Source organism: uncultured Maribacter sp. (assembly GCF_947496775.1).
GTDB lineage: Bacteria > Bacteroidota > Bacteroidia > Flavobacteriales > Flavobacteriaceae > Maribacter_B.
The window spans coordinates 1-115,343 of record NZ_CANMDU010000004.1 but is presented as its reverse complement, the minus strand read 5'-3'; the positions used below and the strand labels follow the sequence as shown (position 1 = coordinate 115,343).

Genomic DNA, 115,343 nt, shown 5'->3' with positions numbered 1-115,343 from the left:
ACGATCAATCCCCTATTGTTATTGACGGTGTAGAGCAAACCCAAGTTTTGAATTTAGATGGAGTTAAAGTAGGTGATGCTGCTCAGTTTACTGCTGCGATGGGGGTGAATTATAATATATTAGAAAACTTAGCTGTGGATTTAGGATATCGCTATGCGGATAACTTATATGCTGATTTCGATATTACTCGTATCGATGAGAACGGATCATTGAAACTTCCTTCTTTTGGCTTAACTGATGCTGGTGTTTCTTTCAAATTGCCTATAGGAGAAAACGCACTAAATTTTAGAGTAAATGTAAATAACCTATTTGATACAACTTATATTGCTGAATCCGATACAAATGATTTTGCAGAAGCTGGTGATGAAACCTATGATGGTATCAATGTTAGTAATAGAGTTTTCTTTGGTTTTGGAAGAACATGGAACGCAAGTGTTCGATTTAACTTTTAAACAAAAGTTTTTACATAAAATTAAACCCTGCATTTTAGCAGGGTTTTTTATGCCGAAAATTCACTATTTTTATCGAATAAATAATTACTATGGAAATTGTAAAAACGTTACACTCTTATTTAGCTTATGTTGCATTAGCAGTTTTATTTTTAGCAGTTGCTAACGCTATTATTGGCTTAGTTGGCAAAAAAATATTTACTATGGGTAAAGACTTGCGTTTAAGCCTATTTGCTATGATTTTATGTCATATTCAACTTTTGGTAGGTTTAATACTGTATTTCGTTTCTGCAAATGGCTTAAAAGCAATACAAGCGTTAGGAATGGGTGGCTTAAATGCTCCAGCAAGGTTATTAGCTGTAGAACACCCTTTTATAAATATAATTGCTTTAGTATTAATTACAATTGGCTGGTCTCGTCATAAAAAGTTTGTAGAAGGAGATAAAAAATTTAAAAGCATTGCTATATTCTACGGTTTAGGTTTGGTACTTATATTGAGCAGAATCCCTTGGGGTCAATGGTTGGCTTAATGTTATTCTATCTTTCGAATTAAATAAATATATACGGGGAAATGGTCACTATACCCACCGGTATAACTTCCTCCTGCGTAAGTTCGCAATGGGTATCCTTGGTATCTTCCGTTTGGTGTAATCAAATATGTAGGGTTATATACACCAGTTTTCCAAAAAGTATATTGCTTATTTATAGGTTCAGTTAAAGGTTTAGTCATGAAAAATTGATCGAACAGAAACCATTTATCTCTATAGGCTAAGGAACCTACTCCTTTTTTATACAGTTTCTCCATAGGATTGTATAGGTCACCATCTTCTAGTTTATTCTTTTTACCTGTGGTGCGTAATATTTTTTTAAGACTATCATCCGTAGGGTCATCATTGAGATCGCCCATACTAATAATTTTTGGTAAGACTTCTGTTCTAGAAATTGAATCTATAATTCGTTTGTTTAGTTTTGCAGCAGCTAACCTATTTGGTTTACTACGAACTTCTCCGCCACTTCTAGAAGGCCAATGGTTTACAATAAAATGAATTTTATCATTATCTAAAAAACCACTTACGACCAATTGGTCTCTAGTGTAATCTCTATATCCCTCTTTAGTTTCTAATAACAATCTATGACTTACAAAGGCATCGGGCAGAAAAATATTCTTTTTATAAAGGAGAGCCACATCAATACCCCGCTCATCAGGGGAATTAAAATGTATTATGCCGTAATTTTTTGTTATTAAATTAGGATGGCTTATTAAATCTTCTATGACTTGCAAGTTTTCTATTTCGCATAATCCAATAATATCAGGAGAAGTATTTGTAATTTTTGCACCTATTTCTGTAATTACTTTAGAGGTGTTTTCTATTTTTTTTAGATAACGTTTTTTTGTCCATTGGTCTTTTCCATTAGGAGTTCTATCATCATCCCTTTTTAGAGAATCGTTCAGAGTATCAAAAAGATTTTCAACATTATAAAAGGCTATAGTACGTATCTGATAGTTGTTTTTATTTTGAGAAAAACTATTATAAGATATCAGAAAGAATAAGAGAATATACCTATAATTCATAATTTAAATATTGGTGTATAAATATCGATAAATTATTTATATTAAAGATTTTTCATACATATTTATCTGATTATTACTATATTTAATATAAGTTGATACTAACCATACCAATCTAACATGCGATATTTTCTTTTTTCGCTCGGTTTTCTTATGCTACAATTTTTGGGAGCTCAAGAGCACTCAAAAGTCGTAGGAATTGTAAAATCTTCGATGAATAAGGATGTAATAAAAAATGTTTTTATTGAAATCGTAGGAACTGGTAATTCTACGTTTTCTGCTGAAAATGGTACTTTTCAAATTATCTTAAAAAACAGAGAAAACCTAATTTTACAAATTGTAGCGAAAGATTATGTAACTAAGAATATTCCGATAGTATACCCCAAGGGTATCTTAGATTTAGGAAGTATTTATTTAGAGCCCGATATTAGAGCCGAAAAGAGCACTAATTTAATTTCATTAACTGATTCAGATTTGGCAGATGATCAGGGAGAGACTATTACCTCCGGGATTTTACAAGCTACAAAAGATATTTTTTTAAATAGAGCAGCATTCGATTTTGGACAAGCATTTTTTAGAGTCAGAGGTTACGATTCTCAAAATGGAGAAGTTTTAATTAACGGATTACCAATGAATAAGTTAATAGACGGAAGACCGCAATGGAATAACTGGGGAGGCCTGAACGATGTAACCAGAAATCAAGAATTTTCATTTGGTTTGGCACCAGCTTCTTCTACTTTTGGGGGAATTCTAGGAACTACAAATATAGATACACGACCCTCTAATATGCGGTCTGGGTTAAGGCTATCTTCTTCGACATCTAATAGAACATATAGTGGTAGGTTTATGGCAACATATACTTCTAGAATAAATAATAAAGGTATTACGTATAGTATATCTAGTTCCAGAAGATGGGCTAAAAGCGGATATGCTAATGGTACTTTGTACGACGCTTTTTCTGTTTTTGGGGCATTGGAATACCAACTAAACAAGAACCACCATTTTTTGTTTACTGCTTTTTTAGCCTCCAATAGAAGAGGAAGTTCCTCGGCAATAACAGAAGAGGTTTTTAATATGACAAGCAATAAATACAACCCGTATTGGGGAAATCAGAATGGAAAAAATCGCAATTCTAGAGAAAGAAAAATTCAAGAACCGCTACTACTATTTAATCATTTTTATAAAAAAGAGAAGCTACAAATAAATACTGGCATATTCTATCAGTTAGGTGATCGTTCAAAAAGTAGATTAGGGTATTATAATGCTCCTAACCCATATAAAACATATTATAGATATTTACCAAGCTTTTACATAAATAGCCCTATTGGAGCTAATTTCTATAGTGCTAATAAGGCAAAGGAAGATTTTTTATTAACCCCTCAGATAGATTGGGATAATTTGTATACAGCAAATTTAAATAGTTTATCCGGAGCTTCGTATATTTTGTATAATGATGTGATAAAGGATAAGAGATTAGTAATGAATAGTGTTACTAATTTCGATATTAATGAGAAGATACATTTGGATTTAGGAGCATTTTATCAAAACTTGCGTTCTACTAATTATGCAAGAATAGAAGATCTTTTAGGAGCTAATTTTCATAGAGATATTGATGCTTTTTCAGGTACTCTCAATAACGTAGATGGAAATAATGAGAGGGTTGAGGGAGATACTTTTAATTATAATTATGTTATAAATGCATCAAAAATTAAAGCGTTCGGGCAATTAAAATATAAAACCAAAAATTGGAATGCATTTTTTACTGGTAGTTATGCTGTTTCGAACTTTCAAAGAGAAGGTCTTTTTAAAAATCAACGTTTTATAACCTCATCTTTAGGGAAAAGTGAAAAAACTTCTTTTTCTACTATTAGTGTAAAAATGGGTTTTACTTATAAGTTTAATGGTAGAAATTGGATTACTGTAAAGGGAGCTATTGTAGAGAGACCGCCTACCCTACAAAACATATTTATTAACCCTAGAGAAAATAATTTAATAGTGCCTAACCTAGAAGAAGAAAAAGTAACTAGTTTAGATATGAGTTATTTTATTCGCTTACCTAAACTTACGGCTAGAATTACAGGTTTCCATACACTTTTTCGGAATACTACAGATGTTAACTTTTTTTATGTAGATGCCGGTGTTGGGTCGGACTTTGTGCAAGAAGTATTAACAGGAGTAGATAAATTACATTTAGGAACAGAAATAGGGCTGGAGTATCAATTATCTTCTTCTGTACGATTAACAGGAGTACTTTCTTTAGCAAAGTATACCTATGCTAGTAACCCAAATGTATCCATAAATTTTGATACAGCAGATGCAGAAGAAGAATTAATAAATACTATTGGTAGAATAGATTTGGGAAGCGCTAAATTAAAAAATTATAGGCTGGCGCAAGGTCCGCAAAAGGCATTAGCACTGGGAATTGATTATAGAGACCCTAAATATTGGTGGGTAGGTTTAAGCGCTAATTATATGGGGGATAATTACGCAAATATATCTACAATAACACGTACAGATAGCTTTTCTTTAGATCCGGAAACAGGAGAAAAATTTGCAGATGCAACTGAGGAAAATGTGGAACGTTTGTTAGCTCAAAAGCCTTTGGATGATTTCTATCTTTTAAATGCTATAGGAGGAAAATCATGGCTTCGGAATGGGAAATATATAAGTGTTTTTGTAAGTCTAAATAATATATTTAATTCTTCATACCGTACGGGAGGTTATGAGCAAAGTAGAAATGGTAATTACGGACAATTAAAAAAAGATAATTTAAGCGGTTCTCCTTCTTTTGCGCCAAAATATTGGTATGGTTATGGAAGAACGTATTTTTTAAATTTCGCAATAAGTTTTTAATAGGGATGTAGAATGAGTTTTATAAAGAATGACATAATATATATTCTTTTTCTTGGGTGTTTTTTATTGTGCAGTAATTGCGTAACAGATAAAAACTTTGATACTCCAAATAGGTTATGCGAAGATGGTTTAAAACCAAATATTACAATAGAAGATTTAAAAAATAAATATAAAGATGAGATATTTCAAATTCAAGAAGATCTTATTTTAGAAGCCATTGTAGTATCATCTGATAAAGAAGGAAATTTTTTTAGTGTTTTACATTGTCAGGATAAATATGAAAGTGCAGAGCATGGAATACAAATAGAAATAGAACTTCAAGATTCTCATTTGTTCTATCCTGTAGGTTCTAAAATTATGATAAAACTGAAAGGACTTTATTTTGGAAAAAATAAAGGACTTTACAAAATTGGAGGTGTCTTTACTTCTTTTGGGAACATATCAATAGGAAGGTTACCAGCACTATCTTTAAAACAACATTTGTTTATATCTTGTACAAAGACTAAAGAACTAAAACCTAAATTGGTTACTATTTCAGAAATAAATAATGCTCTTTTAAATACACTAATTACTATTAACGATATAGAGTTCTCCAAAGAGATATTGGGTTTAAGTTTTGCAGAAAAAGAACGAGAAACAGGACGTACTTTAGAAGATTGTGAGGATAACAGAATAATTGTTCTTAATAGTGGATATTCCAATTTTCAAGAGCAAATTATACCAAGCTTAAGAGGTTCTATTACAGGTGTACTATCCAGAGATTCTAAAAATTACTATTTAATTATTAGAAGTTTAGATGATATTGACTTTACTCTAGAACGCTGTAAAGATAATATAGGTGAGTTTACATCCACAGCTATTTTAATCTCTGAATTGGCAGATCCTGATAATAATAGTTCAGGCCGGTATATAGAGTTATATAATGCAAGTGAAACAGTAATATCTTTAAAGGGGTGGTTACTTCAAAGATTTACAAATAGTAATACAGAAATTAGCTCTGAAGTGGATTTATCGGATTTAGAAATACGGCCAAATAGTACTATTATTTTAGCACCAAATGCGGAATATTTTAATTCTATTTACGGTTTTTTACCCGATTTAGAAGTTGGAGCTAATAGTCCAGCGGATTCTAATGGAGATGATAATTTTATTCTATTAGACCCTTTTGGAACTATAATAGATGTTTTTGGGGTTGTAGGGCAAGATGGTTCTGATACAAATCATGAATTTGAAGATGGGCGGGCATTGCGAAGATCTAATGTATTAAAAGGCAACTCTATTTATACACCCTCGGAATGGATAATTATTAATGATACTGGGGGTAGTGGTACTATAAATAACCCGCAAATGGCTCCTGACGATTATACTCCTGGAAAACATAATTAATATTTTGTTCCAATAAGAAAGTATATATTTATAAGGGGAAATTTTGAAAAGTATTCTTTTGAAATTAAAAAAGCACCTCTTTTAAAAGAGATGCCTATATAATATTTAAGATAAAATTAATTTTTGGGAAAATCTTTATGAGATTTAATTTCTTTCATTTGCTTTACATGTCTTTCTGTATGTCCAGACATGAAAATCAAGATTTGAAAACCATCAATAGTGGCAAATGGTAATTTACCATAATGGTTTCGTAAATCCTCTTTTGTTTTTTTTATAAACTTTATGTTTTCTTTTCTTTTCGAATTAAAGTTGGTCAAAGTTTCTTCATAAGAACCATATTTACCAGAAGGTTCAAAAGACTTTGAAGTTTTAACTTTGGTGTCTCTAGTTGTTATAAAAGCAAGTAGTTTATCATCTGACATAGTTACATCACCTCTTTTGGTTGGATCTGCAGGCGTTTTTAATGATCCAGTTAACATTTCTGAAAAAGTATTTTCCGAAATAGTAATATGCTCTAAACATTCTGCAATGGACCAAGACTCTTTAGTTGGCTTAAAATTTATTTGTTCTTCGGATAAGTTTTTAATGGTGTTTTTTAAATGTTTTTGTGTTTTTTCGAGTTCAGCAACTCCAAATTTTCTTTCCGCTTTAGAAATGGTATCGGGAGCTACGTTAAATGCCAATAAAGAAAATAGGATAAAAGGAATAATTAATTTTTTCATGAGATTTTTGAATTACAGATAGTTTTATAAAACTATCTGTCGAATAAAATGAATAAGCTTACGGAAAAACAAATAGTTATAGGCAAATAATTTTATCAAGATCAGAAGGAGTAATTGGCTTTACTATATAGTCCGTAACCATGGGGTAAGCCTTAATCATTTCTATTTCATTAGGATTAATAGAAGAACTCATTACAATAATTTTTAAGTCATCTTTATTCGATATTTGAGCATTTGCATAGCTATCTAAAAACTCCCAGCCACTCATTATTGGCATACTCAAGTCTAGGAAAATTATAGAAGGCATCTCTTTTTTGTTTTTATCTATTTCTAGGAGGCCTTCAATTCCTTGTTTTCCATTTTCAAAGACTAAAATTTTTTCACAAAAATTGGATTCTTTCATTAAGCGTTTGGCTATATATACAAAAATAGAATCGTCATCAATTATACAAACAGAGTTAATTTTAGCCATTCGATTAGTTTTTATTGGGTTTTAAAAATTAGTTTAAATGTAGTCCCTACACCTACTTGGCTTTCTACAGAGATATTTCCACCCATAGCTTCTAATTGGTTTTTTGTTATATATAAACCAACACCTCTGGCATCTTTATTTCTATGGAAAGTCTTGTGCATACCAAATATTTTACCTCCGAATTTGTTTAAATCTATACCTTTTCCGTTATCGGTGAAGGTAAGTTCTAAGTGCTTTTTATTTATTACTACATCTATTTTTAGTATGGGCGGTCTGTTCGTTTCAGAATACCTAAGACTATTGGTAAAAAGGTTTAATAATATGCTGTCTAAATAAGCAGGAATAGCTAAAACTTCTACTGTGGGAGCTACATTAATAATTGTTTTGGCATTTTTTTCTTTGAATAGGACTCCAATATTATTTATAACGGTGTCTATAGCTGGTTTTAATGGTATAGGAATTAGTTGTTCAGAAACATTGGAGCTAGATTGTACAACCTCATTTAAATTATGTACAGTACTATTTAGACTCTCTGTTGCTTCTTTGAGCATATTCATTAATTTAAACTTTTCGTTTTCATCCCTTTCATCTAATAAAAACCCAGTTACCATGGATAAATTGGTGGCATGCGAACGCAAATCATGAGAAACCATGTGGGCAAAGTTCCTTAAGCTATCGTTTTGGTCACTAGTAATTTCGGAATATTCTCTTAATCTTTTGTCATTCTCTTTTTCTTTGGTAACATCTGTAATTACGCCGATAGCAATGTTATTGTATTTTTCTTGTTCTGTTACAAAAGTGGCAACTGCTTTTAGGTGCCTTACAGTTTTATCGGGTAATAAAATACGATATTCTATGACTCCACTGCCTTCTCCTTTACTTACCCAGAACGCTTCATCAATTACTCTGTTAAAATCGTCTGGATGAATAATAGAAGCCCAAGCTTGGTAGGCATTTTCATATTTTTTTGGGTCTACCTGATGAATTTTAAAACACATATCATCCCATATAGTATGTCTATCTTTGGTTTGAAATTCCCATACTCCTACATTAGAAGCGGAAGTTGCTTTTTGGGCCCTTTTAGCTTGTTCACTATATTTTAATTCGGCAATTTTTCTTTCATTAACATCCTGGCAAATTCCAAAAATTCTAATACATTTTCCATTTACAAATTCTGCCTGTCCTTTCGTTCTAATCCATACTTCGTTACCTTTTCTCGTTATCATTTTAACTTCAGTATCCCACGGAATACCTTGAGTAATTGCTATTTTAGATAACTCATATATTTTATCTCTATGTTCTCCTTCTTTAAAATGGCTAAAACATTCTTCATAGGTTTTTGGAACATAATCTAAAGGTTCTTCGTGGATAATGTTAACCATTTTGGTCCAGGAAACTTTAAAATCCTGTAAGTTTACCTGCCAGCCACCTATTTTTGAAAATAATTGAGCTTCTTTTAATAGTTCTTCTTTATTTTTTGAACGGGTAACATTGTCTAACACAATAATTATTCCGCCAATTTCTCCATTGGCCATTTTCCAAGGATTAATATGCCATTTTAACCAAATATAATCTCCATTTACGGCAATGTATTTTTTTCCTTCGGAATTACATGGATTGCCTGACAAACAATTTTCCAAAACAGAAAGGAACTCCTTGGGTATATTGTTCATTACAGAAAAGAAATTTTCCCCAATAAGATTACATGTTAAGTTATGCGTAGAAGTCCATTTTTGAGAGTACCACAGGAATTTTAACTCTGTATCTAATGTTGCGATAGGAATTGGCGCATCTTTAATTAAAAGCTGATTTAAAGTATTTTCAGTAATTGTAGAAGTGGCCATACTCAAATTTAGTAATTATTTATAAAGAGAACCTTTATTTTTTTGAGAATTATCTTACGTTTTGGAATGCGGTTTTTTTCAGTATTCTAAGATTTAGAATACGTTAATATTATAAATGCTTTTTTTAAAGTTAACTTTATTCTTCTATTTTTATAATGATAAAAATCAGGGGTTAAAAAAAGGTATATATTGGCCGTAGACTTTTTAAATAACTAAAAATGAATGTAGAACTAAATATAGCTTTGATTCAGATTCCTTTAGAATGGGAAGAGCCAAACTTAAATAGGACTTTGATTCAAAATAAAATAGAGGCTTTAAAAGTGGATACGGATGTTGTTGTACTACCTGAAATGTTTACTACCGGATTTACTATGAACCCATCTTCTATTTCCGTTATTGAAGGAAATAAAACTATTGCTTGGATGCAAAGAGTTGCTTATGAAAATAATGTAGCAATAGTTGGGAGTATTGTTTTTTCGGAATTAAATAAAAATTATAATAGGCTGTTTTTTGTAACCCCAAACAGAGAATTTTGGTATTATAATAAAAAACACACTTTTACTTTGGCTGGTGAGAATAAAGTGTACGAGTCTGGAAAAGACCGATTAATAATCAACTACAAAGGGTTTCGTTTTTGTCCATTAATATGTTATGATTTACGCTTTCCTGTTTGGGCAAGGAATACAGAAAATTATGATTTGCTAATTTATGTAGCCAATTGGCCTAAGCCAAGAGTTTTGGCATGGGACAGTTTATTAAAAGCTAGAGCTATAGAGAATATGGCATATTGTATTGGTGTAAACCGTATTGGAACCGATAACTCTGGACACCAATATTCTGGACATTCTGCTGTCTATGATTGTCTTGGAAAAACATTAGCTTTTTCTGATAAAGAAGAAGTGCTGTATGCTACTCTAAGTAAAACTCATTTAGAAAAAACAAGAAATAAGCTTAAGTTTTTAGAAGATCGCGATGCTTTTAATCTAATACAGTAAAAGTTTGTTCTAACTCCCAATTAGCTCTAACTTCAATAGGAACGGGATAATAGCTTACTTTTTCCGGCTCTATTTGCAACAAGTAATTACCTGTATCCCATTTTTTATTTGCGTTAGTGTCAAAAAGAACACGTGCTAAATATTTTGCGGGTTTTAAATGGTTAAATTCAAAAACTTGTGATTCTAATGCGTAAATTTCCCTTTGTACTTCCCCATTTTCATTTGTTAATTGTACAATAAGAGGAAATTCTAAATTATTGCCTTCAATAGACAATCTTAGGTTTCCAAAATCTGCATAACTTCTCGTTTTTAAACCAACGGTTAAGGAGTCATTTGTGCTATTAAAAAAATCTGTTATAGCACCAGGAAGAACATCAATAAGATAGCTTTCTTCCGGGTTTTTTATAAAATCGATTGCTAAGGCATTTTCAAGCGTATCTAGTGTAGCAGAAAATTTAACAGGTAAAGAGTCTTTATCCATCATTTTAATTTTAGAAGAGTCCATTGAAATTAAAGGAGTGTTTCCTACAAGTAGAAATGAATCATTAAAATTAATGTTTCCCCTGTGATTTGCTGATAAAACAAGGGTGTCTTGAGCAATTTTTCTATTCTTTATTTTAAAAGTATCTAGTGTTTTATATTTTTCATTGGTTACCGTAAAGAGTAAAGAATCCATTTCATATGGTGTAAACCAAAAATTAATACTATCTTTTTTGGGCTCTTTCTGGAACATGGTTTGTACAGAATCTGGAATAACAGATATTGGCTTAATAATGCTATTTTCTCCATCTCCAAAGTACCCAAAAGTAATTTTATTTTTGGACATTAAAGAGGGTACAGCCATAGAAAAATTAGGCACTTCTTTAAAAAGAGTTAAAAGAAAAATAGAATCAGTAGGTATAGTAATGGTATCCTTAATAAAGCCAATTTTGTCCGTGTTTTGGTCAAAAACATGATTTTTGGCTTCATCTTTAAGTGCAAAAAGAGCGTACTTCCCTTTTTTCAAATTTTTTAAGTTGAAGATTATGGTGCTATCTAGGGTGTTTGTAATATAATTCGGTGGTCTTTTAAAAATAGTAGAATCTGTATATGCGCTATCAATTTCATACAGCATAACACTAATAAAAGTGTCGGCGTCTTTGTTAAAGGCATCTTTTACAACTCCTTTGACCTCTAGAGAATCAATATAAGTACCAGTAGAAAAAACATAGGTTAAAAAACGATTTGGGTTACCTTCATTATTATCTACAATACTTTCTCCAAAATTTAGAGTATAAGTCGTATTTTCTTTTAACGTATCTTTTATAGTTATTTCAACATATTTACTAGCTCCACCTTGCGGAGATAAGTCAGGAATATATTTTAAGGGAGGAGAAATAATAAGTTGTTCTTGAACGTCTTTAAGTTTAATATATTCATTAAAATAGAGGCGTATTTTGTTTTCTGAAAAGTTGATACTCATATTTTCAGGTTCCGCTTTCACCAAAATGGGAGCTTCTATATCTTTTGGACCTCCGGTAGGACTTCCTCTTCTAGCACATTGATAAAATGCAGCAATTATAATGGCGAAAAAAAAGTAGGCTAAAAAACGTTGTAACATTACTTTAAAATATTAGAAACAAAGAAACAACATATTTAATGAAATTAGAAATTACAATACTACAGCCATGCTTGTAATATATATTGTTACGCCTGGAGCCTCTTGTAAGGTCTTTGCACAAATTTCCATAGTTGCTCCTGTAGTTATAACATCATCTAATAAAAGAATTTTTTTATTAGCAAGAACCAAAGGATTTGTTAAATGATAAAGATTTTTTTGCTCATGCCACCTTCTAAGACGTCCCTTTTTTGTTTGCGTTTTGGTATTTTCGGTTTTTATTAGAATAGTATCTAAAAAAATGGCGTTTAAATACTTGGCCAAAGATTTTCCAAATTTAGTAACCTGATTGTAGCCTCTTTTTTTTAGTTTTTTTGAGTGTAGGGGTACAGGTATAATATAGTCAATATCCTTTAGAAAATTATTTTCAGCTAATATTTGACCATACCACTCTCCAATAAAAACGCCGATCTGTTCTTGATTTTTATATTTTAAGTTATGAATAAGATTTTTAACGATTCCTATTTCCGTGAAATATAGAAAGGAACTCGCTTTTTTTATGTTAATTCGTCCATAAAAAATACGGTCTACCGGATTTTCTTCGTTAAATGTAAAGTCGGTGAGTGGTATTTGGTTTCGACAAACGGTACATAAATGTTTCTCTCCTCTATTTAATCGTGCATTACAACCAAAACACACTATGGGGAATAGGAGGGTGTTGATATCATTTAGTATATTTGGGAGCTTAGAGTACAACAAATCTCAAGTTTTTTATTAACCTACTTAAAGACCACTTTGTTCTGATGGACAGTCAAGATAATAAAATAAATTATAAAGTAATACTTGCTGCTATGGTAGCGGTAGTAATAGGAATACTAATAGCCTTTTACTACAGTTATGCGCAATCTAAAACTCATATTAGTTATTTAGAGCAAGAAAAAGACCTTTTAGTAAAAGATTTAACCATTATGAAAGCAGATGTGGATAGACTTTCTGCACTTAATGAGGTTAATGAAATAGAGTTACAAGATTCTAAGTATAAGGTACAGCAATTAATAGATTCCGTTGGAAGATTAAATTTTACTGTAGAAAAACTGAGAGAATTTAAAACGGAATTAAGAAGACTAGAGTCTAAAAATGACAGCCTTAAGTTAAAAAATAACTTTCTTAAGTATAACAATATGCTTATTGGAGAAAAGTATGAAGAATCTAGACGACAGATAGAAATTTTAAGAGGAAAAAGTAGTTCTTTGGCAGAAGCAGAAGCACTACAACGTAAGAAAATATTAGAGTTAAATAAGGAATTAAAAACTAAGAATTATCTAAAATTACAGAAGCCTACGGGAAGCGGTTTTAGATTACGAGGAGGAAAACCTATTAAAACAAACAAAGCGTCTATAATAGAAAAGTTGCGAGGTTGTGTAACTATCGCGGCTAATTCAGAAGAAGAGAATAAAGAAAAAGTACTTTATTTTCAGTTCTTAGACCCAAACAAACAAGTAATAGAGGATAATGCTAATACTATAAATGTAAATGGGAATGTTTATAGCAAGCGAGTAGAACTTATTTTTAACGGAGCCGAAACACCAGTATGCGATTTTATTTCTATTCCAGGAGGTTCACTACAACCAGGAATGTATACTATAAATGTTTTTGAAGACGAACGATTATTATCTACATCAGAATTTCAGTTAAAATAAACATTTTTTTAGCTTAAAATTCTATTTTTGCCAAATGGCAAAACAAGAAGACAATTTTAAAAAGGTAATCTCTCACGCAAAGGAATATGGATACGTATTTCAGTCTAGTGAAATATATGATGGATTAAGTGCTGTTTACGATTACGGACAGAACGGAGTAGAGCTTAAAAAAAATATTAGAGAGTACTGGTGGAAAGCCATGGTACAACTAAATGATAATATTGTAGGTTTAGACGCTGCAATATTTATGCACCCAACTACATGGAAAGCATCAGGGCATGTAGATGCATTTAATGATCCTTTAATAGACAATAAAGATTCTAAAAAAAGATATAGGGCAGATGTCTTGGTAGAAGACTATGTTGCAAAAATTGAAAACAAAATAGAAAAAGAAGTAAAAAAAGCGGCAAAGCGTTTTGGAGATTCTTTTGATAAAAAACAATTTTTGGAAACAAACCAACGAGTAGTTGAGTACCAAGAGCAAGCAACGGGTATTTTAAAACGACTGGGACAATCTTTAGAAAAAGAAGATTTAGTTGATGTTAAAAAACTTATTGAAGAGTTAGATATTGCTTGCCCCATGTCTGGTTCTAAAAACTGGACAGATGTAAAGCAATTTAATTTAATGTTTGGCACCAAACTAGGAGCCAATGCGGAAAGCGCAATGGATTTATATTTACGTCCGGAAACAGCGCAGGGTATTTTCGTGAATTTCTTAAACGTTCAGAAAAGTGGTCGTATGAAAATTCCTTTTGGAATAGCACAGACGGGTAAAGCTTTTAGAAATGAAATTGTTGCAAGACAATTTATTTTTAGAATGCGTGAGTTTGAGCAAATGGAAATGCAATTCTTTATTCAGCCAGGAACACAAAAAGAATGGTATGAAAAGTGGAAAGAGAATAGAATGAAATGGCACCTTTCTTTAGGAATGGGAGAGGATAATTATCGTTTTCATGATCATGAAAAACTAGCTCATTATGCAGATGCAGCAGCAGATATAGAATTTAGATTTCCATTCGGATTTAAAGAATTAGAAGGAATACATTCTAGAACAGATTTTGATTTAGGAAGTCATGAGAAGTTTTCTGGAAAAAAATTACAATACTTTGATCCAGAACTAAACAAAAACTATGTTCCTTATGTATTAGAAACCTCTATAGGTTTAGATCGTATGTTTTTAGCAGTTTTTTCTAATTCTTTGCAGGAAGAAGAGTTAGAAAATAATACAACTAGAACTGTATTAAAATTACCTGCTGTTTTAGCACCAACAAAAGCAGCAATATTACCGTTGGTTAAAAAAGATGGTCTTCCAGATATTGCACATGCCATTATCGAAGATTTAAGATGGGATTTTAATGTAAAGTATGATGAAAAAGATGCTGTAGGTCGTAGATATAGAAGACAGGATGCCAACGGTACTCCTTTTTGTATTACAGTAGATCACCAAACTAAAGAAGATAATACGGTTACTATACGTCATAGAGATTCTATGGAGCAAGAAAGAGTAGCAATTGCAGATTTAAAAGGTATTATTTCTAAGGAAGTAGATATGAGGTCTTGGCTTTTAAAAATGAAGTAAAACACATATTTCGTTTAAAAATTTATAAGAGGCTGTAGGTATATAGCCTCTTATTTTTTCTCAAAAATGTTATGAAATTTTATGGGAGGGTCTTTTCTGATAACAATTTTTTCCCTGGTAAAAGGATGAATAAATTCTAAGGAATATGCGTGTAAATATAACCCCTTACCTTGTAATTTTAAACCTTTTAGAAAATAGGTTTGGTCTCCTAAAATAGGATTGTTTATACTAAATAAATGTTTTCTAAGTTGGTGTTTTCTTCCAGTTTCAGGAGTTAATTCTACCCAATTTAAGAATTCGAATCTTTTAGAATTAACCCTTTTAATTACGTTGTATTTTGATGTGGCTTTTTTGCCGTCAATAGGTTCTGTAATCTCACCAGAACCTTGCATTTCTCCTATAGTAATGGCTATGTAAGATTTAGTTATTTTTTTATTCTCAAATAATTTATTTAAAGCAATAATACCAGAACTTGTTTTACCTATGAGTAGTAGACCAGTTGTAGGATAATCTAATCTGTGTACAGGTTTGGGTTTAACCGCATCGAGTAAATTACTTGCAGTTATGTTTTGCTCCAATGCATTAGCAATTGTTTTAAAAGAATTACCACTAACAAGAATACCTGGAGGTTTATTAATTACCGCCAAATATTCGTCTTCATAAACCACTTCTAAAAAAAGATTAATTTTTTTATGATGCGTTGTAGCTTTTATGTCTTTTAATAGAGTGATTATTTCGCCACCATTAATAAAAGTTGCCGTGGTGGCTATTTTTCCATTGACAAGAATAAGTTCTTTTTTAAGACTTTTTTTTAAAGCAGATTTTGTAGTAATAGTTTTAAATATCCCAACACCGTATTCTTGTAATCGCAAAGATTCTTTTAAAATTTTAACGGTGTGCGACTCTAGAATATTTAGAGAAGACATTTTTAAAATCGGAATCCGACAGATAGGCCGGCTTTAAACATAAATGTATTTTGAAAATCTTTGGGGCTCATATTCCTTCCAAATCCGCCATACGTCTCTACAGTAAATCTTTCACTAAAAGTAACTAGTTTAAATCCACCTCCTAGACCAAGAGCTAAAGTGCTATAATCTACATTTCTTTGTCCTAAATTGTCATCTAGAACATCGTCCTCTCCGGTATAGTATAAGCCAAAAGCTTCCGCAAAAAAACCACTTCTTGGTTCATAACCAAAATAAGCTCTTACGTTAGCCCCAAGTCCAAAATTACCATTGTAATCTGTTGCTTTATTGTCAAAATAAATATCACCACCAATACTAGTATCTTCGTTTATATAATGCTCGTAAGCAAAACCAATTGTAGAAGTAGCTAAAAAATGACCAACATTAAACTTAATCTCATGGTTATTTTCTGAGTAACCTTGGGCGGATAAAAAATTAAAAGCACCTAATAATACAATTAAAGCAAATATCTTTTTCATTATTTAATTCTAAAATTAAAAATGCAAAAATAGGATATTATATTTTTAAATATATAGGATCCACTAAATCCTATTTTATTATTTTTAAGCACAGAAGAAAACCTATGAAGATTATATCGTACAATGTAAATGGCATAAGAGCTGCCTTAAAAAAAGGATTTATAGAATGGTTACAGGCCGCAGATCCTGATGTAATATGCTTACAAGAAATAAAAGCAAATGAAGATCAGTTAGATTTAAGTGTTTTTGCAGAAGCAGGATATGCCTATAACTATTGGTATAGTGCCCAAAAAAAAGGATATAGCGGTGTTGCTGTATTAGCAAAGAAAAAACCCGATCATATTGAGTATGGTACTGGGATTGATTATATGGATTTTGAAGGTAGAAACTTACGTGTAGACTATGGCAATGTATCTATAATGAGTATGTATTTGCCTTCCGGAACTAATATGGATCGTTTGGAATTTAAGCTAAAATATATGGCAGATTTTCAAATTTATATAGATGAGTTAAAAAAAGAACGCCCCAATATAATTGTTTTAGGAGATTATAATATATGCCATGAAGCTATAGATATACATGACCCTATTCGTAATAAAAATGTCTCAGGTTTTTTACCTGTAGAGAGAGAATGGATTGGTAATTTTATGAATAGTGGTTTTATTGACAGTTTTAGGCATTTTAATAAAGAGCCAGATAATTATTCTTGGTGGAGTTATAGAGCTAATGCAAGAAATAATAATAAAGGATGGCGTTTAGATTATGGTATGGTAAGTTCTTCTTTAGAAGAGAAATTGCAAAGAGCCTTAATTTTATCAGATGCTAAACATAGTGATCATTGTCCTATTTTGGTTGAAATAGAAGCGAGTTAATTGAACAGAAATTATTATATATAAAAAAGCACAGTAATTTGCTGTGCTTTTTTATATATAATATGGGTTATTATTTACCTATATATGGTAACATGACCAACAAATTCGCGATCATCATTTTCTCCATTTAGTTTAATAACGTACCAATAATCTCCTGCAGGTAAATCTACATTGTTGTATGATCCGTCCCAGTTTCCTTGTTTTACAAAGTACTTAACCTGTCTACCGTATCTATCGTAAATAGCACCCCATAAATTAGGGAATCCTTCTACGTTTTTAAAGACCCAAGTATCATTGTTTCCGTCACCATCTGGTGTAAAGAAGTTTGGAATCTCAATATCTATAAATTCCATAGGAATCTCTAGGGTAGTTTCACAACCTTTACCATCAATTACTTTAGCAGTATATACAGCAGTATGGTTTATGAACATAGAACCAGTAGTGTTAACTTCGTCGTCAAAGTAATAAGTGTAGTTACCATCACCACCAGTCGCTACTAAGACTATTTCATTAATTCCGCCAGATTTAGTGGTTAAAACTAATCGTTCTTGCGCTTCGATATTAAAGTTTTTAACTTCAATACAACCAGTACCTAAATGTACTATACTAATGGTATGGTTTCCAGAAGTAATATTAGAGAAATTAGCATCAGACTGTGCATTTGTTACATCAGGGTTATTAGGTGTAGAATCATCTAAATCGAACACAATTTCTGAGGTATCTAAAGTGTTATCATCGAATATTACAGAAACTCCGTAAGCAGGAACACCATCGATACATTCATTAATAGTTTCTATTTCTGAAGAGAGATTAGAACCTACTTTTACTTCTTGTACTAGTACAAACGGACAGTCATTAGCATCTTTAATATAGATTTCATAAAAACCACCGTCTAAATTATCTAATAGTAATGTAGAACTGCCGATAGCAGAATATGCATCTGTTGGACCAGTAAGATTATATTCGTATGGAGCTGTTCCTCCAGTAATATTTATTTCTATTACGCCATTGTCATCACTAGAACACACCTCATCTTCAACTCTAGTAATAGTCGCATCTAAGGCAGCCGTTGGAGAATCTACTACGATATTATTTACAGTAACTTCGCAACCATTTGCATCTTGTACTATTACAGTATATGTATCGCCTGGAAGTTCCTCGAATAGATTCGTATTTACAGATTTTTCAGGACTAGAAGAAATAATATATTGGTATGGCGAAACACCGCCATTTACACTAATCTCTATACTGCCATCCTCTTCACCAAAACATTTAATATCTTGTTTGTTGGCAACAGAAGCAGTTAATAGAGTTGGCTCTGATATAGTTACTGTTCTAGAATATTCTGAACAATTTGTACCTCCAGTTGCTAAAATTCTATAGCTTCCTTGTCCTAATCCTTCAAAAGTACCAGAGTCTTGAGGAACTCCTTGTAAAGTTCCGTTAACTTCTAGTTGGTATTGGTAACCACCTAAACCTCCAGTTGCTTCTGCAATTAAAACGGCATCCATTTCGCCATTACAGTTGATAATTGTATTATCATCATTTACTGCTATACCTAAAGGTTCTACGACATTTATGGTTCGTATTACGGAAATAGGGGAAACACAATGTTTTGCAGGGTCACTATCGCGAGCTAAAAACTCATAAGTTCCTGGAGCTAAAGAACTATATACTTGTTGTGTACTCCAAGTAGTTGCATCTGCAGCGGGTTTTATAATTCTATATTCGTACGTTGTACCTAAAACACCACCGCTAGCGGATACTGTAATTTCTCCTGAATTAGGATCACAGTTAGGTTCTTGGCTTATTATACCGTCAATTTCTATTTCCGTTGGGTCGGTTAAAGAGATAGTCGCAGTTGTAGTGTCACAACCATAACCATCTACTACAGTTACAGAATAGTCTCCTTCTAATAAATTAGAAAAAATATTACTAGATTGTGGTAAACCACTAATTCCTGTTGTTATATTCGTTAAAATGTATTGGAAATTAGTGTGTCCATTACCAAACTCTCTAGTAGCAACTACAGTAATTTCTCCATCATTTGCCTCTGTACAAGAAGGATTAGTTGTTTCTATTGAAGTTGGATTAGCTGGGTCTATTACTATTTGGTCTATTGGGTCTATAGTAATTGTTTTTGTAACATTACTACAGCCATTTGCATCTCTTATGGTTAATTCATAATTTATAACAGATGTTAATCCGCTAAATACATTATTAGCATCAAAAGATTGTAATGTTGTACCAGAATCCGCATTTACTAATTCAAATTCGTATGTACCCCAGCCACCTTGCGGTGTTGCTGTAATTTGCGCATCCATACCTGGAGAACAAGTTAAATCATGGGTTATGGCATAGGTAAAATCTAAAGGCTCCGAAGGGCTTTGTATAGATATGTGTTCTGATTTTACATGACAACCAGTGTCGTTATCCGTAGCTACAACCACAAATGTGCCTGCTGGTAATAAGCTATAAGAAATAGGTGTAGTAAGTGTGCTACTAGCTACAGAATGTATAGGAGTGGTTGTATTATTTACATTATAAATCTCATAACTAAATCCGCCACTACCAAAACTAGAAACTTCAAAAGAAAGCTCTCCGTTAGATTCTCCATGGCAAGTAATGTCATTTACTTTAGAAGCACTTACCTCTATAGTATTAAAAGGAGCTATTTCAATATGTACTTTCGTAGTACAACCAGTATCATTATCTGTAACTAAAAATGAATATGTATTTGGTTGCCCTTTTTCAATGGTAACAGTTGTTCCAACAATAGTTACATAAGCCGAAGCACTTGGCTGTTCTACAATACTATAATTCGTAAAACTTGTAAGATCGTTAATTTCATATACTCCATCAGTAGCACAATTCATTGGAGTTGTTGTTGTTATAGTAGCAGAAATTTTAGTTGCTGCATCAACTGTTATATTTTCTTGGATTGGACATCCATTAGCATCTATAACATCTAAAACAATGTTTTGAGATGTGGTTTTGTAAGGAATATCAAAAGAAATTGCTGTTCCTGAAATAGAGCTAAAACTATTACCATTATAGCTAAATTTATATGGTGCTGTGCCGCCAGAAACAGTTGCGTCTATGGTTGCCATTCCTAATTTATTATTTGCAGTACATGCAAAAGCAGATACTGTTGGAGTAGTTAAAGAAATTGGGGCAGATGGACCACCTACCGTTATGCCTGTTAGACTTTGAATACAATTTTTTGCGGAACGAATATCTACATTATAAGAACCAGCTGCTAATCCATCAAATAGATTAGAAGTTTGGTAGGTTGTTCCGCCATCAATACTATACTCATAAGTTACATCTAAGTTATCTACACCGTCTATTTGTTTTATAATAATTTTTCCATCGGTATCTCCAAAACAAGTAACAGGTACGGTTGTATCTGGCTCAAATTGTGGGTCTACAGGCATTATTAATTCTAATGCAGGAGAAATATGTTCGGGAGCAAGAACACAACTGTTATCTAAATCAGTAACTGTATATGTATAGTTTACGCCAGGTTCTAATCTTGTAAATATTCCTGTAGTATTTGTTTCTTCACCAGAAGCATAAGATGCAGGAATAGGACTAATAGTAAATTCAAAATTTCCTGAGCCACCATAAGCAGAAGCTAACATTTCTCCATTATCCAAAGAGACATCACAATCTACAGTCTTGGTAATTTTAGATTTAGCCACTAGTTGCGGATAAATATGAATGTTTTGCGTATCTGAACAACCATTCTCATCGCGAACCACTAAGGTATGGTTTCCTGGACCCATAGTCTTTGTAGCTGTAGTAGTAACTTCGCCATCCCAAATATAAACTGGGTTTGTATTTGTAGGGTTAGTACCAGGTTGTGTTAGTGTTGCAACTACATTATACAACTCATTTGTGGAGGTACATCTGTCGGTAACATCTATAGTATCTATAATAGGTTCAGGGTCTTGGGTAATAGTAATTGGTGTTCCTAATCCTTCAATACAACCGCCACCGTCGCGAACATAAGCTCGGTATATATTGTTTACACCATCATAAGCTGTTGGCACAACATTTGTCCAGGTATTACTAGCCCCCCAAGAAACATCTAGGTCAGTTACATTTTTACTATCTAAAACTAAGGCATACTCATATTCATGCCAGTTTTGGTATAACTTATTTCGGATGTTAAAGTATTTTTCATTATCCCACCCTCCTTTAGCAGTTACTGCTATCTGAGCACCTATATTACAAGTGGGTGCAACATATTGATCTAGTTCTAATTTTAGTTTAGATTTAGGTCTATAGATTAAGAACCTATTACCAGATTTACATCCAGCCTCTGTAGTTACTTCTACTACATACCAAGCTAATTTTAATCCAGTTAAATCAATTTCAATATCTCCACCAGATCCTCCATCATTAGCTGTTCCACTTCTTCTAAAAGAGGGTATCCAAGGGTGAGAATCGTGTACAGATCCTCTATCACTTGTATGCCTAATATTCCAACTTACTGTCTGTGTTCCATCTAAATCGTTGTCTCCTGCTCCTTTTATGGTAAATTTTACTTCACCATCTGAACCCGTAAAGCAAGATAAACTTTGCGGAGTTGAAATTACATCTATGTTATTATTAGGAGCTTCTGGGGTATGAACAACACCCAGACTTCGCCAACGTTGACAACCTGTATTCATATCTTTTAATACAATGGCATAATGTACACCAAATAAAAGTCCACTAACTCTTAAATCTCTTTCAAATCCGACAGGGTCAGAATCTAATCCTAAAACAGGGTTAGAAGGATCGTTAAATTCTCTCCAAGCTGGAGGATTATTTTCATCATAAGGCCATATACGGTACTGAAATGGACCAACTAATTCCTCTCCAGGTAATGTTGAAGAATCTGCAGGGTCACCTCCTACTTCAATCTCAAAAGAAGCTCCACTAGCACAAGATTGCTCTAAATCAGTTTCAGGTTTTTGTATCCATGGTAAAGGAGGTTGCTCAATTTCGTATAAATCAGATTCGTATATACATCCTTTTTCATCTTCTATTTCAACATAAAAATGATGTGGCCAATACATACGAATATCATAATCATCTGTTGGGTCAGACATATCTACATTTTTATACTCTCTGTATGTCCAATATCTAGCCGTGCCTGCTGCATGTTTAATAGGGTCATTTACTCGTATTAACCTTATAGTTACTAACCCAGTTGCATTTTGAACATTAGTTACATTGGTATTTCCCCATTCTGTTTTAGTTCCAGAGCATGTTATATCCGTTTTTGTAATGTCAGCTGTGATGGCAGCTTCTGCACCTACAATTACCTCTAAACCTGTTAATTCGCAACCTAATGCATCTTTAATACCATAGTTATATGCTTGTGCATCTAAATTAGTATATACAGTTTGCGTAGTATATGCACTACCATTAAAACTATATAGGAAAGGAGGAGTTCCTCCAGAAGCCCCTAATTCTACTGAGCCTGTTCCGGCTTTACCGCAAGCAGTAGGAGACTGATTATGGTTCGGAATTAGAGTTGGGGCTATAGTTGTTGTAACAGGATCTGTTATTGTAAAACAACCTTTACTATCTGTTACTCTAAAAGTATATGTTGCTGCTGCTGAAGTGGAGAATGGCATAGTGATAGTACTATATGTACTTCCTCCATCTGTACTAGCTTCAAAGGTGTAATCAGGATTCGGGTAACCTTCTTGAGCATCAACGTTAATAACCGCGTCGGGAGAAGTACCACAACCCAAAGGTTTTGTTATTTCAGCAAGTGCAAATAATTGCCCAGCAATTTTAGTGTCTGCTACAATAGTTTCGCATCCATTACCACCAATTACTTTTATAATATAATCTTCAGGAGTTAAGTTGCTTAACGTAAAAGTACCTCCAGTAATTGGCGTTGGAGTTCCGTTGTTTACTGTGTAAAAATACGGAGCTTCGCCTCCGGAAACATCTATTTTAAGTTCTCCTTTAGTAGTGCTACTGTAACAGTAATTAGATGCACTTTGGTCTACTATTGAAATAGGACCGCCGTTATTTTGTAAATCAAAAGTTTGTGTATCTATTACGCAACCATTAATATCTTTTAATATTATAGTATGTGTTCCAATTTGCGTTAAACCAGTTATGGTTTTATTGCTTTGCGGAGCTGTTGTAGTATTATCTGGTTGTTTTACAGAATAATTATAATTTCCCCACCCACCTGAAGCTTCTATAGTGATAGAACCCGGAGAGCCGCAGTTCATATCAGAGACATTGTATGAGTCTAAGTTTAAAGCAGATGTTGGGGCTTCTATTGTATGAGTTTGTTCGAATTGACAAGGACCAGATTCATCACTAATTTTTATGGTATATGTATCTGCAGCTAAACCAGATATAATAATAGGAGACGTTGTAGCTCCGGTAACACCTAAGCCAGTATTTATTCCAGAGCTATTTTCTACGATTACATCAAAGGAAGTGTTAAAATTAGTTATATCCACTTCAACTTCTCCGTCGGCAGTACTAACTGCAAAGCAAGAAACGTGTTTTTTCACAGAGGTATTCGCAGTAAATTGAATAGGTTCTGAAACAGTATAGTTTCTAACTATTTTACAACCGTTATCATCTACCTCAAAGGTATAGGTTCCCGGTGCTAATGCAGTAAAAGTATCCCCTGGACTATTTATAGTGGATGGAGCTGTAATTTTATAAGTATATGGTCCTGTACCATTTTCAATAGTAATTTGTACATCTGTTTCTCCAGTAGAACAATCTACTCCACTAGTTAAAAAATTTAGGTTTGTTGGGTTAGATCCTCCGTTTACTGTTTGGTTTACTGTGGTGGTACAACCATTAGCATCTTTAACCGTAATGGTATATGTACCCGCGCCTAAACCAGTTAGAGTAGAACTAGCTTGAAAATCCACACCGTTTGTACTATATTCAAAAGGAGCAGTTCCTCCTGCAGTAACTGAAGCTTCTATTGTAGCAGAACCACTTGAACAACTTATTTGTTGTGTAACAGAAGCTGAAGCTGTGAAAGCTGTGCTTGGATTTACGGTTACGGAACTTGTAGTAACATCACAAGAACCACCGGCTTTTTCTTTTTTAATTGTTACAGTATAAGACCCACTAGCTAAATTGCTAAAAACATTAGATGTTTGAAAAGTGCTACCATCTATGCTATAGGTGGTAGAATATCCTTGAGAATTCGTTATGTCAACGGTTATACTGCCATCATCTGTACCATTACAAGTAATTGCTTTTGGGGTTACGGTGTATGTTATTTCTGGTTCTGTAATAATAGTAACGGGAGAAGAATCAATTTCGCAACCACTATTATCTTTAACCGTTACTGTATATGCCCCTGCAGTAGTAATTGGAATATTGGACTGATTTCCAGAAGTAAATGCATTATAAGTTGTACCGCCATCTAAGCTATACTCGTAAGGCGCTGTGCCTCCTGTTGGAGCAACAGTTATAACACCATCTGTACAATCAATGTTTTTAGTAACAACAGCGTTAGGTTGTATGGGAGTAAAAACTGGGACAGTAATAGATGCCGTCCAAGAGCAACTAGATACACTAGATAAAGTTACATTTATGTCGTAATCTCCAGAATTTAAATCGGTAAAAGTATATGTATTACTAGATGTTGGTCCAGAAGAACCTATTGGGCTTCCTCCTTGACTAATTTCATATATATAACTCGATGATGCATCCGTTAAATCTATTTTAATTCCTCCTTTAGTTGTGTTACAAGTTATTGGTAAAATGGTAGATGTTGCATTAAAACTGTTATTGTTTACGGTAACATCATTTAATTCAAAAACACAGCCATCCGTTATGTTTTTATTTCTTAATTGTATGTTGTACGTACTTACCGTGTTGATTGGAAAGATATTAGAATCTTGCCAAGAAGCTCCATTATTAATACTGTATTCGTAGCTATTGGGAACATTGTTTACGGTTATATTACCAGGATTACCACAATCAATATTGGTTACAACGGCATTAGGGTTAAGTCCGTTTGCATAGACATTAAAATAAAAACGTTCCGTTGTATTGTCTGTATATTGAATAAAAATTCTATATTCTCCTCCTTCTGTTACATTGTATTGCGGATTTGTCGCTAATTGGTTCCATGTACAACTTGGAGAGGTATTAGGACAATTATTTTGAGAAGCGCTACAACTTATGTCATCTAATTTTGCCCAAATAATTTGTTTTACATTAGGAATAGTAAGGTTTAAAAGTCTTTCATCAGTAGCGCCACATAAGTAAATTTCATGTAATTCTCTATTGTCATTAGAGCAGAATACTACATTATCCGAAATACCCGTTAGCGGATGTGTATTTGCAAGTATTGCAATATTTTCTTTATCAACAGAATCTTGGTTTTCTGGATTAAAAATGGTAGGTAGAACGTATCCAAAAAGAGAAGACATGACTAACCCCAAGACGATTAGGGTTAACGCTTTTTTATGGCGTAAAGAACTCTTTAACGTATTCATAAGTAGGTATTTAGTTGTTTGGTTGACTTATGCTCATAGACTTTTTTTGGGGGTATTTTAGGGTATAAGCTTATAAATAACGTTTCTTTTTGGTTTTTAGTATTTATAAAAGATAATCTGTTCGTCGATGAGGGTATAACCCAAAGGAGATTAGAGATGTTTAGTAAATTGTGTTTGCTTTTTTATTATGGAGTCTTACATTTTGTTTGGTAACTAGGTAAAAAATTTAAAAATAGAATGCTATTAATTAATTCTTAAATTTGGGGCTTCAAAAATTTAGCAGGATACTATAATTATGAAATACACGAAACTTCCAAATACAGAAATAGAAGTAAGTAAAATTTGCTTAGGAACCATGACGTGGGGTAGGCAAAATACTGAAAAAGAAGGTTTTGATCAAATGAATTATGCCAAAGAGGAGGGCATTAATTTTTTTGACACCGCAGAGTTGTATCCTGTGCCAGCACATAAAGACCGTTATGCGCATACAGAAAAAATAATTGGAAATTGGTTTAAAGAAACTGGTAATAGAGACAAGATAGTATTAGGAACTAAAATTGCAGGGAATGGGGATTATACTAAATTTATTCGTTCCAATGGTTTTGCGAAAGAAGCAATTATAGAAGCTGTAGAAGGAAGCTTATCTCGTTTAAAAACAGATTATTTAGATTTATACCAATTGCACTGGCCAGAAAGAACTACTAATTACTTTGGACAAAGACAATTTACACCAGATATAAAAGATCATTGGCAAGATAATTTTCATCAAGTTCTTGAAACGCTTCAAGATTTAATTAATCAAGGGAAAATAAGACAAATAGGTATATCTAATGAAACGCCGTGGGGGACTATGCGCTTTCTAGAAGAACATAAAGTTCATAATTTACCGCGAACAATAACGATTCAAAACCCATATAGCTTATTAAATAGGCAATTTGAGGTTGGCTTATCCGAAATATCCATGAGAGAGAATATAGGCTTATTAGCGTATTCTCCTTTGGGTTTTGGTGCTTTAAGTGGTAAATATATTGGAGGAAAACGACCAGAAGGTTCTCGTTTGTCATTATTTCCTAACTATAATAGATATATTGGAGAAACAGCATCTAAAGCAACAGAAGCGTATTTTAATTTGGCTAAAAAAAACGATTTGTCATTGTCCCAAATGGCTTTGGCTTTTGTAAATACAAGACCTTTTTTAACTAGTAATATTATAGGGGCCACGAGCTTGGAGCAGTTAAAAGAAAATATGGACAGTATTGATGTTGTTTTAACTAATGAGATTCTAGAGGAAATTGAAGCAATACATAATAAAATACCTAATCCTGCACCTTAAATTTGTAATATGTTTGCACTAAAAGTTGGAATATGGCAGTTGGCTTTAATACTAATAGTAGTAGTAGTTTTAATGGTTTTGGCTAGGATGTTTAATAGCAAAAACTAACCAAACAAATGGTTAACTACATCTTCTATTTTTGCAACTAGGATGATGTTAATTCCTGTTTTTTTTACCGTAATTTTGTTGTTCTTAGACACAAATATCGAAGTGAAACCTAATTTTTCGGCCTCCAAAATACGCTGATCTACCCGTTGTACGGGCCTTATTTCACCTGCTAAGCCAACTTCTGCTGCAAAACACATCTCTTTTTCCACAGGAATATCCTCATTGCTAGAAAGAATGGCTGCTATAACTGCTAAATCAATAGCTGGGTCATCTACAGATATACCCCCTGTAATATTTAAGAAGACGTCTTTTGCTCCCAATCTAAAGCCTGCTCTTTTTTCTAATACAGCTAGGAGCATGTTTAATCTCTTGGCATTATAACCAGTGGTAGAACGTTGTGGTGTTCCATAAACTGCGGTACTTACAAGAGCCTGAATTTCTATCATTAATGGTCGTAGACCTTCTACTGTTGAGGCTATAGCGGTACCGCTTAAGCCAGCATCATTTTTAGAGATTAATATTTCTGACGGATTGTTTACTTCTCTTAGACCACTACCTTGCATTTCATAAATACCAAGCTCTGCAGTGGAGCCAAAGCGATTTTTTAAAGATCTTAAAATGCGATATACATAGTTTCTGTCGCCTTCAAATTGAAGCACCGTATCTACCATATGTTCTAAGATTTTAGGCCCTGCAATAGAACCATCCTTAGTAATATGACCAATAAGAATAACAGGGGTATTGGTTTCCTTAGCAAATTTTATAAGTTCTGTGGTGCATTCTCTAATTTGAGAAATACTTCCAGCGGCAGATTCAATATAATCGGAATGTAAGGTTTGTATAGAATCTATAACTACAATATCTGGTTCTGTAGCTTCAATTTGCTTGAATATATTTTGAGTTTTAGTTTCTGTTAGTATAAGACAATTTTCGCTTTGAGGGTTAATACGGTCTGCGCGCATTTTAATTTGTTTCTGACTTTCTTCGCCAGATACGTATAGTGTTTTATAAGGTAATTTTAGCGCTATTTGCAAAAGCAAAGTGCTTTTACCAACCCCTGGCTCTCCTCCTATGAGAACAAGTGACCCAGGAACAAGTCCGCCACCTAGAACTCTATTGAATTCTATATTAAAGGTATTTAAACGTATTTCTTTTTCTGTACTAATTTCATTTACCCGTAAGGGTTTTGCAATTCTTTTAGAAGTATTAGTAGGTGTTCTCCAATCTTTTTTTTCTTCTTTTTGAATTACTTCTTCTACAACAGTATTCCATTCTTTACAAGCAGAACATTGTCCTACCCACTTTGCATATTGCGTACCACAATTTTGACAGAAATATGCAGTCTTAGTTTTAGCCATTGCCTAAATTAGAGTTTAGGTCTAAAGGTAGTTTAAAGTTTAAATTAAAAAAAAATGCAGCTCCGAATTTTTAGGTTCAAAGCTGCATTTAATAAGTAATTTGTTTTTTATTTTAGTAGCCAAAATCTGCTTTTAAAGCATCAATTTTTTCTAGAGCCATTTCTTTGGTTAAGAAGTCTATTTCTTCCATTCCAAAAGATTTTTCAAAAGTTCGTAATGCCTTTTTAGGTTCTCCCATTTGTTCATAATATTCTCCTTCAAAATAAAAACCTAGCATTGTATTTGGGAATTCACGTTTACATAAGTCAGATAATGGTTTTAAAGATTCAAAATCTTCTTTCTTACGTGTTCCTGCATATATTGCCATTATGTCATTTAAATCTACAGTTTTCTTGAAACCAAATAAATCTTCAATTCCTTGATATTTGTTCTTTAAATAATCGAAAACTGGGTCTTCAGAGGTTAGTATTTTAGATTTATATTCTTTGGTGCTAATGGGTTTAAACATCCCAAAAATATTATCAAAAGCTTTTCCTATACCATATGTAGCAATGGAGATATGATCCGCGTTCTGGTATTCATCATAAAAATAATGAAGAGATTCTTTTTCTATGGTTTTTAGAGCTTTATTTAAGGCAGAAATTTTTGTAGTGTTTTTGCTTTTGTCTGCTTCTACAATAATTTGATAAAATATTTTTTGATCTATAGCGCCTAAACGAGTAGGGATTCTAGATTCCATTTCAGGAGCTAATGTTGGCGATATACTTACGTAGGCATTGAATAAAGATTTTTCTTTGAATAAGTAGAAGTTTTCAAAATTGGCAGTTATATCATACCCTACAATCATTTTAAAAGGAGCTGCAGAGTAACTGGTTTCTAGGTACGGTATTAATTCCATTCCTATAAATTCAAAGAATTTTTTTCCTTTCTCTGTTGGTAAACCATTCTCTTGATCAAAAGCACAGTCATCAAATCTAATGCTATTTTCACTTTGGTTTATGCCTACAATGATACTTTGTGGCATTCCATGAAATCTACTGTAGAATTTAGAATTTGCAACTACCTGATCAAACAAATACTCTGCATCAAGTACTACTATAATTGGGTATTTTTTTTCAGTATCATAATCTTCGGGAAAATAATACAAAACATCTCGTCTTTCTTGAAGTTTAAAAGATTCAAATATTTCTTGTTTTACTTGGGCATTGACACCCACGCAGAGTAGAAGTGCAAAAATTGCAAAAAAATGTTTCATTATACTGGTTTTGGTACTTCGAAAAAGTATTTATTTTCGATTTAATAACGGTAATACAAGAAAAGATATTGTTCCAAAGACTACAAGCATTAATGTTTGTGCAATCCACATTATCCACCCATATGCATCTCCAGATATGGAGCTTATGCCAAAAACGACAAGGACCTTGCTTACGACAATTGGAAATAATCCCAAACCGCCATTGGTGGCCGACATGGCAAAGGCACCAGCAATAAAGGCAACTAAAATTTGACTAATAGAAAGATCTATAGTTTCTAAAACGGTAAATTTTATGACCCAGAACATAGCTATATAGGCAGACCATATAAATAATGTATGAAAAATAAAGGCCCATTTATGTTTCATTTTAAAAATACTAAGAACCCCATCTTGAATTCCTTTTAAAAAGGTTTTTATTTTTAGGGCTACGGAAGACTTAGATTTTGAAATAATTTTGATAGCAATAAAAAGACCTAAAATACCAATAAGAAGAATGCTAATAGAACCAACTAAACCAATACCATTTTCTTCTAGAATTTCAAGAATAATTTTGGTTTGAAGTAAGAAAGCTATTAAAATTAGAAAAAGTAGCATTACCACATCAATAATCCTTTCTGTAACGATAGTCCCAAGACCTTTTTCAAATGGAACATTCTCATAAGTGGCTAAAGCTGTTGGTCGTAATACTTCACCAGACCTAATTATAAGGGCATTGGCAAAATAAGATAAAAAGATTATGAGTACGTTGTTTGTTAGCTTAGGTTTATACCCCAATGGCTCCAATAAGTAGTTCCAACGGATGGCTCTAGAAACATGGCTTAAAATTCCTATAATTACAGATAGACCAACCCAAAATACGTCAGCCTCCTTAATATATTTAATTATTTGGGTTCTATCTTCAGGAGAGGTGGCATTGTATGAATACCATATTAAAAATACTCCCAGTGCAATTGGAAGTATTGTTTTTAAATTTTTTTTTAATTTTCTGTTCAAAATTAAATTAGGAGATTGTTTTCTTCATTGGGAAAAACCAGAGATGGGTTAAATGTTTTTGCTTCTTCAATATCCATTCTTGCGTAGGTAATTAAGATTAAAACATCACCAACAGCAACTCTTCTAGATGCAGCTCCATTTAAAGTAATTTCTCCACTTTTTCTAGGACCAGGTATTGCGTATGTTTCTAAACGCTCTCCATTATTATTGTTTACAATTTGTACTTTTTCACCTCTAATAATATTAGCGGCGTCCATTAAATCTTCATCAATAGTAATACTACCAATATAATTTAAGTCGGCACCTGTTACTTTAACACGGTGAATTTTGGATTTAACAACTTCTATTTGCATAAGACAAAATTAATCAATTAAGTGCAATATTATCTATAAGTCTAACATCGACAGTATACGCAGCAATAAAAGCTCTGTATTTTTTGCCTTTTTGTTTTCTTATTACAGGTTGTAAGGTTTGCACATCTGAAATTTCTATATATTCTACTTTAAAATTAGGATTATCATTAATTGTTTTAATAACCCATTCCTTAATTACTTTTGCACTTTTCGTGCCAAATTTTTCTTTGGCAGCTTTTAAAGTGTTATAAATAATAGATGCCTCTTTTCTAATTTGCGACGGCAGCCTTTCGTTCCGAGAGCTCATTGCCAATCCATGAGGTTCTCTTACGATAGGGCAACCAATTATGTTAACTGGAATATTTTGTATTTCGGTTAGTTTTTTTATTATCTGTAATTGCTGAAAATCTTTTTCCCCAAAATAGGCATTATTTGGCTTTATAAGATTTAGTAGCATTTCTACAATGGTGCCAACTCCATCGAAGTGATCATCTCTAAACTCTCCTTCCATAACCAAGTCTAAGCCTTGAAAATTAAATTTTTTCGGGGCTATTTTGTTTTGGTACACTTCTGAAACCGGAGGGGCGTAAATAATAATTTTATCAGAAACGGTATATAAAAGATTTATGTCTTCATCTAGATTTTGTGGATATTTTTCTAAATCTTCTTTGTTGTTAAATTGCGTTGGGTTTACAAAAATGCTAACAACTACATAATCATTTTCGTTTATAGCTTTCTTCACTAGAGAAATATGACCGCTGTGAAGTGCTCCCATAGTTGGAACAAGTCCTAAATTAAGTTTCTTTTTTATTGTTCCCAAGAAGGAATTTAATTCAGTATTCGTTGTAATTACCAACATAGGTTTAATTTAATAGGCAGCAAACTTACTATAAATACCTGTAATCTCTATAATTTTTGTAATTTTGCACCTACGTTCACAAAAAAATAAAAATATTTACTATATGAATGGTAAAAAGGTATTGTTTGTCTCTTCTGAGTTAGTCCCTTATCTCCCACAGAATGAAGTTTCCTTAATGTCGTATGAAACACCAAAAATGGTTAACAGCAATGGTGGACAAATTAGAATTTTTATGCCTAGGTATGGAAATATTAACGAAAGAAGACACCAATTACATGAAGTAATTAGACTTTCTGGAATGAACTTGGTAATTAATGATATGGATATGCCATTAATAATCAAAGTAGCTTCAATTCCAAAAGAACGCATACAGGTATATTTTATTGATAACGAAGAATATTTTAAAAGAAAAGCCACATTTGCAGATACAGATGGTAATCTTTTTCCAGATAACGACCAAAGAGCTATTTTCTTTGCCAAAGGTGTTGTCGAAACGGTTAAAAAATTAAATTGGACTCCGGATATCATTCATGTACATGGATGGATGGCATCTTTATTACCATTGTACTTAAAAAAATATTATGCTGATGAACCATTGTTTGCAGATAGTAAAATAGTTACATCCGTTTATGGACAAGGTTTTGATGGGGAGTTAGATGAAGGTATGGTTTCTAAAATTGCTTTTGACGGAGTACCAGAAGAAGATATTAGCTTTTTAAAGCAGCCTAATTATAATAATTTGTTAAAGGTAGCTGTAGATTATTCTGATGCGGTTATTTTAGCAGCGGAAGAAATTCCAGAAGATTTACAAAACCATATATCCAACCTAGAAAAACCAGTGTTACCATTTGTACCTCTTCAGGAGTTTGAAGAAGCTTATGCTAATTTTTATGACACAGAAGTTTTAAAATAATCTGAATGAATTTATTACATAGATTGCGGTTTCCTGCTTTGGTGGGCTCTTTGTTTGTTTTATTGATTTTGTCTTCATGCGAAGAAGAATTAACTACTATAGGTGATAGTGTAATCGGTGGGCAACCATTTTCTACAGGAACAGAGGTATATGATGTTTTTGCGTTTAACACGGATATAGACGCAGTACAAACGAATAAGTTAAGTGTTTATCAATTAGGAAATTTTTCTGACCCTATTTTTGGTAAAACAGAAGCTCAGATAATGTCTCAAATTCAGTTATCTACAGAAAACCCATCTTTTGGTATTCTAAGCCAAGATAACGAAGATTCTAAAGATAACGCAGATGCTGCAATTACTACTATTGATGAAAATGAAACTGTTACAGAAGTGTATTTGTATATTCCTTATTTAACTAATTCATTAACGTCGGATACCGATAATGATGGGGTTATAGATGAATTGGAAGAAGCGGATAAAGAAAATCCTGATAATGATAGCGATTTAGATGGGGTAAGTAATATTCAGGAGACACAACAGGGAACAGACCCTTTAGACTCAGGAAGTGTTGATGCGGATTCAGACGGAATAAATGATGTGGATCCTAAAGAAGAAATAATAAAAAATAATTTTGCAAGACAGATAGATTTAGATAGTATTTATGGAAATAAAAATGTGCCCTTTACTTTAACAGTAAAAAGGTCTACATTTTATTTAAGAGATTATGATCCACAAACTAATTTTACAGAGGTAGAAAAATACTACTCTAATATAGATTATTCTTCTTTTGCATTAGAAGAGTTAGCAAGCGTGCAGGAAACTGTTAAAGATAAAGAAATACTTATTCCGCAAGAGGATGATGCTTCTACAGATGATATAGATGAATCTAAAACATTTGCAAAATTAAGTCCTGGAATACGAATTCCTTTAGATACTGATTTTTTTCAGAATAATATTATTGATAAGGAGGGTAGTTCAGAGTTGATGAATCAATCTAATTTTAAAGAGTATATAAGAGGATTGCATTTGTCATTAAATGCTGGGGATGATATAATGATGCTTTTAGATTTGTCAAAAGCAAGTATTACGATGACTTATGAGTACCTTTTTTATAATACAAATGGCACTATATCGGATACTTCAGATGATACTCCTGATGAGAAAAGAAAAAAAGATTACACTTTTTCCTTTATAGGGAGTGGTTTTACAGCTAATGCCGTAAATACTTTTGTTAACGAGGAGTATCCGACGGAAATAACAAATGCTCTAGCGGCTACTGAGCAAGCGGAAAAAATTTACATAAAAGGCGGTTCAGGAACTTATGGTAAGATTAATTTGTTTAGTACAGATCAGGCTATAAGTACATCAATAATTAATGAGATAAAAGCTAATAATTGGATTATCAATGAAGCAAAGTTAGTTTTTTATGTAGATGAAACGGCATCCGGAAATATAAGCGAAGAAAAACCGACGAGGTTATATTTGTTTAATACGGAGACTAATCAAGGGGTGTATAATGCATTCAATGAATTTTCGCCAGATACAGATTCTCCTTTTGGACAGTATTTAAATCATGATGGTTTTTTAGAAGAATCAAGTTCTGGAGATAAGTACTCCATACGAATTACTGATCATATTAATAATATAATACAACGAGATTCTGCAAATGTTACCTTAGGATTAACAACTACACCAAATATTAATATAGCAGGTGCTTTAACGGCAAAAGTTAACGCCGTTGATCAGGAGCTTCCTATTTCTTCTATAATTAGTCCTTTAGGAACAGTACTATATGCAAACCACCCTTCTTCAGAAGATATGAAGTTAAAGTTAGAGATTCATTATAGTGAAGCTAATTAAGTAAGTTTACGAAATACTAAGAACAGTAAAGCTGCGTTTTTTAAGATAGTTAATCTTGGGAAATAGTAATTTGTAGGAATAATGTGTTGTATATCTATTTTATTCCTATTTTTTATTTTATATCCTATAGATTTGCGCCAAAATAAATAAGAAACACCTTTCAATAAATTTAATAATATGTGTGGAATAGTAGGGTATATTGGTCATAGAGACGCATTTCCAATAGTAATAAAGGGATTAGAACGTTTAGAGTACAGAGGTTACGATAGTGCGGGAATTGCTCTTTTCGATGGTAATGATATAAGCCTTTCCAAAACAAAGGGAAAAGTAGAAGATTTAAGGAGTAAAGCAAAAGAAATTTCTCAAGCAGGTAGTTTAGGAATAGGTCATACACGTTGGGCAACACATGGTGTTCCGAATGATGTTAACTCTCATCCGCATTATTCTAATTCTGGTGATTTAGTAATAATCCACAATGGGATTATTGAAAATTATGAGTCTATAAAGCAAGCTTTAAAAGATAGGGGGTATACTTTTCAATCCGATACAGATACAGAAGTATTGGTTAATTTAATTGAAGAAGTTCAGAAAACAGAAGATGTAAAACTTGGAAAAGCAGTTCAGATTGCATTGAATCAAGTAGTGGGGGCGTATGCCATAGCTGTTTTTGATAAGAAAAAGCCAGATGAAATTGTTGTTGCCAAATTGGGAAGCCCATTAGCAATTGGAGTTGGTGAGAATGAATTTTTTATCGCTTCAGATGCTTCTCCTTTTATTGAGTTTACCAATAATGCGGTATACTTAGAGGATGAAGAGATGGCTATTATAAGACTAGGCAAAGAAATTAAGCTTCGAAAAATAAAAAATGATGCTATAGCTTACCCAAATATATTAGAATTACAAATGAACCTTGAGGAGATCGAAAAAGGAGGTTACGATCACTTCATGTTAAAAGAAATTTACGAGCAGCCAAGAGCAATCATGGATACGTACAGAGGAAGACTTTTGGCAGACCAAGGTATCATTCGTATGGCGGGCATTGATCAAAATATAGAAAAATTTGTAAATGCGAATCGTATAATAATTGTAGCCTGTGGAACTTCATGGCATGCAGGATTAGTTGCGGAGTATATTTTCGAAGATTTAGCAAGAATCCCTGTAGAAGTAGAATACGCATCGGAGTTTAGATATAGAAACCCGGTAATAACGGATAAAGATGTATTAATAGCCATTTCTCAATCAGGAGAAACAGCCGATACTCTTGCGGCTATTAAATTAGCGAAAGAAAAAGGGGCATTTGTTTTTGGTGTTTGTAATGTTGTAGGGTCATCTATAGCTAGAGAATCAGATGCAGGAGCATATACACATGCTGGTCCGGAGATTGGGGTTGCATCAACAAAAGCATTTACTACACAAATAACAGTATTAACTTTAATTGCGTTAAAATTAGCCAAAGAAAAAGGAGAATTTTCACAATCGAAGTTCCATGAATATTTATCAGAATTAGAGACTATACCTGCTAAAGTGGAAAAATCATTACTTTCCAATGATTTAGTAGAGACAGTAGCAGAAGTGTATAAAGATTCGACAAATTGTTTATACTTAGGTAGAGGGTACAATTTCCCTGTAGCCTTAGAGGGGGCATTAAAGCTAAAAGAAATAAGTTATATTCATGCGGAAGGGTATCCGGCGGCAGAAATGAAACACGGTCCTATAGCTTTAATTGATGAACAAATGCCGGTATTTGTAATTGCCACAAAGAAAGGGCACTATGAAAAGGTGGTTAGTAATATTCAGGAAATAAAATCAAGAAAAGGTAAAATAATTGCTATTGTAACAGAAGGAGATGAGCAGGTGAAAGAACTTGCGGATCATGTAATAGAAATTCCGGAGACTTTGGAAAGCCTTACACCTTTATTAACGACTATACCGTTACAGTTGTTATCTTATCATATTGCAGTTATGAGAAACTGTAATGTAGATCAACCACGTAATTTGGCAAAATCAGTTACTGTAGAATAACTTAAATATTAAATAATTAAAAAAGGGCTTTGGCGTTTGCTGAAGCCCTTTTTTTGTGAATACAGCATTTTTATGCCTCATATTTTACAAATAATTTACTATGCATGCATAATTTATTCGATTTTGTTAGTGTCAATTTAAAAAAATTGGTAACTTGTCAGTGACTAAGTAACTTAATTAATAACAGAATGAGAAAATTACTCTTTTTATCCTTCCTTTTTTTTGGAATGGGTAGCTATGCACAAACCGTCATTAAAGGAAAAGTGTCAGATGAAAATGCAAACCCTATTCCGGGAGCAAATATTGTAATAGCTGGGAAATCTATAGGTACCGTTGCAGACTTTGATGGTAATTTTGTTTTAGAAACTTCTGAAAACCCTCCTTTTGAGTTAAAAATCACAAGTCTAGGATATACAGAAGGTTTGGTAAAAATTACATCGAAAAATGAGACCGTTACTGTAACTCTAAATGAAGCGCAAACATTTTTGGATGAAGTTGTTTTATCAGCATCAAGAACGCCAGAACGTATTTTTGAATCGCCAGTAACAGTAGAGCGTTTTGGTCTTAATGAAATTAAAAATACAGCTTCCACAGATTTTTATGGCGGCCTGGAAGATTTAAAAGGGGTGGATGTTAATACCAATAGTTTAACTTTCAAATCTGTAAATACTAGAGGTTTTGCCAGTTTTGCTAACACACGTTTTATGCAATTGGTAGATGGTATGGATAATTCAACACCAGCTTTAAACTTTCCAATAGGTAACCTAGTGGGAATGATTGAGACTGATGTTCAAAGTGTAGAATTATTACCAGGAGCTTCTTCTGCTTTATACGGAGCAAATGCTTTTAATGGAATTTTATTTATGAGGAGTAAAAGCCCTTTTGATTATCAGGGTATTAGTGCTTCTGTAAAAAGAGGTATAACTTCTCAAAAAGCTGCAGGTGATAATGCATATACGGATTTAGGTATTAGAGCAGCACATAAGTTTAGTGATAAGTTTGCGGTCAAAGTTAATTTTGGATACTTACAAGGAACAGATTGGGCAGCAAATAATTTAGAAGGTAAAGATGGAAATAATTTTGTCACTACAGGAAGAACAAGAGCAAACGATTTAAATTACGATGGTGTTAATGTATATGGAGATGAAGTTGCTACAAATATTAAAGATGTAGCCGTTACGTTAGAAGGGCTTGGGCGCATACCAGCAGGGGCAAATGCTTTAATTCCCTCAGTAGAAGTTAGTAGAACAGGTTATAATGAAAACGACCTTACTAATTATAATGCCGAAAGCATTAAAGCCGATTGGGGTTTATATTATAGGCCTATTGAAGGTAAAAGTTTAGAACTGTCTTATGTAGGTAAAGTAGGAACGGGTTCTACAATTTATCAAGGAACTAACAGGTATAATATAGATAACTTTTTTCAAGAACAGCATAAACTAGAAATAAGGAATGATAATTTCTTTGTCCGTGGATATTTAGTTGGTGATAAAGCGGGGAATTCTTATGATATGGTTTTTACAGGAATCAATATCAACAGAGCATGGAAAGATGATAATACATGGTTTGGAGAATATACAGGCGCATATCTTCAGGCTACTCTAGCAGGTGCAACTGATGAAGCTGCACATGCAGCAGGTAGAGCAACAGCAGAATCCGGTCGTTTTCTTCCTGGTACACCAGAATTTCAAGCAGCATTTAATAAAAGTATAAATGACCCTGATCTTAGTACAGGGTCCAAGTTTCAAGATGCCTCAAAATACTATCATGCAGATGCTAATTATAATTTTAGTCATCTAATAGATTTTGCAGATATTCAACTTGGAGGGTCTTTTAGAGAGTATAGTTTAAATTCTTCAGGAACCATTTACACAGACCTTGATGGGCCGATAAATTATTCTGAGTTTGGAATTTACACGCAGATTCAAAAAAAGATTGAATTAGCAGGTGATAAAAGTTTAAAATTGACTGGTTCTGTACGATATGATAAATCAGAATTTTTTGATGGTTTCTATTCTCCAAGAATTTCTGCCGGTTTAACATTAAATAGAGACCATAATATTCGGGCTTCAGTTCAAACAGGATTTAGAAACCCTACTACTCAGGATCTTTTTATAGGTTTAGATGCAGGAAGGGCTATTTTAGTTGGTTCAGCTCCGAATAACCTTGATAGGTATACAAGAGATTATACAGTAAGTGGGGCCGGTCAGCTTATAGGGCAGCCAGCAAGCGTTACTCAAACAGGGGCTGTTGCTTACAATAATTCTTATTCCTTAAGTTCTGTGAATAAACTTGGAGAAACAGGAAATCCTGCAGATTTAGAGATTGCCAACCCAGATATTGTAAAGCCAGAACAAGTAGCCTCATTTGAAATAGGTTATAGAGGAAAGATGGATAAATTAATAGTAGATTTTAGTACCTATTATAATAGTTATAAAGATTTCATTTCTCAAGAAGTGGTAATTGCACCATATTATGGAACGGTTGGTGACGGAGCACTTTCTGTTGCGGCTATATCAAATGGAGATTTTCAACCTTATAGCACCTATACGAATTCCGATGCAAATGTTAATTCCTATGGAGCATCTTTGGGTTTAACAATGAAGGTGTTAGGTAATTTTGATTTAGGAGGAAATTACACATATACAAAACTAGATTTCGATAGAGAATCAAATCCAGATTTAATGTTGAACTTTAATACTCCAGAACATAAATTCAAAGCTACTTTTGGGAATGCTGAGTTGTTTGAGAATTTTGGGTTTAATGTATCTTACAAATTTAGTGACGATTATTTTTGGGAAGCAACTTTTGCTCAAGGGGTAGTGCCAGAATATCATAACCTTGATGCACAAATAAATTATACTATTCCAAGTATTAAATCTACTTTCAAACTAGGTGGAACCAATATTTTGGGTGATGAATACTTTACAGCAGTCGGAACAGGCTTTATAGGCTCTATGTATTATGTGTCATGGACAATAAATAACTTATAAGAAACATCAAATGAAAAATATAAAATATATACTTTTAGCTTCAGTAATAATCTTTTTTGTCTCTTGTAATGATATAGAAGATGTAGACTTAAATACTATAGAAGAAGTTGCGGAACTTCCTGAACTTACTGCAGGTACTGCAGATTTTTCTAATTATGTTGCTTTGGGAGCTTCTTTTACTGCTGGCTTTACAGACAATACTTTATTTAGAGCTGCTCAGGAAAATTCATTACCTAATATATTATCTCAAAAATTTGCATTAGTTGGTGGAGGAAACTTTATACAACCATTAACTAGCGATAATTTAGGAGGTCTTGCAGTGGGTGGAAATAGATTGCCAGGCTTCAATCCGAGGCTTGTTTTTGGAGGGGAAGGTCCAGTTGGGCTAGAATCTTTAATTGGACCGGTTGCAGTGACTACGGATATTGTTTTAAACAATCCTTCAGGCCCTTTTAATAATATGGGGGTACCAGGAGCTAAGAGTTTTCATCTTTTGGCTCCGGGATATGGAAATATTGAAGGTTTATCATTAGACCCACCTTTGGCTAATCCCTTTTTTGTGAGAATGGCATCTAGCCCTGGAACTACAGTTTTAGCAGATGCTATGGCGCAATCACCTAGTTTCTTTTCTTTATGGATAGGAAATAATGATATATTAGGATATGCTACAACAGGCGGTGATGGTTCAAATCCTATAACACCAGTATCTGGTGCTCCAGGATTTGGTTTCGATGGTACTTATGGCGCTTTAATCGCTTCGCTTACAGAGGGAGGGACTAAAGGTGTTGTGGCTAATATCCCAAATGTTACAAGTATACCACATTTTACTACTGTACCATATAATCCATTAGATCCTACAAATGATTCTTTTGGGCCGTTAATTCCAACATTAAACGGAATTTTTAGTCAGATAAATGAAGTGTTTACTTTTTTAGAAAGTCAAGGTGTACCAAATGCCACTGACCGCCAAATTGTTTTTTCAGAAACGGCAGCTAGCGCAGTTGTGATTAATGATGAAAGTTTAACAAATTTATCTACTCAAATTGCTGGGGTATTAAAAATGAGCCCAACATTTCCTTTATTTGTTCAATCTTTTGGATTACCAGCTGCAGCTTCTGATAATGTAGCTGATTTATTAGGTTTAGTTTATGGGCAAGCAAGACAAGCAAATGCAGATGATTTATTGGTGCTTCCAAGTTCTTCAATTATAGGGACTATTAATGAGGATTTTGCTGCATTTTTAGTATCACAAAATTTACCGTCAGCTTTAGCTGGTCAATTTGCGGTTGAGGGTATATCTTTACCTTTAGAAGATAAATGGGTTCTTTTGCCAAGCGAGCAAGAAGAAATTGCTACTGCAACAGTGGCATTTAATGCTATTATTGAAGGAGCTGCCAATCAAGCAGGTTTAGCTTTTGTAGACGCTAACAAATTACTCAATCAATTGGCAGATGAAGGAATTACTAGTGGAGAATTTACATTAACATCTAACTTAGTAACAGGTAGTGCTTTTTCTCTTGATGGAGTACATCCAACGGCACGGGGGTATGCGTTACTTGCAAATGAATTTATGAGAGCTATAGATGCTACTTACGGCTCTAATTTTGAGGCATCAGGAAATTTTGTTAATGTAGGAGATTACCCAACTAATTACTCTCCAACACTACAGTAATAAATAATAAATAGGAAATAAAAAAGGGCAATAGAAATATTGCTCTTTTTTTATGTTTAAAAAAGAATATAAAGTAGTTTTCATTTTAGATTGAAAAACATATCTTTGCAGCCTGAAAAACGAAGGATTTTAAGTCCGAATAAACATAAACACGTAGATAATGTCTAAAGTTACAGGTAAAGTTTCCCAAATAATTGGGCCAGTGGTTGATGTAGAATTTCAATCCGGAGCAGACCTTCCGAAAATTTACGATTCATTGGAAATCACTAATAAAGATAATTCTAAACTAGTTTTAGAGGTACAATCTCATGTTGGTGAGAATACAGTAAGAACCATTTCTATGGATTCTACAGATGGTCTTAGTAGAGGTACAGAAGTACTAGCTACAGGTAGTGCCATTCAAATGCCAATAGGTGATGACGTTTACGGACGTTTATTCAATGTAATTGGAGATGCAATTGATGGATTAGGAGATTTACCTAAAGCAGGTAATGATGGTCTTCCTATTCACAGAGATGCACCAAAATTTGAGGATTTATCTACTTCTACGGAAGTTTTATTTACTGGAATTAAAGTAATAGATCTTATTGAGCCTTATGCAAAAGGTGGTAAAATTGGTTTATTTGGTGGAGCCGGTGTTGGTAAAACTGTATTAATTCAAGAATTAATTAACAATATTGCTAAAGGGCATGGTGGTTTATCTGTTTTTGCAGGAGTAGGAGAACGTACTCGTGAAGGAAACGATTTATTACGTGAGATGTTAGAGTCTGGTATTATTAAATATGGAGATGACTTTTTACACTCTATGGAAGATGGTGGATGGGATTTATCTAAAGTAGATAAATCTGCAATGAAAGATTCTAAGGCAACTTTTGTATTCGGACAAATGAATGAGCCACCTGGTGCACGTGCACGTGTTGCATTATCAGGACTAACAATAGCTGAATACTTCCGTGATGGAGCAGGAGAAGGACAAGGGAAAGATGTACTTTTCTTTGTAGATAATATTTTCCGTTTTACGCAAGCAGGTTCAGAGGTATCGGCTTTATTAGGTCGTATGCCTTCTGCGGTAGGATACCAACCTACTTTAGCAACCGAAATGGGTGCTATGCAAGAACGTATTACTTCAACAAAAAGAGGTTCTATTACTTCTGTACAAGCTGTATATGTACCAGCGGATGATTTAACGGATCCGGCACCAGCAACAACATTTGCTCACTTAGATGCAACAACGGTATTATCTCGTAAGATTGCCGAGCTAGGAATTTACCCTGCGGTAGATCCATTAGATTCTACTTCTAGAATCTTAACAGCTGAGATTTTAGGGAAAGATCATTATGGTTGTGCTCAAAGAGTAAAAGAGTTATTACAGCGTTATAAAGAATTACAAGATATTATTGCCATATTAGGTATGGAAGAATTATCTGAAGAAGATAAATTAGCTGTAGGTAGAGCAAGGCGTGTACAACGTTTCTTATCTCAGCCTTTCCATGTAGCGGAACAATTTACTGGTATACCAGGTGTTTTAGTAGATATTAAAGAAACTATTAAAGGGTTTAATATGATTATGGATGGTGAGTTAGATCACCTACCGGAATCTGCATTTAACCTTAAAGGTACTATCGAAGAGGCTATTGAAGCTGGAGAGAAAATGTTAGCCGAGGCATAAATAGTTGACAGTTAATAGTGTTTTTGGTTTGTCGAAAATGCTATCAATCATCAACCAATAACTAAAAAGAAATGTATTTAGAAATTGTATCGCCAGAAGCAACTTTATTTGCCGGAGAAGTAACTTCAGTTACGGTTCCAGGTATTAATGGAGAGTTTGAAATGTTAAAAGATCACGCACCTATTGTTTCTTTATTACAGGGAGGTAATGTTAAGGTAGATGGTAATATAACTATCCAAGAGGAATACCAAAGTAAATTCTCTAAAGATGACAAAGGGAGAACTATTTTGCCAATTATTAGTGGTACAATAGAAATGAAGGATAATAAAGTTATTGTATTAGCGGATTAATCTTCAACTATAATATTTAAAAGAGCCATACAAGTTTTGTATGGCTCTTTTGTTTTCTAGGAGAGTTGCTTAACTGTTTCTTAAAATAAGTAATTTCCAATCTTGCCCTAAAGAGTTATAGGTTTTAAGATGTTTAAATCCAACAGACGTATGAGCATTAAGTGAGCGTAAGTTTTTGGAATCTACCTCCGTAATTATAGAATGATACTCGTTTAGAACGTCTTCCTTCATTTTTTTGTACAAATTTCTAAAAACACCTTTACCACGAAATTCTTTGTCAATACAAATTTGACCCATTACCATAAAGTTTTTTGGCTTAGGAATTAGAGAGTTTATTTCTACGAACATTGGTTTTAAAAGGGAAATATCATCAGAAAATGATGGATGCATGCATAAAGCGTAGCCAATTACTTTATGTTTTGATTTAGCAATAGTATGGGGACACACCTTATTCATTTCTTGGAGAATTTTTAAAGTATGTGAGACAGAAACAAAACCTTGCTGTTGTCTTACTTCCTCAGTTAGGTTGGCATGTAAGTTTTCGCTTTGTAATGCAATTATTTGCTGTAATTCTTTTATAGTAGAAGCTTTATGGTACGTAACATTCATAGAGATAAAAATAGTACTTTTAAAAAAATAGTTTTAAGGTTTTTTTTATTCATTTAATAACATTTGAAAAGCAACCTTTGCCTTATTGTAGTACCTTAAATAAAAATAATAGTTCTGAATGAAGATTTTTTTGATTGTTTGCGCTTTTTTGATTTCTATACCTTTGCTTTCTCAGGAAGAAAAAGTACATAAAAATCAACTATCGTTTAATTTAAGTTATGCGTTTTTAGGAAGTCCGGAGCTTAATTATGAGAGAACACTAAATAAATATTTTTCCTTTGGGGTGGGAGGTGTTAAATATAATAGTCCTCATCAGAAGCTTAATTTAGAAACTATTGAAGGGTATAGTAACTACAAGGTAAATTATGAGGTTAATCCTTATGTACGTTTTTACATAAACGGAACACAAAATAGAAGTCACTTTTTAGAAATTTTTGGCAGCTATAATATAGGAGAAGCGGATAGTGGTATAAATAGAAAAAATAATGCTTTAGGATATGGTATATATGAATATGGCATGCAAGAGATTAAAAACATAGGCCTAGGTACTGGTTACGGATATCGTTTTTTAACATTTCAGAAAAGAATGTCTATAGAAGCGCAAATTAGTATACGAACAAATTTTATAGACGTTTTGTTTTTTGATGTAGGTTTGGTTAGAACAGGTGTAAAAGTTGGATACAGATTTTAAAAAGAAATAATGAAAAAAGTAATCATAGGGTTTTCGATGTTGTTTTTAGCAGTTTTAGGTATGCAATGCTCACCACCAGACGATGATGTATACTGGAATAATGTAGAAGTGGAAATAAAAGATGCCATAAAAGTAGAGAACAAGGCAAATTATATAGTTGGTGATACACTATTTTTTGAACTTAATTTTAGTAGATATCTAGAAGAAGAGGGGTATTCTAATCTTTTGGATATATATGAGACATCCGGTGTAGATGAGTTTACCTATAGTTTTGGACTACTTAAGTATTCTGCTTTTTCGGATATCTACGAAGGGGTAAATATTGACGATCAATATATAATTGCCGAGAAGGGGTTGATTGGTGATTATAGCCAGCCATCTGCAATTTTAAATAGTAATAAGGATACTTACGAATCCAGAATAGGAATTATTCTAAAAGAGGAAGGGGAGTATCAGTTAGACTTTGATTATATGTACATTTCAAGTGCATATAACACAGATAAGCCTAGAGTAGGATTAAACCATATCATATCCGAAGCAAACCCGTTACTTTTAAATTTTACAGTATCAAAATAAAATACTTATAATATCTCTATTTTAGAACTGTTACATGACAAGAAAAGATAGTAAATTTGAGGCATGTGTAATTTCCCCTCTAACTTAGGCACCAAATTAAAAAAGAGAGAGCTAGAAGATGCTCTTAGAAGTTTGCCAAGCAATGGTAATTTGGTTGATTTTTCTTCGAACGATTATTTAGGTTTTGCTACCAATGATACTTTGTATGCAAATACCTTTCAATTGTTATTAAATAAAGGTATTTCTCAAAATGGAGCTACAGGTTCCAGACTTATTTCTGGTAATCATAATTTGTATAAAGATTTAGAATACGATTTAAGTACTTTTTTTAAGGTAGAAAGTGCATTAGTATTTAACTCAGGATACGACGCTAATTTGGGTTTTTTTAGTGCTGTTCCGCAAAGGGAAGATATTATTTTGTTTGATGAATTTATACATGCCAGTATACGTGATGGTATTTTATTAAGTAATGCTAAAAAGTATAAGTATAAACATAATGACTTAATAGATTTAGAAGAAAAATTATCTCAAGCTCTTTCTAAAGAATTTACAGGTGAAGTATATGTGGTAACAGAATCTATCTTTTCCATGGATGGTGACTCTCCCGATATAGATGCTTTATTAAGTTTTACAAAGAAAAACAAATGCCATTTAGTAATAGATGAGGCTCATGCTATTGGAGTTTTTGGTAAAAATGGAGAAGGTCTTGTGCAACAACATAAGGCGTGTAAAGATGTTTTTGCTCGTATAGTTACATTTGGAAAAGCTATGGGTTGTCATGGAGCGGCAGTTTTAGGAAGTGAAAAATTAAAAGAATATCTAGTAAATTTTTCTCGTAGTTTTATTTATACAACAGGCTTGCCTCCTCATTCCGTTGGAACAATTACGGCAGCTTTTAAGTTTATTGTAGAAAGCGAAGGAGTAGAAGCAAGAAAACGCCTATTAGAAAACGTTGTACATTTTAAAAAAAAGGCGAAAGACTTAAAAATACAAGCCTTATTCTTACCGAGCAATTCTGCCATTCAATGTTGTCTTATTCCGGGGAATGAAAATGTAAAAAAAGTGGCGGGAAAAATACAAGACAAAGGCTTTAATGTAAAAGCAATTTTATCTCCGACAGTTCCGGAAGGAGAAGAAAGACTGCGATTTTGTTTGCATGCTCAGAACTCTAAAGAAGAAATTGGTTTGGTGTTGCAAATCCTGAGTGGTTGTTTAAAATAATATGGAAGATAAATTTTATATTTTGGGGTCTTTTGAGTTTGCAGCTGATGTGCAAATTATTAAGGGGAAATTGGAATCCGAAGGAATACCTGTTTTTTTAAGAGATGAAAATACACTAAACTCCGACCCAATAATTAGCAATGCCATTGGTGGTGTAAAACTACAAGTATATGCTAAGGATAAGGATAGGGCTCAAGAAATTTACGACGATATACGTGCTTATGCATTAGATACTAATGGAGATGCAATAAAATGCCCAAATTGTAAAGCAGAAAAATCCGAGGTATACTATTCCAGAAAAAGTTTATTTTATAAGCTGTTTCCTTTTTTTGAAAAAAGAAAATACAAATGCCTTCAATGCGGCATGATAACTAAACCAGAATAAATGCAAAAAATATTTGTTACCGGAATATCTACTGAAGTAGGTAAAACGGTGGCTTCAGCTATAATAGTAGAAGCGTTACAGGCAGATTATTGGAAGCCAGTGCAAGCAGGAGAATTGGAGTATTCCGATAGTCATAAAATAATAGAGTTTATATCTAATAGTAAGACGAAAATATTTCCAAACAGTTATGCTCTAAAAACCCCTATGAGTCCACATGCCGCGGCGGAAATTGATGGTTTGGTAATAAACTTAGAAAATATTGTTACTCCAGAAACAGATAATCATTTGGTTATAGAAGGTGCAGGTGGTTTGTTAGTTCCTTTAAATGATAAAGACACGATATTCGATATTATTAATCCGGAGTACAAAGTGGTGGTGGTGTCTCGGCACTATTTAGGGAGTATAAATCATACTTTACTTACTGTTTCGGCATTACAACAAAAAGGATTTAATGTTGCCATACTTTTTAGTGGAGACGAACATCCTACCACAGAAGATATTATTGCCCAAAAAACTGGGGCTACTATTATAGGGAGAATCAACGAAGAAAAAGAATTTAACAAAGAAGTAATTCAAAAATATGCTAATTTGTTTAGAGAAAATTTAAGGACTATTTAATAGAATATAAAAGTAGTCTATTGTGTCTTCCTAATAAGAAAAATACATTTCTGTTTTTTATTTGTGATTTATTTGTGATTAGCATGGATATTACGGTTTTATGAGCTAAGCGGTAAACGATTATTTCCCATCTTTGCAGAATAGATATAATGCCAAATGAATTTTGAAAGAGGATAGTTAAAGTAATTCTTTTGATTTTTGTTAGGTGTAAGCTTAATTATTAAATGTAATGGCAGAAAAAAATCTATCTCAAAGAGACAAAAAACATTTGTGGCATCCGTTAACGCAGCACAAATTGCATTCTAATATGTTAGGTATAGTAAAGGCTAAAGGGGCTTTGCTGTATGATGAGGATAGTAAAGAATATATAGACGGAATAGCTTCTTGGTATACCTGCATGTATGGCCATTGTAATGATTATATAGTACATAAGACTTACGAGCAAATGCAGACATTGGACCAAGTAGTGTTTAGTGGTTTTACTCATGAGCCAGCTGTACTTTTGTCGGAAGCTCTTATGAAGATTCTACCAGAGAATCAAGAAAAAATATTCTTCTCAGATAATGGTTCCACTTCCAATGAAATTGCTATTAAAATGGCCTTGCAATATCATTTTAACCTTGGGAATAAAAGGAATGTAATGCTCGCTTTCGAAGATGGTTTTCATGGAGATACTTTTGGGGCTATGTCTGTTTCAGGGCTTTCTGTTTATAATGGCCCATTCGAAGATTTTTTTATTGAAGTAGAGCGTATTCCTGTCCCTACAGAAGAAAATATAGATAGTATAATAAGAAACTTGCTTACTAGATTAAAAAAGGCCGATATAGCTGGGTTCATTTATGAGCCCTTAGTACAAGGGGCAGCCGCCATGAAAATGCATGACGGTGATGGTTTGAGTAAGATATTAACTGTGCTAAAGCAGCATAATGTAATTACAATTGCTGATGAGGTAATGACAGGTTTTGGGAAAACTGGAAAAAATTTCGCCTCGGATTACATTCCTGTAAAACCAGATGTTTTATGCATGTCTAAAGCGCTAACCGCTGGTTTAGTACCTATGGCAATTACAAGTTGTACGCAAAAGATTTACGATGCTTTTTATAGTGATGAAATTTCTAAAGGATTATTTCACGGACATACCTATACAGCAAATCCAATTGCCTGTACCGCTGCTTTAGCAGGAATAGAATTACTGCAATCTAAAGAAATGCAGCAAAATATAGAGCGTATAGTTCTATCTCATCAAAAATTTAATGAAGAAATAAAGAACCATCCTAAGGTGGCAACGACAAGACAATGTGGCGTTATTTTTGCTCTAGATTTAAATGTAAAAATGGAGCGTTATGGTAATTTAAGGGACAAGTTATTCCATTATTTTATGGATAATGGAGTATTTTTGCGACCACTAGGAAACACTATTTATATTTTGGCTCCTTATGTTGTATCTAAAGAGCAGATGCAGAAAATATATAACACTATTAAAGGTGTTTTAGAAATTATTTAATATTTGATTAAACCTATATCCATAACCGCTATTACTTCTATTTCTCCCTTGGGAGATTCTATGGAGAAAGTATGGGGTAATTATAAAAACCCTAATCATTTTTTTGCCAAAAAAGTCTTTGGTTCTAATGAGGAATGGGTATCTTCTTTATCGGAAGAGAGTAGAGCGCGGGTAAGGACTTTAAAGGAATCTGACAATAAGTATAAAAATTTAGATAATACAGTTCTATATGCATTATTAGCTTCTAGAGATGCAATGGAAATGGCAGAATGGAAGTCCAAGGATAATTTTGGTATAAATATGGGTTCGTCTCGTGGCGCAACGGCATTGTTCGAGAAATATCATGAAGATTTTATTACCGAAAATACAGCATCTACTTTAAGTTCGCCTACTACTACTTTAGGAAATATTTCTTCTTGGATAGCACATGATTTGCAAACACAGGGACCAGAAATATCGCACTCTATTACGTGTTCTACGGCACTTCATTCTTTGCTTAACGGTGTGGCTTGGATACAAAGTGGGATGGCGAATAAATTTATGGTTGGGGGTAGTGAAGCGCCATTAACACCTTTCACTTTAGCCCAAATAAAAGCTTTAAAAATATATTCTAATAATGAAGGAGAATATCCCTGTCAAGCTTTAAATTTAGAAAAGAACCGGAATTCCATGATTTTGGGAGAAGGCGCTTCTGTAGCTTGTTTAGAAAAGGGAATTACAGAAAATGCACTTGCAGTTGTAACGGGAGTTGGTTATGCTACTGAGATACTACAACATAACATTTCTATTTCTTCAGATGCGGAATGTTTTCAGCGTTCTATGCGTATGGCTTTGGGCGATACAAACCCTGATGAGGTAGATGTAATTGTGATGCATTCTCCTGGGACTATTAAAGGGGACGTATCGGAAATAAGGGCAATAGAAAAAGTTTTTTGTAACAAAGTACCATGTTTAACTACTAATAAATGGAAAATAGGACATACTTTTGGTGCTTCAGGAGCTTTGAGTTTAGAGTTTGCTGTACTAATGCTTACAAATCAGGAGTTTATTAGTGTTCCATTTATAGAAAGTAGTCGTTTATCAAAAATTAATAAAATAATGGTCAATGCCGTTGGTTTTGGTGGCAATGCGGTTTCTGTTTTACTTTCTAAATAAGAGAGATTTTTCTTATCGTTTTTCAAAAAATGTTCTATATTAGAATTGCTAACCTAAATATTAAAATTTATGGAAGAATGGTTTGTTGCGTTATCCCTTTTTGAGAAAATTTATTGGTCTATTGCCGGGGTGTCCTCTGTTATTTTTATCATATTAGTAATACTTACATTGGTAGGTGGCGATACAGATGGGATGGATGGTGATTTAGATGCAGATATTGATGGTGATACGGGAATAGGATTTCAATTTTTATCTTTTAAAAACTTAATGGGTTTCTTTACCATTTTTGGGTGGTCTGGAATATCTTGTTTAGATGCTGGTCTGTCTAAATCACTTACAATAACGATATCTATTCTTTGTGGTTTATTAATGATGTTTGCCATGGCTTCTATATTTTACTACTTAGGAAAGCTACAAAGTAGTGGAACTTTAAAATTAAATAATGCTTTAAATCAGATAGGAGAAGTGTATTTAACAATAGGAAATAAAAGATCAAAAATTGGTAAAGTAAGTATTACAGTGCAGGGTACTTTAAGAGAGTTAGAGGCTTTAACCGAAGAAGATAAAGATTTAGTCCAAGGAGATGTAGTTAAAGTAAAAGAAGTTACCAATAACGGAATATTAATTGTTGAATTATTAAATAAATAACCTTATGCTATTAGTACCATTACAATTAGGAGGCAGCGCATCATTACTTACTTTAGGTTTTGCTGTTCTTTTCTTTTTTATCATTATTATTTCATTTATACGCAGATATAAGCGTTGCCCGTCCGATAGAATTCTAGTCGTCTATGGAAAGGTAGGCGGAGGTAATTCGGCAAAATGTGTTCATGGTGGAGCAGCTTTTATTTGGCCCGTTATTCAGGATTACGAATTTTTAGATTTAACACCTATATCTATAGAAGTGAACTTAATAAATGCCCTAAGTAAGCAAAATATTAGAGTAAATGTGCCTTCTAGATTTACAATTGGGGTTTCTACAGAACCTGGAATTATGCAAAATGCAGCGGAACGTTTGTTAGGCTTAAATCAAGATAATATACAAGAGTTAGCTCAGGAGATAATTTTTGGTCAATTGCGTTTGGTTGTTGCTTCTATGGATATAGAAGAAATAAATTCTGATAGAGACAAGTTTTTAACCAATATATCTAAAAGTGTAGAATCGGAACTTAAGAAAGTTGGTCTTAAATTAATCAACGTAAATATTACAGATATTGTAGATGAGTCTGGTTATATTGAAGCACTTGGTAAAGAAGCGGCTGCACATGCTATAAACGCTGCGCGTAAATCTGTAGCAGAAAAAACTAGAGATGGTTCTATTGGTGAGGCTAATGCCGTACAAGATGAAAGAACACAAGTGGCAGAATTAAATGCTAAAGCGAAAATTGGAGAAGCAAATGCGATGCAAACAGAAAGAACTCAGGTGGCAGCTGCAAATGCTGAGGCAAAAATTGGTGAGGCAAATGCAAATCAGAATGAGAGGGTACAAACTGCTAGTGCTGTAGCCTTAGCAAAAATAGGGGAAGCAGAAGCTTTAAAAAATGAAAGAATTAAAACTTCTGAAGCTAATGCAAAAGCTATTGATGGAGAGAATACCGCTAAAATTTCTATAGCAGAGTCTGATGCTTTAAGAAGAGAAAAAGAAGCTGAAGCTGAAAAAAGAGCAATTGCTTCAGAAAAAGTGCAGGCAGCTAAAGCTTTAGAAGAAGCATATGCAGCTGAGCAATTGGCAGAATCTGCTAGAGCAGAAAGAGAGAGAAGCTCGCAATTAGCTGATATAATTGTTCCAGCTGAAATTGATAAACGAAAAGTTGAGATTGATGCAGAAGCAGAAGCAGAAAACCTTAGAAGAATAGCAAAAGGTGAAGCAGATGCTATTTTATTTAAAGCACAGGCAGAAGCAAAAGGTTTGTATGAAGTATTAACCAAACAAGCTGCTGGTTTAGATGAAATTGTTAAGGCCGCAGGAGATAATCCTAAAGATGCCGTTCTACTTTTAGTTGCAGATAAATTACCAGAATTGGTGAAAACGCAAGCAGAAGCAATTAAAAACATTAAAATAGATAAAGTTACTGTATGGGATTCTGGAGCAAAAACTGCAGACGGAAAAGGATCTACTGCTAATTTTATTTCTGGAATGTACAAATCTGTTCCTCCATTGCAAGAAATGTTTAACATGGCTGGCATGCAATTACCAGAATATTTAAAAGGAAAAGATGTCGTTGATGCAACTGTTGCAGTAGAAGAACAGTCGAGCAAAAAAGAATCGGAAAAAGAAGATTCTAAAGAATAGTATAAAAGCTATTTATATGTATATAATTACCTAGTTGATTTAGAAATCGGCTAGGTTTTTTAGTTAAGATAAAATTATTGTTTAAAAAATAAGCTTGGTTCTATGAGAAATATCAGTAAAATAGAATACGAATCGTAGTAATTTTGCCTCTTAAATAGTACAATAAAGGCTAGAGATTATTTGCATTTGGCCATTTATAACCAAGGAAATGTATTTTTAACATTGGAATACATTATTTTTGTAAAGTTAAATATAGCTGTTATGAGTGAAGTAAGACATAATTGGACAAAAGAAGAAGTTTTAGAAATATATAATAAACCGTTAATGGAATTGTTATATGATGCTGCTACTATTCATCGTAAGAAGCATAATCCTAATGAAATTCAAGTTTCTACTTTACTATCTATAAAAACAGGTGGATGTTCCGAAGATTGTGGGTATTGTCCACAGGCTGCAAGATATCATACGGATATTGATGGGAACGATTTAATGTCAGTACCCCAAGTAAAGGCACAAGCACTTAGAGCAAAATCATCAGGTAGTTCTAGAGTGTGTATGGGTGCAGCTTGGCGTAATGTAAAAGACGGACCTGAGTTTGATCAGGTGTTAGAGATGGTTCGTACCATAAATAAATTAGATATGGAGGTTTGCTGTACCCTAGGTATGGTAACAGAAAACCAAGCAAAACGTTTGTCAGAAGCAGGTTTGTATGCTTATAATCATAATTTAGATACCTCTGAAGATTATTATAAAGATGTAATTTCTACCAGAGCTTTTGAAGATCGTTTAGAGACGATAGAGAACGTTCGTAAAACAAACGTTACGGTATGTAGTGGTGGTATTATTGGTATGGGAGAAAAGTTGGAAGATAGAGCAGGAATGCTAGTAGCGCTTTCATCCTTAAATCCGCAACCAGAATCTACCCCTATTAATGCTTTAGTAGCCGTAGAAGGAACACCTATGGAAGATATTAAGCCTGTAGAAATATGGGAAATGATACGTATGGTTGCTACCACAAGGATTGTATTGCCACAGACACAAGTAAGACTTTCTGCAGGACGTACCCAAATGAGTAGAGAAGGGCAAGCAATGTGCTTTTTTGCGGGGGCAAATTCTATATTTGCGGGAGATAAATTATTGACAACCCCAAATCCTGATGTAAACGAGGATATGGCTATGTTTGAGCTTTTAGGCTTAAACCCTCAAAAACCATTTAAGAAGTCTTCGCAACCAAAAACTGTTGAAGCTGAGGACTCTAAAATTACAGCTTTAGGAGAAAAACCAAAATGGTCTAGACCAGATCATAAAATAGAAAGAAACGAAGCAGCAAAAGCAAAAGCAAAGGTTTAATTAAATAAGTTCCTGCAATTTTTGGTAGACTAAATGGCTTTCCCATCCGCGGTAAAGTAGATAGTCTGCGAGCTTTTTTTTTCTTTTTTTTTGGTTGGTCTCATTAATTTGCATTAACCTTTTTTTGGCTAAGGTGTCTAGGGTTTCTAAGTAGGTATTCTCTTCTATTTCTTTTAAAGCAATAGTAATGTTGTATTTTGTTATTTGTCGTTGTTTTAGCTCGTTAACAATGCGATTTTTACCCCATTTTTTAATACGGAACTTCCCTCTAGCAAAACTTTTAGCAAAGCGTTCTTCGTTAAGATAATTCTCTTGAATAAGATGTCCGATGATTTGATTGGTAGCTTCTGGAATCATGCCCATACTATATAATTTAACTTCTACTTCTTTATGGCAACGGTCTTGGTAAGCACAATAACTTTCTAATTTTTTTTTGGCTTCTGCGAGAGTATAAAATTTAGTACTGTTGTTCATGTATTGTAGAGTAAAAAAAGCTAAAAATGTTAAAAATTAGTCTTACATTGTTAGATGTCTATAAAGGTAGAATTTTTATATATAATTTATGTTTAAGATTGTTTTTAATAAACATTTAAGAGGCCTTCTTACTATAGTTATTTTTTATGTAACTAGTAATATTCAATCTCAAACTTTCGAACGCGTCGAAAGCATAGCGGGTTTTGAGCTTTTAAGCAAGAATAACGGTGCAGCCGTAGCAGATTATGATGGAGATTTAGATTTAGACATTTTTGTAGTAGCAAGTGATGAGGATGAGGCAGGTAATTCAAGTACCTTGAGTAAACTTTATAGAAACAATAATGATGGAACTTTTACTGATGTTACTACTGGGGCTGGACTAAGTAATGTACTAGTGTTTGAACGAACGGGCGAATTTTTTGTAGGTTTAAAAGGGTTTAAATTTGGTGCTTCTTGGGGAGATTATAATAATGATGGTTTTCCAGATTTATTTTTGACACACCTAAACATAGTACAGCTTTTTAGAAACCAGGGTAATGGAACTTTTACTGAAGTTACTAATGAGTCTGGTATTACGTTTAATAATGGGTGTAATAATACTGGAGCAACATGGGTTGATTATGATAACGACGGGTTTTTGGACTTGTTCATTGCGGATTGGAATAAGTGCGAAGGAAATACCCTTTATAAAAACAATGGAGATGAAACTTTTACTAACGTCACAAATGTTACTGGTATAGCCACGCTCCCTAGCTTAGAAAGCTTTACATTGTCTCCTTTTGATTTTAATAATGATGGTTGGCAAGATTTTTATATAGCTAATGACCTTGATCAAGGTAATAGATTATTCATTAACAATGGAGGGGTTAATTTTTCGGAACAAGCTAGTACTTATAACTTAGATAGCATGCTAGATAATATGGGTATAGCTATTGGAGATGTAAATAACGATGGTAATTTTGATTTTTTTACTACCGGTATTAGCGAGAATCATTTTTTTGTAAATCAAGGTGCTAATAACTTTATTGAACAAGCTAGTGTTTTTGGTGTAGGAGACACTGATTGGGCATGGGGAACCACATTTGGGGATTTTGATTTGGATGGAGACGAAGATTTAATGATTGTAAACGGATTTGTAAATACAGGACCACAACCTAATTTTTATTTTAAGAACCTTTTAAAAGAAAATGGAACTAGCTTTCGAGATTTTTCTTCGGAATTGGGTTTAAACGAAAATAGTATTAGCGTTGAGGTGATAGATTTTGATTTTGATTTGGATGGAGATTTAGATCTTTTTATAACCAATTCAGACCGAGAGGCTTTCTTTTATGAAAATAAAATAGCGGAAAATAATGTATCCAATTTAAAGTGGTTTCAATTACAACTTCAAGGAACTACATCAAATAGAGATGCATTGGGTACGAAAGTAACTGTAGTTACAGATGAGGGTAGCATAGTTAGATATTATAATGGGGTTGGTTTTTTATCTCAAAGCTTAAAGCCTCTTCATTTTGGTTTAAATGAAAGTAGTATAATTAATGAGTTAATTATTGATTGGCCTTCAGGTTTGGTAGAACGACATCAAAATATTGAAGTCAATAGGTTTGTAAGAGCAACAGAAGGACAAGGTTTGGAAGTCTTAAATATTTCTCCAAGTGTAAAACTAACAGGTTGTACCGATCCTAATGCATGTAATTATAATCCCTTAGCAGTAAGTAGTGATGGTAGCTGTGAGTATTACGCATCTGAGAATAATGTAGCTGGATCCGCATCATCTGGTTTTAATGCACTGGAGACTTATACATTTAGTTCGGATGCAAATGTGAAGGCAAATTGGCAGGTCGAAGGAGGGGAACTTATAAGTGGGCAAGGAACTAATGCCATTACTGTAAAATGGGGTTTAGGTGCAGTTGGTAGAGTAATAGCTATAGAACAGTCCAATATATGTGCTAGCGAGCCTAGAGAATTAAACGTAAATCTTTCTATTTCTAATATTTCTATGAATGTATCCGTAGCAAGAATTTGGAATGAAGCATTACTTGCTGCTATTAGAAACGATTTTGCTAGACCCACAGTACATGCCAGAAATTTGTTTCATACTTCAGTTGCTCTATATGACAGTTGGGCAATTTACGATGAAATGGCTCGACCTTATTTGGTGGGCAATACGGTTAATGAATTTAGTAGTGATTTAGAAATATTTGAATCTGTTGAAGAAAAAAATGAAGCCCAGGAAAAAGCAATGAGTTATGCTGCCTATCGTGTACTTAGTCATAGGTTTAAAAACTCACCAAATAAGGAAGAAAGCTTAGCACTATTTGATTTTGTGATGAATGATTTGGGATATGATATTAATAACACTAGTACAGAATATACCTCAGGAGAAGCAGCGGCTTTAGGAAATTATGTAGCGGAAGTAATTATTGACTACGGAAATACCGATGGGTCGCGAGAAGCAACTGCCTATGATAATGCATTTTATCAACCTGTAAATATGCCTTTGACGTTAAGTGTCTCTGAAGAAAATAATACTATTACGGATGCAAACCGTTGGCAACCTTTATCTTTTAACGCATTTATTGATCAAAGTGGAAACTTAATTCGGGGAGAAACTCCAGAATTTTTAAGTCCAGAATGGGGGCAAATACATTCCTTTGCATTATCTGATGATGATAAAACGATTTTCAATAGAAATGGTAATAATTATACGGTGTATCATGATCCGGGGGCACCTCCATTATTAGACACCCAAAATGCAACTGCATCAAGTGATTTGTACAAATGGAATTTCTCTTTAGTATCTATTTGGAGTTCTCATTTAGATCCAACAGATGGTGTTTTATGGGATATATCGCCCAAGAGTATAGGTAACATAGATATTAGTATGTTTCCTAGCTCTTTTGATGAATATCCTAATTTTTATAAAGAAATTGATGGTGGTGACGCTAGTACAGGTCGTTCAGTGAACCCAAAAACAGGAGAGACTTATGAAGAGCAAATTGTACCTAGAGCAGATTACGCTAGAGTACTTGCAGAGTTTTGGGCAGACGGTCCAGATTCTGAAACACCACCGGGACATTGGTTCACGATACTTAATTATGTAAATGACCATGAGTTATTTGAGCGTAAATTTAACGGACAGGGAGAGGAATTAAATCCTTTAGAATGGGATGTTAAAGCTTATTTTATTTTAGCTGGAGCCATGCACGATGCAGCAATAACCGCATGGGGTATTAAAGGATGGTATGATTATATAAGGCCAATTTCGGCGATTAGGTATATGAGTTCCTTAGGGCAAAGCACGGATCAAAATTTACCCAATTACCACGTGGGCGGGATACCTTTAAAAGAAGGTTATATAGAAGTGGTAGAAGTAGGAGACGAATTAAGTGGTTCTAATAACGAAAACGTTGGTGAAATAAAAGTTTTTGCCTGGCGTGGACATAATTTTATAGATAATATTAGCTCAGATGTTGCTGGTGTAGGTTGGATTTTAGCTAAAAACTGGTTTCCTTACCAAAGGCCCTCTTTTGTAACTCCGCCATTTGCAGGGTATTTATCGGGTCATTCTACCTATTCTAGAGCTGCAGCCGAAGTAATGACCTTAATTACGGGAGACGAATATTTCCCTGGAGGATTGGGGGAATTTGTAGCAAAGAAAGATGAGTTTTTGGTATTTGAAAACGGACCTTCGGTTGATGTAACCTTACAATGGGCTACATACAGAGATGCTTCTGATCAAACAAGTTTGTCTCGTATTTGGGGTGGAATACACCCTCCGGCTGATGATATTTTGGGAAGAATAATAGGAGAAAAAGTGGGAGTGGATGCCTATCATTTTGCAGTGCCTTATTTTTCTGGAAAAAGCCCGATAAACCCAACAAATACAAAAGAGTATATTCTATATCCTAACCCAATAATTAATGATGAAATTAATATAATAAATACAGAGGCAACAGACAACTTTGTATTGTTTGACGCTATAGGACGTAAAATTATAATTAGAGATAAATTTTTTAATGAATCTTCAAGCGTAACTACACTTCTGCTTCCAAAATTGGCGACTGGTTTATACATTTTAAAGGTGAATAAAGAGGGCTTTTTAATTGCGAAGAATAATTAATATTGAGTTTTTTGTATAAAAAAAGCGACCCACATTGCTGAAGGTCGCTTAAATTTTAAATAGCCATTATGACTTAATATATGGTTTTGCCGTCTTTATTTTTAAAACGGTACTCTAAATACGTATACGCATCTCGAGGTTGTATTTTAATCCATCTTTTGTGTTCTAAAAACCACTTAGAACGTATTGATGGGAACCCTTGTGTAAGGTATGCTGCTATAAAAGGATGAATGTTTAGTGTTATACTACTTCCTTTTGCAGGGCCTTTCAGGAGTTTCTCTAATGCAAAATTTATTTTGTCTATTAAAACTATTGGAGCTTCAACTTGCTTACCAGAACGGTTAGGGTCTTCTTCTGTGGTTTTAATATTCATTTCTGGGCGCACCCTTTGTCTTGTAATTTGGATTAAGCCAAATTTACTTGGAGGTAAAATTTTATGTTTAGCACGATCATCTTTCATTTCATCTCTAAGATGATCAAAGAGTTTTTTTCGATGAGGTGCTTTGACCATATCAATAAAATCTACTACAATAATACCGCCCATATCGCGCAAGCGTAATTGTCTTGCAATTTCGGATGCTGCTAAAAGATTTACTTCTAAGGCTGTATCTTCTTGATTTTTTGCCTTGTTAGAACGATTACCACTATTAACATCTACAACATGTAGTGCCTCCGTGTGTTCTATAATTAAATAAGCTCCTTTACTCATAGAAGCAGTTCGGCCAAAAGATGTTTTTATTTGTCTTTCAATGCCAAATTTTTCAAAAATAGGAACAGGAGAAACATGTTGCTTAACTATAGATTCTTTAGCAGGTGCAATCTCTTGAACGTAATCTTTTATTTGGTTATAAAGCGTTTTGTCATCTACAAATACTCCCGTAAATGAGTCATTAAATACATCTCTTAATATAGAAGAGGCTCTATTGAGTTCAACTAAAACTTTAGAGGGGGTAGGCGCTTTATGTAATTTTGTACACATTGCTGACCATTTGCTCAGCAAGTTTTCTAAATCTTTGTCTAATTCTGCTACTTTTTTTCCTTCGGCAACTGTACGAATAATTACGCCAAATCCTTTAGGTTTAATACTGCGTACTAACCTTTTAAGTCTGTCTTTTTCTTCTGAACTCGCAATTTTCTGAGAAACAGATACACGGTCAGAGAAAGGAACCATTACTAAATAGCGTCCAGCAATTGATAGTTCTGAGCTTATTCTTGGTCCTTTAGTGGATATGGGTTCTTTTACAATTTGCACTAATATTGATTGATTGGCTTTTATAACATCAGCTATAGCTCCATTTTTATCAATATCTTTTTCGGCTGGAAAATTCTTTAAGGAAAAATCTTGAAGTTTCCCTGTACTTACTTGTTTAGTGAATTTCAACATAGAAGATAGTTGCGGTCCAAGATCATGATAATGCAAAAAGGCATCTTTTTCATAACCTACATTTACGAATGCAGCATTTAGACCAGTAACGGGTTTTCTAATTTTGGCAATAAAAATATCGCCTACAGAGAAATCGTTTTTTTCTTCTTCTTTATGTAATTCAGTAAGTTTTCCATCCTTTAGTAAGGCAAAGTCAACGGAATCAGAGCTTGATCTTACGATTAATTCTCTATTCACCTGAATTTGTTTATATCAGTCTGTTTACTAAAAACAGATAGATGGTTTGTATTATACCAGAAACAGGCCATACATAGCCCGCCGAAGTTACTTTTAACTTCTATGCCAATGAACGTTACTAAAAAGAAAAAGTAGTTTAAAACTACTTTTTCTTGTGTCTGTTAGCTCTCCTACGCTTCTTGCGTTTGTGGGTAGCTACCTTATGTCTCTTTCTTTTCTTACCGCTCGGCATAAAATTCTACTTTTAAGATTATTTTTTTATTTAACTTGTACGTTGCTCTTAACACCTTCAACAAAAACCTTTGCAGGTTTAAATGCAGGAATATTATGAGCTGGTATTTTTATCGTTGTATTCTTGGAAATGTTTCTACCAGTTTTTTCAGCTCTTGTTTTAATAATAAAACTTCCAAAACCTCTTAAGTAAACATTATCTCCACTTTCCAAAGAAGTCTTTACTTCTTCCATGAAAGATTCAACTGTTGCCTGTACATCTCCTTTTTCAATTCCCAGTTTATCTGAGATTTTCGATACAATTTCCGCTTTCGTCATCTTGAATTTTAGATTTTCTGTATGTTTTTTCGGGATGCAAATATATAAATTAAATTGAATCTTTTGCCTTAAAGAACTAATTTTAAGTATTTAAACTAGTACTTTTATCTTTTACTATAGATTATCATGCTTTTTTCCCACAAAATTCTGCTTTGGTATGCCCAAAATAAAAGAACTCTTCCATGGAGAGGAAGTATAGATCCTTATAAAATTTGGCTGTCGGAGATAATACTACAACAAACTAAGGTTGCACAAGGAACACCGTATTACCTTAAATTTGTTAGTTCTTTTCCTACTGTTTTTGATTTAGCAAATGCTCCGCAGGAGAAAATATTAAAACTTTGGCAGGGTTTAGGTTATTATTCTAGAGCAAGAAACCTTCATGAAGCGGCAAAAACCGTACTCCTAGATTATAATGGTAAGTTTCCGGAGACCTACAAAGAGTTAATAAAGTTAAAAGGCATCGGAGATTATACTGCAAGTGCTATTGCCTCTATTTGTTTTAATGCGCCCGAAGCTGTTGTTGATGGTAATGTATATAGAGTACTTTCTCGTTACTTTGGTGTAGATACACCTATTAATAGTACTGAAGGTGTTGCCTATTTTAAAGATTTAGCGAAACAGCTTATAGATAGAGATAGAATAAGAGACTATAATCAAGGAATAATGGAATTCGGAGCAATGCAGTGTGTTCCAAAAAATCCAAAATGTAAGGACTGTCCTTTACAGGGGAGTTGTGTAGCTCTAAAAGAAAACAAAGTATCTGTTTTACCAGTAAAACTAAAAAAAACAAAGATTAAAAAGCGATACTTTAACTATATAGTACCCATTCGTAGGGATCAAAAAGGAGAAATATACACCATATTAAAACAAAGAATAGGGAAAGGAATTTGGCAAGACTTATGGGAGTTTCCGCTTATAGAAACTGAGAAAGAAACTTTTATTGAGAATATGGAAGAAGATATACCTAATTTTCTAGATTTAAAATCCGATTTTAGTATACATATATATAAGGATACTATAGTGCATAAACTATCGCATCAACATTTATATACAAAATTTTGGATTGTAGAAGTAGAAGACGAATTTAATAATACTATTAAGGTTTGTGATTTGGAAAAATATGCTGTACCAGTTTTAATTGCAGACTTTATTAAAACATTTAAATTTTAGTACTTTTGATTATTAGATAAAAATTATGAGCGGAACATTAAATAAAGTAATGCTAATTGGGCATTTAGGAGACGAAGTGAAAATGCACTATTTCGAAGGAGGTAATAGTATTGGTCGCTTTCCAATTGCAACTAATGAAACCTATACCAATAAACAAACGGGAGAAAGAGTTACGAATACAGACTGGCATAATGTTGTAGTTCGTAATAAGGCTGCAGAAATATGTGAAAAATATTTAAGTAAAGGAGATAAGGTATATGTAGAGGGGCGTTTAAAAAATCGTCAATGGCAAGGGGAAGATGGTAATACTAGGTATACTACAGAGGTACATGTACAAGATTTTACTTTTTTATCTACCAAAAAAGAAAGTATGGCAAATGCACAAAACCAGCCACAACAGCAAGCTACGCAAAGTGGTGCTAAGCCAATACCTCAACAACCAGCTCAAACAAACGAGCCCGAACAAGAAGACGATTTACCATTCTAAACCTTAAAATGTAACTAGTGGACCCTGACCCCCTTAGTTTATTGTTAAATTTTGTAGTATTAGATAGTGCTTTTGCACTTAGAATAGGAGTTCTAGTACTTTTATTGGTATGTTCTGCACTTATTTCAGGTGCAGAAGTTGCTTTTTTTGGACTTTCTCAGACAAATATTAAAGAGATTGAAGAAGAAAAAACAGCTAAAGGAAGCCTAGTGGTTAAATTGTTAGAAAAACCAAAAAAGTTGTTAGCGACCATATTAATAGCAAATAATGCTATTAATATTGGTGTTGTTTTATTGTTTAATGTTATAGGGGATAACTTATTTTCTTCTATTACAACCATTTTTTTAGGATTTATTTCTGTTCGTTTTTTATTGGAAGTAGTAGTTGCTACTTTTTTAATTTTAATGTTTGGAGAAATTCTTCCCAAGGTGTACGCTAATAGAAATAGAAAAAGTTTTGCGCAATTTATGGTGTATCCTTTAAAAGTATTAGATGTTGTGTTTTCGCCATTTAGTATGCCAATGCGTTCTGCTACTATTTTTCTTCATAGCAGATTAGGAAAAGAAAAATCTAATTTAAGTGTAGATCATTTATCCCAAGCCTTAGAACTTACTTCAGAAGGAGATACCACAAAAGAAGAGCAAAAAATATTAGAAGGTATAGTTTCTTTCGGAAATACGGATACTAAGCAGGTTATGTGCCCAAGAATTGACATTTTTGCGTTGAACGAAAAAATGAAATTCGCTGAAGTTCTAGAAAAAATAAAAAAGAATGGTTATTCTAGAATTCCGGTTTTTTCAGAGAATATGGACAATGTTTTGGGTGTATTGTATGTAAAGGACTTGTTACCTCATTTGGATCGTAAAACTTTTAACTGGTTATCTCTTATAAGAGAACCTTACTTTGTTCCTGAAAATAAAAAGTTAGACGATTTATTGTTAGAATTCCAAGAAAAGAAAAATCATTTAGCAGTTGTAGTGGATGAGTATGGTGGAACTTCTGGAATCGTAACATTAGAAGATATTATAGAAGAGATAGTAGGGGATATAAGTGATGAGTTTGATGACGAAGATTTAGTTTATTCTAAGTTAGATGATTTTAATTATGTTTTTGAAGGAAAAACTACTTTAAAAGATTTTTATAGGGTAGTTAAGATAGAAGATGAAGAAGATTTTGAAGACCAAAAAGGAGAGTCCGAGACTATAGCCGGATTTGTGTTAGAAATCGCAGGAGGTTTTCCTAAAAAAGGCGAGTTAATTATTTTTAAAGATTACAAATTCGTTGTAGAAAGCTTAGATAAAAAAAGATTAAAACAAATAAAAGTTACCCTTCCAAATGAAGTTTAAGTATATCTGTAGTTTAATAATTGTTTCCATTTTCTTTATAGGTTGTAAAGAAGAGGTTTTACCTAAACCTAAGGCCAAATTACGTTTAGAATATGCTCTTGGAGGAACTAAAAAAGTGGGGACTAAGAATTTTGAATTTGCTTATAATGATAAAGCTCAGATAGAAAAGAAGAAAGAAAGCTCTTTTGTTATTTCTTATCCAGAGATGAAAGGGGCAATTTTTATCAGTTATAAAAAAGTAAATAATAATTTAAAAAAGCTGATTGCAGACGCTGAGAGATTAAGTTACGAACATGCCGTTAAGGCAGATGGTATACATCCGCAGGTTTTTAGTAACCCAGACAGTAATGTTCATGGAGTTTTGTTCGAGGTTGTTGGTAATGCAGCATCACAATCTCAGTTTTTTGCAACAGACAGTACGCAGCATTTTGTTACAGGGTCCCTTTATTTTTATACAAAACCGAATTACGATTCTATTTATCCTGCAGCATCCTATTTAAAGGAGGATATTGGAAAAATAATGGAAACCCTAAAATGGAAAAATTAAATAACCTACTTTTTTAAAAGAACTTCAGCTTTAGCAATACTCGTATTTATTAAGTCTGCTACTTCTTTAACTTTAATTTCTTCTGAGTTTAGTAATTCTTGTTTTTCGGGAGTTAATTGTTTTCCATTAAGAATTTCATCCGAATCAAATTTAGAACCAAAACTTTGCATCCAATCCATCATAGATTTATTGGCTTTTTGCAAATCTTTCATGGCAACTTCATATTGCATACCTGTTTCGGTAGAATCTACCATAGGTTTTAATGTGCTAACTAATTTTCCTATAGCCCCCATTTTAGGCATTACTTCATCATGAATAGCCATTACTTGCTGCATTTGCGTGGGCCCTTCAGGCGCTTTTTTTTCCTCTTTACAAGAGCTCAAAGTGTAGGTTGTAATTGCAACTAGAATTAGGATATATTTTTTCATAATTATACTTTTTTTAAATGCGATATAGCTGTTTCAAATATACAAAATAGCTCGGTCACCAATTTGTTATCTCTTTTGTTTTTTTTTTGATTTTGTTTGTGCTAAATACTATAAAAAGGAGTATTCAGAATAGATTTTTATTGTAAAGACACAATACTGCCTTACGTATGAAAATATTTTTTTTAAATATTTTTTTGAGAAATATAGTCTGGCTTTGTAACAATTAGAGGTAGTTATTTTTTTTAATCACTACCTCTAATTTCATCAATATTTGCCCGACTAAAATATATGCCTCCGACTGTCCAAAGTAAAAACTGCTTGCTTAGTAAAAGTCCTAAGTACCTGCGAATTTTTCTATTCTTTTGTATGAGGTTTTTTTTAGTTATGTTTTACAATGTTTTAGTGGCTTTTTTTCTTTGCTTTAAAAACTCTATAGTAATAATTATAATTACACTAACACCAAATAAGGGGAAAAGAATAGATAAAAGGAGTAATACTCCAATGATACTGTATCCTACATTAAATGTTTTAGGTACTTTAGGAATACTCCAGCTGCCTTTTCTTTTACGTTTTACATAAGAAATAATTGCGGAGATACTAGCCGCGCATAAAGCGAATGCAGTGAATAACATTAACCACCAATTCCAGGCTCCAAATTGGCCTTGATGAAATGCCATAACCCACATTCTTCCTCGCATTAGAACGCCTACATCTTTCCAAGTGTTTTGGTGGATTAACTCTCCACTATATTGATCAAAATGTAATTTTTTTTGCGCACTTAAGTTGGAAAATAATTCGTTAGAGATGCTATATACTCCTTCTTTTCCTCGAGGAAGTCCTATAGAAATTTTTCCGTCTAAACTCAGTTCTTTAGCTTTAACTACCATATCGTCTAAAGAAATGGGTTTTCCGTTGACGGTAGATTTAAAACCTCTCCCTTCCCAGGAGCTAGGATATCCAGTATTAGTTGTTTTTTGAACCCATTTAAAATTGGAGCCAAATACATCTGTCCAGGGAAAACCACCTGCTAATGTAAGGAGTAAAAGTCCAGAAATCCAGAAGCTAAAAATTACATGTAAATCTCTAAAGAGAATTTGTTTCCCTTGGTTAATTCTAGGGATAAAAAAACCTTTTATATCCCATCCTCTGGATGGCCACCAAACGTAGAGTCCAGTTATTATAAGAACTACCATCCAACTTGCAATTAGTTCTACGATTTTTGTTCCCCATTTGCCCAATAGTAGTTCTCCATGTAATTTTCTAATCTTAAACATTAAAGTTGTTTTTGGGAGAATTTCTCCAGATACCCCTTTCTTATAAGGGTCAATATAGAGTGAAGTTTTTCCGCCAAATCTTCCAGAGACAAATTCTGTAGCCTCATTTTTATGTTTGGGAAGGATCATAGCGTTAGGCTTTTTAACTGCATTTTTATTAGCAATTTCTAGCTGCTGTTGAAAGGTTATAGGAGTTCCTTTTATTGCAACTTCTGTAATATGTTTTTGTTTAGGTGTTTCATAATCCGTTTTTAGCAAATAAAGAAAACCAGTAATCGCTAATAGAATAACGAAAGGAGCTGAAATTAATCCAGCTATTACGTGCCACTTCCATAGCCATTTATTTAATAATTCGTTTTTTTTCATTTGTGGTATTTAAAAAAAGGGATGCTAAAACTTAGCATCCCTTTTACAAATTAAAAAGAGTATTTTATGCCTCCATGGAAAGCTCTTGGGTTTCCAATGATGTAACGATTAGCATCTCTAAATCTATTATAGGAAGCTCTTACGGAGTACAAGTCATCAAAAATATTTAATGCATGAACCCAAATTTCGAAGCTTTTGTAGTTATAGGTTGCTTTTAAATTTATAATATTATGGCCGTCATAAGTGGCTGTGCTAAAGGTGCCGTCTCCGTTATCTACTTGATTTTCAAAACTAGTGTTGTATTTTCCAACAAGTTCATGTTCAGCTGAAATAGCAAAGTTTTTAATAAAGGAAGGTTTATAAATGACTTTAGAAATACCTAATAGTTTAGGAGCAGTTTCCATAGGAGTATCTGAATAATCTACCCCTTGTTCAAAAAAGCTAACATATTTATGATTGGCGTAGCTACCATTGTGTATTAATGATACTTCTTTTGTGGGTTTAAATGTGATACCATATTCTATACCCATAGACCTTGTTTTTCCTGCATTCGCATTATAAAATAAATCGTTCGGGTCTCTAAGGGTAATTAATGTGTTTTTCCCATTTAGTAGATATAGAGCGGCATCTAGCTTCCATGTATCATTTATAAAGTAACCTCCAATTTCGTAGTTATTATAGTCACTAGGTTTTAAATCAAAAATTTCTCCCCCGATATCCACAAGGCTATTTCTGTACAAGGTTGAAGTTTGTGGTGGAGTAAACCCATTAGAATAATTCAGATAAATACCTACGTTATTAGAAAAGTTAAAATTAGCTCCTAGTTTAGGGGATAAATTATGGTATTCAGATTTAGAATCTTGAGCACCAGCTTGGCCTTCTATACGGTTGTCGTAATCATAAATAAACTTATCATAACGTAATGCTCCAGTAATTTTTATAGCTTCAATAGGTGAAATCTCATATTGTAAATACCCAGCATAATTTAGAATGTCGGCTTTATAGTTTAGGATAAAGTCTCCAGAATTTTTGGAGTAACTTAAATTTTGTCCAGTAGTTGTATCTACAGTAATACTAATCTCTTCGGCAACGTAATCCTGAGGAGATAGGTCTACCGAGGCTCCAACAATAAGAGAGGAGTTAAGAAAATCAAAATTTAGCTTATGCTGTATTAATCCCACATAACTTACAAATTGGTTAGAGTTTGTCTCCCCAGAAGCCGAGCCAGTTAGCTGGCCATTATTTCTAAATTGACGTACTCTATAAGACGGTATTTGGTCCATTCTATTATCTCTATAGATAAAATTGAATGAGGTTTTGTTATTGTCATTCCAATATTTATCTAAAGTACTTCTGTATCTAAAAGCTAGGGCAACTCTTTCTGTAAAAGTTTGATCGCTTTCATAATTTCCGCCTAGATAGTCAGATTCTGTTAAAGAGCCCGTCATATCTGTTCTAAAATCCACAAGTGTTATCGCATTGGTCCATTTAAGACTTTTAGAAAAATCGTTTATAGTTTTAAAAGTAAGAGCAAATTTTTCATAATCACTATGTTTAATAGGGCCATCTTCTCTATGGATATAATGAGTTCCTAGATAAAAACCAAAATTTTTGTTATTGTGGTTAGATATTTCGGTTTCATATTTTTTAAGTCCCATGTCGTTCGCTTGGAAAGCCACGCTACCATGTAAACCTGGTTTTGGAGTTTTTGTAATAAAATTAAAACTACCTCCAATGGACTCACTCCCATATATGCTAGAAGCCGGACCTTTTAAAACCTCAACTCTTTCAAAAGAAGTATTGTTCATTTCTAAAAGCGCATTGTGGTTAAAAACGGCCGTTGGTCTTATAGGTAAGCCATCTTCTACATACAAAAATAAAGATTTAGTAGATATAGGAGAACGTACAGACATAAAGTGAACCTCATTACTCGATGCCTTTGACGTTGCCATAAAAACACCAGGAACTTGGTTAACAATTTGTTCAATACCAAAAGCTTTTGTCTCTTTAATAGTTTTTGCGCTAATAACAGATATAGCAGCAGGTACCTCTTTTCTTTTTTGTTGTTCTCTGCTGGCGGATATAACAACCTCTTCTAACGATTCTTCGGAAATCTGTAATTTAATTATGTTAGATTCAGAATTAAGGGTGACAGAGGCATTTTTATAGCCAATATAACTAACGGTTACCTTTGGTGTATTGTTTAGAGTAATGGAAAAAAGGCCTTTTTTGTTTGTTGATGTTCCTCCTTTTGTACTAGAAATTATTGTAGCTCCATGAAGAGCTTCGTTGTTTTCACCCAATACTTTTCCTTTATAAGTATTCTGGGCAAATGTAATTGTGCTGATTGCTAACGCAAACAACAGAATGCTAATTTTTTTCATTTATAATAATGTTATAGATTAAATAAAAGCTCTTTTGCTTTTGCTTAAAATTTTTTTAGTAATAAAAATGTAAAATTTTGAATATAAAAGTAAGATGCTCGGTGAGCAAGAAAATTAGCTTAAAAAAATAGGGGGCCTTAATGCATTTTTATTAAATAGAAAATGGTAATTTTTAATGTATTTTATTTGGACCTTAGTAAAAGAACTCTTTTCAAAATGGTGTTCTAAAGTTGTTAAATAAACAAAACCTATAGGGTATTCTTCTAAGGATACTTTTGGAAGGTTAGGTTTTTTATTTTCCTCCTGCGCTTTTAATTGTTGCATTAAATAACATTTTCCTTCGCAATTAAGCTCTGTTTTTTCTTTGTTAATGCAAAGAACTTTAGCTATGTAATCTTTATTCACAATGTATTCTATAACGGGCATAATTGGTCTTGCCATGGCTAATAGATACAGTAGTACAAAAAAGTATGCAGTATAGCTTTTCAAACTAAATTTTTTTGCGAAGATAAATTAGTTTGCACTAATATGCATGATGATTACCATTAAATACGAACCTAAAAATGAGGAAATAACAGATAAAAAATAAAAAATGATATTTAACATATGGTTGGTTTAAAAATAATGAACCACATTTGTATAAAATTAATTTGTTTGAGTAATTCTAGAAAGAAGTGGCTTTATCTTATTTTGCTTTCCTTTATTTGGGGGTCTTCATTTATCCTGATAAAAAAGGGATTAGTTGGGTTTAGTTCCATGCAATTGGGAGGCTTACGAATTATTTTTGCGTCGTTATTTTTATTTTCATTTGGTATAAAGACTTTAAAAAGTTTAAGTGTTAAAGATTGGAAATGGGTCACCATAGCAGGTTTTTTAAGTTCTTTTTTTCCGCCTTTCTTTTTTGCAATTGCCCAGACAGAAATAGATAGTGGTATTACTTCTATACTAAACTCAATTGCTCCATTAGGTACTACTTTAGTGGGTATTTGGCTTTTTGGGTTGGCTATTACTAAAAGACAAATTGTAGGTGTTATTATAGGTTTGCTCGGAACAATAGCTTTAATTGTTGTGGGTATGGAATTTAGTCCAGAGCAAAATTACGCCTATTCTATTTTTGTAATTCTTTCGGCTTTGGGTTATGCCTTTAATATAAATATTATAAAAAAGCATTTAGCACATTTGTCTCCTTTGGCGGTTACTACAGCAAGTTTTGGTGTGGTTGTTTTGCCAGCAATTGCAATGGTGAGTTATGCGGGTATTTTTACTATAAATTTTCACGAGCCTCAAATTCAAAAGGCGCTTGGATATACGCTTATTTTAGCATTTTTAGGTACTGCAATGGCTAATATTCTCTTTAATAAATTAATTCATATTTCTAGCCCAGTTTTTGCTGCTTCGGTTACGTATACCATTCCTCTTGTGGCTATATTTTGGGGAGTTTTAGATGGGGAGAAGATTAATTTGTATCAAATAATTGGGGGGTTAATCATCCTTTTTGGTGTTTGGTTGGTGAATAAAAAGAAGAAAGAATAGGTCGCATATTTTAAAAATACTCCAAAAGTGTAGCATTCTTAAAGGAGGGCTATCTATTTGGGGAGAGAAGGTGGTGCGTACCGAAAGCTCAATAAATCAAAAAGATTTAAAATTAGTTATATACGGAGAATCTAAAGTTTATTTTAATTCTTTAACTGTAGATCTACATTCAGTAAATATTTATTGGGAGAGTTATTTAGGGATAAAAGATGGTTTGGTGCAAAGACAAGTTTATAGTGCTTACGAGGAAAGTGAGGTTAATACAGTAACTTTAGAGAATATTAGCACAAAAATTACAGCTTATGGAGAAAGTAATTTTAGAGTAAATCTTTCGGATTGTTTAAAAGTTACTGGTTATGGAGAAACTACTATTAATTACATGGGTGATGTTTAAGTAAATAAAGGTAGCGTTATTGGGGAGGCCGATATAAGAAAAATAGGATAATAGTCTAAATATACATAAGGATTAAAAGGGTGCTTCTTTAGGGCTGTTTTTTATTTACACTCAATTTAAATAACTGATTATAAGTACTTTACATTGTTTTTGGTGTTTTATTTTTGATAATTTGTTAAAGGTGTAGTTAAAAAGAGTGCAATTATTTTAGAAATATTAGTGCAAAATGACCTCAAATTCTGTTGAAATCCCTTGTAAATTACCGAATTAACTGTATATTTGCAGCCGCCTATTTAAAAAATAAATAGGTTTTAATAATAAATTAATACACGCTATGTACGCAATTGTAGAGATGGCAGGGCAGCAATTTAAAGTTGCGAAAGATCAAAAAGTGTATGTTCACCGTTTACAGACGGAAGAAGGAAAAAAGGTAACTTTTGACAATGTACTTCTTTTAGATGACGGTAAGAATGTAACTATTGGCGCCCCAGCTATAGACGGAGCCGCTGTTGAGGCTAAAGTCATTAAGCACTTAAGAAGTGACAAAGTAATCGTTTTTCATAAGAAAAGACGTAAAGGTTACAAGAAAAAGAATGGTCATCGCCAGTCTTTAACGGAAATCGTAATTGAGAGTATTGTATCTTCTGGTTCTAAGAAAGCCGCTCCTAAAAAAGAGGCAGCTCCTAAAAAAGAAGCAGCTCCAAAAGCAGAAGCTAAAAAGGCGGCTCCAAAGAAAGCAGCAGCAAAAGCAGATGACTTAAAAAAGATTGAAGGTATTGGACCAAAAATTGCAGAAACGTTAATTGCTGCAGGTATTTCATCTTTTGCTGAATTAGCAAAAACGAAATCGGAAAAAATATCTGAAATTATAGCAGGTGTTCGTGGTAATCACGTAACAGAAACTTGGCCAGCTCAAGCTAAATTGGCAGCTGAAGGCAAATGGGACGAGTTAAAAAAATGGCAAGACGAATTAGACGGTGGTAAAGCTTAATTGCTAAACTGCTTTTGTATAACAAAATAAAACCGTAACAAAATGGCACATAAAAAAGGTGTAGGTAGTTCTAAAAACGGTAGAGAATCAGAATCGAAACGTTTAGGTGTTAAGATTTTTGGTGGGCAAGCAGCAATTGCCGGAAACATTATCGTAAGACAAAGAGGAACAAAGCATAATCCAGGTGAAAATGTTTACCTTGGAAAAGACCACACATTACACGCACGTGTAGATGGTGTTGTAAAGTTCCAGAAAAAAGCAGGTGGAAAATCATATGTTTCCATTGAGCCTTTTGAAGCTTAATAGGCTAATAAAAATTAAAAATCCTCTTTCATCTATTATGAAAGAGGATTTTTTTTTGCTTTTTTTTCTCTTTTAATAATCTATCTGGTATGTAATGTACGTAGTTAAATGCATAGATAGCTTCCCCAAGCTAATTCTATGATTGCTTAACCTAGATTAGTTTATATTTCTAATATTGTTATAGGAAATATATTGGCAATGAAAAAGCCCTTACCAATTTGGTAAGGGCTTTGTTTTGGGATAATAAGAGCCTAATATCTGTAATATTCTGGTTTAAAAGGACCCTTTACTGTTACGCCAATATATTCTGCCTGATCTTCTCTTAATTCTGTAAGTTCTACACCTATCTTGGCTAAGTGTAATTTTGCTACCTTTTCATCTAAATGTTTTGGAAGCATATAAACTTTATTTTCATAAGCATCTCTATTGGTCCAAAGTTCTAATTGTGCTAAAGTTTGGTTGGTAAAAGAGTTACTCATTACAAAGCTAGGGTGCCCAGTTGCGCAGCCTAAATTTACTAAGCGTCCTTCTGCTAGAAGAATTATATCTTTACCGTCAATAGTATACTTATCTACTTGAGGTTTAATTTCTACCTTAGAACTTCCATGATTTTCATTTAACCAAGCCATGTCAATTTCGTTATCAAAATGGCCAATGTTACAAACTACTGTTTTGTCTTTCATGGCTTCAAAATGCCTTCCTTGTACAATATCTTTATTCCCTGTAGTAGTTATAATAATATCAGCGTTACCAATAACAGATTCTAATCGCTTTACTTCAAAACCATCCATTGCAGCTTGCAAAGCGCAGATAGGGTCAATCTCAGTTACAGTTACAATAGCACCAGCGCCTTTAAAAGAAGCGGCTGAACCTTTACCAACATCGCCATAACCACAAACAACCACACGCTTGCCAGCAAGCATAAGGTCCGTAGCACGTCTTATAGCGTCTACAGCACTTTCGCGACAACCATATTTATTGTCGAACTTCGATTTGGTTACAGAATCGTTAATGTTAATAGCCGGCATAGGTAAAGTGCCATTTTTCATCCTTTCATATAAACGGTGAACACCAGTAGTGGTTTCTTCACTTAGTCCATTAATTCCTTCCGCTAACTCTGGGTATTTATCTAAAACCATATTAGTTAAATCGCCACCATCATCTAGAATAAGATTTAAAGGTTTTTTATCTTCACCAAAGAATAATGTTTGTTCAATACACCATTCAAATTCCTCTTCACTCATTCCTTTCCATGCATAAACAGGAATACCAGCTGCTGCAATTGCTGCCGCTGCCTGATCTTGCGTAGAGAATATATTACAAGAACTCCAAGTAACATCGGCACCTAAAGATACAAGTGTTTCAATAAGTACTGCCGTTTGTATAGTCATATGTAAACAACCTGCAATTCTTGCTCCTTTAAGCGGCTGTTGTCCTTTGTACTCTTCTCTTAGTGCCATTAGACCTGGCATTTCCGCTTCGGCTAATTCAATTTCTTTTCTTCCCCAATCTGCTAAAGAGATATCTTTTACCTTATAAGGCACATAAGAAGTAGTTGTGGTGCTCATATTCTTTTTATTTTTTACTTTCGTTACTAGGCATATAATATGCCGTTTATCAAACGCAAATGTACAAATAACTTAAATAAAAGGATGCCTCTTTATAAGACATTAGAAGTAAATTCATCAACCGTAGTTTATGTTTGGAAGATTCAGGAGTCTGAAGATGAACTATCTAGTAACATCGTGCTTACAGACAAAAGTACCAATAGACTTAAAGGGATGAAATCGGAGATGCATAGAAAAGGTTTCTTGAGTATAAGGCACTTAATGGCTAAGGCGGGTTATTTAGATACGGATATGTATTATGATAAGATGGGAAAGCCCCATTTAAAAGACGGCAACAAAATTTCTATAACGCATTCTAATCATTTTACTGGAATTATTGTAAGTAAGGATACAGAGGTAGGAATAGATATAGAAAAACAAAGAGAAAAAATTTTAAGAATAGCATATAAATTTACACCTATTGAAGAATATAAAACCATTGCGAATACAGAAGCTTTAATTCGTAAACTTACTGTAGTATGGGGTTGTAAGGAATCTTTATATAAAATATATGAGCAAGAAGGGTTAAGTTTTATCAATCATATAATTATAAATAATTTTGATTTAATGGACGGAATTACAACTGGTGAAATTGTTTATTCTGGAATCCGAACAAAATATGATATCACATTTATTGAGTTTGAGGAGTTTACCTGTGTGTATGCGTTGAAAAAATAATACTTATACCCGGACATTAAAAGTTATTCATAAAGAAAGGGTATTTTTATTGGATAAAAAAATTATGAATATATCTGTTGAATTAACATTTTCTCCTTTACAGGAAGATTACGAATTACATATAATTAATTTCATAAAAAAATTGAGAGGTTCTAGTCTTACAGTTCTAGAAAACCCATTGAGTACTCAAATATATGGGCCTTATGATGCGGTTATGAAAGTATTGTTTGTGGATATAAAAGAGGCTTTTGGAATGATGGATAAAGGTTTATTGTTTATGAAAGTAGTAAAATCGGACCGAAGCGAATATGAACCACATTTTTGATTTTTTTATAGGTCCATATCAGGATAGGGCCTTATCCTTAATTATTTTAGAAGCAGCAGCTTTCTTTTTTGGAATAGCCAGTGTAATATATGCTAAAAAAGAGGATATTATGGTATACCCTACAGGTTTGGTAGCCACCATATTAACTACGTATATATTCTTTTTAGACGGACTCTTTGGAGACATGATGATGAATTTTTACTTTTCTGTAATGAGTATTTATGGTTGGTGGAATTGGTTGCGAATTAAAGATGGTAAAGAAAAAGTAGTTAAAATTTCGAGAACTACGAATAAAGAAAAGAGTATAGGTTTAGGTATGTTTGTTTTAACCATGCTTGTTACTTACGCAGTCTATAAAGGTTTTGGAGCAACTATTGAGAGCTCTAATTATATTGATATTTTTACCTCAGGCGTATTTTTTACTGCAATGTGGTATATGGCGAATAAAAAAATAGAAAACTGGGTTTTATGGATTTTTGCAGATATTATAACAGTCCCATTATATGCTTATAGAGGCTGGGGAATGTTCGCTTTACAGTATTTAATATTTACAATTTTGGCAATTCAGGGTTATATAGTATGGAAGAAAAGTTTAAACAAGAACCTTCAGGAGTTGTAAAAATAGTCTTATTTGGACCAGAATCTACTGGTAAAACAACTTTGTCGGAACAGTTGGCAAGGCATTATAATACGGTTTGGGTTCCTGAATACGCTCGCGAATATTTACAGCATAAATGGAACGAAGAACGCAAAACATGTGAACCTTCAGATTTGCTACCCATAGCAGAGGGGCAAATGAAATTAGAAAATAAGTTAGCGAAAAAGGCATCTAAAGTTTTAATATGTGATACAGATTTGTTAGAAACAAAGGTGTATTCGGAGGCATATTATTTAGGGTATTGCGATCCTATTTTGGATAAATATGCTCTCGAAAATAGTTACGCAATTTATTTTTTAACCTATATAGATATTCCTTGGGAAAAAGATGACCTTAGAGATAAGCCAAATGAGCGGGAGAAAATGTTTTTATATTTTAAAGAAACTCTCGAAAAATATAACCGAAATTTTATTACTTTAAAGGGGAATAAAAAAGAGCGTCTTTCTAAGGCAGTAGAACATATTGATAAATTATTAAAAAAATGATGCAACTAACTGATAGTGATGCAATTCAATTAGAAAAAAAGGGGATTTCAAAAGAGAAAGTTAGAGATCAGATTGAAACTTTTGAAGAAGGAATACCATTTGTAAATTTAGAAAAAGCTGCCGTAGTAGGAGATGGAATATATAAATTTTCTGAAAAAGATGAAAGTTTACTCATTAAATACTATAATTCTTTTCCTAAAGAATTGGCTATATTAAAATTTGTTCCTGCTTCGGGTGCAGCTTCTAGAATGTTTAAAGTGTTGTTCAATTTTTTAGATGCCTATAACTTTAAAAAGGAAACTTTTCAGGATTATGCTAAGAGAACAGGTGATAAAGATATGCTTGTATTTGCAAATGGCCTTACTAAATTTCCGTTCTATGAAAAGGTAAAACATGCAATTAAGGCTAAGGCAAACGATGAAAATGAAGAACTGTATCTTTTTGTGCAACAATTACTTTCAGAAGAAGGATTTAATTATGGTTTTTTTCCAAAAGGACTTCTTCCTTTTCATGACTACGCAGATTTTGCAGCGACTCCTTTTGAGGAACATTTAAAAGAGAGCGCCATGTATGCGCAAACAAATGGTAATGCTAAATTGCATTTTACAATTTCGGAACAACATAAAGAAATGTTTTTGTCGGAGTACGAATCTATAAAAGATCGTGTTACAACCGCTACAAAGATAAGTTACGTTATAGATTACTCCTATCAAAAATCTGCAACAGATACTTTGGCTGTAGACATGGATAACAAACCATTTAGAAATTCCGATGGTTCTTTATTATTTAGGCCAGGAGGGCATGGTGCTTTGATTGAAAATCTTAACGAACAGCAGGCAGATGTTATTTTTGTAAAAAATATAGATAATGTTGTAGTGCCTAAAAATGTAGAAGAACTAGCCAATAGTAAAAAAATACTAACAGGGGTTCTTTTGCAAGTACAACAGAAAGCTTTTAAATATGCCGAAGTTTTGGAAAGCAGCTCGCCTAATGATGAAGAGATTTTAAAAATAAGGAAGTTCTTAGAAGAACGATTAAATGTAAGATTCATAGATGCTTTTAATTCCTATACAATTGATGAAAAAATAAGGGTTTTAAAAGATAAAATTAATAGACCAATCCGAGTATGTGGTATGGTAAAAAATGAAGGAGAGCCTGGTGGTGGTCCTTTTTGGATTAGAGATACTTCTGGAAGAACTTCTTTACAAATCGTAGAATCTGCTCAAATAGATATGAAAAATGAGGAGCAAGCTTCCATTTTAAAGAATGCTACACATTTTAATCCTGTAGATTTGGTTTGTGGGGTAAAAAACTATAAAGGAGAAAAGTATAACTTATTAAATTATGTAGACTCTAAGCAAGGCTTCATTACGGAAAAAACAAAAGAAGGAAGAGAATTAAAAGCATTAGAATTACCAGGATTATGGAATGGAGCTATGGCCTATTGGAATACTATATTTGTAGAGGTTCCTTTGTTAACTTTTAATCCTGTAAAGACGGTAAATGATTTGCTTAAACCATCTCATCAAGTATGAATTAATTTAAATTTAAAAAAGAAAAAGCTGCATATGTAGCTTTTTTTTTTGCTTAAAAAGTGACTTTTTAAAAAAGGTTGTGTCTTATAATATGTAGAGCAAAATGTTTTAAACCTTTTTTAAACGAATCTAAAATGATAACCACAGTATTTGCGATAGTCGGAACAGTAACATTTATTACCTCCCTTTGTGTGATAGCCGCAATTTATTGGGAAAGAGATGAGGATTCTTATAAAGAACAATCCAATAAGTAATGAAAGAGTTTGTTAAATCCGTTGTGTTAGGTGTATTAACAATATCCGTATGGATCATAGCTAGTATAGAACTTAATAATTCTAGGCAAATAGAAAAAGATTTTGCAAAAATTGAAAATGATAATAATGTAGAACAACCCTTTATAGAAACACTAACCATTGACTATAAGGATGCAACCAATTAATAAGGTTACAATTTAGGTAGTTCCCCCACCTTTTTTGGCTAAACGAACAAATAAGTATTTCTGAAAAATTGAGTTAGTTAAGAGATTATATTTATTTTTTGGTTGGTTGTTAAGGGCTGCTTCGGCAGCTCTTTTTTTATGCTTTTTGTTTAAAAAGTTATTTTTTTCTTTTTTCTATGATAAATTAAAATGCAGTATTACATTTGCCGAATCTCAAAGGGGTGCTTGCAATAGTAGGCTGAGATTATACCCAATGAACCTGGGCAGATAATGCTGCCAAGGGATACGTTGACAATTACTTTGGATTTATCCAAAAAGTACATATAGTACTAAAAAATCAAATAATAATTAGAATAATAGCCCCTTTTATTCGTAACGAATGTATTACGAATGAAAACTATTTTCACAACATTGGCAGTCTTTACTCTAGTTATGAGTGTATCTGCCCAAAAACAACAAACAGATTCTTTAGAAGGTAAAAAAGTAATCCTCGATGAGGTATTTGTTTCTGCCGTGAGAGTAACCAAAGAGTCTCCAGTAACCTTTTCTAATTTAACAAAAGAAGACCTTAAGCCTAGAAATTTAGGGCAAGACATTCCAATTTTAATGAATTTTTTACCATCTGTAGTGACTACATCAGATGCAGGTGCTGGTATTGGTTATACCGGTATTAGAGTTAGGGGTAGCGATGCTACTAGAGTAAATGTAACTATAAATGGTATACCGTATAATGATGCAGAATCTCAAGGTACTTTTTGGGTGAACATGCCAGATTTTGCATCTTCAATAGAAAGTTTGCAATTACAACGTGGAGTAGGTACTTCCACAAATGGTTCTGGAGCTTTTGGTGCTAGTTTAAATATTTTAACAGATGCAGTTTCGGAAGATGCATATGGGCAAATATCTTCTTCTATAGGAAGTTTTAACACATTTAAAAATGGTGTTAAGTTTAGTACAGGATTGTTAAATAATCATATTGAAATATCTGGTAGATTATCAAAAATATCCTCGGATGGTTACGTGGACAGAGCATCATCAGATTTAAAATCTTATTTTTTACAAGCTGCTTATGTGGATGATAATACGCGTATAAAGGCATTATCTTTTGGAGGGCACGAAGTAACATATCAATCTTGGTATGGTGTAGATGCTGAAACTTTAAAAACTGATAGGACATCGAATTTTTATACTTATGAAAATGAAGTAGATAATTTTAAACAAGATCATTTTCAATTTCATTGGAATCAAAAATACAATGCAAAATGGTCTTCTAACTTAGGATTAAACTATACTAAAGGGAGAGGGTATTTTGAGCAATATAAAGAGGAAGAGGATTTCGAAGACTATGATTTTGATCCTATAATTGTAGCTTCGGATACTATAAAAACAACTGATTTAATTAGAAGACGCTGGTTAACTCCTGATTTTTACGTTATAAACGGGAATGCTAATTTTAAGGATGAAAAGATTAATTTAATTTTGGGAGGCTCATATAGTTTGTATGATTCTAATCATTTTGGTGAGATAATTTGGGCGCAAAATGCAGGAGGCTCTTCTATAAGAGATCATTATTACGATGGTACAGGAAAAAAGACAGATTTAAGTTTCTTTTCTAAAGCTACATATAATATTAGCCCAAAATTTATTGCATATGCAGATTTACAAGTCCGATTTGTAAATTACAAAACTGCAGGAATAGCCTCTAATAGAGTTCCGCTAGTTATAAATGAGTCCTATGCTTTTTTTAACCCCAAAGCTGGTTTTACTTATAAAATAAATAAAAATAATAGTTTGTATAGTTCTTTTGCTGTGGCGCAAAGAGAACCTAATAGAGATGATTTTAAAGGAGATGTTTTTCCAAAATCAGAAAGGTTAAATGATTTTGAATTTGGTTGGAGATTTTTATCAGAAAACACGAGTTTAAATGTTAATGGTTATTACATGGGTTATAAAAATCAACTAGTTTTAACAGGAGATATAGATGATGTTGGCGAATATAAAAGAGCTAATGTAGATAGTAGTTATAGGGCTGGTTTAGAGATTGATGCAAATTTTAGAGTGTCTAATGCATTAATGATAAGACCAAATTTGGCAATAAGTACTAATAAAATTAAAGACTTTGTTTTGGATAGAGATGGAGAAATTAAAAATATTGGAGACACGAATATTTCATTTTCTCCAACTTTAGTAGCCGGGAATGTTATTCAATATCAACCTATAGAGAATTTTTCCATTTCCTTACTTTCTAAATATGTTGGGGAACAATATTTAAGTAATACAGATACTGAAACCTCTAAATTAGATGCTTATTTTGTAAATGATATAAACATTACCTACGAAATTAAACCAAAAGCAATAGTTAAGTCCATTGTTTTGTCTGGCTTAATTAATAATGTATTAAATGAAAAGTATGAATCTAATGGTTATACATATTTAGATTATTGGTCTACACCTGGTAATTCTAAAGAAATTTTAGGTTACTACCCGCAAGCAGGAACTAACTTTTTATTAGGAGCTACTATTAATTTTTAAAAATAAGTGTTTATTTAAAAAGGGAGATTCTTTGTAGAAAGAAGTCTCCCTTTTCTATTTTTGTTTAATGGTATTTATACAAATCGGTTCATTATGAAAAAAAATATTCGTTGGGGAATTATTGGTTGTGGTGCAGTAACAGAAGTAAAAAGTGGTCCTGCTTATAAAAATACTCCCAATTTTGAACTGTTTGCGGTAATGCGTAGAGATACAGAAAAAGCAGCTGATTATGCTAAAAGACATAATGTTTCTAAATATTATACTAATGCGGACGAGTTAATTTTAGATAATGAAGTAGATGCTGTTTATATTGCAACACCTCCAGATACACATAAGTATTATGCCTTAAAAGTTGCAGATGCAGGTAAACCATGTTGCATAGAAAAACCTATGGCACCTTCTTACAAAGATAGTATGGCTATTTATAATGCTTTTAAAGAAAAAGAAGTGCCTTTGTTTATAGCTTATTATAGAAGGTCGTTGCCTAGGTTTTTAAAGGTTAAGGAGTGGTTAGACACTAAGGAAATAGGAGAGATTCGTCATATTCGTTGGTATTTAAGCAAAGCCCCATCAGATATAGATAAAAGTGGAGTTTATAATTGGCGAACAGATGCTGCAATTGCTCCAGGGGGTTATTTTGATGATTTAGCCAGCCATGGTTTGGATCTTTTTTCTTTTTTGTTAGGAGATTTTAAAGAAGTTAAAGGCATTGCAGTAAACCAACAAGGATTGTATGCTGCTAAAGATGCTATTACGGCCTCATGGATACATAAAAATGGAATTACTGGAGAGGGCAGTTGGAATTTTGGAAGCTATCAAAGAGAAGATAAAGTAGAAATAATTGGAAGTAAGGGGAAAGTTGTTTTTTCTGTTTTCGGAGAAACCGAAGTAGAATTATATAATACAATAGGAGAAAAAAAGTTGTTTATTGGCAACCCTAAGCATATTCAAGAATTTCATGTTGCTAATATTCGTAAACATTTATTAGAAAATACAAAACACCCTTCTCAAGGCAAATCAGGATTGCATTGTAGTTGGGTTATGGATAAAATCTTAGGGAATATTTAATATATTTTAATTAGAAATTATCACTGTATTTCCACTAAAAGAAGCGTGGTATTCTAGCATATTATAATAACGGCTGCCATCGTCAGGTCTATTTAATTGTTGTCCTGTAAATAAGCTATATTCGTAATCTTCGCAAGAACAAGTAGCTACTTGTCCATTTAATACCATAGTAGAGCATTCATTAGGAGCATGGTTTGGGCAACTTGCTTCAAAAACTCGAAATTGATTAAAACCAGAATTAATAATAAAGGCTCCTCTGGTACCCACACCTTTTGCACTAATATACACTGTGTTTCCAGTATTGGTTAGGGGACTATATAAAGGTAGGTTTAAGTTAATCTCATAACGGAATCCTATTTCTTGTAAATACGGATTTCTATTAGTTCTATCAGATTCACAAGAAAACAAAATAACAATTAAAAAAAAACTTAAAAAACGTTTCATACTATAGCGTGGTTAAGAAAACTTATACAAAAGTGAGCAAAAAATATGTATATTTGCGTTAAATCCTCGCTAAAAAACCCGTTTGCATGCGGTACAAGTAGAGGATTTTCTGATTTATTAAATAAAGAGTTATGAGTAACGTATCCTACTATACAGCTGAAGGGTTAAAGAACTTAAAAGACGAGTTAAACCAATTAAGAGATATAGAAAGACCAAAAGCATCACAAGCAATTGCAGAAGCTAGAGATAAAGGAGATTTATCAGAAAATGCAGAGTATGATGCTGCTAAAGAAGCACAAGGTTTATTAGAAATGAAAATTTCTAAAATGGAAGCTGTTTTAGCAAATGCAAGATTAATAGATGAATCGCAATTAGATACTTCAAAGGTTTTGGTTTTATCCACAGTAAAATTAAAGAACCAAACTAATGGTCTGGAAATGAAATACACTTTAGTTGCGGAGAGTGAAGCAGATTTAAAAACAGGAAAAATTTCTGTTAGTTCGCCAATTGGAAAAGGTTTACTTGGTAAAGAAGTTGGTGATGTTGCTGAAATTACAGTTCCAAATGGAACTTTAAAGTTTGATATTTTAGAAATTACTAGAGAATAGTAAAGTATAAATTTTTATATTTAATCCCGTTAGAATATCTAATGGGATTTTTTTATTTCTAGTTAAACCAATTACACTATGCCAACTATTTTTACTAAAATTATTAATGGTGAAATTCCATCTTATAAAATTGCAGAAGATGAAAACTTTTTTGCTTTTCTAGACATTAATCCTAATGCCGAAGGGCATACTTTATGTATTCCTAAAAAGGAAGTAGATAAAATTATGGATTTAGATGAGGATACCTATATGGGTTTAATGGCATTTTCTAGAAAAATAGGGAAAGCCATAGAATCTGCTTTAGATTGTAAAAGAGTAGGTATTACCGTAATAGGTTTAGAAGTGCCGCATGCACATGTGCACCTTATTCCATTGAATGAAATGGCAGAAGCAACTTTTCAAAATAAAGTAAAATTAAATGCTGAAGAGTTTGAGGCTATTGCAGCTAAAATTCGCTCTAAAATTGTATAATACCAGAAGTTAATAGGTATATCCCAATACCAATAAGGGCAATTGTAAAAAGGAGTAAAATATAAAACAAAGAGGTGTATTTTACTGATTTTTTTTCCGGGATTGCCATTTTTTGGTAGTATTCAAAAATGCGTTCAATATCATCGGTCCATTTTACAGGATAAATATCAGAATTACAGGTATTACAAGTAAGTTTATGTGTAATCTCATTGGTGGTTTTGTGTACAAATTTTCCATAACTGTGTTTTTGATAAAACGAAAGTTTTAAATCTTGATTAAAACACTCCGGACAATTATTGGTTATATCGGCTTCTTTTATAACCACTAGTTTTATTTCAGCCATTACTCTTTTTTTACTTTTAAAGATATTTGCATTATAGTACCTTCTTTGCCAGACGAAAGTACTTTAATTTTTCCATTATGGTATTCTTCTACAATTCTTTTTACTAAAGAAAGACCAAGGCCCCATCCTCTTTTTTTTGTGGTTACCCCAGGATTAAATATGGTTTGGAATCTATTTTTCGCAATTCCTGATCCGGTATCCGCAATTAATATGTTTACGTATTTACCATCAGGAACAATTTCTATGGCAATTGAACCTTTACCTTTCATGGCATCAATGCCATTTTTTACTAAGTTTTCGATAGTCCAATTATACAAAGAACTATTTAGCATTATAGGAAAGGCTGCTACTTTAGAAGTAAAAGAAAAATGAATAAGCTTGGAGCTCCTTCTTTTTAAATACTCATAAGCGTCTTTAGTTTCTTGTACTATATCGGTTTCATTTAGTTTAGGAAGAGAGCCTATTTTAGAAAATCTATCTGTAATAGTTTCTAGTCTTGCAATGTCTTTCTCTATTTCTTTTGTAATATCGGGGTTTATATTTTCTGTTTTTAAAAGCTCATTCCAGCCTAGTAAAGAAGAAAGAGGAGTTCCAATTTGGTGAGCAGTTTCTTTAGCCATACCAGCCCAAAGCTTATTTTGTTCTGACACTTTGTTAGTCTTAAAAAAGAAAAATATTACAGTAGCAAACAGAATAATAATAAGGAGTAGTGCAACAGGATAGTATTTTAATTTATTTAAAACCTCGGAGTTCCCATAATATAAGGTAGCTAAATGCTCCCCTTGTTGGTCAATAGAAATAGGAGTGTTTTCATTTTTAAATTGAATTATTTTGTTTTTAATGTAAATACTGTCTTTTGCTTTTTTGGCCGACATATTATTTACACGAATAGAACCATCTTTGTTTTTTAAAATCATAGGGGAAGAAGAATTATTTTGGAGAACTTTAATGGTAAGATTTCCCAAATCCATATCTTCAGACGATTGTAGTAATTCAGATTGGGCTGTAGCCCATATTTCCATTTTTAGGCGTTCTTCTTCCTTAAATTTTTTAAAAAAACTGTTAGTATTCCATAATATAAGACTTACAATACCAAAGGCTATTGCTAATAAAATAAGATTATAAGTTTTTCTGCTGGAATTAAAATTCATGTAACATGATTTCTAGCTTTAAAGATACCACAAATTGAAATAATATAGGAATTAGGGTTTATTCTATGGTTTTATATAGGATACAATTTTCATACATTTGTAATTCTATATCTTAGGCTTTATTACAAGAATCCTATAAAGACGTAGAAAGGAAAATAATTAAAGAAATCACTTTTAAAGAAAAAAGTAAGTACAGCAAATTAAGAGAACATGGAAGTACAAGGAAAGATTAAACTAATTGGTGAAACTGCAACATTTGGAAATAACGGTTTTAGAAAGAGAGAATTAGTAGTTACAACAGACGAGCAATATCCACAAAGTATAATGATTGAGTTTGTACAGGATAAATGCGATTTATTGAACAACCATGCAGTTGGTCAGGATGTTAAAGTAAGTATTAATTTAAGGGGAAGAGAGTGGACAAACCCTCAAGGAGAAGTAAAATACTTTAACTCTATTCAAGGATGGAGATTAGAAAGCTTACAATCAGAGGCAGCAAATCCTAATATACCACCAGTACCTCCAATGGATGCTTTTGAGCCAGCAGATAATTTAAAGGAAGAAGATCACGATGATTTACCTTTTTAAGGTATACTTTGTATAATATATAAACCTTCCTAGATTGCATTTAGGGAGGTTTTTTAGTTTTAGTCAATACATGTTAATTTAGAAGTAAAAAGTGTCTATATATTTTTTAAACGAGGATTTATTTTTTCCGTCAGTAGAAAATGCCAATAATGAGGGTTTATTAGCTGTAGGAGGGGATTTGTTACCAGAGCGCTTACTCTTAGCTTATAAGTCAGGTATTTTTCCTTGGTTTAATGAAGGTTCTCAAATTCTTTGGTGGAGCCCAAATCCTAGAATGGTTCTTTTTCCTGAGGAGGTAAAAATTTCTAAAAGTATGCGTAAGGTTTTTAAAGCAAACCAATTTAAGTTGACAAAAAACTATTGTTTTAAAGATGTTTTAATCAAATGTGCTACAGTTAAAAGAAATGGGCAAGAAGATACTTGGATTACAGAAAGTATGATAAATGCTTATGTAAAACTTCATGAATTGGGAAAAGCGGTTTCTTATGAGGTATGGGAAAATGAAGAACTGGTTGGAGGATTGTATGGTATAGATTTGGGAACCGTTTTTTGTGGAGAGAGTATGTTTAGTAACGTTAGTAATGCCTCTAAATATGCTTTTATTAAACTAGCACAAGAAAACAGATATAAACTTATAGACTGTCAAATGTATACACCTCATTTAGAAAGTTTAGGTGCAAGAGAAATAAAAAGAATAGATTTTTTAGAGTATTTAAAAGATTAAGAAGGTAAATGCAAAGAATATAAACTGGGTGCTTATTTATTGCTTTTTAAGAGCAATATTTTGGTTAATTCTCATAGATAAAACTATAATTTTCACCATTTTAGCTCATTTTAATAATCTAATACAGGGTGTGGTCATAATTAGGTGGAAGCGATTTTATCGAAGAAATATAGTTGCCCTTTGCGTTGAATAAAATATTAAACTCTTCAAAAGAGTTGCTATCTTTCTTTCCACGAACAATTAGGTTATATTTTATTTCCGGTGTAATAAGATTTTGAAAAGCGGTATTTAAAATTTCAGTCTCTTCCTGATCTGAACTATACTGCTGTTTAATTTTCTTAATTTTATAAGAGGAGAATTTTTGTTCTAAATAAGTTGTTATTTGAGTGTAGCTTTCATCAAGAACATCGACATTTTGAATTTCTATTTCTATGTTTTTAAAATTTCCTTCCTCTGTAAATTCTATATTATACCATAATCTATCTTTTTTTAACTTTAGCTCAAATTGGGTTTTGCTACCATCAATTTCTTTATAATATTTTAACCTTTTGGCATTCGTTATATTCTTTTGAATAAAGATAAGTGCATGTTCTGGAAATTGCGTTTTTCTAATTCTATGTTCTTTCTCGTATTTTAATTGCGCATCAAGTGGGTTAACATATAGGAATAGAGCAAGTAGCAGTAGTATATTACACTTCATCATACCTAAAACAATTAATTTCATGATCGTTTACCATTCCTGTTGCTTGCATAAAGGCATATACAACGGTGCTGCCAACAAATTTAAAACCTCTTTTTTTTAAGTCTTTACTTATTTCGTCTGATAATTCTGTTTTTCCAGGAGCATCTTTATAGTTTGTAAATTTATTTTTTATTGAAGTGTCATTAACAAAACTCCAGATATATTTACCAAAGCTTCCAAATTCTTCTTGTACTAGCATAAAAGCTTTGGCATTAGATACAGTGGCATTAACTTTAAGCTTGTTTCTAATAATACCGGTATCTTGTAACAAAGAATCTATTTTGGGTTGTTTGTACTGGGCAATTATTTTATAATCGAATTGGTCTAGAGCCTTTCTAAAATTTTCTCGCTTTTTTAAAACTGTTATCCAGCTTAGGCCTGCTTGAAATGTTTCTAGAATCAAAAATTCAAATAAAGAAGGATCGTCTTTTACTGGAACTCCCCATTCCAAATCATGATAAGCTTCATACAAATCATCTCCTATACACCAACCGCATTTGTGTTTTTCCATCTCTCTTTTTTAAAAAATAAAGATATGTAAGTTTTATGAAGTTTATACTACCAATATGATCAATATCAGTTTTTGGGAAGTATGCCAAAACTAAATTTGCATAAATTTGATTTCAGATGGAAGTAATAAAAGATAATAAAGAAAAGACCACGTTAGAATTGATTACGGAGTCTTTAGGAAAAGCGACCTCATACCAAGATTATCGGGCTTTAGTTACGTCTTTAAGTGCAGAAGGTAAAGCTACAGGTCCAAACCAATCAGAAGCACTTACGGAGTATACAGTCTTAAATGATAGACGTATGAAGCGTTTAGATAAGACAATAAAAATTGGTGATGAGAGTGCTCTTAAGATAAAATCTTTAGAAAAAAAGGTAACTTGGTTGGTACTTACAGAAAGTTGGTGCGGAGATGCTGCTCAGACAATGCCAGTAATGAATAAGATGGCAGAGTTGAATGAGAATATTGATTTTAGAGTTGTACAACGAGATCAAAATTTAGAGTTAATGAATCAATTTTTAAGCAATGGAACATTATCTATTCCTAAATTGATAATGGTAGATAGTGAAACTAATGAAGTTATAAACGAGTGGGGATCAAGGCCTAAAGTTGCCACCAAGATGGTTCAAGATTTTAAGAAAGAACATGGAGGACTAACCCCTGAATTTAAGCAAGATTTACAAGTTTGGTATAATAAAGATAAAGGGCAAAGTACACTTGCGGATTTAATAGAATTACTTCCTTTATAATAGAATGGTAAACTCTTTTATTTTCCTTGGAAAATATAGGTAATGGTACCTTTTTGAGATGCTTTTTCCGAGCTATTAAATTTTGCTTTTAGCGCGTAGGTAACGGCGTTATCTACCAAACAACCATTAGATGTTGTAGAACTTTTTGAATTAAAAGTGGCGTCTGTAACATTACCAACAGCATTGACTTGAATATTAATTACCACCTTACCCCCTTCAATACAAGTATATATTGGAGGGGGTAATTTATAATTATTTCTTTTCACTAGGGAATAAGAAACAGATGTTCTTCGTTCTGCTAGATTATTGGTAAATTCTTCTTTTTGAGCTTCTCTTTCCCCAAGAAGTTGTTTTTTTTCTTCTCTTTTCTTTGCAAGTTCTTTTACTCGCGCATTATATTCCGAATCGGAATTGTCTGAAGGAGCATCACTATCACTAGTTAATTCTCTTTCTTCTAGTAGCTCGTCTAAAGTTTTTAAGGGCTCTGGGTCACCGTAACTTGGTTTAGCAGTTTCATTAAAAGCTAAGTGACTTTTAATAGGCTCTGTCTTTGCTTCTTCCTCTAGCTTTTCTTTTTCTTCTATTAGCGCTTCTAATTCATCATCTAGCATAACCATTTCTACAACATATTCATCTTGGTTTTTTTCTTTTCCCAAATGTACATTGTATAATGTTAACACCATGATAGACAGGGAGAAAACAGTTATTATAAATGATAAATGTTTACGGTTTAAACGCATAGAGTTATAACCTATTTTTTACTAAAATATTTTATTAGACCTTTAAAAGGAGAAAATCTTACTTTAATTCTCACTTTTTTTTGGTAACATTTCACCAAATTTGGTAGGGTCTATGGCTATATCTACGTTATAGTCTCCTATTTTGGTTCTTCTTAGGGTAGATAAATGACCTCCTGATTGCAATGCCTTGCCAAAATCATTAGCTATAGAGCGGATATAGGTTCCTTTACTACAGGTAATTCTAAAATCAATATTTGGTAGATTAATCGCAGTTATTTCGAACTCCGATATAGTAACTAGCCTTTTTTTAACTTCGACTTCTTTTCCTTCTCGAGCATATTCGTACAAACGCTTACCATCTTTTTTCAGGGCAGAAAATACTGGAGGTACTTGTTCTATTTCTCCTAAGAACTTAGGAATAGTATCCTGGATAAGATCGGTTGTTATATGTTCTGTTGGGAATGTTTCATTTACCTCTGTTTCTAAATCAAAAGAAGGTGTAGTCCCGCCAAGAGTAATAGTGCCAGTATACTCTTTAGTTTGCCCTTGTATCTCGGTAATTTTTTTTGTAAATTTTCCAGTACAAATTATTAGTAGTCCCGTAGCTAAAGGGTCTAATGTACCGGCATGACCAACTTTTATTTTTTTTAAATTAAAAGCTTTGCGAATATCCCATTTAATTTTATTGACAGCCTGAAAAGAAGTCCATGTTAATGGCTTGTCTACTAATAAAATTTGTCCTTGCAAAAAATCTTCTTGGTTTTTCAATAGAGCAGATAATTATTTTTTTAAGACATATAGCCGTATGCAATAGCAATAATACCTACAATTAAACAGTAAATTGCAAAATAGGAAAGTTTACTTTTCTTTACTAGTTGAATCATCCAGGTACATGCTACTAAACCGGCAACAAAAGCAGCTATAAAACCAGCGCCCATTGCAAAATTGTTATCTCCTGAGAAGGTTAAATCCCCACTAAATATATCCTTCGCTATTTTTCCAAAAATTAAAGGGACTACCATTAAGAAAGAAAAACGTGCGGCTTTAGTTTTGTCAACACCCAAAAGAACAGATGTAGATATGGTGGCACCACTTCTAGAAATACCGGGTAGCATAGCTATTGCTTGCGAAACTCCTACAATTAATGCGTTCGGAAAGCTAACTTTTTTATCCGTGTCTTTAGCTTTGTCAGCAAAATAAAGTAATACGGCTGTTATGATTAACATGAAGCCTACAAAGCGAATATTCCCTCCAAAAAAACTCTCTAATTGTTCTTCAAAGAACAATCCAACAAAAACAGCGGGAAACATAGAAGCAATAATTTTTAAGGAGAATTGCATTTCTTCATTCCATTTAAATTGGAATAAACCACTTAAAATTTCCCAAATGTCTTTTCTAAAAATAACGATAGTACTTAATGCAGTAGCAAAATGAAGTACAACAGTAAATAAAAGACTCTCTTCGGGAACAGAATCATCTCCTAAAATTGCTTTCCCTAGTTCTAAATGTCCGCTAGAAGAAACGGGTAAAAATTCTGTTAAACCCTGAATAATTCCAAGGATAATAGCATCTAAAGTTTCCAAATTATTTTTTCTTATGAGGGTTTAATAATATAGCATATACTTCTATCCCAAGACCTATTAATACTAGGGTTGGGGCTAAACGAATTCTTCTAAAGTTATAAATGTCGTCATTAAAAACATTGGGGTCGTCACTGCCGCCGCCACTCATTAAGATAAAGCCTAAAGCAATACAGGCTAACCCTATGAACATAAATAAGTAGTTTTTCTTTTGAAAAATAAACTCTTGTTTTTCTGAGTTTTTCAATTCGGAATTGTGTTTTTTGCTCATAGGGCAAATTTAATAATATAATTCATCAGTTCTAAGGTTTAAGAACCGTTGGGTTGCAAAATAAGTGCTAATAAATGATATAAACACTCCTAAGATAAAAACGGAAACTAAAAGTAATACTAGTGCTGTAGGGTCTTCAAAAAGGCCAAGTTCATTAAAGTTTTCATTAATGTAATAAAGAACGCCGCTTAGAGCCAAAATAGCTATAATAGATCCCAATATTCCAAGTTTAATGTTATTTAGAATAAATGGCCTTCTAATAAAAGTTTTAGTAGCTCCTACCATTTGCATTGTTTTTATTATAAAACGTTTGGAATAGATAGATAGTCTAATAGAGCTATTAATTAATAAAACAGCAATGAAGGTAAAGATGCCACTAGCTACTAAAATCCAAAACCCGATTTTTTTTACATTTTCGGTAAGGAGACCAACCAAAGGTCTGTCGTAGCTAACTTCGTCTACATATCCTTTTTTAGAAATTTCTCCTGCAATTTTCTCCATTTGATCTGGTGAAACAAAATCTGCATTTAATTGTATATCTATGGAGTTTTTTAGGGGATTGTAACCAAGGAAATCTTGAAAGTTTTCTCCAATTTCTTTAGTATGTTGCTCTGCAGCTTCTTCTTTTGAGACATAAGTGGCCTTTTTGGAATATTCTGCCATAGCAAGGCTTTTTTGCATTTGGTTTATTTCTACCTCTTTAGCGCTATCTTTTAAAAAGACAGAAATAGTAATTTGTTCCTTAAAATGATCAGCCATTTTTTTAGTATTTAAAACTAAAAGGCCTAAAATACCAAGTAAAAACAGTACTAGTGCTATACTAAGCACTACTGAAAAGTAGGAAGAAATTAATTTCCTTTTATGATAATTTTCAAAAGATTTGCTCATAGTGGGTAATCCGTATGGTAAAAATAGGAAAGTAATTTCAAAAGAACATACAATCTTATAAATAGCTAGGTTATCTTTTTAAGGAAAAATGGCCTTTGTACATGTTATTTTCTACAATAATGGTATACCAATAGTCAGAAGCAGGTAATTTACTTCCGTTAAAAAAGCCATCCCAACCAAACGAACTATCTCTAGAGTTTAGAATTAATGTGCCATATCGGTCGTAAATACTTAGTGAATATGAAATATTATTTGGAATACCCTCTGGCCTAAAAGTGTCGTAAAAACCATCACCGTTGGGGGTGAAAAACTTAGGGATAACTAAATGAATGTATGGTTCATTAATCTCTCCGCAAAAATTACGTTCTCTTATAGTAATTATATAGGAACCACCAAGGACGGCATCGAATATGGGGCTTGTTTGGTATGCACCAAAGTTTAAAGCATATTCAAAATCTCCTATATTTTCGGTTTGGATAATTATAGATGGTCCATCCGAACGTATAGATTTTAAAATAGGACGGTCTATCTGTTCTAGGGTAATTGTTTTTTCGTTAGAACACCCATTGGTATTTGTTACAACTACAGAGTATGTTCCTGGTGTATTTGCAGAAATGTTTAAAGTAGTTTCTCCAGTACTCCATAGGTAGTTTGCATTGGTTATATCTGCTGATAAATTTATGTTTTCATCTTCGCAGAAAGTAAGGCTTTCATTATTAAGAACAGGCAAAGGGTGAAAGATTGCGGTTACTAAAGTCCTAGTAGGAGAGATGCATGCCCCTAACTCAGAAATAGCTTCGGCATAATAGTTTCCGGCAGTTTCGGTTTGAAAAAAAGAACTATTAGGTTGTATTAGGTTTCCGCCAATAGGTGCATCGTACCAGTTTACGGAAACACCATCAGGAACAGAAACACTTAGTCCGCTTGCTTCTCCTTGGCAATTACTAATATCCCCATTACTTACTGGAGCAATTGGTATTGGTATTATGTGTAAGCTAAAAGTTTCGGAGACCACATTGCATAGATTATTAGATATATTTATAGCATCTTCCGAAACTTTTGCCCTAAAATAAGTGGTTGTATTTATTAGAGGAGTGGTGTATGTAGGGTTCGTGGCTCCTACAATATCGGTCCAATTAATTGCATCATTACTTTCTTGCCATTGGTATGCATGGGTATTAAAAATTGAAAAATCTGGAGTGGCAGTTAAAGTTGTAGATATTGCCCCAAGGTCTTCACAACTAGTTATACTGCTTTCATTGGCATCATTACGAACGCTAATAAAATCGCCACAAGATTTAAAAACAATATCATCTATTCCTAAATCATTTCCGCAACCTCCATTACCATTATTAAGCATTTTTAAAATTACCGAAGTTTGCCCTACTTCAGTTTTAAAAACTAAGCCATATTGTTCCCAAACAGGAGTGGCTTGGCTCATAATGTTTCCAGTATCTCCAGATGCTAAAAGGGTTGTATCTGTGCTATCCCATATTTGAAAACGTACGTTTATGGGCAGTCCACCATTCTCACAAAAACCATTAGGCTGTTGAAGATTAATTAACCAAGAAGAAAATTCGTAAGAAGTATTCTCGCATAAACCACTTACAGTTCTTCTGTAAAATTCACCTGCTGTAAAATGAGCATTTACAATAAAAGATTTTCCATTTGTATCCCCGGGAGTATGGTCTGTAGTATTATGCCAATCGTAAAAATTGGTGTTGCTGCTTATAGTATAATCTCCATCTGCCGGTACACCCGTAGTGTAGAAATAAGAGGTAATCCCTGTTGGTAGCGCAGGCCCTCTATCTGTTCCAGTTCCAAAAGTTTCTGTAAAAATAGGGTCGCCAGAATTTCCTCCGCAAAAACCTAACTGTCCAAAAAGAATTTGGGTAGATATAAGGCAAAAAAACAGAAATAGAAGGAGAGAAAAAGTGGTATAAGTTTTCAATTGTAAAATATAGTGATTAAGCTTGCGTTAAGATAAACATTTTAAGCAAGCTTAAAGATAAAACAGAGTATCCAATTTTTTAAACAACGTACTTTTTCATATAAAAATTTCTAGGCCAGGATTGTGGTTTCCTACTATTTGGATATATCTAGTGCCATTTAGTGGAAAAACTACTTTTTGGAATACCATTCCTTTTTGGGTTGGGCTTTTCTTTGTTACTTTTCCATTAAATTATCTAGTTTATGGACTAAATGATTATAATGATGTTAAGGCAGATGCAGTAAATAAACGAAAAGGAAATTTCCTGTTTGGAGCTAGTGCTTCTAAAGAAGAGTTAAAGGGGCTTTTAGGGAAAATTGCCGTTGTTATTTTACCATTTATAGTTTGGTTTTCTATGACATCTGGATTTTATATGTTATTGTTGTTGGTCTTTATGGTGCTCATTAATATCGCTTATAATTTTGGACCGTTTAGAATAAAAGAAAGACCTCCGTTTGAGATTTTTATTCAAGTTGGTTATGTAACTACAGCTCTTTTTAGTATTCAATTAAATAATCTGCCAGAACTGCCTTGGCAAACCTTAGTATATTTGGCCCTTTTCGCTTTTCAGGCACATATTGCAGGAGAAATAATGGATATTGAGCCCGATGTATTGGGGGGTAAAAAAACAACTGCAGGAATCTTAGGCAGAAAAAAATCTAAAATGCTCATGACCGCTATTGTATTGCTAGAAGCCTTTTTAGTTTGGTTTTGGTTTCAAGATATAGTTTTGGCTCTTTTTCTAGCATTTTTTAGTATTTGGTTATTACTAGATGTTTTAATTTTCTTTAAAGACAAACCTTATACTTTATCTCAAATGAAATTATTTGGTTATGCAATTAATATTTCTGCCATATTATCTATGTTTTGGGTGTTGTATAGTGGAAAATTACTAATGCCATAAACAAGCTTTTGCTTTAGCTTTCCTCTTTCCTTTATTAAACTTATTTTTGCCGGGAATAAAAGTAATCCTATTATGCAGTACAATTTCAATGAAATTGAAGCCAAGTGGCAAAAATATTGGGCAGAAAACCAAACGTTTAAAGCAGAAAACAATTCGGACAAAGAAAAATTCTATGTTCTAGATATGTTTCCTTATCCTTCTGGAGCAGGGTTGCATGTTGGGCATCCGTTAGGGTATATTGCCAGTGATATTTATGCACGTTACAAAAGGCATAAAGGTTTTAATGTAATGCATCCGCAGGGGTACGATTCTTTTGGACTTCCAGCAGAACAATATGCTATACAAACAGGGCAGCACCCGGCAATAACTACAGCCGAAAATATTACAACCTATAGAAGGCAGTTAGATCAAATTGGTTTCTCTTTTGATTGGAGTCGTGAGGTAAGAACTTCGGATCCAAAATATTATAAATGGACACAGTGGATTTTTATTCAAATATTTAATTCTTGGTATAATAAAGATACCGATAAGGCAGAAGATATTTCTAGCTTAGTTGCCGTTTTTGAAAAAAAGGGAAATGCTAGTGTTAATGCCGTTTGTGATGAAGATATAGCGATTTTTAGTAGTGAGGAATGGAAGTCTTTTGATAGTAAAAAACAACAAGAGATTTTATTACAATATAGATTAACCTATTTGGCGGAAACCGAAGTTAACTGGTGCCCAGCATTAGGAACGGTTTTAGCTAATGATGAGATTGTAAACGGTGTATCTGAACGTGGTGGGCATCCTGTGGTTCGTAAAAAAATGACACAGTGGAGTATGCGTATTTCTGCATATGCACAACGTTTATTAGATGGGTTAGAAAAGATAGATTGGCCACAGCCTTTGAAAGATTCACAAACCAATTGGATAGGAAGGAGTCAGGGTGCTTCGGCAACTTTTAAAGTGAATAATCATAATGCGGTTATAGAGGTATTTACCACTAGACCCGATACTATTTTTGGGGTTAGTTTTATGACTTTGGCTCCTGAACATGAGTTGGTTTCGCAAATAACTACACCAGAACAAAAAGCGGAGGTAGAAGCCTATATAGAAGCTACAGCAAAACGATCCGAGCGTGATCGTATGGCCGATGTTAAAACCATTTCTGGTGCTTTTACTGGTGCTTATGCAGAGCATCCTTTCTCTAAAGAGCCTATTCCTATTTGGATAGGAGACTATGTGTTGGCAGGTTATGGTACAGGAGCAGTAATGTCTGTTCCTTGTGGGGATCAGCGCGATTATGATTTTGCAAAACATTTTAATATTCCAATCCCTAATATTTTTGAAGGCGTAGATATTTCGGAAGAGGCTTTTGCAGATAAGGGTAAAACCGTGATTGCAAATTCCGATTTCTTAAACGGATTACCATATAAGAAAGCCATGAAATTGGCTATTTATGAGTTAGAGAAATTGGGACAAGGTGAGGGAAAAATAAATTACAGGCTGCGCGATGCTGTTTTTAGCAGGCAGCGTTATTGGGGAGAACCTTTCCCAGTGTATTATGTAGATGGTATGCCGCAGATGATAGCAGCGGAGCATTTACCAATTGCATTACCAGAAGTAGAAAAGTATTTACCAACAGAAACCGGTGAGCCGCCATTAGGCAATGCTGAGGTATGGGCTTGGTGTACTAAAGAGAATAAAGTAGTGCATAACAGTGAAATAAATAATGCCACGGTGTGGCCGTTGGAGTTGAATACCATGCCTGGTTGGGCAGGAAGTTCGCAATACTTTAATAGGTATATGGATCCTACGAACGACAATGAAATTTTCTCTAAAGAAGCCATGAATTATTGGCAAGATGTAGATTTATATATTGGTGGTAGTGAACACGCTACAGGACACTTGTTATACAGCCGTTTTTGGCAAAAATTTATGTTCGATAGAGGTTTTGTTCCTAAAGATGAGTTTGCTAAAAAACTTATTAATCAGGGGATGATTACGGGGACGAGTGCTTTTGTTTATAGGGTTCAGTTTTCTAAAAGTAATTACACAATTTTTGCTAGTTATGATATGATAGATTCATTTTTAAATCCTTCTAGTAAATCTAAATATACCTATGAGAATAATCCTTTAGGGTCTTACATTGAACAATTTGGAGAATTCGATTTTCAGAAAATACATGCAGATGTTTCCCTTATAAATGCTTCTGATGAATTAGATGTAGAAGCTTTTAAAAACTGGAGAGAGGAATACAAGGACGCGGAGTTTGTTTTAGAGGATGGTAAATATATAGTTGGTCGCGAAGTAGAAAAAATGTCCAAGTCCAAATACAATGTGGTAAACCCTGATGAAATTTGTGCAGAATACGGTGCAGATTCTTTACGTTTGTATGAGATGTTTTTGGGGCCATTGGAGCAATCTAAACCTTGGAATACGGCAGGTATTACAGGAACACATGGTTTCTTAAAAAAACTATGGCGTTTGTATTTTGATGATAACGGCGCAAAGTTTACAGACTCGGCTCCAACAAAAGACAATTTAAAAACATTACATAAGACTATAAAGAAGGTAGAAGAAGATATTGCAAACTTCTCTTTTAATACCTCGGTATCTACATTTATGATTTGTGTTAATGAACTTTCTACGCAAAAGTGTACTAGTAAAGAGGTTTTAGAAGCCTTGGCTATTTTGGTATCGCCTTATGCGCCACATATTGCAGAAGAATTATGGAGTCAATTAGGAAATACAGCGTCTATCTCTACCGCGCCTTTCCCAACTTTTGATGCAAGTCATTTAGTAGAAAGCAGTAAAGAGTATCCAATTTCTTTTAATGGTAAAATGCGTTTTAAATTAGAATTACCGCTAGATATTAATAAAGACCAGATTGAAGAAGTGGTAATGGCACATGAAAAAACACAGCAGCAATTACAAGGAAGAACCCCTAAGAAGGTGATAATAGTTCCTGGTAAAATTGTGAATATCGTTGGCTAGTGTATTATTCCCTTTCCTTTTAAAAGGAAAGGGAATAATACTATAACTTGCAAGTTCATAGAGAACTTAATTTTTCTAATAATAAAATTAATTATGGAAAGAATAGAAATTCTGGGGTTAATTGCAGCAGTATTTACTACTTCATCTTTCTTTCCACAAGTATATAAAGCTTGGAGCGAAAAATCTACTAAAGATATATCGCTAACCATGTATATTGCTTTTTTAATAGGTATAATACTTTGGTTAATCTATGGGTATTATATTAACAGTATATCTATGATTATAGCTAATACAGTAACTTTAATATTGGTAATAACTGTTATTGTATTAAAGCTAAGATACAAGTAGTTTTTTTATTTTTTAATAAGACTAAGCTGTACAATTTTCTTTTTAAGAACTGTAAATTGCCTTACTTTTTACACGGTATGCATCGTCTAATTGCTCATTTTTCTAAGGAAGTAGGTTTATTTTATTTTCTCATTATTTTCACGCATACCCCAATAAATATATAATTTTATTGAGTTAAATCATTGATTTGTTATTTATACCCCTAAAATTTTAGGGTTTGCGTATCATTATATGTCTTTTTTAATATATGTACCCCTATTTTTTATCTATAAAATTTTTTTGTTTCAAATGTTTATCACAAATTTGCTTAATAATTGCTAAAATCATAACAAATGATAGTAGGTGTCCCAAAAGAAATTAAAAATAATGAGAGTCGGGTTGGAATGACTCCGGCTGGTGTTTTTGAACTAGTTCGTTCTGGACATACGGTTTATGTGCAGTCTGAAGCAGGAGAAGGTAGTGGATTTTCTAATGAAGATTACCAAAATGTAGGAGCTGTAATACTAGATACTATTGGTCAGGTATATGCCATGAGCAAAATGATTGTAAAAGTAAAAGAGCCTATTGAAGAAGAATATAATTTAGTGCAAGAAGGGCAAATTATATTTACCTATTTCCATTTTGCATCTAGTGAGCCTTTAACTAGAGCAATGATAAAAAGTAAAGCAATTTGTATTGCTTATGAAACGGTGGAGGATAATGAGGGCACTTTGCCTTTATTAACTCCCATGTCAGAGGTTGCAGGAAGAATGGCAATACAGCAGGGAGCTAAATATTTAGAAAAACCAGTGAAAGGAAAAGGAGTACTACTTGGTGGAGTTCCAGGAGTGGCTCCTGGAAAAGTATTGGTACTCGGTGCCGGAGTTGTAGGCATACAAGCTGCTAAAATGGCAGCAGGTTTGGGAGCACATGTTACCATTTTAGATATTGATATGAAACGCCTTCGTTATGTAAATGATGTAATGCCACCGCACGTGGTAACCGAGTTTTCTAATGAATTTAATATTAGAAAGCACATTAAAACGCACGATTTAATTGTAGGGGGTGTATTATTAAAAGGAGCCAAGGCCCCTAATTTAATAACTAAAGATATGCTTAAAGATATGCATCCCGGTACGGTAATAGTTGATGTTGCTGTAGATCAAGGTGGTTGTGTAGAAACAACAAGACCTACAACGCATGAAGACCCGGTTTATATAATAGATGACGTGGTTCATTATACCGTAGCTAATATGCCAGGTGCTGTACCGTACACATCTACTATGGCCCTTACTAATGTTACATTACCTTACGTTTTATCTTTAGCCAATAAAGGGTGGGAAGAAGCATGTAGTGTAAATAACGCACTAAAAAAAGGACTAAATGTGGTAAAAGGAGAAGTGGTTTATAAGGAAATTTTAGAAGCTTTCGAATCGGAATTTTCTATGGTATAAAATAGATTTTGATAAGTTTTCAAAAGCCTCGTCACTTCCTGTTGACTAATTCGGGAAGACTGGCGGGGTTTTTGCTATATATAGAATAGAATTTGTTTAGAAGATAGATTCTTTAGTATATTTATTTAAAATTAAAAAAGAAAATTATGTTTGGATTTGATATAGGTTATATGATAATTGCTGGAGCTTTTGGGCTTTTCAGTATGTTTGTTAGTAATCGCCTTAAAAGTAAATTTAAAAAGTACTCTCAGGTGCATTTAAGAAATGGATTAAGTGGTGCAGAGATAGCAGAAAAAATGTTAGCGGACCATGGTATTCGTGATGTAAAAGTTATTTCAACTCCAGGGATGCTTACCGATCATTATAACCCTGCAAATAAAACTGTGAACTTAAGTGAAGGGGTTTATTCGCAACGTAATGCTTCTGCAGCGGCAGTTGCTGCTCACGAATGCGGACATGCAGTGCAACATGCTACAGCATATAGTTGGTTGCAAATGAGATCTAAGTTGGTACCTATTTTAAATGTTACTTCTAGATTTTCTATGTGGGTAATTATGGGGGGGCTAATGTTAATGAGCACTACTGCAATTGGAGGCCCTATTGCTTGGATAGGTGTTGGCTTATATGGTATAGGAACATTATTTAGCTTTGTTACTCTTCCTGTAGAATATGATGCAAGTAACAGAGCGTTAGCTTGGTTAAAGAATAAAAATATGGTAAGCCAAGAAGAATATGCTGGGGCAGAAGACGCACTTAAGTGGGCGGCTAGAACATATTTAGTAGCGGCAATTGGAGCATTAGCAACCTTATTATATTTTGCTATGCGAGTTGCAAGTAGAGATTAATTCAGTTTTTTTGACATATGAAAGCCTCCAAATTGGAGGCTTTTTTTATATCGTTATTTGTCGATCTATTTGTTGGTCGAGAGAAATAAAAGTTTCTGTTCTAGAAATCCCTTCTATTTGTTGTATTTCTCTATTGAGCACATGCATTAAATGTTCATTATCTCTACAAAGAATTTTTATTAAAATTGACCAATTACCTGTTGTATAGTGGCATTCTAAAACTTCAGGAATTTTTTCTAATTGTTTTACAGCAATAGGGTTGCTCATGGCTTTGTCTAAATAAATACCAATGTACGCCATAGTGGTATACCCCATTACTTTAGGATTAATAATAAATTTGGAGCCAGATAACAAACCGGAGGCTTCTAATTTTCTAAGACGTTGGTGTATTGCCGCACCAGAAATACCAATACTTCTAGCAATTTCTAAAACTGGCTTTCTAGCGTCGGCCATTAAGAATCTTAGAATTTTCTTGTCAATGCCGTCAATCTTAACGTTTTTGGTAGTAGATTTCATAGAAATAGTTTCAAATGCACGGTAAAAATATGAAAATATTAATAAATACTAACTGGTAATTGTATTAGGATTATAGCCTAGGTAAGGAACTTTATGCTCCTTAAAAAGAACACCATATTGTTTTAATTCTTCAAGAATAGGCTCATAAATTTCTTTTCTAATAGGAATTTGAACCCCAGGTGTGGATATTTTTTTATTTAGGACAAGTAATGTAGCTATGGCAACTGGCAAACCTACAGTTTTAGCCATTGCTGTATGCGTGTGGTTTTCACCAATGACAACTAGGTCGGCATCTATTTGGTGTTTTTTGCCGTTTAACTCGTAACCAAATTTATGGTACATAACAATCATGTCTTTGTCATGTTCACTTAGAGACCAACTTGCTTCCAAAATTTCTTGTAAAATTTGGGCAGGTGTTGCTTTTTCTAGAGTTATTGTTTTATTAGTCGAAAACAAATCTAATTCTAAGAATTTTGCCCAAGTGCTATCATCTTGATCTATTTTTAAATAGTGTCTAAATTTTAATTCTACAGAATCTGTTGGAGAGTAGGCTAAGAATAGATTTACAAACTCTCTATATGTCATTCCTTTGGAATTTTCTATGGTGTAGCTGTCGTCTGTCATTCCTAATTGTACAAACATATTCCAGGCCTTAGAAAAGCCTACTTTGCGCATAGTACCACGATATAATGTTAATGCATCTTGTAAACCGTAAGCTTCTCTATATTTTAAAGAATCTCTATTTGGGTACGCTTCGAATTTACCATAGCCCTTAATATCTAAAAATTCTGTTCTTCTAAATAATTTATGATAAGGAATATATTTATAGGTCCCTTCCTGAATAAATTGTGCGGAACCTCCTTGGCCTGCAACAACTACATTTCTTGGGTTCCATGTAAACTTATAGTTCCATAGATTGGTGTCGCTTTCGGGTGCAACAAGTCCGCCTGTAAAGGATTCAAAAAGTAAAATTTTGCCCCCTTTATCTCTAATAGTATCTAATATTTGCATGGCACTCATATGATCTATTCCAGGATCAAGACCAATTTCGTTCATAAACACTAAACCTTTGCTTTTTGCTTTTTTGTCCAAAGCCTTAATTTCGTCACTTACATAAGATGCTGTAATTAAGTGTTTGCTATACTCTATACAATCTTCAGCTACAAGCATATGAAAACGAGCAGGTAACATAGATACTACAATATCACTTTCTTCAACGGCTTTTTGTCTTTCTTCTTTCTTAAAAACATCAAGCTGTAAAATTCTAGACATTGGGTGTTTTGCTATTTTTGGAGGAATAGCTTCTGGGTTTATGTCGCCAATAGTTACTTGTAAGTTTTCTTCTTTAGATTTTTCTAAAAAATAATCTATTAAGTAGGAAGTAGATTTGCCAGCTCCCACAATAAGTATTTTTCGTAACATGTGTTTTTAAATGTAATTTTGCTTCATAGTTAACGAATAGCATTCGTGTTAGAATGTTATAAATGTAAAAATACATACAAAATAAGTTATGAACAAAACAATTTTTATATTTGGGGTGCTATTCGGAGTAGTGGCAATTGTATTGGGTGCTTTCGGAGCACATGGTTTAGAAAAGGTACTAACACCAGATAATTTAGTAACTTTTGAGACCGGCGTGCGTTACCAAATGTACCACGCATTGTTTTTGCTGATTCTAAGTAGCGTTTCGCAAATAAAAGAGAAGGACAAAAAGGTGGTATTTTATCTAATCACTATCGGAGTATTTTTGTTTTCTTTTTCTATATACTTATTAGCAACTAACAGTTTAACTAATTTCAATTTTAAGACTATTGCCTTGGCAACTCCTATTGGTGGGGTGTTTTTAATTTTTGGTTGGATTGCTTTAGGCTATCGAGCTTATAAGCAATTCGTCTAATAAATTAACTTTTCTATTGGGAGCCGTATAAAATTTATATATGTTTGTACTCTAAACTAAAATTTGTATGGATAAAAACATTCAATTCACGAAAACGATTTCGTTAAAGAATTATGGAATCACTCATGACAAAATTAATTACCAACTTTCTGCTGATGAGTTGCATGCCATAACCATAGATAAAAAATTGGGAAAAGAATCTTCTAGTGGTGCTTTGGCTATAAATACTGGAGAATTTACAGGGAGATCGCCCATGGATCGTTTTATTGTAAAAGATACAATAACAGAGGATAAAATTTGGTGGGGAGATATAAATATTCCGTTTGAGGCAGATGCTTTTGATAAGTTACACGCTAAAGTAATAGCGTATTTAAATGATAAGGAATTATATGTACGTGATTGTTATGCTTGTGCGGACATTAATTATAGAATGAATATTAGGGTAATAAATGAATACCCTTGGTCTAATATGTTTGCCTATAATATGTTTATAAGACCAACGGGAGAAGAGCTTAAGAATTTTGATCCCGAATGGACTGTAATAAATGCACCTGGTTTTATGGCTGTGGCAGATGTAGATGGGACAAGACAGCATAATTTTGCAATTTTAAATTTTACAAAGAAGGTAGCTTTAATTGGTGGAACTGGGTATACTGGTGAAATTAAAAAAGGTATTTTTTCGGCTCTTAATTTTATTCTACCAGTACAGAAAAACACTTTGCCGATGCATTGTTCTGCAAATGTGGGTAAAGATGGGGATACTGCTATATTTTTTGGATTATCCGGAACAGGGAAAACAACACTTTCTACGGATCCTACAAGAAAATTAATCGGTGATGATGAGCATGGTTGGAACAATGAAAATGCCGTTTTTAATTTTGAGGGAGGATGTTACGCTAAAGTAATTAACTTATCTGGTGAAAACGAGCCAGAAATTTTTGGTGCAATTAAAAAAGGAGCTATACTGGAAAATGTAGTTATGGATGATAATGGTAAAGTTGATTTTACCGATATAAGCATTACGCAAAATACCAGAGTAAGTTATCCTTTGTATCATATAGAAAACATAAAGCAGCCATCTATTGGTCATAACCCAAAGAATATTTTCTTTTTAACAGCAGATGCTTTTGGTGTTTTGCCTCCAATATCTAAGCTAACCCCAACACAAGCGGCGTATCATTTTATATCTGGGTATACAGCTAAAGTTGCGGGTACTGAAGCTGGTGTTGTAGAGCCTCAACCATCTTTTTCGGCTTGTTTTGGAGCTCCTTTTATGCCTTTACATCCTACGGAGTATGCAGAGATGTTAAGTAAGAAAATGAAAGATGCCGGAGTAAATGTTTGGTTGGTGAATACAGGCTGGACAGGCGGTCCTTATGGGGTAGGAACACGTATGAAGTTAAAGTATACAAGAGCAATGATTCATGCAGCTTTAAACGGAGATTTAGGGCCATATTCTTATGATACTTATCATATACATTCTGTATTTGGAGTTGCGCAACCAAGATACTGTCCTGGAGTGCCAACGGAAGTTTTAAGTCCTAGAGCAACATGGAATAACGATGAGAAATATTATAAGACAGCCTTTAAATTATCAAATGCTTTTAGAAAGAATTTTGAAAAATTTGAAAGTTACGCAAGTGAAGAGATTAGGCGTGGCGGTCCACAGCGATACGCTTTTTAACAAAGAAAAAACCCTGAGAAATTTCTCAGGGTTTTTTTTATAGCTTCTAATAAAACTATTTTTTATTTTCCTCTTGTATATATTTTTGCAATGCCATTGTCATAGAAGGAGTATCTGGCATAGGAGCTTTTATATCTATACGTAAACCAGCGTCTGTAGCTGCGTTAACTGTTGAGTTTCCAAATACCGCTATACGGGTATCATTTTGTTCAAAATCAGGAAAATTCTTTAACAAAGATTCTATTCCAGATGGACTAAAGAAAACTAAAATGTCATAATAAACATCTCTCAAGTCAGACAAATCGCTTATTACTGTTTTGTAAAAAATAGCTCTAGTCCACGTTACTCCTAATTCATCTAAAGTTTTCGGCACAACAGGTTTTAATACATCCGAAGAAGGTAATAAGAACTTTTCTTCTTTGTATTTCTTAAATAGAGTAACCAAATCTGGAAAATGCATTTTACCAACATAGATTTTACGCTTTCTATATACCACATATTTTTGCAAATAATAGGCAACCGCTTCAGATTGACAGAAATACTTCATGCTGTCCGGAACTTTAAAACGCATTTCTTCAGCTATTCTAAAAAAATGATCTACGGCATTTCTACTAGTAAGAATAATCGCAGTAAACTTATGTAAGTCTATTTTTTGCTGGCGTACAGTTTTAGCATCAACCCCTTCTACATGAATAAAAGGTCTAAAATCAACTTTGACTTTTTCTTTGTCAATAAGTTTAGAATATGGAGAGTTTTCCATTTTTGGTTCTGGTTGAGATACCAAAATCGTTTTTACTTTCATACTTTATACTATTTTAGAGCAGGCTTCTTAGGATTACGAAGGGTGCGATTTCGAGAGCGCAAAGGTACAAAATAAAATAGAAAAAATTATGAGCAATAAATTTTTGATGATTCTTTAATATAGTTACCCAACCAATTCCATTAATAATAACTATTAATGCTAAAGTAATATACACAACAGCTTTAGAGGCAGGTACAACGTAAGAAAGCATAATATTAGCAATAAACATAAGTATTGCACTGTAATTTAAATAGGATATTTTTTTAAATAAAAACTCAGAAAATACTTTCAAATTTCCAAAAATAAAACCATTACTTATTTGTAAGATAAATTTTACGAGAAGAAACAATAATAGAACCCCTAATATTATTAAGTAGCCTAAACCATGTTCAGAAGAATCTGTTTCCATAAAGATGGTCCAGATAAAAAATATAAAAAGAGAAAAATTAATAATTAGGAAAAGGGTAAAAAAAACATGAAACCAATTCAGTAACTTCTCCTTTTTATTGTACATAAAAATGTATTTATTATTAAAAGGTAGAATAATGAAATTAAGAAACCTTGGGTAAAAAACACTCTTTGCAATTATTACAAACAATAAACTGCTAAAAAGTAAAATAGTAACCCAATCGGCAATGCCTACACTTCTTACTATTGGCTCCATTAATTTAATTTCATATTAGTACTGTTAATTCCATAAATAAGTCCGTTTTCCGAAATGCTAATTTTTAAATAACTAGGTTTATCCATTTTAGGAACTGGCAATTTAAATGTAAAATTAGTTGTGTCTTTAGTCTTTAAAAATAAGGATTCTTTATTTACTGCCATTGGTAATATAGGTATTACCTCTTTTACTTTTTTGTAAGGATCTAGATAACCTATAGCAAATTTTAACTCTCTTAAGGAAACATCTTCTTTATAGGGGTTATATACTTGTAATGTTAATTGTGTATTTGTGTTTAAACTATCAATATCCTCTTTAATAGAACATCTAAGTTTTCTATAGGATTTAAAATTATCTATATAATTACCATATACAGAAGTACCATTTATACGATTATATTTCAATTCTCCTTTTTTAAAGTATTTAGAAGCGTAAAGGACTTTTTGATTTTGTACAGAAGACTCTGTAGAATCTATGGTATATTGGTTTTGCCTATAGAATATATTATTTAATGAAAAAGATTTGTTTCCAGTATAAAAGGCATACATGGGAGCGTATCTATACGAATTTTCAAAAACTACGGGGATATCTCCTATTTGCGATTTTAAGTTATTAACCCATAATTTATTTCCATGCGTTTCATAATAAATTGGGAAAAGAGGTTTGTAAATGAGTCCTACACGTAATACTGCAAGAATAATGCAATTTATTATGGCCATTCTATAAATCCATTTTCTAGCATTTTCATTGTTAAGCATATAATTATAAGCCATAATAAATAACGGAATAGAAATAATTATCACCCATTGCGTTTGTATTCTTCTGTTAAAACTAGAAATAAAGAAAAACAAAATAAAGCCATATGTTAAATACAATAAGGCTTTGGTGAAAAGGTCGGTGGCCTTAGTTTTATATAAAGCTTTATAAACCCATGGAAAAGTAAAACCTAATATGGCCAATAAGTTTACGAAAAAGCCAAGAGTATATTTTTCAAATTGGTAGGCACCATTAGGTCGTTCAGAGATATGATATTTTATAGAAACAAAATCATGGTCATAAAGCCATATAAAATGTGGAGTGTAGCATAGCAAAGCGACTACAACTGCTATCCATGCATATTTGTTGACAGCTAATTTTATATTGGAAAGAATAACAAAGAAAATAACCAAAAATGCGTGGTATTTGCTATACATTAAGGCCGCTATTAGTAACCCTAAAATAATGGAAAGACCGTAAGTCGGATTTTTAATAAAGTTCTTATAGCATAATAAAAAAGCACACGTAAAAAATACTAACGGAGTATCTGGCAAAGTAAAAAAACCGTAGGCATTTATTAGGGTCATAGAAAAACCAAACACAAAGAAAGGAGCTATATAATCTTTCTTCTTAGGGTTATCTATTAATAGCCATAAAATGATAAAAGTACCTATAGATAGGATACAGCTCATAAACCGAACGCCTAATTCTCCATCGAAGAAAAAGCTACTAATTTTAACAAGAAGTGCCACCATAGGAGGGTGGTCAAAATAACCCCAAGATATATTTTGGGCATAATACCAATAATACGCCTCATCATAGATTAACTCTGTAAAGTAGGCTTGTAGTACATTAATAGCGAGAAGACTTCCAAGTAATATAACAAGTAATTTGGGGAGTTTTCTAAACATTTTTAAGATTTAATTGATGCCAAAATTACGAATTCTACTTCGTAACTTTCTTTTTAAAAAAAGCATAAATACTAAAATGTCATTTTTCTACAGATTTTAAAACACTATTTTTGTTAAAATTCAAAAGAGTTCCATGTCAGATCGTTTAGTCATAATCCCTACTTTTAACGAGATTGAAAATATAGAGGCCATAATACAAGCTGTATTTGCTCTAGAAAAAGATTTTCATGTTTTAATAGTAGATGACAATTCTCCCGATGGAACAGCACAAGCGGTATATGCTTTACAAAAGGTTTTTGTAGATAAACTTTTTATTGAAGTAAGAGAAGAAAAATCTGGTCTTGGAACAGCATATATTCACGGTTTTAAATGGGCAATTGCTAAAAAGTATGATTATATTTTTGAGATGGATGCCGATTTTTCGCATACACCAACGGATTTAGTAAGACTGTATGAGGCGTGTTATAATGGAGCCGACGTTTCTGTAGGTTCTCGTTATACAAAAGGAGTTAATGTGGTAGACTGGCCATTATACAGAGTTCTTTTATCTTATGGTGCGTCTTTTTATGTAAAAATGATTACAGGAATGCGAGTACATGATCCTACTGCCGGTTTTGTTTGTTATAGGAGATATGTTTTAGAAAATATAAGATTAGACTCTGTTCGGTTTATAGGATATGCTTTTCAAATAGAGATGAAGTTTAGAGCATATCTGCAAAAATATAGTATAGAAGAAGTGTCTATTGTTTTTAGAGATAGAGTAAAAGGAAAGTCTAAAATGAGTGGTTCTATAATAAAAGAAGCAGTTTTTGGTGTTTTAGCAATGAAATTTAGAAGCCTTTTTCAAAAAAATAAGTTTTAAGTATGGGTAAAGTATTAGTAAAGAATGCCAAAATTGTAAATGAGAATACTATTGTAGAAAACGATATTCTTATACAAGACGATATTATAGTAAAGATTGGAAAAGACCTTAGCGATGCTACAGCTAAAGTTATAGACGTGAACGGAAATTATGTTTTTCCAGGAGTTATAGACGATCAAGTACATTTTAGAGAACCAGGATTAACCCATAAAGGAAATATTGCCTCGGAGAGTAGAGCTGCTGTTGCAGGCGGAATTACTACCTATATGGAACAGCCTAATACCAATCCGCAAACTACTACTATAGAAAAACTAGAAGCTAAATTTGCAATGGCAAAAGATAGTTCCTATGCTAACTATTCTTTTTTGTTTGGAGGAACTAATGATAATCTAGAAGAAATAAAGAAGTTAGATAAAAATGCATGTTCCGGTGTAAAACTGTTTTTAGGCTCCTCTACAGGAAATATGCTTGTTGACAATGAGCAAGTAATAGAAAGTATTTTTAATAATACAGAAATGGTAATTTCTGCGCATTGTGAGGATGAACAAACCATACGCGAAAATTTAGCAAAATATAAAGAAGAATTTGGAGATGATATTCCTATAAAGAATCACCCACTGATACGCAGTGAAGAAGCATGTTATATATCTTCCTCTAAAGCAATTGCTCTGGCAAAGAAAACAGGAGCAAGGTTTCATGTTTTTCATGTTTCTACAGCAAAGGAAATGGATTTATTTCGAAACGATATTCCATTAGAACAGAAAAAAATTACTGCTGAGGTTTGTGTGCACCACCTTTGGTTTGCTGAAGAAGACTACCAGACTAAAGGAACATTAATAAAATGGAACCCCGCCGTTAAAAAAGCTACAGATAGAGAAGCTTTGTGGAAAGCACTATTAGATAATCGCATTGATGTAATTGCTACGGACCACGCTCCACATACCTTTGAAGAAAAAGATAATGTATATACTAAAGCCCCATCTGGCGGGCCATTAGTGCAACATGCTTTACCAGCATTGTTGCAAAAGTATAAAGAAGGGGTTATTTCTTTAGAAAAGATTGCTGAAAAAATGTGTCATAATCCAGCAATATTATTCGAAATTGAAAAACGAGGATTTGTAAGAGAGGGGTATTATGCAGATTTAGTTGTAGTAAATACTAATGATACTTGGAAAGTAACTAAAGAGAATATTGCTTATATGTGTGGTTGGTCTCCTTTCCAGGGAGATACTTTTGATAGTAGAGTAACACATACTTTCGTTAACGGTCATTTGGCTTATGAAAATGGAAATTTTTCTGAAAAACGCAATGCAAAAAGACTAACATTTAATAGGTAAGTTATGAGAAAATCGGGAGTCTTAATAATGTTTATCTTATTTGTTGCTTGTAATGAACCACTAATTGAGAAACCAGAGAATCTTATTTCTAAAGATAAAATGGTAGAAATTCTTAAAGAAATGGCCATTGTAAATGCCGCTAAAAATACGAATATTACTAAGTTTCAAGATAATAAAATAGATCCTACAGCTTATGTATTTAAAAAATTTAATATAGATAGTTTACAATTTGTATTAAGTGATAAATACTATGCATCTAAACCAGATGTGTACGAATCTATTTATGAAGAAATAGACACATTATTATATATAGAAAAAAAAGTGGCAAGTGAGTTAAAAAAAATGCAGGATAGTCTTAAGAAAGCGAAGAAAGCTACCTCGAAAAATAAACCTAAAAAAGGTACTAATTCTCCTCCAAAAAAATAGAACAGCATTTTTCAATAGACTTTTCTAAGTTAGAAAACGAATAAGGTAAAGTAGTTTTTATTTTTTCGGAAGAGTAAAACTCTCTATTTTTTAAGGAGTGAATGGAGTTTTTAGTAATTCGCCTTCCTTTTTGCGTGAATACGTTTAATAACCAATCTCCATACCTACCTATTCGTAATTGCCAAAACTTAAGTTCTCTTTTGGGGCTCTTTTTTCCAAGTTTAGGAGCAATAAGACATAGAATTTCTTTAAAACTTAAATTATCAGACACCGTAATAAAACGTTGATTTATTATATCAGAATGCATTAAGCCAATAAGGGTATGTATTACGTCATCAATAGAAACAAAACCTGTTCCGCCAGGGGGGTAATAGGAATATCCTTTTTTAGCTGTCGTAAATAAGGCACCACTCCCACGACCCCAAAAGCCAGGACCAACAATTACACCAGGATTAATAATTACAACAGGGACATTTTCTTGCGAAGCTCTCCAAACTTCTAACTCTGCTTTGTATTTGGTAAGTGCATAAACATTTACATGGTTTTCTTTCCATTCATTTTTTTCTGTAGCTAATTGGTTAGGATAACTTTTACCAATAGTACCAATGGTACTTACATAAGCTAATTTTGTAATTTTATTTGCAATACAAAGGTTTACAATGTTAGCTGTACCAGTTACATTAATATTTTTTAATACCGTATAATCTTTTGGATTAAAAGATATAAATGCTGCGGCATGATAAACATACTCTACATTCAAAAAAGCGGTTTCTAGAGCAGGAACATCTAATAAATCTGCCTCTATCCACTTTATTTTGTCAAATAATTCTTGTGGGTTACTAGCATAATAAGAAAAGATGGTTTTTACACGCTTTAGATTACTTCCTTGTCTGTAAATTGCTTTTACAGGGGTTTCTTTCTGTACTAATTGCAGAAGAAGATGTGACCCAACTAAACCAGTACCGCCAGTAACAAGAACCATATTCCAAATGTAACAAAAGCTAGGTACAATCTGTATTCTAGCTTATAATTTTTCTGATTTTCTATTTTTATGAGGCAAGAGATAATAAGAATGTATTTGTAGATATGAGAATGAACGAATTCCTTTTATATTTGCATCTTATTATTGAAAATAAAAAAACAATGGCTACCAATTTTGTAGAAGAATTAAAATGGCGAGGAATGTTGCATGATGCAATGCCGGGAACAGAAGAACATTTATTGTCTGGAATGCAGTCTGCGTATGTAGGTATTGATCCAACAGCAGATTCTTTACATATTGGTCATTTGGTAGGTGTAATGATGTTAAAGCACTTTCAATTGGCAGGGCATAAACCGTATGCTTTAATTGGTGGTGCTACCGGTATGATTGGGGATCCTTCTGGAAAATCTGCAGAACGAAACCTTTTGGATGAAGCAACTTTACGCCATAACCAAGAGGGTTTACAAGAACAACTATCGCGATTTTTAGATTTTAAGAGTGATGCCGAAAATGCAGCTGTGCTAGTAAATAACTACGATTGGATGAAAGATTTTTCATTCCTTGAATTTATTCGTGATGTGGGTAAACATATTACGGTAAATTATATGATGGCAAAAGATTCTGTAAAAAAGAGACTTTCATCAGAAGCTAAAGAAGGTATGTCTTTTACGGAGTTTACCTACCAGATGGTTCAAGGGTACGATTTTCTACACCTTTTTAAAGAGTATAATTGTACATTACAAATGGGTGGTAGTGACCAATGGGGAAATATTACTACAGGAACAGAACTTATAAGAAGAATAGGTGGTGGTAAAGGTTATGCACTTACCTGCCCCTTAATAACAAAGGCAGATGGAACAAAATTTGGAAAGACTGAAGGAGGAAATGTTTGGTTAGATGCGAATAGAACTTCTCCGTACAAGTTTTACCAGTATTGGTTAAATACATCAGATGCAGATGCAGAGAAGTATATAAAAATATTCACTTTTATTTCTAAAGAAGAGATTGTGGCTTTGGTTAAAGAACACCACGAAGCCCCGCATATGCGTTTATTGCAAAAAAGGTTAGCAGAAGAAATTACTATTGCTGTGCATTCGCAAGAAGATTTAGATAATGCATTAAAAGCCAGTTCTATTTTATTTGGAAAATCTACTTCGGAAGATTTAAAAAAGTTGGATGAAAAAACTTTTTTAGATGTTTTTGAAGGAGTGCCACAAGCAGAAATTTCTGCATCTGAAATAGAGCAAGGCATAGATATGATTGGTGCATTAGCCGCTAAAACAGGATTTTTAGGTTCTAATGGAGAGGCAAGAAGAGAGCTAAAGCAAAATTCTATTTCTGTAAATAAGGAAAAGGTAAAAGAAGATTATACTATTACAAAGGCAGATTTAATCAATGATAAGTTTGTTCTTTTGCAAAGAGGGAAGAAAAACTATTTTGTACTTGTAATTAAGTAACGCAACTAAAATTAGATTTATACATCTTAGCTTTAAATAAAGATATTGGAAATTAGAGTTTTATATTCAGTTTTATTAATGTTTATGTTTATTTCTTGTAGTAACAATGAGGAAGAAAACATCCCTGTTTTAGACGTTAATTCCCAAAAATGGGAGCTTGTAAAAATGACTGGAAGCTTTACGGGTACAGAAACTACTGGTGCCGATATGGAATGGCAGGAATATTATATTTTTAACTCTAATGCTACTTTTATTAAATCTAGAGATATAGGAGGAGAGGTAAAAGAAGCTTCTGGAACCTATATTACCGAAACATTTAATGAACAAGAATACTTAGAATTGACCTATTCAAAAGGGAAAGAACTTATAGCCAGTTGTTCTGGAAATGATAAAGAGCAATTGTTTTTTTCGAAAGGGGATGTCCTAAAAGGGAATTGGAATATTTGTGATGGCCCTGAATTAGAATATAAACAGTTAAAAAAGTAACTTTAGAGTACTAATAAATTACAGCCGCGAATATCAGAATGGTCAAAACGACCAAGAATTTCAAAACTATCATCTTCATAAATTTTACCAAGGTCTTGCGTTGCTATAAAAGAACAGGAATTTACATTTGCTAAATCTATTACATTAACACCACCAGTTTTACCGTATTCTTGTATGCTTAGGGGATCTTCTGTATCTCGTGTTAGAACTTTCATCCAAGGAGGACAATGGAATATACCATCACCTTTGGAATAAGCCTGTGATAAAAGCTCTGTCATTCCATATTCAGAATGAATCTTAGAAACTCCAAGTCCATTTTTAAGGGTATCATGTAATTCTTCGCGAATCATTTCTTTACGCCTTCCTTTCATACCTCCAGTTTCCATTACAATGGTGTTTTTTAGATTTAAATGTGTTTCCTCAATCAAATCTAACAAAGCAAAAGAAACACCTATTAAAAGTGTTTTGGTTTTTGCAGCCTCCAGTTTTTTTAAGGTAGTAATTAAAGTATTCGTATCCTTTAAGAAAAATCCACTTTCGGGATGCGAGCTTTTATCAATTAAATCATTGACCATATAAATTAAAGAAGAACCTTGACGTTCTAGGTAAGAAGGTAGCAAGGCTAAAACGCAATAGTCTTCCTCATGACCATAAAAGTATCTAAATGCCTTTATATAACTTTCTTTATATAAGTTTATATTGCTTACATAATGTTTACTTGTTACGGATCCAGTAGTGCCGCTACTTGTAAAAATGGTTTCTGCTTTTTCTTTGTCAGAAAGGATAATTTTTGATTTAAAAAAATCAATAGGAATAAAAGGAATTTTTTCAATACTATTAACATTTATAGGGTTTTTTCCTAAGTGTTTACAGAACTCTTTATACACCATATTTGTTTTGAATTGATGCTTAAAAGTTTGCAGAGCCAAAGCATTAAATTCTGCCTTAGTTTTAATGTTAAATATTTTTTGAGTGTTTACCATTTACTCTATAATCGAGATTAAAATGCACCAAGGCTTATCTCGAAATAAAAATTAGTTTCTAATGAACGCCTCTCGGGTATGCCTCCAAGGTAGTTTACGGTAACAAAAGTAACCAAAATTAAGCTGTAAATAAGAGATTAAATGGAATGTATCTACTGGTAACTTAGTTTTTAGAGTAATTTATTTTACTACCAATTTTCTACTAATAGATTTTTTATTTTCGGTAACGGTAACCACATATACTCCAGAAATTAATCTGGAAATATCCAAACGTTTATTTTTAATTCGGTCCATAAGAACTATTTCTCCAAAGACATCATAAATAATTATTTCTTTCTCTTCATTATTTTGGGTTGTAATATAAACGAACCCATTAAAAACTGGATTAGGATATAACTTAAATTCAGAAATTTCTCTATTTGGAATATCCGATATTTTCGTAGCATCTTGGGCAGAAATGGTATAACTAGCCAGAAAAAGTAGTATTATGTAGATTTTCTTCATGAATATTGATTTGGGATCAACAATATAAAGATATAGTATTTTGTAAAATCGTATTATAAAATGTTGTGAATCGCAATAAATTGTAGGTCAATGAATTAGTGCGTGCTTTTCATCGATGATTTAGGTAGTGTAGCTGTAAAAAAGAAAAAGAAACTCTTATTTAATAATGAGTTTTCTTGTTGCAACATTATTGTTTTCAAAAACACGTAGAACATAAACACCCGCATCTAAGTTTCTTAAATTTAATTCTTTTCCTAAAATAGTAGTTTTTAGAATTTGTGTTCCAAACACATCATATATAAATATTTGTTTTGGTGCATTTGCAGAAGTACTCACATATACCTTGCCAGATACTACAGGATTTGGATATAACTTAAACCCATCAATATCCCCAGAACTATTTTGCCCATAAGTTAAAGAAATAAAAAGAAAAGATATAATTAGGTAAAAGTGTTTCATAGGTTATGTTATGCAAAGGGTATACCACAAATATATAAATTCTTATGCCTGTTTAATTTTTGTAAGAGCAGATATTGTTAAAAGATCGATGAAATGCAAAATGATCGATGAAATGCACAAAAAATGATATAAAGTTCACTTTTTCCTACTTTAAAAATTTTGCAGAGTTACTTTTTGAATAGTTTTTATTACAAAAAATAGCCTCGCAATTGCGAGGCTATTAATTCAATCTATTTTGTTAAGGTATTTATTATTTAGTTACTACGAAAGATTGATTAGCCCAATCAAATGCAGATAAATCAGCACCAACACCAGCTTTTGTTTCTACAGTATTATCTGCTGACACACTAATACCATCAGTAACTAGGTCTACAGAACCAGTTATTGCACCACCAACCTTATCATCACCAACGTTACCTTGAGCAGTAGCATTTGTAATAGTTAATATGCCATTTCCTTTATCATCTGCAGTATCTATTCTGTTTCCAAAAGAAGCATTTCCGTAAGCAGCGAAAAGAATATTATTAATTGTAGCTTCTGTACCTCTTCTAATTTCTGCACCAGCTTTAAGAGCAACATCAGGGTTAAGGTTTAAGATAGTTACATTGTTTAATGTTGGAGTAGATATTGGAGCAGCAGTTGCGTCGCTAGAGTTACTATCACCTTCAATACCTCTAGGGTCGTCAGTAGCAGCATCAAAACCATCATTACGAACACCAAAAGCATTTGTAATAGTTCCAGTATAACCACCAGTCCAGTCAAACATGTCATCAGCAATATTAGCACAGTAAACATTGGTTACATTAACGCTACCTCCAAAAAATTCGATACCATCATCATTTCCATTGCTAACAACAATATTGTTAACTACAGT

103 protein-coding genes, 1 pseudogene and 1 riboswitch (1 of these 105 running past the window's edge) are annotated in these 115,343 nt (G+C 33.0%); of the genes and pseudogenes, 60 read left to right on the top strand and 44 right to left on the bottom strand.

Going from position 1 to position 115,343, the window contains the following annotated elements:
• Nucleotides 1-452, top strand: partial view of a TonB-dependent receptor gene (locus Q0856_RS08605; RefSeq protein WP_298478887.1) — the 3' end only. It extends 2,275 nt beyond the left edge of the window; 452 of the gene's 2,727 nt are visible here — the last part of the coding sequence; the start codon falls outside the window, past its left edge; its stop codon occupies nt 450-452.
• A gap of 89 nt (nt 453-541) precedes the next feature.
• Nucleotides 542-979: a hypothetical protein gene (locus tag Q0856_RS08600; protein WP_298478890.1), complete on the top strand. Its 438-nt coding sequence runs from the start codon at nt 542-544 to the stop codon at nt 977-979.
• A 2-nt stretch (nt 980-981) separates the two neighbouring features.
• On the opposite strand, the gene Q0856_RS08595 is transcribed toward Q0856_RS08600, so the two are convergent.
• The gene (locus tag Q0856_RS08595) at nt 982-2,022 is read right to left on the bottom strand and encodes an endonuclease/exonuclease/phosphatase family protein (protein WP_298504176.1); all 1,041 of its coding nucleotides are present in this window, start codon (nt 2,020-2,022) and stop codon (nt 982-984) included.
• 150 nt (nt 2,023-2,172) lie between these two features.
• Between Q0856_RS08595 and Q0856_RS08590 the strand changes: the two genes are divergently transcribed.
• Together Q0856_RS08590 and Q0856_RS08585 are read left to right on the top strand one after the other, a co-directional pair.
• Nucleotides 2,173-4,872: a TonB-dependent receptor gene (locus Q0856_RS08590; protein ID WP_298504172.1), complete on the top strand. Its 2,700-nt coding sequence runs from the start codon at nt 2,173-2,175 to the stop codon at nt 4,870-4,872.
• 12 nt (nt 4,873-4,884) lie between these two features.
• Nucleotides 4,885-6,258 (top strand): DUF5689 domain-containing protein, encoded by a 1,374-nt coding sequence (locus tag Q0856_RS08585; protein WP_298504169.1) that lies wholly within the window; start codon nt 4,885-4,887, stop codon nt 6,256-6,258.
• Nucleotides 6,259-6,374: 116 nt separating this feature from the next.
• Here Q0856_RS08585 and Q0856_RS08580 read toward each other — a convergent pair whose 3' ends face one another.
• The 3 genes from Q0856_RS08580 to Q0856_RS08570 form a co-directional block, all read right to left on the bottom strand.
• Complete coding sequence (locus Q0856_RS08580) at nt 6,375-6,980, bottom strand: DinB family protein (RefSeq protein WP_298478903.1); 606 nt, start codon at nt 6,978-6,980, stop codon at nt 6,375-6,377.
• A 76-nt stretch (nt 6,981-7,056) separates the two neighbouring features.
• Nucleotides 7,057-7,452, bottom strand: a complete 396-nt coding sequence (locus Q0856_RS08575; protein WP_298478906.1) for a response regulator — start codon at nt 7,450-7,452, stop codon at nt 7,057-7,059.
• 11 nt (nt 7,453-7,463) lie between these two features.
• The gene (locus Q0856_RS08570; protein WP_298504166.1) at nt 7,464-9,296 is read right to left on the bottom strand and encodes a PAS domain-containing protein; all 1,833 of its coding nucleotides are present in this window, start codon (nt 9,294-9,296) and stop codon (nt 7,464-7,466) included.
• A gap of 218 nt (nt 9,297-9,514) precedes the next feature.
• On the opposite strand from Q0856_RS08570, the gene Q0856_RS08565 reads away from it, so the two are divergent.
• Nucleotides 9,515-10,291, top strand: a complete 777-nt coding sequence (locus Q0856_RS08565; RefSeq protein ID WP_298504163.1) for an amidohydrolase — start codon at nt 9,515-9,517, stop codon at nt 10,289-10,291.
• On the opposite strand, the gene Q0856_RS08560 is transcribed toward Q0856_RS08565, so the two are convergent.
• Both Q0856_RS08560 and Q0856_RS08555 read right to left on the bottom strand, forming a co-directional pair.
• Nucleotides 10,275-11,891: an Ig-like domain-containing protein gene (locus Q0856_RS08560; RefSeq protein ID WP_298504161.1), complete on the bottom strand. Its 1,617-nt coding sequence runs from the start codon at nt 11,889-11,891 to the stop codon at nt 10,275-10,277. The genes Q0856_RS08565 and Q0856_RS08560 overlap by 17 nt on opposite strands.
• Nucleotides 11,892-11,942: 51 nt before the next feature.
• Entirely contained in the window at nt 11,943-12,647 is a 705-nt protein-coding gene (locus Q0856_RS08555) for a ComF family protein (RefSeq protein WP_298504158.1), read from the bottom strand.
• A 44-nt stretch (nt 12,648-12,691) separates the two neighbouring features.
• Here Q0856_RS08555 and Q0856_RS08550 point away from each other — a divergent pair, with 44 nt between their 5' ends.
• Both Q0856_RS08550 and Q0856_RS08545 read left to right on the top strand, forming a co-directional pair.
• Entirely contained in the window at nt 12,692-13,588 is an 897-nt protein-coding gene (locus Q0856_RS08550) for a hypothetical protein (protein ID WP_298478922.1), read from the top strand.
• A gap of 34 nt (nt 13,589-13,622) precedes the next feature.
• Complete coding sequence (locus tag Q0856_RS08545) at nt 13,623-15,167, top strand: glycine--tRNA ligase (protein WP_298504155.1); 1,545 nt, start codon at nt 13,623-13,625, stop codon at nt 15,165-15,167.
• Nucleotides 15,168-15,217: 50 nt separating this feature from the next.
• Here the strand turns inward: Q0856_RS08545 and Q0856_RS08540 are convergent, their stop codons facing one another.
• Together Q0856_RS08540 and Q0856_RS08535 are read right to left on the bottom strand one after the other, a co-directional pair.
• Complete coding sequence (locus Q0856_RS08540; RefSeq protein WP_298478928.1) at nt 15,218-16,093, bottom strand: RluA family pseudouridine synthase; 876 nt, start codon at nt 16,091-16,093, stop codon at nt 15,218-15,220.
• Nucleotides 16,094-16,095: 2 nt separating this feature from the next.
• Complete coding sequence (locus tag Q0856_RS08535; protein WP_298478931.1) at nt 16,096-16,611, bottom strand: hypothetical protein; 516 nt, start codon at nt 16,609-16,611, stop codon at nt 16,096-16,098.
• A 104-nt stretch (nt 16,612-16,715) separates the two neighbouring features.
• On the opposite strand from Q0856_RS08535, the gene Q0856_RS08530 reads away from it, so the two are divergent.
• Nucleotides 16,716-17,483: an exodeoxyribonuclease III gene (locus Q0856_RS08530; protein ID WP_298478935.1), complete on the top strand. Its 768-nt coding sequence runs from the start codon at nt 16,716-16,718 to the stop codon at nt 17,481-17,483.
• Between the two features lie 74 nt (nt 17,484-17,557).
• Here the strand turns inward: Q0856_RS08530 and Q0856_RS08525 are convergent, their stop codons facing one another.
• Nucleotides 17,558-25,981, bottom strand: a complete 8,424-nt coding sequence (locus Q0856_RS08525) for a T9SS type B sorting domain-containing protein (protein ID WP_298504152.1) — start codon at nt 25,979-25,981, stop codon at nt 17,558-17,560.
• 295 nt (nt 25,982-26,276) lie between these two features.
• Between Q0856_RS08525 and Q0856_RS08520 the strand changes: the two genes are divergently transcribed.
• Nucleotides 26,277-27,314 carry an aldo/keto reductase gene (locus Q0856_RS08520; RefSeq protein ID WP_298478941.1) on the top strand — a complete coding sequence of 346 codons (1,038 nt, stop codon included), beginning with the start codon at nt 26,277-26,279 and terminating at the stop codon, nt 27,312-27,314.
• Nucleotides 27,315-27,418: 104 nt separating this feature from the next.
• Here the strand turns inward: Q0856_RS08520 and radA are convergent, their stop codons facing one another.
• The 5 genes from radA to panC form a co-directional block, all read right to left on the bottom strand.
• The gene (gene radA / locus Q0856_RS08515; RefSeq protein ID WP_298504149.1) at nt 27,419-28,780 is read right to left on the bottom strand and encodes a DNA repair protein RadA; all 1,362 of its coding nucleotides are present in this window, start codon (nt 28,778-28,780) and stop codon (nt 27,419-27,421) included.
• A 112-nt stretch (nt 28,781-28,892) separates the two neighbouring features.
• The gene (locus Q0856_RS08510) at nt 28,893-30,035 is read right to left on the bottom strand and encodes an alpha/beta hydrolase-fold protein (RefSeq protein WP_298478947.1); all 1,143 of its coding nucleotides are present in this window, start codon (nt 30,033-30,035) and stop codon (nt 28,893-28,895) included.
• A gap of 30 nt (nt 30,036-30,065) precedes the next feature.
• Nucleotides 30,066-31,028 (bottom strand): lysylphosphatidylglycerol synthase transmembrane domain-containing protein, encoded by a 963-nt coding sequence (locus tag Q0856_RS08505; RefSeq protein ID WP_298478950.1) that lies wholly within the window; start codon nt 31,026-31,028, stop codon nt 30,066-30,068.
• A 2-nt stretch (nt 31,029-31,030) separates the two neighbouring features.
• Nucleotides 31,031-31,381, bottom strand: a complete 351-nt coding sequence (gene panD / locus Q0856_RS08500) for an aspartate 1-decarboxylase (protein WP_298478953.1) — start codon at nt 31,379-31,381, stop codon at nt 31,031-31,033.
• A gap of 13 nt (nt 31,382-31,394) precedes the next feature.
• Nucleotides 31,395-32,240, bottom strand: a complete 846-nt coding sequence (panC, locus tag Q0856_RS08495; RefSeq protein ID WP_298504146.1) for a pantoate--beta-alanine ligase — start codon at nt 32,238-32,240, stop codon at nt 31,395-31,397.
• Between the two features lie 103 nt (nt 32,241-32,343).
• On the opposite strand from panC, the gene Q0856_RS08490 reads away from it, so the two are divergent.
• The 7 genes from Q0856_RS08490 (at nt 32,344) to Q0856_RS08460 (ending at nt 43,718) form a co-directional block, all read left to right on the top strand.
• Nucleotides 32,344-33,153 (top strand): glycogen/starch synthase, encoded by an 810-nt coding sequence (locus tag Q0856_RS08490; RefSeq protein ID WP_298478959.1) that lies wholly within the window; start codon nt 32,344-32,346, stop codon nt 33,151-33,153.
• Nucleotides 33,154-33,158: 5 nt separating this feature from the next.
• The gene (locus Q0856_RS08485; RefSeq protein WP_298504144.1) at nt 33,159-35,012 is read left to right on the top strand and encodes a DUF4270 domain-containing protein; all 1,854 of its coding nucleotides are present in this window, start codon (nt 33,159-33,161) and stop codon (nt 35,010-35,012) included.
• 177 nt (nt 35,013-35,189) lie between these two features.
• Nucleotides 35,190-37,034: a glutamine--fructose-6-phosphate transaminase (isomerizing) gene (gene glmS / locus Q0856_RS08480; protein ID WP_298478965.1), complete on the top strand. Its 1,845-nt coding sequence runs from the start codon at nt 35,190-35,192 to the stop codon at nt 37,032-37,034.
• A 188-nt stretch (nt 37,035-37,222) separates the two neighbouring features.
• Nucleotides 37,223-40,027: a TonB-dependent receptor gene (locus tag Q0856_RS08475; RefSeq protein ID WP_298504143.1), complete on the top strand. Its 2,805-nt coding sequence runs from the start codon at nt 37,223-37,225 to the stop codon at nt 40,025-40,027.
• Nucleotides 40,028-40,037: 10 nt separating this feature from the next.
• Nucleotides 40,038-41,699: a G-D-S-L family lipolytic protein gene (locus Q0856_RS08470; protein ID WP_298504140.1), complete on the top strand. Its 1,662-nt coding sequence runs from the start codon at nt 40,038-40,040 to the stop codon at nt 41,697-41,699.
• Nucleotides 41,700-41,859: 160 nt separating this feature from the next.
• A complete protein-coding gene (gene atpD, locus Q0856_RS08465) occupies nt 41,860-43,368 on the top strand; it encodes a F0F1 ATP synthase subunit beta (protein ID WP_298478974.1) in 1,509 nt (502 codons plus the stop codon).
• Between the two features lie 71 nt (nt 43,369-43,439).
• The gene (locus Q0856_RS08460) at nt 43,440-43,718 is read left to right on the top strand and encodes a F0F1 ATP synthase subunit epsilon (protein WP_298478977.1); all 279 of its coding nucleotides are present in this window, start codon (nt 43,440-43,442) and stop codon (nt 43,716-43,718) included.
• A gap of 69 nt (nt 43,719-43,787) precedes the next feature.
• Here the strand turns inward: Q0856_RS08460 and Q0856_RS08455 are convergent, their stop codons facing one another.
• Nucleotides 43,788-44,327 (bottom strand): GNAT family N-acetyltransferase, encoded by a 540-nt coding sequence (locus tag Q0856_RS08455; RefSeq protein ID WP_298504138.1) that lies wholly within the window; start codon nt 44,325-44,327, stop codon nt 43,788-43,790.
• 118 nt (nt 44,328-44,445) lie between these two features.
• Here Q0856_RS08455 and Q0856_RS08450 point away from each other — a divergent pair, with 118 nt between their 5' ends.
• From Q0856_RS08450 to bioB, 10 genes are all read left to right on the top strand, one after another.
• Nucleotides 44,446-45,018, top strand: coding sequence for a hypothetical protein (locus Q0856_RS08450; RefSeq protein WP_298504136.1), 573 nt, complete (start codon nt 44,446-44,448; stop codon nt 45,016-45,018).
• A gap of 9 nt (nt 45,019-45,027) precedes the next feature.
• A complete protein-coding gene (locus Q0856_RS08445) occupies nt 45,028-45,594 on the top strand; it encodes a hypothetical protein (protein WP_298478985.1) in 567 nt (188 codons plus the stop codon).
• Nucleotides 45,595-45,657: 63 nt separating this feature from the next.
• Nucleotides 45,658-46,815: a pyridoxal phosphate-dependent aminotransferase family protein gene (locus Q0856_RS08440; RefSeq protein WP_298504134.1), complete on the top strand. Its 1,158-nt coding sequence runs from the start codon at nt 45,658-45,660 to the stop codon at nt 46,813-46,815.
• Nucleotide 46,816: 1 nt separating this feature from the next.
• Nucleotides 46,817-47,200 (top strand): DUF2007 domain-containing protein, encoded by a 384-nt coding sequence (locus tag Q0856_RS08435; protein WP_298478991.1) that lies wholly within the window; start codon nt 46,817-46,819, stop codon nt 47,198-47,200.
• Complete coding sequence (gene bioD / locus Q0856_RS08430) at nt 47,201-47,818, top strand: dethiobiotin synthase (protein WP_298478994.1); 618 nt, start codon at nt 47,201-47,203, stop codon at nt 47,816-47,818.
• 229 nt (nt 47,819-48,047) lie between these two features.
• A complete protein-coding gene (gene bioA, locus Q0856_RS08425; RefSeq protein WP_298504132.1) occupies nt 48,048-49,322 on the top strand; it encodes an adenosylmethionine--8-amino-7-oxononanoate transaminase in 1,275 nt (424 codons plus the stop codon).
• Between the two features lie 3 nt (nt 49,323-49,325).
• Nucleotides 49,326-50,477: a beta-ketoacyl synthase N-terminal-like domain-containing protein gene (locus Q0856_RS08420; RefSeq protein ID WP_298504130.1), complete on the top strand. Its 1,152-nt coding sequence runs from the start codon at nt 49,326-49,328 to the stop codon at nt 50,475-50,477.
• 69 nt (nt 50,478-50,546) lie between these two features.
• The gene (locus Q0856_RS08415) at nt 50,547-51,125 is read left to right on the top strand and encodes a hypothetical protein (protein ID WP_298479003.1); all 579 of its coding nucleotides are present in this window, start codon (nt 50,547-50,549) and stop codon (nt 51,123-51,125) included.
• Between the two features lie 4 nt (nt 51,126-51,129).
• Nucleotides 51,130-52,770 (top strand): flotillin family protein, encoded by a 1,641-nt coding sequence (locus tag Q0856_RS08410; RefSeq protein ID WP_298504128.1) that lies wholly within the window; start codon nt 51,130-51,132, stop codon nt 52,768-52,770.
• Between the two features lie 261 nt (nt 52,771-53,031).
• On the top strand, nt 53,032-54,120 hold the full coding sequence (gene bioB, locus Q0856_RS08405; protein WP_298504126.1) for a biotin synthase BioB: 1,089 nt from the start codon (nt 53,032-53,034) through the stop codon (nt 54,118-54,120).
• Here bioB and Q0856_RS08400 read toward each other — a convergent pair whose 3' ends face one another.
• Nucleotides 54,121-54,594, bottom strand: a complete 474-nt coding sequence (locus tag Q0856_RS08400; RefSeq protein ID WP_298479012.1) for a regulatory protein RecX — start codon at nt 54,592-54,594, stop codon at nt 54,121-54,123.
• Nucleotides 54,595-54,682: 88 nt separating this feature from the next.
• On the opposite strand from Q0856_RS08400, the gene Q0856_RS08395 reads away from it, so the two are divergent.
• Nucleotides 54,683-58,717: an FG-GAP-like repeat-containing protein gene (locus tag Q0856_RS08395; protein ID WP_298504123.1), complete on the top strand. Its 4,035-nt coding sequence runs from the start codon at nt 54,683-54,685 to the stop codon at nt 58,715-58,717.
• A 73-nt stretch (nt 58,718-58,790) separates the two neighbouring features.
• On the opposite strand, the gene Q0856_RS08390 is transcribed toward Q0856_RS08395, so the two are convergent.
• Nucleotides 58,791-60,338, bottom strand: coding sequence for an Rne/Rng family ribonuclease (locus Q0856_RS08390; protein WP_298479021.1), 1,548 nt, complete (start codon nt 60,336-60,338; stop codon nt 58,791-58,793).
• 258 nt (nt 60,339-60,596) lie between these two features.
• Nucleotides 60,597-60,887, bottom strand: a complete 291-nt coding sequence (locus Q0856_RS08385) for an HU family DNA-binding protein (protein WP_013306152.1) — start codon at nt 60,885-60,887, stop codon at nt 60,597-60,599.
• Between the two features lie 126 nt (nt 60,888-61,013).
• On the opposite strand from Q0856_RS08385, the gene mutY reads away from it, so the two are divergent.
• From mutY to gldD, 4 genes are read left to right on the top strand one after another with little or no spacing between them, the layout of a single operon-like run.
• The gene (gene mutY, locus Q0856_RS08380; RefSeq protein WP_298504120.1) at nt 61,014-62,060 is read left to right on the top strand and encodes an A/G-specific adenine glycosylase; all 1,047 of its coding nucleotides are present in this window, start codon (nt 61,014-61,016) and stop codon (nt 62,058-62,060) included.
• A gap of 25 nt (nt 62,061-62,085) precedes the next feature.
• A complete protein-coding gene (gene ssb, locus Q0856_RS08375; RefSeq protein WP_298479047.1) occupies nt 62,086-62,547 on the top strand; it encodes a single-stranded DNA-binding protein in 462 nt (153 codons plus the stop codon).
• Nucleotides 62,548-62,564: 17 nt separating this feature from the next.
• On the top strand, nt 62,565-63,893 hold the full coding sequence (locus tag Q0856_RS08370) for a gliding motility-associated protein GldE (RefSeq protein ID WP_298504117.1): 1,329 nt from the start codon (nt 62,565-62,567) through the stop codon (nt 63,891-63,893).
• Nucleotides 63,883-64,440 carry a gliding motility lipoprotein GldD gene (gldD, locus tag Q0856_RS08365; protein WP_298479053.1) on the top strand — a complete coding sequence of 186 codons (558 nt, stop codon included), beginning with the start codon at nt 63,883-63,885 and terminating at the stop codon, nt 64,438-64,440. Before Q0856_RS08370 ends, gldD begins: the two co-directional genes overlap by 11 nt.
• A 5-nt stretch (nt 64,441-64,445) precedes the next feature.
• Here the strand turns inward: gldD and Q0856_RS08360 are convergent, their stop codons facing one another.
• The 4 genes from Q0856_RS08360 to Q0856_RS08345 form a co-directional block, all read right to left on the bottom strand.
• A complete protein-coding gene (locus Q0856_RS08360) occupies nt 64,446-64,868 on the bottom strand; it encodes a hypothetical protein (RefSeq protein WP_298479058.1) in 423 nt (140 codons plus the stop codon).
• Between the two features lie 389 nt (nt 64,869-65,257).
• Nucleotides 65,258-66,508, bottom strand: a complete 1,251-nt coding sequence (locus Q0856_RS08355) for a PepSY domain-containing protein (protein WP_298504114.1) — start codon at nt 66,506-66,508, stop codon at nt 65,258-65,260.
• Nucleotides 66,509-66,558: 50 nt separating this feature from the next.
• Nucleotides 66,559-68,892 (bottom strand): TonB-dependent receptor, encoded by a 2,334-nt coding sequence (locus tag Q0856_RS08350; RefSeq protein ID WP_298504112.1) that lies wholly within the window; start codon nt 68,890-68,892, stop codon nt 66,559-66,561.
• A 114-nt stretch (nt 68,893-69,006) separates the two neighbouring features.
• Nucleotides 69,007-69,381 carry a hypothetical protein gene (locus Q0856_RS08345; RefSeq protein WP_298504109.1) on the bottom strand — a complete coding sequence of 125 codons (375 nt, stop codon included), beginning with the start codon at nt 69,379-69,381 and terminating at the stop codon, nt 69,007-69,009.
• A 165-nt stretch (nt 69,382-69,546) separates the two neighbouring features.
• Between Q0856_RS08345 and Q0856_RS08340 the strand changes: the two genes are divergently transcribed.
• From Q0856_RS08340 to rpmA, 4 genes are all read left to right on the top strand, one after another.
• Nucleotides 69,547-70,425 (top strand): DMT family transporter, encoded by an 879-nt coding sequence (locus Q0856_RS08340; protein ID WP_298504106.1) that lies wholly within the window; start codon nt 69,547-69,549, stop codon nt 70,423-70,425.
• Complete coding sequence (locus tag Q0856_RS08335) at nt 70,406-70,819, top strand: DUF2807 domain-containing protein (RefSeq protein WP_366139603.1); 414 nt, start codon at nt 70,406-70,408, stop codon at nt 70,817-70,819. The genes Q0856_RS08340 and Q0856_RS08335 overlap by 20 nt, the downstream gene beginning before the upstream one ends.
• Before the next feature lie 334 nt (nt 70,820-71,153).
• Entirely contained in the window at nt 71,154-71,810 is a 657-nt protein-coding gene (gene rplU / locus Q0856_RS08330; protein ID WP_298504103.1) for a 50S ribosomal protein L21, read from the top strand.
• Nucleotides 71,811-71,852: 42 nt separating this feature from the next.
• Entirely contained in the window at nt 71,853-72,113 is a 261-nt protein-coding gene (gene rpmA, locus Q0856_RS08325) for a 50S ribosomal protein L27 (protein WP_298479072.1), read from the top strand.
• Nucleotides 72,114-72,364: 251 nt separating this feature from the next.
• Here the strand turns inward: rpmA and ahcY are convergent, their stop codons facing one another.
• A complete protein-coding gene (gene ahcY, locus Q0856_RS08320) occupies nt 72,365-73,681 on the bottom strand; it encodes an adenosylhomocysteinase (protein WP_298479074.1) in 1,317 nt (438 codons plus the stop codon).
• 84 nt (nt 73,682-73,765) lie between these two features.
• Between ahcY and Q0856_RS08315 the strand changes: the two genes are divergently transcribed.
• The 8 genes from Q0856_RS08315 to Q0856_RS08280 all read left to right on the top strand — a co-directional run bounded on the left by Q0856_RS08315 (nt 73,766) and on the right by Q0856_RS08280 (nt 81,440).
• Nucleotides 73,766-74,398 carry a 4'-phosphopantetheinyl transferase superfamily protein gene (locus tag Q0856_RS08315; RefSeq protein WP_298504100.1) on the top strand — a complete coding sequence of 211 codons (633 nt, stop codon included), beginning with the start codon at nt 73,766-73,768 and terminating at the stop codon, nt 74,396-74,398.
• A 64-nt stretch (nt 74,399-74,462) separates the two neighbouring features.
• A complete protein-coding gene (locus Q0856_RS08310) occupies nt 74,463-74,723 on the top strand; it encodes a hypothetical protein (RefSeq protein WP_298477254.1) in 261 nt (86 codons plus the stop codon).
• The gene (pnuC, locus tag Q0856_RS08305; RefSeq protein ID WP_298477257.1) at nt 74,707-75,342 is read left to right on the top strand and encodes a nicotinamide riboside transporter PnuC; all 636 of its coding nucleotides are present in this window, start codon (nt 74,707-74,709) and stop codon (nt 75,340-75,342) included. Before Q0856_RS08310 ends, pnuC begins: the two co-directional genes overlap by 17 nt.
• Nucleotides 75,303-75,866, top strand: a complete 564-nt coding sequence (locus Q0856_RS08300) for an ATP-binding protein (protein WP_298504097.1) — start codon at nt 75,303-75,305, stop codon at nt 75,864-75,866. Before pnuC ends, Q0856_RS08300 begins: the two co-directional genes overlap by 40 nt.
• Nucleotides 75,863-77,401 (top strand): DUF4301 family protein, encoded by a 1,539-nt coding sequence (locus Q0856_RS08295; protein ID WP_298504095.1) that lies wholly within the window; start codon nt 75,863-75,865, stop codon nt 77,399-77,401. Before Q0856_RS08300 ends, Q0856_RS08295 begins: the two co-directional genes overlap by 4 nt.
• Before the next feature lie 253 nt (nt 77,402-77,654).
• Entirely contained in the window at nt 77,655-77,840 is a 186-nt protein-coding gene (locus tag Q0856_RS08290; RefSeq protein WP_298504092.1) for a hypothetical protein, read from the top strand.
• Between the two features lie 207 nt (nt 77,841-78,047).
• Nucleotides 78,048-78,141: riboswitch (TPP riboswitch) on the top strand.
• Nucleotides 78,142-78,230: 89 nt separating this feature from the next.
• Nucleotides 78,231-80,372, top strand: coding sequence for a TonB-dependent receptor (locus Q0856_RS08285; RefSeq protein ID WP_298504089.1), 2,142 nt, complete (start codon nt 78,231-78,233; stop codon nt 80,370-80,372).
• Between the two features lie 93 nt (nt 80,373-80,465).
• Complete coding sequence (locus tag Q0856_RS08280; RefSeq protein ID WP_298477271.1) at nt 80,466-81,440, top strand: Gfo/Idh/MocA family oxidoreductase; 975 nt, start codon at nt 80,466-80,468, stop codon at nt 81,438-81,440.
• Nucleotides 81,441-81,446: 6 nt separating this feature from the next.
• Here Q0856_RS08280 and Q0856_RS08275 read toward each other — a convergent pair whose 3' ends face one another.
• On the bottom strand, nt 81,447-81,884 hold the full coding sequence (locus tag Q0856_RS08275; RefSeq protein WP_298477276.1) for a hypothetical protein: 438 nt from the start codon (nt 81,882-81,884) through the stop codon (nt 81,447-81,449).
• Nucleotides 81,885-82,015: 131 nt separating this feature from the next.
• Between Q0856_RS08275 and greA the strand changes: the two genes are divergently transcribed.
• Both greA and Q0856_RS08265 read left to right on the top strand, forming a co-directional pair.
• Nucleotides 82,016-82,492, top strand: coding sequence for a transcription elongation factor GreA (gene greA, locus Q0856_RS08270; RefSeq protein WP_298504087.1), 477 nt, complete (start codon nt 82,016-82,018; stop codon nt 82,490-82,492).
• Between the two features lie 78 nt (nt 82,493-82,570).
• A complete protein-coding gene (locus Q0856_RS08265; RefSeq protein WP_298504085.1) occupies nt 82,571-82,963 on the top strand; it encodes an HIT family protein in 393 nt (130 codons plus the stop codon).
• Here the strand turns inward: Q0856_RS08265 and Q0856_RS08260 are convergent.
• Complete coding sequence (locus tag Q0856_RS08260) at nt 82,950-83,306, bottom strand: hypothetical protein (RefSeq protein ID WP_298477284.1); 357 nt, start codon at nt 83,304-83,306, stop codon at nt 82,950-82,952. The two genes, Q0856_RS08265 and Q0856_RS08260, sit on opposite strands and share 14 nt — an antisense overlap.
• Nucleotides 83,306-84,457: a HAMP domain-containing sensor histidine kinase gene (locus tag Q0856_RS08255; RefSeq protein WP_298504082.1), complete on the bottom strand. Its 1,152-nt coding sequence runs from the start codon at nt 84,455-84,457 to the stop codon at nt 83,306-83,308. The genes Q0856_RS08260 and Q0856_RS08255 overlap by 1 nt, the downstream gene beginning before the upstream one ends.
• 210 nt (nt 84,458-84,667) lie before the next feature.
• Here Q0856_RS08255 and Q0856_RS08250 point away from each other — a divergent pair, with 210 nt between their 5' ends.
• Nucleotides 84,668-85,045 carry a DUF3127 domain-containing protein gene (locus Q0856_RS08250; protein WP_298477292.1) on the top strand — a complete coding sequence of 126 codons (378 nt, stop codon included), beginning with the start codon at nt 84,668-84,670 and terminating at the stop codon, nt 85,043-85,045.
• A gap of 97 nt (nt 85,046-85,142) precedes the next feature.
• Entirely contained in the window at nt 85,143-85,769 is a 627-nt protein-coding gene (gene aat, locus Q0856_RS08245; RefSeq protein ID WP_298478263.1) for a leucyl/phenylalanyl-tRNA--protein transferase, read from the top strand.
• A 118-nt stretch (nt 85,770-85,887) separates the two neighbouring features.
• Here aat and Q0856_RS08240 read toward each other — a convergent pair whose 3' ends face one another.
• Together Q0856_RS08240 and Q0856_RS08235 are read right to left on the bottom strand one after the other, a co-directional pair.
• Nucleotides 85,888-86,472 carry a hypothetical protein gene (locus Q0856_RS08240; RefSeq protein ID WP_298504078.1) on the bottom strand — a complete coding sequence of 195 codons (585 nt, stop codon included), beginning with the start codon at nt 86,470-86,472 and terminating at the stop codon, nt 85,888-85,890.
• Nucleotides 86,459-87,022, bottom strand: a complete 564-nt coding sequence (locus Q0856_RS08235) for a DNA-3-methyladenine glycosylase I (protein WP_298477299.1) — start codon at nt 87,020-87,022, stop codon at nt 86,459-86,461. The genes Q0856_RS08240 and Q0856_RS08235 overlap by 14 nt, the downstream gene beginning before the upstream one ends.
• A gap of 116 nt (nt 87,023-87,138) precedes the next feature.
• On the opposite strand from Q0856_RS08235, the gene Q0856_RS08230 reads away from it, so the two are divergent.
• On the top strand, nt 87,139-87,768 hold the full coding sequence (locus Q0856_RS08230; RefSeq protein WP_298477302.1) for a thioredoxin family protein: 630 nt from the start codon (nt 87,139-87,141) through the stop codon (nt 87,766-87,768).
• 17 nt (nt 87,769-87,785) lie between these two features.
• Here Q0856_RS08230 and Q0856_RS08225 read toward each other — a convergent pair whose 3' ends face one another.
• From Q0856_RS08225 to Q0856_RS08200, 6 genes are all read right to left on the bottom strand, one after another.
• Nucleotides 87,786-88,424 carry a hypothetical protein gene (locus Q0856_RS08225; protein ID WP_363317962.1) on the bottom strand — a complete coding sequence of 213 codons (639 nt, stop codon included), beginning with the start codon at nt 88,422-88,424 and terminating at the stop codon, nt 87,786-87,788.
• A 147-nt stretch (nt 88,425-88,571) separates the two neighbouring features.
• Nucleotides 88,572-89,276, bottom strand: coding sequence for a tRNA pseudouridine(55) synthase TruB (gene truB / locus Q0856_RS08220; RefSeq protein ID WP_298477307.1), 705 nt, complete (start codon nt 89,274-89,276; stop codon nt 88,572-88,574).
• A gap of 20 nt (nt 89,277-89,296) precedes the next feature.
• On the bottom strand, nt 89,297-90,091 hold the full coding sequence (locus Q0856_RS08215) for an undecaprenyl-diphosphate phosphatase (protein WP_298477310.1): 795 nt from the start codon (nt 90,089-90,091) through the stop codon (nt 89,297-89,299).
• 1 nt (nt 90,092) lies between these two features.
• A complete protein-coding gene (locus tag Q0856_RS08210) occupies nt 90,093-90,359 on the bottom strand; it encodes a DUF3098 domain-containing protein (RefSeq protein ID WP_298477313.1) in 267 nt (88 codons plus the stop codon).
• Nucleotides 90,360-90,368: 9 nt separating this feature from the next.
• The gene (locus Q0856_RS08205) at nt 90,369-91,247 is read right to left on the bottom strand and encodes a permease-like cell division protein FtsX (protein WP_298477316.1); all 879 of its coding nucleotides are present in this window, start codon (nt 91,245-91,247) and stop codon (nt 90,369-90,371) included.
• A gap of 70 nt (nt 91,248-91,317) precedes the next feature.
• Nucleotides 91,318-93,198 (bottom strand): T9SS type B sorting domain-containing protein, encoded by a 1,881-nt coding sequence (locus Q0856_RS08200; RefSeq protein ID WP_298504076.1) that lies wholly within the window; start codon nt 93,196-93,198, stop codon nt 91,318-91,320.
• A 121-nt stretch (nt 93,199-93,319) separates the two neighbouring features.
• Here Q0856_RS08200 and Q0856_RS08195 point away from each other — a divergent pair, with 121 nt between their 5' ends.
• From Q0856_RS08195 to Q0856_RS08175, 5 genes are all read left to right on the top strand, one after another.
• Nucleotides 93,320-94,141: a UbiA family prenyltransferase gene (locus tag Q0856_RS08195; protein WP_298504074.1), complete on the top strand. Its 822-nt coding sequence runs from the start codon at nt 93,320-93,322 to the stop codon at nt 94,139-94,141.
• 72 nt (nt 94,142-94,213) lie between these two features.
• Nucleotides 94,214-97,117, top strand: coding sequence for a class I tRNA ligase family protein (locus Q0856_RS08190; protein ID WP_298504073.1), 2,904 nt, complete (start codon nt 94,214-94,216; stop codon nt 97,115-97,117).
• A gap of 93 nt (nt 97,118-97,210) precedes the next feature.
• Complete coding sequence (locus tag Q0856_RS08185) at nt 97,211-97,465, top strand: SemiSWEET transporter (protein WP_298477327.1); 255 nt, start codon at nt 97,211-97,213, stop codon at nt 97,463-97,465.
• A gap of 332 nt (nt 97,466-97,797) precedes the next feature.
• Nucleotides 97,798-98,898: an alanine dehydrogenase gene (gene ald, locus Q0856_RS08180; protein WP_298477329.1), complete on the top strand. Its 1,101-nt coding sequence runs from the start codon at nt 97,798-97,800 to the stop codon at nt 98,896-98,898.
• A 146-nt stretch (nt 98,899-99,044) separates the two neighbouring features.
• Nucleotides 99,045-99,743 (top strand): zinc metallopeptidase, encoded by a 699-nt coding sequence (locus tag Q0856_RS08175; protein ID WP_298477332.1) that lies wholly within the window; start codon nt 99,045-99,047, stop codon nt 99,741-99,743.
• Between the two features lie 45 nt (nt 99,744-99,788).
• On the opposite strand, the gene Q0856_RS08170 is transcribed toward Q0856_RS08175, so the two are convergent.
• Complete coding sequence (locus tag Q0856_RS08170; RefSeq protein WP_298477335.1) at nt 99,789-100,259, bottom strand: Lrp/AsnC ligand binding domain-containing protein; 471 nt, start codon at nt 100,257-100,259, stop codon at nt 99,789-99,791.
• Nucleotides 100,260-100,307: 48 nt separating this feature from the next.
• On the bottom strand, nt 100,308-101,681 hold the full coding sequence (locus Q0856_RS08165) for a saccharopine dehydrogenase family protein (RefSeq protein WP_298477338.1): 1,374 nt from the start codon (nt 101,679-101,681) through the stop codon (nt 100,308-100,310).
• Nucleotides 101,682-101,769: 88 nt separating this feature from the next.
• Here Q0856_RS08165 and Q0856_RS08160 point away from each other — a divergent pair, with 88 nt between their 5' ends.
• Together Q0856_RS08160 and pckA are read left to right on the top strand one after the other, a co-directional pair.
• Complete coding sequence (locus tag Q0856_RS08160; protein WP_298504070.1) at nt 101,770-102,156, top strand: DUF423 domain-containing protein; 387 nt, start codon at nt 101,770-101,772, stop codon at nt 102,154-102,156.
• A gap of 67 nt (nt 102,157-102,223) precedes the next feature.
• A complete protein-coding gene (gene pckA, locus Q0856_RS08155) occupies nt 102,224-103,840 on the top strand; it encodes a phosphoenolpyruvate carboxykinase (ATP) (protein ID WP_298504068.1) in 1,617 nt (538 codons plus the stop codon).
• Nucleotides 103,841-103,895: 55 nt separating this feature from the next.
• Here the strand turns inward: pckA and Q0856_RS08150 are convergent, their stop codons facing one another.
• From Q0856_RS08150 to Q0856_RS08140, 3 genes are read right to left on the bottom strand one after another with little or no spacing between them, the layout of a single operon-like run.
• Entirely contained in the window at nt 103,896-104,642 is a 747-nt protein-coding gene (locus tag Q0856_RS08150) for a uroporphyrinogen-III synthase (RefSeq protein ID WP_298477348.1), read from the bottom strand.
• A gap of 13 nt (nt 104,643-104,655) precedes the next feature.
• Nucleotides 104,656-105,306 (bottom strand): DUF4271 domain-containing protein, encoded by a 651-nt coding sequence (locus Q0856_RS08145; RefSeq protein ID WP_298504066.1) that lies wholly within the window; start codon nt 105,304-105,306, stop codon nt 104,656-104,658.
• Complete coding sequence (locus Q0856_RS08140; protein ID WP_298504064.1) at nt 105,306-106,973, bottom strand: glycosyltransferase family 39 protein; 1,668 nt, start codon at nt 106,971-106,973, stop codon at nt 105,306-105,308. The genes Q0856_RS08145 and Q0856_RS08140 overlap by 1 nt, the downstream gene beginning before the upstream one ends.
• Before the next feature lie 133 nt (nt 106,974-107,106).
• Between Q0856_RS08140 and Q0856_RS08135 the strand changes: the two genes are divergently transcribed.
• From Q0856_RS08135 to Q0856_RS08125, 3 genes are read left to right on the top strand one after another with little or no spacing between them, the layout of a single operon-like run.
• Nucleotides 107,107-107,835, top strand: coding sequence for a polyprenol monophosphomannose synthase (locus Q0856_RS08135; protein ID WP_298477356.1), 729 nt, complete (start codon nt 107,107-107,109; stop codon nt 107,833-107,835).
• A gap of 2 nt (nt 107,836-107,837) precedes the next feature.
• Entirely contained in the window at nt 107,838-109,172 is a 1,335-nt protein-coding gene (locus tag Q0856_RS08130) for a dihydroorotase (RefSeq protein WP_298477359.1), read from the top strand.
• Between the two features lie 3 nt (nt 109,173-109,175).
• Nucleotides 109,176-109,598, top strand: coding sequence for a DUF4296 domain-containing protein (locus Q0856_RS08125; RefSeq protein ID WP_298477362.1), 423 nt, complete (start codon nt 109,176-109,178; stop codon nt 109,596-109,598).
• Here the strand turns inward: Q0856_RS08125 and Q0856_RS08120 are convergent.
• Nucleotides 109,576-110,580, bottom strand: a complete 1,005-nt coding sequence (locus Q0856_RS08120) for an SDR family oxidoreductase (RefSeq protein WP_298504061.1) — start codon at nt 110,578-110,580, stop codon at nt 109,576-109,578. The genes Q0856_RS08125 and Q0856_RS08120 overlap by 23 nt on opposite strands.
• A 161-nt stretch (nt 110,581-110,741) precedes the next feature.
• On the opposite strand from Q0856_RS08120, the gene tyrS reads away from it, so the two are divergent.
• Both tyrS and Q0856_RS08110 read left to right on the top strand, forming a co-directional pair.
• Nucleotides 110,742-112,037: a tyrosine--tRNA ligase gene (gene tyrS, locus Q0856_RS08115; protein WP_298504058.1), complete on the top strand. Its 1,296-nt coding sequence runs from the start codon at nt 110,742-110,744 to the stop codon at nt 112,035-112,037.
• Between the two features lie 84 nt (nt 112,038-112,121).
• The gene (locus Q0856_RS08110; RefSeq protein WP_298504056.1) at nt 112,122-112,523 is read left to right on the top strand and encodes a hypothetical protein; all 402 of its coding nucleotides are present in this window, start codon (nt 112,122-112,124) and stop codon (nt 112,521-112,523) included.
• A 2-nt stretch (nt 112,524-112,525) separates the two neighbouring features.
• Here the strand turns inward: Q0856_RS08110 and Q0856_RS08105 are convergent, their stop codons facing one another.
• From Q0856_RS08105 to Q0856_RS08090, 4 genes and pseudogenes are all read right to left on the bottom strand, one after another.
• On the bottom strand, nt 112,526-113,506 hold the full coding sequence (locus tag Q0856_RS08105; protein WP_298504054.1) for an acyl transferase: 981 nt from the start codon (nt 113,504-113,506) through the stop codon (nt 112,526-112,528).
• A gap of 180 nt (nt 113,507-113,686) precedes the next feature.
• Nucleotides 113,687-114,010, bottom strand: coding sequence for a T9SS type A sorting domain-containing protein (locus Q0856_RS08100; RefSeq protein ID WP_298477376.1), 324 nt, complete (start codon nt 114,008-114,010; stop codon nt 113,687-113,689).
• Between the two features lie 156 nt (nt 114,011-114,166).
• Nucleotides 114,167-114,469, bottom strand: coding sequence for a T9SS type A sorting domain-containing protein (locus tag Q0856_RS08095; protein ID WP_298477381.1), 303 nt, complete (start codon nt 114,467-114,469; stop codon nt 114,167-114,169).
• 250 nt (nt 114,470-114,719) lie between these two features.
• Nucleotides 114,720-115,343, bottom strand: a pseudogene (locus Q0856_RS08090) (hypothetical protein); the annotation flags it as partial.

Excerpts from the sequence above, each read along its gene's own strand:
- Q0856_RS08600 (WP_298478890.1), top strand. The coding sequence starts at position 542 with ATGGAAATTGTAAAAACGTTACACTCTTATTTAGCTTATGTTGCATTA.
- Q0856_RS08595 (WP_298504176.1), bottom strand. The coding sequence starts at position 2,022 with ATGAATTATAGGTATATTCTCTTATTCTTTCTGATATCTTATAATAGT.
- Q0856_RS08590 (WP_298504172.1), top strand. The coding sequence starts at position 2,173 with ATGCTACAATTTTTGGGAGCTCAAGAGCACTCAAAAGTCGTAGGAATT.
- Q0856_RS08585 (WP_298504169.1), top strand. The coding sequence starts at position 4,885 with ATGAGTTTTATAAAGAATGACATAATATATATTCTTTTTCTTGGGTGT.
- Q0856_RS08580 (WP_298478903.1), bottom strand. The coding sequence starts at position 6,980 with ATGAAAAAATTAATTATTCCTTTTATCCTATTTTCTTTATTGGCATTT.
- Q0856_RS08575 (WP_298478906.1), bottom strand. The coding sequence starts at position 7,452 with ATGGCTAAAATTAACTCTGTTTGTATAATTGATGACGATTCTATTTTT.
- Q0856_RS08570 (WP_298504166.1), bottom strand. The coding sequence starts at position 9,296 with ATGGCCACTTCTACAATTACTGAAAATACTTTAAATCAGCTTTTAATT.
- Q0856_RS08565 (WP_298504163.1), top strand. The coding sequence starts at position 9,515 with ATGAATGTAGAACTAAATATAGCTTTGATTCAGATTCCTTTAGAATGG.
- Q0856_RS08560 (WP_298504161.1), bottom strand. The coding sequence starts at position 11,891 with ATGTTACAACGTTTTTTAGCCTACTTTTTTTTCGCCATTATAATTGCT.
- Q0856_RS08550 (WP_298478922.1), top strand. The coding sequence starts at position 12,692 with ATGGACAGTCAAGATAATAAAATAAATTATAAAGTAATACTTGCTGCT.
- Q0856_RS08545 (WP_298504155.1), top strand. The coding sequence starts at position 13,623 with ATGGCAAAACAAGAAGACAATTTTAAAAAGGTAATCTCTCACGCAAAG.
- Q0856_RS08540 (WP_298478928.1), bottom strand. The coding sequence starts at position 16,093 with ATGTCTTCTCTAAATATTCTAGAGTCGCACACCGTTAAAATTTTAAAA.
- Q0856_RS08535 (WP_298478931.1), bottom strand. The coding sequence starts at position 16,611 with ATGAAAAAGATATTTGCTTTAATTGTATTATTAGGTGCTTTTAATTTT.
- Q0856_RS08530 (WP_298478935.1), top strand. The coding sequence starts at position 16,716 with ATGAAGATTATATCGTACAATGTAAATGGCATAAGAGCTGCCTTAAAA.
- Q0856_RS08525 (WP_298504152.1), bottom strand. The coding sequence starts at position 25,981 with ATGAATACGTTAAAGAGTTCTTTACGCCATAAAAAAGCGTTAACCCTA.
- Q0856_RS08520 (WP_298478941.1), top strand. The coding sequence starts at position 26,277 with ATGAAATACACGAAACTTCCAAATACAGAAATAGAAGTAAGTAAAATT.
- radA (WP_298504149.1), bottom strand. The coding sequence starts at position 28,780 with ATGGCTAAAACTAAGACTGCATATTTCTGTCAAAATTGTGGTACGCAA.
- Q0856_RS08510 (WP_298478947.1), bottom strand. The coding sequence starts at position 30,035 with ATGAAACATTTTTTTGCAATTTTTGCACTTCTACTCTGCGTGGGTGTC.
- panD (WP_298478953.1), bottom strand. The coding sequence starts at position 31,381 with ATGCAAATAGAAGTTGTTAAATCCAAAATTCACCGTGTTAAAGTAACA.
- panC (WP_298504146.1), bottom strand. The coding sequence starts at position 32,240 with ATGTTGGTAATTACAACGAATACTGAATTAAATTCCTTCTTGGGAACA.
- Q0856_RS08490 (WP_298478959.1), top strand. The coding sequence starts at position 32,344 with ATGAATGGTAAAAAGGTATTGTTTGTCTCTTCTGAGTTAGTCCCTTAT.
- Q0856_RS08485 (WP_298504144.1), top strand. The coding sequence starts at position 33,159 with ATGAATTTATTACATAGATTGCGGTTTCCTGCTTTGGTGGGCTCTTTG.
- glmS (WP_298478965.1), top strand. The coding sequence starts at position 35,190 with ATGTGTGGAATAGTAGGGTATATTGGTCATAGAGACGCATTTCCAATA.
- Q0856_RS08475 (WP_298504143.1), top strand. The coding sequence starts at position 37,223 with ATGAGAAAATTACTCTTTTTATCCTTCCTTTTTTTTGGAATGGGTAGC.
- Q0856_RS08470 (WP_298504140.1), top strand. The coding sequence starts at position 40,038 with ATGAAAAATATAAAATATATACTTTTAGCTTCAGTAATAATCTTTTTT.
- atpD (WP_298478974.1), top strand. The coding sequence starts at position 41,860 with ATGTCTAAAGTTACAGGTAAAGTTTCCCAAATAATTGGGCCAGTGGTT.
- Q0856_RS08460 (WP_298478977.1), top strand. The coding sequence starts at position 43,440 with ATGTATTTAGAAATTGTATCGCCAGAAGCAACTTTATTTGCCGGAGAA.
- Q0856_RS08455 (WP_298504138.1), bottom strand. The coding sequence starts at position 44,327 with ATGAATGTTACGTACCATAAAGCTTCTACTATAAAAGAATTACAGCAA.
- Q0856_RS08450 (WP_298504136.1), top strand. The coding sequence starts at position 44,446 with ATGAAGATTTTTTTGATTGTTTGCGCTTTTTTGATTTCTATACCTTTG.
- Q0856_RS08445 (WP_298478985.1), top strand. The coding sequence starts at position 45,028 with ATGAAAAAAGTAATCATAGGGTTTTCGATGTTGTTTTTAGCAGTTTTA.
- Q0856_RS08440 (WP_298504134.1), top strand. The coding sequence starts at position 45,658 with ATGTGTAATTTCCCCTCTAACTTAGGCACCAAATTAAAAAAGAGAGAG.
- Q0856_RS08435 (WP_298478991.1), top strand. The coding sequence starts at position 46,817 with ATGGAAGATAAATTTTATATTTTGGGGTCTTTTGAGTTTGCAGCTGAT.
- bioD (WP_298478994.1), top strand. The coding sequence starts at position 47,201 with ATGCAAAAAATATTTGTTACCGGAATATCTACTGAAGTAGGTAAAACG.
- bioA (WP_298504132.1), top strand. The coding sequence starts at position 48,048 with ATGGCAGAAAAAAATCTATCTCAAAGAGACAAAAAACATTTGTGGCAT.
- Q0856_RS08415 (WP_298479003.1), top strand. The coding sequence starts at position 50,547 with ATGGAAGAATGGTTTGTTGCGTTATCCCTTTTTGAGAAAATTTATTGG.
- Q0856_RS08410 (WP_298504128.1), top strand. The coding sequence starts at position 51,130 with ATGCTATTAGTACCATTACAATTAGGAGGCAGCGCATCATTACTTACT.
- bioB (WP_298504126.1), top strand. The coding sequence starts at position 53,032 with ATGAGTGAAGTAAGACATAATTGGACAAAAGAAGAAGTTTTAGAAATA.
- Q0856_RS08400 (WP_298479012.1), bottom strand. The coding sequence starts at position 54,594 with ATGAACAACAGTACTAAATTTTATACTCTCGCAGAAGCCAAAAAAAAA.
- Q0856_RS08395 (WP_298504123.1), top strand. The coding sequence starts at position 54,683 with ATGTTTAAGATTGTTTTTAATAAACATTTAAGAGGCCTTCTTACTATA.
- Q0856_RS08385 (WP_013306152.1), bottom strand. The coding sequence starts at position 60,887 with ATGACGAAAGCGGAAATTGTATCGAAAATCTCAGATAAACTGGGAATT.
- mutY (WP_298504120.1), top strand. The coding sequence starts at position 61,014 with ATGCTTTTTTCCCACAAAATTCTGCTTTGGTATGCCCAAAATAAAAGA.
- ssb (WP_298479047.1), top strand. The coding sequence starts at position 62,086 with ATGAGCGGAACATTAAATAAAGTAATGCTAATTGGGCATTTAGGAGAC.
- gldD (WP_298479053.1), top strand. The coding sequence starts at position 63,883 with ATGAAGTTTAAGTATATCTGTAGTTTAATAATTGTTTCCATTTTCTTT.
- Q0856_RS08360 (WP_298479058.1), bottom strand. The coding sequence starts at position 64,868 with ATGAAAAAATATATCCTAATTCTAGTTGCAATTACAACCTACACTTTG.
- Q0856_RS08355 (WP_298504114.1), bottom strand. The coding sequence starts at position 66,508 with ATGAAAAAAAACGAATTATTAAATAAATGGCTATGGAAGTGGCACGTA.
- Q0856_RS08350 (WP_298504112.1), bottom strand. The coding sequence starts at position 68,892 with ATGAAAAAAATTAGCATTCTGTTGTTTGCGTTAGCAATCAGCACAATT.
- rplU (WP_298504103.1), top strand. The coding sequence starts at position 71,154 with ATGTACGCAATTGTAGAGATGGCAGGGCAGCAATTTAAAGTTGCGAAA.
- rpmA (WP_298479072.1), top strand. The coding sequence starts at position 71,853 with ATGGCACATAAAAAAGGTGTAGGTAGTTCTAAAAACGGTAGAGAATCA.
- ahcY (WP_298479074.1), bottom strand. The coding sequence starts at position 73,681 with ATGAGCACCACAACTACTTCTTATGTGCCTTATAAGGTAAAAGATATC.
- Q0856_RS08315 (WP_298504100.1), top strand. The coding sequence starts at position 73,766 with ATGCCTCTTTATAAGACATTAGAAGTAAATTCATCAACCGTAGTTTAT.
- Q0856_RS08310 (WP_298477254.1), top strand. The coding sequence starts at position 74,463 with ATGAATATATCTGTTGAATTAACATTTTCTCCTTTACAGGAAGATTAC.
- pnuC (WP_298477257.1), top strand. The coding sequence starts at position 74,707 with ATGAACCACATTTTTGATTTTTTTATAGGTCCATATCAGGATAGGGCC.
- Q0856_RS08300 (WP_298504097.1), top strand. The coding sequence starts at position 75,303 with ATGGAAGAAAAGTTTAAACAAGAACCTTCAGGAGTTGTAAAAATAGTC.
- Q0856_RS08295 (WP_298504095.1), top strand. The coding sequence starts at position 75,863 with ATGATGCAACTAACTGATAGTGATGCAATTCAATTAGAAAAAAAGGGG.
- Q0856_RS08290 (WP_298504092.1), top strand. The coding sequence starts at position 77,655 with ATGAAAGAGTTTGTTAAATCCGTTGTGTTAGGTGTATTAACAATATCC.
- Q0856_RS08285 (WP_298504089.1), top strand. The coding sequence starts at position 78,231 with ATGAAAACTATTTTCACAACATTGGCAGTCTTTACTCTAGTTATGAGT.
- Q0856_RS08280 (WP_298477271.1), top strand. The coding sequence starts at position 80,466 with ATGAAAAAAAATATTCGTTGGGGAATTATTGGTTGTGGTGCAGTAACA.
- Q0856_RS08275 (WP_298477276.1), bottom strand. The coding sequence starts at position 81,884 with ATGAAACGTTTTTTAAGTTTTTTTTTAATTGTTATTTTGTTTTCTTGT.
- greA (WP_298504087.1), top strand. The coding sequence starts at position 82,016 with ATGAGTAACGTATCCTACTATACAGCTGAAGGGTTAAAGAACTTAAAA.
- Q0856_RS08265 (WP_298504085.1), top strand. The coding sequence starts at position 82,571 with ATGCCAACTATTTTTACTAAAATTATTAATGGTGAAATTCCATCTTAT.
- Q0856_RS08260 (WP_298477284.1), bottom strand. The coding sequence starts at position 83,306 with ATGGCTGAAATAAAACTAGTGGTTATAAAAGAAGCCGATATAACCAAT.
- Q0856_RS08255 (WP_298504082.1), bottom strand. The coding sequence starts at position 84,457 with ATGAATTTTAATTCCAGCAGAAAAACTTATAATCTTATTTTATTAGCA.
- Q0856_RS08250 (WP_298477292.1), top strand. The coding sequence starts at position 84,668 with ATGGAAGTACAAGGAAAGATTAAACTAATTGGTGAAACTGCAACATTT.
- Q0856_RS08240 (WP_298504078.1), bottom strand. The coding sequence starts at position 86,472 with ATGATGAAGTGTAATATACTACTGCTACTTGCTCTATTCCTATATGTT.
- Q0856_RS08235 (WP_298477299.1), bottom strand. The coding sequence starts at position 87,022 with ATGGAAAAACACAAATGCGGTTGGTGTATAGGAGATGATTTGTATGAA.
- Q0856_RS08230 (WP_298477302.1), top strand. The coding sequence starts at position 87,139 with ATGGAAGTAATAAAAGATAATAAAGAAAAGACCACGTTAGAATTGATT.
- Q0856_RS08210 (WP_298477313.1), bottom strand. The coding sequence starts at position 90,359 with ATGAGCAAAAAACACAATTCCGAATTGAAAAACTCAGAAAAACAAGAG.
- Q0856_RS08205 (WP_298477316.1), bottom strand. The coding sequence starts at position 91,247 with ATGAGCAAATCTTTTGAAAATTATCATAAAAGGAAATTAATTTCTTCC.
- Q0856_RS08190 (WP_298504073.1), top strand. The coding sequence starts at position 94,214 with ATGCAGTACAATTTCAATGAAATTGAAGCCAAGTGGCAAAAATATTGG.
- Q0856_RS08185 (WP_298477327.1), top strand. The coding sequence starts at position 97,211 with ATGGAAAGAATAGAAATTCTGGGGTTAATTGCAGCAGTATTTACTACT.
- ald (WP_298477329.1), top strand. The coding sequence starts at position 97,798 with ATGATAGTAGGTGTCCCAAAAGAAATTAAAAATAATGAGAGTCGGGTT.
- Q0856_RS08175 (WP_298477332.1), top strand. The coding sequence starts at position 99,045 with ATGTTTGGATTTGATATAGGTTATATGATAATTGCTGGAGCTTTTGGG.
- Q0856_RS08170 (WP_298477335.1), bottom strand. The coding sequence starts at position 100,259 with ATGAAATCTACTACCAAAAACGTTAAGATTGACGGCATTGACAAGAAA.
- Q0856_RS08165 (WP_298477338.1), bottom strand. The coding sequence starts at position 101,681 with ATGTTACGAAAAATACTTATTGTGGGAGCTGGCAAATCTACTTCCTAC.
- Q0856_RS08160 (WP_298504070.1), top strand. The coding sequence starts at position 101,770 with ATGAACAAAACAATTTTTATATTTGGGGTGCTATTCGGAGTAGTGGCA.
- pckA (WP_298504068.1), top strand. The coding sequence starts at position 102,224 with ATGGATAAAAACATTCAATTCACGAAAACGATTTCGTTAAAGAATTAT.
- Q0856_RS08150 (WP_298477348.1), bottom strand. The coding sequence starts at position 104,642 with ATGAAAGTAAAAACGATTTTGGTATCTCAACCAGAACCAAAAATGGAA.
- Q0856_RS08145 (WP_298504066.1), bottom strand. The coding sequence starts at position 105,306 with ATGGAGCCAATAGTAAGAAGTGTAGGCATTGCCGATTGGGTTACTATT.
- Q0856_RS08140 (WP_298504064.1), bottom strand. The coding sequence starts at position 106,973 with ATGTTTAGAAAACTCCCCAAATTACTTGTTATATTACTTGGAAGTCTT.
- Q0856_RS08135 (WP_298477356.1), top strand. The coding sequence starts at position 107,107 with ATGTCAGATCGTTTAGTCATAATCCCTACTTTTAACGAGATTGAAAAT.
- Q0856_RS08130 (WP_298477359.1), top strand. The coding sequence starts at position 107,838 with ATGGGTAAAGTATTAGTAAAGAATGCCAAAATTGTAAATGAGAATACT.
- Q0856_RS08125 (WP_298477362.1), top strand. The coding sequence starts at position 109,176 with ATGAGAAAATCGGGAGTCTTAATAATGTTTATCTTATTTGTTGCTTGT.
- Q0856_RS08120 (WP_298504061.1), bottom strand. The coding sequence starts at position 110,580 with ATGGTTCTTGTTACTGGCGGTACTGGTTTAGTTGGGTCACATCTTCTT.
- tyrS (WP_298504058.1), top strand. The coding sequence starts at position 110,742 with ATGGCTACCAATTTTGTAGAAGAATTAAAATGGCGAGGAATGTTGCAT.
- Q0856_RS08110 (WP_298504056.1), top strand. The coding sequence starts at position 112,122 with ATGTTTATTTCTTGTAGTAACAATGAGGAAGAAAACATCCCTGTTTTA.
- Q0856_RS08105 (WP_298504054.1), bottom strand. The coding sequence starts at position 113,506 with ATGGTAAACACTCAAAAAATATTTAACATTAAAACTAAGGCAGAATTT.
- Q0856_RS08100 (WP_298477376.1), bottom strand. The coding sequence starts at position 114,010 with ATGAAGAAAATCTACATAATACTACTTTTTCTGGCTAGTTATACCATT.
- Q0856_RS08095 (WP_298477381.1), bottom strand. The coding sequence starts at position 114,469 with ATGAAACACTTTTACCTAATTATATCTTTTCTTTTTATTTCTTTAACT.